This window comes from Porticoccus litoralis (assembly GCF_030676955.1).
Classification (GTDB): Bacteria; Pseudomonadota; Gammaproteobacteria; order Pseudomonadales; family Porticoccaceae; genus Porticoccus; species Porticoccus litoralis.
This window is the reverse complement of record NZ_JAUUUU010000002.1, coordinates 168,475-283,817: the sequence shown is the minus strand read 5'-3', so window position 1 is coordinate 283,817 and position 115,343 is coordinate 168,475. Positions and strand designations below refer to the sequence as shown.

General features: G+C 54.1%; 102 protein-coding genes, 1 pseudogene and 1 riboswitch (2 of these 104 only partly in view). Of the genes and pseudogenes, 35 read left to right on the top strand and 68 right to left on the bottom strand.

Translation table 11 applies throughout. The annotated features are described in order from the left end of the window. From prfB to cueR, 3 genes are all read right to left on the bottom strand, one after another. Nucleotides 1-121 (bottom strand): peptide chain release factor 2 gene (gene prfB, locus Q8A57_RS05620; RefSeq protein WP_305170011.1). Its coding sequence is split into 2 segments (ribosomal slippage): nt 1-48 and nt 50-121, totalling 1,095 coding nucleotides; it reaches 975 nt to the left of the window's first position; the frame shifts between segments, so codons are not numbered across the junction. Between the two features lie 124 nt (nt 122-245). Then, a complete protein-coding gene (locus Q8A57_RS05615) occupies nt 246-1,385 on the bottom strand; it encodes a permease (RefSeq protein ID WP_305170010.1) in 1,140 nt (379 codons plus the stop codon). A 4-nt stretch (nt 1,386-1,389) separates the two neighbouring features. Next, the gene (gene cueR / locus Q8A57_RS05610) at nt 1,390-1,785 is read right to left on the bottom strand and encodes a Cu(I)-responsive transcriptional regulator (protein WP_305170009.1); all 396 of its coding nucleotides are present in this window, start codon (nt 1,783-1,785) and stop codon (nt 1,390-1,392) included. Between the two features lie 142 nt (nt 1,786-1,927). Between cueR and Q8A57_RS05605 the strand changes: the two genes are divergently transcribed. Next, nucleotides 1,928-3,535, top strand: coding sequence for a multicopper oxidase domain-containing protein (locus tag Q8A57_RS05605; protein ID WP_305170008.1), 1,608 nt, complete (start codon nt 1,928-1,930; stop codon nt 3,533-3,535). After that, nucleotides 3,532-4,218, top strand: a complete 687-nt coding sequence (locus tag Q8A57_RS05600) for a copper resistance protein B (RefSeq protein WP_305170007.1) — start codon at nt 3,532-3,534, stop codon at nt 4,216-4,218. Before Q8A57_RS05605 ends, Q8A57_RS05600 begins: the two co-directional genes overlap by 4 nt. Before the next feature lie 13 nt (nt 4,219-4,231). Here Q8A57_RS05600 and Q8A57_RS05595 read toward each other — a convergent pair whose 3' ends face one another. Together Q8A57_RS05595 and Q8A57_RS05590 are read right to left on the bottom strand one after the other, a co-directional pair. After that, a complete protein-coding gene (locus Q8A57_RS05595) occupies nt 4,232-6,733 on the bottom strand; it encodes an ABC transporter permease (protein WP_305170006.1) in 2,502 nt (833 codons plus the stop codon). Further along, nucleotides 6,730-7,419 carry an ABC transporter ATP-binding protein gene (locus Q8A57_RS05590; protein WP_305170005.1) on the bottom strand — a complete coding sequence of 230 codons (690 nt, stop codon included), beginning with the start codon at nt 7,417-7,419 and terminating at the stop codon, nt 6,730-6,732. Before Q8A57_RS05590 ends, Q8A57_RS05595 begins: the two co-directional genes overlap by 4 nt. A gap of 182 nt (nt 7,420-7,601) precedes the next feature. Here Q8A57_RS05590 and Q8A57_RS05585 point away from each other — a divergent pair, with 182 nt between their 5' ends. The 4 genes from Q8A57_RS05585 (at nt 7,602) to Q8A57_RS05570 (ending at nt 11,483) form a co-directional block, all read left to right on the top strand. After that, nucleotides 7,602-8,207: an arylesterase gene (locus Q8A57_RS05585; RefSeq protein WP_305170004.1), complete on the top strand. Its 606-nt coding sequence runs from the start codon at nt 7,602-7,604 to the stop codon at nt 8,205-8,207. 69 nt (nt 8,208-8,276) lie between these two features. Then, nucleotides 8,277-10,172, top strand: a complete 1,896-nt coding sequence (locus Q8A57_RS05580) for an ATP-binding cassette domain-containing protein (protein ID WP_305170003.1) — start codon at nt 8,277-8,279, stop codon at nt 10,170-10,172. A gap of 375 nt (nt 10,173-10,547) precedes the next feature. Further along, nucleotides 10,548-10,919 (top strand): hypothetical protein, encoded by a 372-nt coding sequence (locus Q8A57_RS05575; protein WP_305170001.1) that lies wholly within the window; start codon nt 10,548-10,550, stop codon nt 10,917-10,919. 192 nt (nt 10,920-11,111) lie between these two features. Continuing rightward, complete coding sequence (locus tag Q8A57_RS05570; protein WP_305170000.1) at nt 11,112-11,483, top strand: hypothetical protein; 372 nt, start codon at nt 11,112-11,114, stop codon at nt 11,481-11,483. Between the two features lie 24 nt (nt 11,484-11,507). On the opposite strand, the gene Q8A57_RS05565 is transcribed toward Q8A57_RS05570, so the two are convergent. The 4 genes from Q8A57_RS05565 to recJ all read right to left on the bottom strand — a co-directional run bounded on the left by Q8A57_RS05565 (nt 11,508) and on the right by recJ (nt 17,760). After that, nucleotides 11,508-12,275 carry a glutamine amidotransferase gene (locus Q8A57_RS05565; RefSeq protein ID WP_305169999.1) on the bottom strand — a complete coding sequence of 256 codons (768 nt, stop codon included), beginning with the start codon at nt 12,273-12,275 and terminating at the stop codon, nt 11,508-11,510. A 144-nt stretch (nt 12,276-12,419) separates the two neighbouring features. Continuing rightward, on the bottom strand, nt 12,420-14,024 hold the full coding sequence (locus tag Q8A57_RS05560) for an oleate hydratase (protein ID WP_305169998.1): 1,605 nt from the start codon (nt 14,022-14,024) through the stop codon (nt 12,420-12,422). Nucleotides 14,025-14,116: 92 nt separating this feature from the next. Then, on the bottom strand, nt 14,117-15,841 hold the full coding sequence (locus Q8A57_RS05555; protein WP_305169997.1) for an ATP-dependent nuclease: 1,725 nt from the start codon (nt 15,839-15,841) through the stop codon (nt 14,117-14,119). Between the two features lie 134 nt (nt 15,842-15,975). Further along, on the bottom strand, nt 15,976-17,760 hold the full coding sequence (gene recJ, locus Q8A57_RS05550; protein WP_439651643.1) for a single-stranded-DNA-specific exonuclease RecJ: 1,785 nt from the start codon (nt 17,758-17,760) through the stop codon (nt 15,976-15,978). Nucleotides 17,761-17,882: 122 nt separating this feature from the next. On the opposite strand from recJ, the gene Q8A57_RS05545 reads away from it, so the two are divergent. Both Q8A57_RS05545 and Q8A57_RS05540 read left to right on the top strand, forming a co-directional pair. Continuing rightward, nucleotides 17,883-19,862, top strand: coding sequence for a 3-hydroxyacyl-CoA dehydrogenase NAD-binding domain-containing protein (locus tag Q8A57_RS05545; RefSeq protein ID WP_305169996.1), 1,980 nt, complete (start codon nt 17,883-17,885; stop codon nt 19,860-19,862). Further along, entirely contained in the window at nt 19,859-21,142 is a 1,284-nt protein-coding gene (locus tag Q8A57_RS05540) for an acetyl-CoA C-acetyltransferase (RefSeq protein WP_305169995.1), read from the top strand. The genes Q8A57_RS05545 and Q8A57_RS05540 overlap by 4 nt, the downstream gene beginning before the upstream one ends. 42 nt (nt 21,143-21,184) lie before the next feature. On the opposite strand, the gene Q8A57_RS05535 is transcribed toward Q8A57_RS05540, so the two are convergent. Beyond that, nucleotides 21,185-21,718 carry a class IV adenylate cyclase gene (locus tag Q8A57_RS05535; protein WP_305169994.1) on the bottom strand — a complete coding sequence of 178 codons (534 nt, stop codon included), beginning with the start codon at nt 21,716-21,718 and terminating at the stop codon, nt 21,185-21,187. 102 nt (nt 21,719-21,820) lie between these two features. On the opposite strand from Q8A57_RS05535, the gene ppk1 reads away from it, so the two are divergent. Next, nucleotides 21,821-23,866 carry a polyphosphate kinase 1 gene (ppk1, locus tag Q8A57_RS05530; protein ID WP_305169992.1) on the top strand — a complete coding sequence of 682 codons (2,046 nt, stop codon included), beginning with the start codon at nt 21,821-21,823 and terminating at the stop codon, nt 23,864-23,866. A 65-nt stretch (nt 23,867-23,931) separates the two neighbouring features. Here ppk1 and Q8A57_RS05525 read toward each other — a convergent pair whose 3' ends face one another. The 10 genes from Q8A57_RS05525 to ffh form a co-directional block, all read right to left on the bottom strand. Then, a complete protein-coding gene (locus Q8A57_RS05525) occupies nt 23,932-24,276 on the bottom strand; it encodes a HopJ type III effector protein (protein WP_305169991.1) in 345 nt (114 codons plus the stop codon). A gap of 9 nt (nt 24,277-24,285) precedes the next feature. Then, entirely contained in the window at nt 24,286-25,686 is a 1,401-nt protein-coding gene (gene thrC / locus Q8A57_RS05520; protein WP_305169990.1) for a threonine synthase, read from the bottom strand. A gap of 19 nt (nt 25,687-25,705) precedes the next feature. Next, the gene (locus Q8A57_RS05515; RefSeq protein WP_305169989.1) at nt 25,706-27,010 is read right to left on the bottom strand and encodes a homoserine dehydrogenase; all 1,305 of its coding nucleotides are present in this window, start codon (nt 27,008-27,010) and stop codon (nt 25,706-25,708) included. 347 nt (nt 27,011-27,357) lie between these two features. After that, the gene (locus Q8A57_RS05510) at nt 27,358-28,101 is read right to left on the bottom strand and encodes a DsbC family protein (protein ID WP_305169988.1); all 744 of its coding nucleotides are present in this window, start codon (nt 28,099-28,101) and stop codon (nt 27,358-27,360) included. Between the two features lie 97 nt (nt 28,102-28,198). Continuing rightward, the gene (gene xerD / locus Q8A57_RS05505; RefSeq protein ID WP_305169987.1) at nt 28,199-29,101 is read right to left on the bottom strand and encodes a site-specific tyrosine recombinase XerD; all 903 of its coding nucleotides are present in this window, start codon (nt 29,099-29,101) and stop codon (nt 28,199-28,201) included. Nucleotides 29,102-29,206: 105 nt separating this feature from the next. Further along, complete coding sequence (gene rplS / locus Q8A57_RS05500) at nt 29,207-29,563, bottom strand: 50S ribosomal protein L19 (protein ID WP_305169986.1); 357 nt, start codon at nt 29,561-29,563, stop codon at nt 29,207-29,209. Nucleotides 29,564-29,637: 74 nt separating this feature from the next. Next, complete coding sequence (trmD, locus tag Q8A57_RS05495; RefSeq protein ID WP_305169985.1) at nt 29,638-30,396, bottom strand: tRNA (guanosine(37)-N1)-methyltransferase TrmD; 759 nt, start codon at nt 30,394-30,396, stop codon at nt 29,638-29,640. A gap of 24 nt (nt 30,397-30,420) precedes the next feature. After that, a complete protein-coding gene (gene rimM / locus Q8A57_RS05490) occupies nt 30,421-30,942 on the bottom strand; it encodes a ribosome maturation factor RimM (protein WP_305169984.1) in 522 nt (173 codons plus the stop codon). Nucleotides 30,943-30,973: 31 nt separating this feature from the next. Then, the gene (gene rpsP / locus Q8A57_RS05485) at nt 30,974-31,219 is read right to left on the bottom strand and encodes a 30S ribosomal protein S16 (protein WP_305169982.1); all 246 of its coding nucleotides are present in this window, start codon (nt 31,217-31,219) and stop codon (nt 30,974-30,976) included. A gap of 204 nt (nt 31,220-31,423) precedes the next feature. Then, entirely contained in the window at nt 31,424-32,839 is a 1,416-nt protein-coding gene (gene ffh, locus Q8A57_RS05480) for a signal recognition particle protein (RefSeq protein ID WP_305170161.1), read from the bottom strand. Between the two features lie 138 nt (nt 32,840-32,977). Between ffh and Q8A57_RS05475 the strand changes: the two genes are divergently transcribed. Both Q8A57_RS05475 and Q8A57_RS05470 read left to right on the top strand, forming a co-directional pair. Further along, nucleotides 32,978-33,766, top strand: a complete 789-nt coding sequence (locus tag Q8A57_RS05475; RefSeq protein ID WP_305169981.1) for a cytochrome C assembly family protein — start codon at nt 32,978-32,980, stop codon at nt 33,764-33,766. A 104-nt stretch (nt 33,767-33,870) separates the two neighbouring features. Next, entirely contained in the window at nt 33,871-35,208 is a 1,338-nt protein-coding gene (locus tag Q8A57_RS05470) for an HlyC/CorC family transporter (protein ID WP_369427780.1), read from the top strand. 50 nt (nt 35,209-35,258) lie between these two features. Here Q8A57_RS05470 and Q8A57_RS05465 read toward each other — a convergent pair whose 3' ends face one another. Together Q8A57_RS05465 and Q8A57_RS05460 are read right to left on the bottom strand one after the other, a co-directional pair. Then, nucleotides 35,259-35,450: a DUF1289 domain-containing protein gene (locus Q8A57_RS05465; protein WP_305169979.1), complete on the bottom strand. Its 192-nt coding sequence runs from the start codon at nt 35,448-35,450 to the stop codon at nt 35,259-35,261. A 57-nt stretch (nt 35,451-35,507) separates the two neighbouring features. After that, nucleotides 35,508-36,122 carry an NUDIX hydrolase gene (locus Q8A57_RS05460; protein ID WP_305169978.1) on the bottom strand — a complete coding sequence of 205 codons (615 nt, stop codon included), beginning with the start codon at nt 36,120-36,122 and terminating at the stop codon, nt 35,508-35,510. A 6-nt stretch (nt 36,123-36,128) separates the two neighbouring features. Between Q8A57_RS05460 and Q8A57_RS05455 the strand changes: the two are divergent. Next, nucleotides 36,129-36,596: pseudogene (locus Q8A57_RS05455) on the top strand (NUDIX hydrolase); the annotation flags it as partial. Nucleotides 36,597-36,752: 156 nt separating this feature from the next. On the opposite strand, the gene Q8A57_RS05450 reads toward Q8A57_RS05455, so the two are convergent. Continuing rightward, complete coding sequence (locus tag Q8A57_RS05450; protein ID WP_305169976.1) at nt 36,753-37,070, bottom strand: YqfO family protein; 318 nt, start codon at nt 37,068-37,070, stop codon at nt 36,753-36,755. 227 nt (nt 37,071-37,297) lie between these two features. Between Q8A57_RS05450 and Q8A57_RS11115 the strand changes: the two genes are divergently transcribed. Then, on the top strand, nt 37,298-37,525 hold the full coding sequence (locus Q8A57_RS11115) for a FeoA family protein (RefSeq protein ID WP_369427778.1): 228 nt from the start codon (nt 37,298-37,300) through the stop codon (nt 37,523-37,525). After that, a complete protein-coding gene (gene feoB / locus Q8A57_RS05440; RefSeq protein WP_305169974.1) occupies nt 37,522-39,855 on the top strand; it encodes a Fe(2+) transporter permease subunit FeoB in 2,334 nt (777 codons plus the stop codon). The genes Q8A57_RS11115 and feoB overlap by 4 nt, the downstream gene beginning before the upstream one ends. Here the strand turns inward: feoB and Q8A57_RS05435 are convergent. The 11 genes from Q8A57_RS05435 to efp all read right to left on the bottom strand — a co-directional run bounded on the left by Q8A57_RS05435 (nt 39,852) and on the right by efp (nt 49,799). Further along, the gene (locus Q8A57_RS05435; RefSeq protein ID WP_305169973.1) at nt 39,852-40,262 is read right to left on the bottom strand and encodes a CBS domain-containing protein; all 411 of its coding nucleotides are present in this window, start codon (nt 40,260-40,262) and stop codon (nt 39,852-39,854) included. The genes feoB and Q8A57_RS05435 overlap by 4 nt on opposite strands. A gap of 165 nt (nt 40,263-40,427) precedes the next feature. Next, nucleotides 40,428-41,720, bottom strand: a complete 1,293-nt coding sequence (locus Q8A57_RS05430; RefSeq protein WP_305169972.1) for an adenylosuccinate synthase — start codon at nt 41,718-41,720, stop codon at nt 40,428-40,430. Nucleotides 41,721-41,744: 24 nt separating this feature from the next. Then, on the bottom strand, nt 41,745-42,923 hold the full coding sequence (locus Q8A57_RS05425) for an ATP phosphoribosyltransferase regulatory subunit (RefSeq protein ID WP_305170160.1): 1,179 nt from the start codon (nt 42,921-42,923) through the stop codon (nt 41,745-41,747). A 5-nt stretch (nt 42,924-42,928) separates the two neighbouring features. Beyond that, the gene (locus Q8A57_RS05420) at nt 42,929-43,117 is read right to left on the bottom strand and encodes a DUF2065 domain-containing protein (protein WP_305169971.1); all 189 of its coding nucleotides are present in this window, start codon (nt 43,115-43,117) and stop codon (nt 42,929-42,931) included. A gap of 145 nt (nt 43,118-43,262) precedes the next feature. After that, on the bottom strand, nt 43,263-44,135 hold the full coding sequence (gene hflC / locus Q8A57_RS05415) for a protease modulator HflC (RefSeq protein WP_305169970.1): 873 nt from the start codon (nt 44,133-44,135) through the stop codon (nt 43,263-43,265). Beyond that, nucleotides 44,135-45,271, bottom strand: a complete 1,137-nt coding sequence (hflK, locus tag Q8A57_RS05410) for an FtsH protease activity modulator HflK (protein ID WP_305169969.1) — start codon at nt 45,269-45,271, stop codon at nt 44,135-44,137. The genes hflC and hflK overlap by 1 nt, the downstream gene beginning before the upstream one ends. Nucleotides 45,272-45,422: 151 nt before the next feature. Next, nucleotides 45,423-46,736: a ribosome rescue GTPase HflX gene (gene hflX / locus Q8A57_RS05405; RefSeq protein ID WP_305169968.1), complete on the bottom strand. Its 1,314-nt coding sequence runs from the start codon at nt 46,734-46,736 to the stop codon at nt 45,423-45,425. Nucleotides 46,737-46,751: 15 nt separating this feature from the next. Continuing rightward, entirely contained in the window at nt 46,752-47,012 is a 261-nt protein-coding gene (gene hfq / locus Q8A57_RS05400; protein ID WP_305169967.1) for an RNA chaperone Hfq, read from the bottom strand. A gap of 110 nt (nt 47,013-47,122) precedes the next feature. Further along, a complete protein-coding gene (gene miaA / locus Q8A57_RS05395; protein WP_305169966.1) occupies nt 47,123-48,112 on the bottom strand; it encodes a tRNA (adenosine(37)-N6)-dimethylallyltransferase MiaA in 990 nt (329 codons plus the stop codon). Next, nucleotides 48,102-49,076, bottom strand: a complete 975-nt coding sequence (gene epmA / locus Q8A57_RS05390) for an EF-P lysine aminoacylase EpmA (RefSeq protein WP_305169965.1) — start codon at nt 49,074-49,076, stop codon at nt 48,102-48,104. Before epmA ends, miaA begins: the two co-directional genes overlap by 11 nt. Nucleotides 49,077-49,235: 159 nt before the next feature. Beyond that, nucleotides 49,236-49,799 (bottom strand): elongation factor P, encoded by a 564-nt coding sequence (efp, locus tag Q8A57_RS05385; RefSeq protein WP_305169964.1) that lies wholly within the window; start codon nt 49,797-49,799, stop codon nt 49,236-49,238. A 47-nt stretch (nt 49,800-49,846) separates the two neighbouring features. Between efp and epmB the strand changes: the two genes are divergently transcribed. Beyond that, nucleotides 49,847-50,869, top strand: coding sequence for an EF-P beta-lysylation protein EpmB (gene epmB, locus Q8A57_RS05380; RefSeq protein WP_305169963.1), 1,023 nt, complete (start codon nt 49,847-49,849; stop codon nt 50,867-50,869). A 161-nt stretch (nt 50,870-51,030) separates the two neighbouring features. Further along, nucleotides 51,031-53,133: an EAL domain-containing response regulator gene (locus Q8A57_RS05375; RefSeq protein ID WP_305169962.1), complete on the top strand. Its 2,103-nt coding sequence runs from the start codon at nt 51,031-51,033 to the stop codon at nt 53,131-53,133. A 25-nt stretch (nt 53,134-53,158) separates the two neighbouring features. On the opposite strand, the gene serB is transcribed toward Q8A57_RS05375, so the two are convergent. Next, the gene (serB, locus tag Q8A57_RS05370) at nt 53,159-54,385 is read right to left on the bottom strand and encodes a phosphoserine phosphatase SerB (RefSeq protein WP_305169960.1); all 1,227 of its coding nucleotides are present in this window, start codon (nt 54,383-54,385) and stop codon (nt 53,159-53,161) included. Between the two features lie 115 nt (nt 54,386-54,500). Between serB and Q8A57_RS05365 the strand changes: the two genes are divergently transcribed. The 7 genes from Q8A57_RS05365 (at nt 54,501) to Q8A57_RS05335 (ending at nt 61,381) form a co-directional block, all read left to right on the top strand. Next, a complete protein-coding gene (locus Q8A57_RS05365; RefSeq protein WP_305169959.1) occupies nt 54,501-55,706 on the top strand; it encodes a hypothetical protein in 1,206 nt (401 codons plus the stop codon). Between the two features lie 130 nt (nt 55,707-55,836). Next, nucleotides 55,837-56,271, top strand: coding sequence for a MerR family transcriptional regulator (locus Q8A57_RS05360; protein ID WP_305169958.1), 435 nt, complete (start codon nt 55,837-55,839; stop codon nt 56,269-56,271). A 15-nt stretch (nt 56,272-56,286) separates the two neighbouring features. Then, on the top strand, nt 56,287-57,456 hold the full coding sequence (locus Q8A57_RS05355; RefSeq protein ID WP_305169957.1) for an isovaleryl-CoA dehydrogenase: 1,170 nt from the start codon (nt 56,287-56,289) through the stop codon (nt 57,454-57,456). A 24-nt stretch (nt 57,457-57,480) separates the two neighbouring features. After that, on the top strand, nt 57,481-59,088 hold the full coding sequence (locus Q8A57_RS05350; protein WP_305169956.1) for a carboxyl transferase domain-containing protein: 1,608 nt from the start codon (nt 57,481-57,483) through the stop codon (nt 59,086-59,088). Nucleotides 59,089-59,115: 27 nt separating this feature from the next. Further along, a complete protein-coding gene (locus Q8A57_RS05345; RefSeq protein ID WP_305169955.1) occupies nt 59,116-59,898 on the top strand; it encodes an enoyl-CoA hydratase/isomerase family protein in 783 nt (260 codons plus the stop codon). 323 nt (nt 59,899-60,221) lie between these two features. Next, nucleotides 60,222-60,761 (top strand): PEP-CTERM sorting domain-containing protein, encoded by a 540-nt coding sequence (locus tag Q8A57_RS05340; RefSeq protein WP_305169954.1) that lies wholly within the window; start codon nt 60,222-60,224, stop codon nt 60,759-60,761. A gap of 50 nt (nt 60,762-60,811) precedes the next feature. Next, nucleotides 60,812-61,381: a VPLPA-CTERM sorting domain-containing protein gene (locus Q8A57_RS05335; RefSeq protein ID WP_305169953.1), complete on the top strand. Its 570-nt coding sequence runs from the start codon at nt 60,812-60,814 to the stop codon at nt 61,379-61,381. Nucleotides 61,382-61,687: 306 nt separating this feature from the next. Here Q8A57_RS05335 and Q8A57_RS05330 read toward each other — a convergent pair whose 3' ends face one another. The 9 genes from Q8A57_RS05330 to Q8A57_RS05290 all read right to left on the bottom strand — a co-directional run bounded on the left by Q8A57_RS05330 (nt 61,688) and on the right by Q8A57_RS05290 (nt 72,759). Further along, a complete protein-coding gene (locus Q8A57_RS05330; protein ID WP_305169952.1) occupies nt 61,688-62,233 on the bottom strand; it encodes a hypothetical protein in 546 nt (181 codons plus the stop codon). 111 nt (nt 62,234-62,344) lie between these two features. Continuing rightward, nucleotides 62,345-63,199 carry a DMT family transporter gene (locus Q8A57_RS05325; protein WP_305169951.1) on the bottom strand — a complete coding sequence of 285 codons (855 nt, stop codon included), beginning with the start codon at nt 63,197-63,199 and terminating at the stop codon, nt 62,345-62,347. A 78-nt stretch (nt 63,200-63,277) separates the two neighbouring features. After that, complete coding sequence (atzF, locus tag Q8A57_RS05320; protein ID WP_305169949.1) at nt 63,278-65,101, bottom strand: allophanate hydrolase; 1,824 nt, start codon at nt 65,099-65,101, stop codon at nt 63,278-63,280. Between the two features lie 11 nt (nt 65,102-65,112). After that, entirely contained in the window at nt 65,113-68,631 is a 3,519-nt protein-coding gene (gene uca / locus Q8A57_RS05315) for an urea carboxylase (RefSeq protein WP_305169948.1), read from the bottom strand. A 75-nt stretch (nt 68,632-68,706) separates the two neighbouring features. Then, the gene (locus Q8A57_RS05310) at nt 68,707-69,348 is read right to left on the bottom strand and encodes an urea amidolyase associated protein UAAP2 (protein ID WP_305169947.1); all 642 of its coding nucleotides are present in this window, start codon (nt 69,346-69,348) and stop codon (nt 68,707-68,709) included. A gap of 1 nt (nt 69,349) precedes the next feature. Beyond that, nucleotides 69,350-70,102 carry an urea amidolyase associated protein UAAP1 gene (locus Q8A57_RS05305; RefSeq protein WP_305169946.1) on the bottom strand — a complete coding sequence of 251 codons (753 nt, stop codon included), beginning with the start codon at nt 70,100-70,102 and terminating at the stop codon, nt 69,350-69,352. Further along, nucleotides 70,099-70,899, bottom strand: coding sequence for an ABC transporter ATP-binding protein (locus Q8A57_RS05300; protein WP_305169945.1), 801 nt, complete (start codon nt 70,897-70,899; stop codon nt 70,099-70,101). The genes Q8A57_RS05305 and Q8A57_RS05300 overlap by 4 nt, the downstream gene beginning before the upstream one ends. Beyond that, entirely contained in the window at nt 70,899-71,720 is an 822-nt protein-coding gene (locus Q8A57_RS05295; protein WP_305169944.1) for an ABC transporter permease, read from the bottom strand. Before Q8A57_RS05295 ends, Q8A57_RS05300 begins: the two co-directional genes overlap by 1 nt. A gap of 49 nt (nt 71,721-71,769) precedes the next feature. Then, nucleotides 71,770-72,759 carry a putative urea ABC transporter substrate-binding protein gene (locus Q8A57_RS05290; protein ID WP_305170159.1) on the bottom strand — a complete coding sequence of 330 codons (990 nt, stop codon included), beginning with the start codon at nt 72,757-72,759 and terminating at the stop codon, nt 71,770-71,772. A gap of 133 nt (nt 72,760-72,892) precedes the next feature. Next, nucleotides 72,893-73,015, bottom strand: a riboswitch (guanidine-I (ykkC/yxkD leader). 327 nt (nt 73,016-73,342) lie between these two features. On the opposite strand from Q8A57_RS05290, the gene Q8A57_RS05285 reads away from it, so the two are divergent. Together Q8A57_RS05285 and Q8A57_RS05280 are read left to right on the top strand one after the other, a co-directional pair. Beyond that, the gene (locus Q8A57_RS05285; RefSeq protein ID WP_305169943.1) at nt 73,343-74,437 is read left to right on the top strand and encodes an efflux RND transporter periplasmic adaptor subunit; all 1,095 of its coding nucleotides are present in this window, start codon (nt 73,343-73,345) and stop codon (nt 74,435-74,437) included. Between the two features lie 4 nt (nt 74,438-74,441). Then, nucleotides 74,442-77,537, top strand: coding sequence for an efflux RND transporter permease subunit (locus tag Q8A57_RS05280; protein ID WP_305169942.1), 3,096 nt, complete (start codon nt 74,442-74,444; stop codon nt 77,535-77,537). 7 nt (nt 77,538-77,544) lie between these two features. On the opposite strand, the gene Q8A57_RS05275 is transcribed toward Q8A57_RS05280, so the two are convergent. The 5 genes from Q8A57_RS05275 to Q8A57_RS05255 are packed head-to-tail and all read right to left on the bottom strand — an operon-like array spanning nt 77,545 to nt 83,052. Then, on the bottom strand, nt 77,545-77,943 hold the full coding sequence (locus tag Q8A57_RS05275) for a YccF domain-containing protein (RefSeq protein ID WP_305169941.1): 399 nt from the start codon (nt 77,941-77,943) through the stop codon (nt 77,545-77,547). Nucleotides 77,944-77,948: 5 nt separating this feature from the next. Beyond that, a complete protein-coding gene (gene mutL / locus Q8A57_RS05270) occupies nt 77,949-79,745 on the bottom strand; it encodes a DNA mismatch repair endonuclease MutL (protein WP_305169940.1) in 1,797 nt (598 codons plus the stop codon). Nucleotides 79,746-79,758: 13 nt separating this feature from the next. Continuing rightward, nucleotides 79,759-81,036 carry an N-acetylmuramoyl-L-alanine amidase gene (locus Q8A57_RS05265; RefSeq protein WP_305170158.1) on the bottom strand — a complete coding sequence of 426 codons (1,278 nt, stop codon included), beginning with the start codon at nt 81,034-81,036 and terminating at the stop codon, nt 79,759-79,761. A gap of 58 nt (nt 81,037-81,094) precedes the next feature. Beyond that, nucleotides 81,095-81,565 carry a tRNA (adenosine(37)-N6)-threonylcarbamoyltransferase complex ATPase subunit type 1 TsaE gene (gene tsaE / locus Q8A57_RS05260; RefSeq protein WP_305169939.1) on the bottom strand — a complete coding sequence of 157 codons (471 nt, stop codon included), beginning with the start codon at nt 81,563-81,565 and terminating at the stop codon, nt 81,095-81,097. Beyond that, on the bottom strand, nt 81,562-83,052 hold the full coding sequence (locus Q8A57_RS05255; protein WP_305169938.1) for an NAD(P)H-hydrate dehydratase: 1,491 nt from the start codon (nt 83,050-83,052) through the stop codon (nt 81,562-81,564). Before Q8A57_RS05255 ends, tsaE begins: the two co-directional genes overlap by 4 nt. Nucleotides 83,053-83,117: 65 nt before the next feature. Here Q8A57_RS05255 and queG point away from each other — a divergent pair, with 65 nt between their 5' ends. Beyond that, the gene (queG, locus tag Q8A57_RS05250; protein ID WP_305169937.1) at nt 83,118-84,236 is read left to right on the top strand and encodes a tRNA epoxyqueuosine(34) reductase QueG; all 1,119 of its coding nucleotides are present in this window, start codon (nt 83,118-83,120) and stop codon (nt 84,234-84,236) included. Nucleotides 84,237-84,245: 9 nt separating this feature from the next. Here queG and Q8A57_RS05245 read toward each other — a convergent pair whose 3' ends face one another. From Q8A57_RS05245 to Q8A57_RS05235, 3 genes are read right to left on the bottom strand one after another with little or no spacing between them, the layout of a single operon-like run. Next, on the bottom strand, nt 84,246-84,686 hold the full coding sequence (locus Q8A57_RS05245) for a YtoQ family protein (RefSeq protein ID WP_305169936.1): 441 nt from the start codon (nt 84,684-84,686) through the stop codon (nt 84,246-84,248). Next, on the bottom strand, nt 84,686-85,258 hold the full coding sequence (orn, locus tag Q8A57_RS05240) for an oligoribonuclease (RefSeq protein ID WP_305169935.1): 573 nt from the start codon (nt 85,256-85,258) through the stop codon (nt 84,686-84,688). The genes Q8A57_RS05245 and orn overlap by 1 nt, the downstream gene beginning before the upstream one ends. After that, nucleotides 85,251-86,315 carry a mechanosensitive ion channel family protein gene (locus tag Q8A57_RS05235; protein ID WP_305169934.1) on the bottom strand — a complete coding sequence of 355 codons (1,065 nt, stop codon included), beginning with the start codon at nt 86,313-86,315 and terminating at the stop codon, nt 85,251-85,253. Before Q8A57_RS05235 ends, orn begins: the two co-directional genes overlap by 8 nt. Before the next feature lie 96 nt (nt 86,316-86,411). On the opposite strand from Q8A57_RS05235, the gene rsgA reads away from it, so the two are divergent. The 3 genes from rsgA (at nt 86,412) to asd (ending at nt 89,160) form a co-directional block, all read left to right on the top strand. Continuing rightward, entirely contained in the window at nt 86,412-87,431 is a 1,020-nt protein-coding gene (gene rsgA, locus Q8A57_RS05230) for a small ribosomal subunit biogenesis GTPase RsgA (protein ID WP_305169933.1), read from the top strand. Nucleotides 87,432-87,494: 63 nt separating this feature from the next. After that, on the top strand, nt 87,495-88,301 hold the full coding sequence (locus Q8A57_RS05225; protein ID WP_305169932.1) for a sulfurtransferase: 807 nt from the start codon (nt 87,495-87,497) through the stop codon (nt 88,299-88,301). Between the two features lies 1 nt (nt 88,302). Continuing rightward, on the top strand, nt 88,303-89,160 hold the full coding sequence (asd, locus tag Q8A57_RS05220; protein ID WP_305169931.1) for an archaetidylserine decarboxylase: 858 nt from the start codon (nt 88,303-88,305) through the stop codon (nt 89,158-89,160). A 10-nt stretch (nt 89,161-89,170) separates the two neighbouring features. Here the strand turns inward: asd and Q8A57_RS05215 are convergent, their stop codons facing one another. The 11 genes from Q8A57_RS05215 to Q8A57_RS05165 form a co-directional block, all read right to left on the bottom strand. Beyond that, the gene (locus tag Q8A57_RS05215; protein ID WP_305169930.1) at nt 89,171-90,610 is read right to left on the bottom strand and encodes an HD-GYP domain-containing protein; all 1,440 of its coding nucleotides are present in this window, start codon (nt 90,608-90,610) and stop codon (nt 89,171-89,173) included. Between the two features lie 140 nt (nt 90,611-90,750). Further along, a complete protein-coding gene (gene hemE, locus Q8A57_RS05210) occupies nt 90,751-91,824 on the bottom strand; it encodes a uroporphyrinogen decarboxylase (protein ID WP_305169929.1) in 1,074 nt (357 codons plus the stop codon). 9 nt (nt 91,825-91,833) lie between these two features. Further along, nucleotides 91,834-93,252 carry an FAD-dependent oxidoreductase gene (locus Q8A57_RS05205; protein ID WP_305169928.1) on the bottom strand — a complete coding sequence of 473 codons (1,419 nt, stop codon included), beginning with the start codon at nt 93,250-93,252 and terminating at the stop codon, nt 91,834-91,836. 35 nt (nt 93,253-93,287) lie between these two features. Further along, on the bottom strand, nt 93,288-97,742 hold the full coding sequence (gene gltB / locus Q8A57_RS05200) for a glutamate synthase large subunit (protein ID WP_305169927.1): 4,455 nt from the start codon (nt 97,740-97,742) through the stop codon (nt 93,288-93,290). A gap of 178 nt (nt 97,743-97,920) precedes the next feature. After that, a complete protein-coding gene (aroB, locus tag Q8A57_RS05195) occupies nt 97,921-98,985 on the bottom strand; it encodes a 3-dehydroquinate synthase (RefSeq protein ID WP_305170157.1) in 1,065 nt (354 codons plus the stop codon). 71 nt (nt 98,986-99,056) lie between these two features. Continuing rightward, the gene (gene aroK / locus Q8A57_RS05190; RefSeq protein ID WP_305169926.1) at nt 99,057-99,581 is read right to left on the bottom strand and encodes a shikimate kinase AroK; all 525 of its coding nucleotides are present in this window, start codon (nt 99,579-99,581) and stop codon (nt 99,057-99,059) included. Further along, nucleotides 99,581-101,716, bottom strand: coding sequence for a type IV pilus secretin PilQ (locus Q8A57_RS05185; RefSeq protein ID WP_305169925.1), 2,136 nt, complete (start codon nt 101,714-101,716; stop codon nt 99,581-99,583). Before Q8A57_RS05185 ends, aroK begins: the two co-directional genes overlap by 1 nt. Nucleotides 101,717-101,737: 21 nt before the next feature. After that, complete coding sequence (locus Q8A57_RS05180; RefSeq protein ID WP_305169924.1) at nt 101,738-102,274, bottom strand: pilus assembly protein PilP; 537 nt, start codon at nt 102,272-102,274, stop codon at nt 101,738-101,740. A gap of 2 nt (nt 102,275-102,276) precedes the next feature. Beyond that, nucleotides 102,277-102,888, bottom strand: coding sequence for a type IV pilus inner membrane component PilO (locus Q8A57_RS05175; protein ID WP_305170156.1), 612 nt, complete (start codon nt 102,886-102,888; stop codon nt 102,277-102,279). Continuing rightward, nucleotides 102,888-103,469 carry a PilN domain-containing protein gene (locus Q8A57_RS05170; protein WP_305169923.1) on the bottom strand — a complete coding sequence of 194 codons (582 nt, stop codon included), beginning with the start codon at nt 103,467-103,469 and terminating at the stop codon, nt 102,888-102,890. The genes Q8A57_RS05175 and Q8A57_RS05170 overlap by 1 nt, the downstream gene beginning before the upstream one ends. Before the next feature lies 1 nt (nt 103,470). Next, nucleotides 103,471-104,538 (bottom strand): pilus assembly protein PilM, encoded by a 1,068-nt coding sequence (locus Q8A57_RS05165; RefSeq protein WP_305169922.1) that lies wholly within the window; start codon nt 104,536-104,538, stop codon nt 103,471-103,473. A 132-nt stretch (nt 104,539-104,670) separates the two neighbouring features. Here Q8A57_RS05165 and Q8A57_RS05160 point away from each other — a divergent pair, with 132 nt between their 5' ends. Then, on the top strand, nt 104,671-107,130 hold the full coding sequence (locus Q8A57_RS05160) for a penicillin-binding protein 1A (RefSeq protein WP_305169921.1): 2,460 nt from the start codon (nt 104,671-104,673) through the stop codon (nt 107,128-107,130). Here the strand turns inward: Q8A57_RS05160 and cysQ are convergent. Both cysQ and nudE read right to left on the bottom strand, forming a co-directional pair. Beyond that, the gene (gene cysQ / locus Q8A57_RS05155; protein ID WP_305169920.1) at nt 107,122-107,979 is read right to left on the bottom strand and encodes a 3'(2'),5'-bisphosphate nucleotidase CysQ; all 858 of its coding nucleotides are present in this window, start codon (nt 107,977-107,979) and stop codon (nt 107,122-107,124) included. The genes Q8A57_RS05160 and cysQ overlap by 9 nt on opposite strands. Before the next feature lie 4 nt (nt 107,980-107,983). Then, nucleotides 107,984-108,553 (bottom strand): ADP compounds hydrolase NudE, encoded by a 570-nt coding sequence (gene nudE, locus Q8A57_RS05150; protein WP_305169919.1) that lies wholly within the window; start codon nt 108,551-108,553, stop codon nt 107,984-107,986. 81 nt (nt 108,554-108,634) lie between these two features. On the opposite strand from nudE, the gene yrfG reads away from it, so the two are divergent. From yrfG to Q8A57_RS05125, 5 genes are all read left to right on the top strand, one after another. Beyond that, nucleotides 108,635-109,252 (top strand): GMP/IMP nucleotidase, encoded by a 618-nt coding sequence (yrfG, locus tag Q8A57_RS05145; RefSeq protein ID WP_305170154.1) that lies wholly within the window; start codon nt 108,635-108,637, stop codon nt 109,250-109,252. Beyond that, entirely contained in the window at nt 109,245-109,643 is a 399-nt protein-coding gene (gene hslR / locus Q8A57_RS05140) for a ribosome-associated heat shock protein Hsp15 (RefSeq protein WP_305169918.1), read from the top strand. Before yrfG ends, hslR begins: the two co-directional genes overlap by 8 nt. Further along, nucleotides 109,640-110,080, top strand: a complete 441-nt coding sequence (locus tag Q8A57_RS05135; RefSeq protein ID WP_305169917.1) for a DUF4124 domain-containing protein — start codon at nt 109,640-109,642, stop codon at nt 110,078-110,080. Before hslR ends, Q8A57_RS05135 begins: the two co-directional genes overlap by 4 nt. 89 nt (nt 110,081-110,169) lie before the next feature. Then, on the top strand, nt 110,170-111,060 hold the full coding sequence (gene hslO, locus Q8A57_RS05130) for an Hsp33 family molecular chaperone HslO (RefSeq protein WP_305169916.1): 891 nt from the start codon (nt 110,170-110,172) through the stop codon (nt 111,058-111,060). Between the two features lie 86 nt (nt 111,061-111,146). Continuing rightward, nucleotides 111,147-112,706: a phosphoenolpyruvate carboxykinase gene (locus Q8A57_RS05125; RefSeq protein ID WP_305169915.1), complete on the top strand. Its 1,560-nt coding sequence runs from the start codon at nt 111,147-111,149 to the stop codon at nt 112,704-112,706. Nucleotides 112,707-112,783: 77 nt separating this feature from the next. Here the strand turns inward: Q8A57_RS05125 and Q8A57_RS05120 are convergent, their stop codons facing one another. The 3 genes from Q8A57_RS05120 to Q8A57_RS05110 form a co-directional block, all read right to left on the bottom strand. Next, nucleotides 112,784-114,004, bottom strand: coding sequence for a heme biosynthesis HemY N-terminal domain-containing protein (locus Q8A57_RS05120; RefSeq protein WP_305169914.1), 1,221 nt, complete (start codon nt 114,002-114,004; stop codon nt 112,784-112,786). Further along, entirely contained in the window at nt 114,001-115,221 is a 1,221-nt protein-coding gene (locus tag Q8A57_RS05115; protein WP_305169913.1) for a uroporphyrinogen-III C-methyltransferase, read from the bottom strand. Before Q8A57_RS05115 ends, Q8A57_RS05120 begins: the two co-directional genes overlap by 4 nt. Nucleotides 115,222-115,307: 86 nt before the next feature. Then, nucleotides 115,308-115,343, bottom strand: the 3' portion of a protein-coding gene (locus Q8A57_RS05110; RefSeq protein WP_305169912.1) for a uroporphyrinogen-III synthase. The gene runs 753 nt beyond the window's last position; 36 of the gene's 789 nt are visible here — the last part of the coding sequence; the start codon falls outside the window, past its right edge; the stop codon is at nt 115,308-115,310.

Here is a 115,343-nt window from a genome sequence, read left to right as displayed (position 1 = left end):
GAGTTCCAGCTCGACTTCGGTCAGACGGTCTTTTTTGTTGGCGTAGTCAAAGGTACCCCCTAAGCACGTCGGTGCGCGCCTGAAGGTCTTCGAGGGTATTCCGGATCGGGTTAATTTCCATGGAAAAAGGCCAAATAGGTGTGGCAAAACAGGGACGCGATTCTACCGGATTCCAGAGCGGTTCTCTAGGGATCGCCCACGGCGAAGCAAACCACACCGCACAAAGACATCACTCGACCTACAGGCTAGGCAAACTGGTTCAATATCCACCCCATTACCAGCACCTGCGGCAAGCACACCAGAGGTAAAAACAGGGCAATCTTCCAGGATTTTGTCAGGTCGCGGATCACCATCACCTCGGTGTAATCTGTCGCTACCCCTGCCATCAGAAAGGCGAACCCGTTACCGGGAGCTGCGGCGCGGGTGACGATATCCGCAGCTATAGGCGTCGACCCCTCTGAGCAAACCTCGATAATGGTGGCTGCCAACATGGTCAACAGCAACCCCACCACGGTCGGGCCAAACAGGGCCTGATAGGTATCCATTGGCACAAAAGCACGAATCGCGGTAGCCAGCACAACACCAAAAAATAGCCAGCGAAACACCATTTTTGAGCCTTTCAGGCCGTCCCACAGCAGCGAGCCCAGACCTTTGGGTGACACCCGAACAGATTTCAGCACAACACTCATTTGGTGACCAAAGCCTTCTGCTGGGCGATCATCACTGGGCGTATGGGGATTACCTGGCAGAACCCCTTGACTCACCAGGCGATCAAATATCAGGCCGGACACAATGCCGATCAGCATGGAGAGTGCGATAAAGGCCAGCGTCCAACCCAGACCGATCAAGGCCACCAGAATGATGGTCAGAGACAAGGAGTTCCAGGGGCTGGCAATGAGAAACGCCATCAGCTGACCTAAACTGGCGCCGCGTTCGTAAAGCTTGGCCCCCACCATCAGAATGCCGTGACTACACAGGTCGAGCATCAGCCCGGCAAGGGTTGCCCTGGCAATACCGCCCACCGTGCCGCCTTTGCCGAGAGCCGACATCACCAACTCTCTCGGCACCCTATCCAGCAGGCCGACAAAGAAAACTGCAGCTAACAGCCCCCACCACATCTGGTTAATCAGCTCGTAAACGCCCGACGTCATCACCACCAGCCAGTCGGGCAACTCCGGGTGGCCATCCACCAGCCAGTAGAGCACATAGCAGAACAGGACAATGCCGCCCGACACCCACAACAGGTAGTCCGGCCGCTGCTTTTCACTATGGCACGGGCCACTTTCTCCCTGCGGCTTTGGCTTGGGGCCACAACACCCGCCAGACATTTCAGGCTTTGGTGGCTGTTCTGACTCGTTTTTTTTGGAATGGCAATGTTCGCTCACCGGTTTACTCCGTGTCGCTGGCCAGTTTATTGATAATGGAACATTCGGGGCTGTCGTCGCCGGGACATTTTTCCAGCAGCTCACTGAGCAAGGTTTTCATTTCCTGAAGTTCGCGGATATGGCGGTCGATATTCTGCACCTTCTCCGTGACCAGCTTATGCACCTCGGCACTGCGCCGTTGCGGGTTGGCCCACAGCGCAAGTAGTTCCCGGCATTCTTCAACAGAAAAGCCAAACTGCCGGGCATGGCGCAGGAACCAGAGCTGGCGGACATTGCCTTCACCGTAATCCCGATAGCCGTTGGCTTGCCGCCGGGGAGAATCCACCAGACCGATACTTTCGTAATAACGAATGGTCTTCGCATCCAGACCCGTGCGAAAAGCGACTTCACTGATTTTCATAAGTCACCTAATACATGTCTTGCCTTCACTTTAAACATTACAGCAACTAGAAGGTCAAGCCATTAAATCCGTCTATTGACCTTCCAGCCGGTGGAAAGTCTAGTATTTGACTGTATCCGATGAGGTCTTGAATTCACTCACAATGAAATATTGTCTTAAATACCTGCCACTGCTATTCATCGCCTGCGCGTTGAGTCCTTCGCTGCTGGCCGCCACCCACACCGTCGATCTGACCATGCGTTACGAAACAGTCACCCTCGGGGAAAAACCTGTCCGGGCGATTACCGTGAACGGCCAGATACCGGCTCCAGAACTACGCTTCACCGAAGGTGATGACCTCATCATCAATCTCCACAACGAACTCGATGAACCTGGCTCCATTCACTGGCACGGTCTGCTGGTGCCCTACAAGATGGACGGTGTTCCCTGGGTTTCCATGCCCCCCGTGATGCCCGGTGAAACATTCCAGTACCGTTTTAACCTGCAACAATCCGGCACTTACTGGTACCACTCCCACAGCAAATTCCACGAGCAGCGCGGGCTCTATGGCGCATTTATCGTGGAACCAAAAAAAGAGCCGCTGGCATACGATCGTGAAATGACACTGATGTTGTCTGACTGGGCCGACCGCAATCCCGATGAAACCTATCGCAACCTGAAAAAGGACGGCGATTACTACAAACAATTTCACCCCAGCTGGAAATTCTTCTGGGACGAATACCGCAAAGCTGATGAAGCGGGAAAAAAACAGGTTCGCGAGACTATTGCCCACATGCAGCAGATGCGCATGGGCGTCTGGGATTGGGGCGATGTTGCCTACGACGCCTTTCTGCTTAACGGAAAAACCCCAAACCAGCCCTGGACAGAACAAGTTGTGCAAGGGGAAACCGTGCGGCTAAGAATTATTAACGGTGGTGCCAGCAGCTACTTCAATCTGCGAATTGACGGTGCCGAATACTTTACCGTCGTCGCTGCAGACGGCCAGCCCGTTGAACCTGTTAAGGCCCAGCGATTGTTGATGGGCATGGCAGAAACCTATGACATCCTGCTCAAAATTGATGAAGACAAGCCCTACTATGTCTACGCAGAATCCCAGGACCGCACCGGACACGGTATCGCCACCCTGAAAACCCGCCCCGATCAGGCCGACTCCGCTGAACTGCCAGCCTTCAATGACCCCTGGTTTACTGAAGAGCACAACCACCACGATATGGCAGGAATGGACCAGGATCACGACATGGCGAAGATGGATCATAGCCAACACTCAGGGCATGACATGTCATCAATGGCAATGACAACACACGTGCCGGAGGCAGTGATCAAGCTGGATTACAACCATCTACGGGCCACCTACGAATCTCATCGCCAGCAAGAACCGGCCATCGACATCACCCTGCGCCTCACTGGCAACATGGAGCGCTATATCTGGTCCTTTGATAACGTGCGCTTTGAAGATGCCGAACCGATCCTGTTTGAAGAGGGAAAAACCTACAAGCTGACCCTGATCAACGACACCATGATGCATCACCCCATTCATATCCATGGGCACTGGTTTGTAATGGATACCGGCAACGGCAATCACAACCCCCGCAAACACACTATTGACGTACCTCCCATGGGGAAACGGGTGGCATGGATCAAAGCTGAGGCAAATGGAAAATGGTTGTTCCACTGCCATAATCTCTACCACATGAAAGCTGGCATGACGCGGCTGATCAACTACCACAACATGGTGGAGGACGAAGAATGAGCCTCCAAAGATTATTACTTCTAGCCACAGCGCTGATTCCCCGACTGTGCACAGCGGATATGACCAGCGGCAGCTGGTTCCACCGTACCGACGTGGAGATTATTCGCCAGCACGATGAGAATAGCTGGGAACTCGATACCCGCTATCTGGGAGGCCCGGATTTCCACAAACTACTGATAGACATGGAGTCGGAAATCACCGATGACCGGCTCGAAGATCTGGACATGGATATTTTTTATGCGCGCCCTTTTGGCCGATACGGCCTGTGGAAAGGTGGCATCAACTATCGCTACCGCCCCGCTGCGGATATCCGGCTGGGTGCAGGGTTGGAATACCTTTTGCCGTATTTCATCCACACGGATCTGGTGTTCTATCAATCGGACGATCATGCCGAAACAACCCTGGAAGTCGAGCGCAAGTTCATGCTCACCAACCGCTGGGGGCTATTACTCAAGTTTGAAACACTCTGGTCCAGCAACGAAGTCGAGGCACAGGAACTCAGTGAAGGCTGGAATAGCTTAGAACAGCGCACCAGCTTCTTTTATCAACCTAACGCACAGCTTAGAGTGTTTATCGAATACCGGGTGGAGCGCCTCTGGGATGACCGCAAGGAGATGGCGCGTGACGAAGGTGAACACACCAGCGAGGAAGGATTTTTCCTCGGCGCAAAAATAATGTTCTAAACCTCGATACACCTCAGAGATTTGACAATACCTGCAACGGTGGCTGAGTTATCGAGCGGCGGGTATATGCCACACCCAGACTGGCCACCAGCAATGCCCCCACCAACGGCCCGACCACCCACAATTCCCAGTGCAGACCGAAAGGCGCTTCAAACATGCGCTGCTGTAACAGGAATAGCGCCAGCTCTGCGCCACTGGCGGCCAATAATCCGGCCAGCCCACCCAGAACACCAAACTCCAGCGACTGAATCGCAAGAATCCGTTTGCCGGTGCTGCCCAGGGTGCGTAACACCGCACTTTCCTGCAGACGCTCTGACATGGACAGTTTTACCGCCGCAAGCATCACCAGCACACCACAACCCAGAATCAGCAAGGTCATCAGTTCCAACCCATGAGTGACCTGGGACACCATGGTGCGGATTCGGTCAATCACCATGTCCAGCTCAATCACCAGCACTGTCGGGAACTGGCTGAGCAGGTCGTTTACAAAAGCTTTCTGTTCTGGTGGCAGGTAAAGGCTGGTCATAAAAATGCGGGGGAATTTTTCCAGGTAGCCCTCGGGAAACAGAATATAAAAATTGGGAGTCATGGTGTCCCAGTTGAGACTGCGGATACTGGTCACCACACCGTCAAACGTCAGGCCACCCACACTGAAAGTCAGCCGACTCCCCAGAGTGACACCAATTTCCTCTGCCAAGTCCTCCTCAATGGAAAGCGGCGCTACGCCCTCGCCATAACGCTCTGCAAAGCCTTCTATCTGCGGCCACCAGAGCCCTTCCTCCACAGCATTTCCCTGCGGCAGTTCTTCGGTCCAGCTGAGATTGAGTTCGCGGCGCAGTGCTTCATTCTGGTCAATCAGCTCTTCCGAGGGGGTCTCGCCATCGATCAGCGTGATACGCCCACGCACCATGGCATACCAGCCCACCGTGGTGAGGTCGTTGTCTGCCAGCAGCTTTTCAACGCCCTGCAACTCGTAGGGGGCGACATTCACCAGAAAGTGGTTTGGAGCATCCTCGGCCAATTGCCAGCGCCATTCTTCCAGCAGCGTGGTGCGGATCATCACCAGTGTCATCAGAATTGCCATGGCACCCGCAAACCCGGCCAACAACACCAGGCTCTGTATTCTCCGCCGCCACAGGTTGCTCAACGCCAATCGCCAGACACTTCCCACACGGGCGCCCAGCCGGTTGAGTTGCCGCAGCAACAACCAACCCGGCCCCATCACAGTAGCGGCAGTCAGCGCCAGTCCGCAGAGTACCGCCAACCCCATGGCGAGATTCTGGCTATACCAGAGCAGCAGCAAGGCCACCATGGCAACGCCAATCAGCAATCGTTTTACAACACCCACAGGATGCAGCGACACATCCCGGCGCAAAACCGCCAGCGGCGACAGTGAAGGCAGATGCCACAATGCCGGCAGGGCAAATCCCAGCAAACTCAACAAGCCGGTGGCGATACCGGTAAACCAGGGCCGCCATCCCGGCGTCGGCAGCATGACCGGTAACAACTCCCTCACCAGCACGATCAGCACTTCATGGATTAACCAGCCCAGCAACAGGCCCAGCAACGAACCGATCACACCCAGCAACAACACCTGCTGGCCATACAACTGCCGCACCCGGCTGGCGGAGACACCCCAGCTTTTCAGTAACGCCACGGTGGATGTCTGCCCCTCCGCAAAGTGGCGGCTGGCCAACGCCAGGGCAATGCCCGCCAGAACCACACCAAGGCTGCCAGCCAGCAACAGGAAACGCCGTCCCTGGGTCAGGGTATCGGCGAGTCCCGCCTGTGCTTCATCGGGCGATAGCAGTCGGTCGTGCACCGCCAGCTGGGGTTCCAGCCAGCCCAGATAATCTTTCAACAGCGCATCTTCTCCGGCCAGCAGCAACCGGTAATTGACCCGACTGCCGGGCTGTATCACTCCGGAGGCCGCGAGGTCATTCCAGTTCATCAACACCCGGGCGCCAAACAACGAAAAGGAGCCGCCCCGGTCCGGCTCTTCAACAATTACCCGGCTGGCCCGCAGTCGAACTTCGCCCACTTCCAGTGAATCGCCAAGGGACATATTCAGCAGTGGCAGCAGGCGGCTATCCACCCAGACTTCGCCGGGCGCCGGTCCGTGATCCAGTTGCTGCATCTCCGCAACGTCGGTGGAAAATGGGGTGTCAGACAGGGTCAGCAATCCGCGCAGCGGGTAATTCGGTTCAACCACCTTGACCGACGCCAGGTGGTTGTAATCACCGCTGTAAACCATGGAGGCGAACAACGCCACGTTGGCTGTTTCCAAACCGCGCTGCTGCGCCTCCGCCTGCCATTCAGTCGGCATTTCCCGGCTGCTGCGCACCTGTGCATCCGCCGCCAGAAAATGGCTGGATTCTTTCACCAGGGCGCGTTCCACGCGATCGGCCAGCAGGGCAACAGAGGTCACCACTACCACTGCCATCACAAGTGCGCTGAATACCAGCCCCAGCTGGCCACCGCGCCAGCTACGCCATAACAGCTTAAGAGCCATCATCCGGCAGCGACCCGCCCGGCGGTTTCAGTGTCCACGATACAGCCTGCCTGCAGTGTGATACGACGATGGCAGCGGTTGGCCAGTACCTGTTCGTGGGTCACCAGCACCAGCGTGGTGCCCGCCTCGGCATTGAGCTGAAACAACAGATCATTGATGGCTTCACCGGTTGCGGTGTCCAGATTGCCGGTGGGTTCATCGGCAAACAGTATTTTCGGTTGGCTGGCAAAGGCACGGGCCAGGGCTACGCGCTGTTGCTCACCACCGGAAAGCTGTCGCGGGTAATGGCTCAACCGTTCCCCGAGCCCAACACGCTGCAAATATTCGGTGGCCATCACCAGTGCATCCCTGTCTCCCCGCAATTCCAGTGGCAACGCCACATTTTCAAGCGCCGTCAGGCTGGGCAACAGGTGGAACGACTGAAACACAAAGCCCACATAGCGGGCGCGAATGGCCGCACGGCCTTCCTCGTCCATTGTCGTCAGGTCTTCGCCGTTAATCTTTACCTGACCACTGCTGGGCAGGTCCAGCCCCGCCAAAATGCCCAACAGGGTGGACTTGCCCGAGCCAGATGGGCCGACAATAGCCAGCGCCTCGCCTTCGGCAACAGCGAGGTTGATGTCATCGAGAATGCAAAGACTTCCGGCAGATGTGTTCACCGTTTTGTTGATACTGCTGGCTTCAATCATGAAATACCTCGGTTAGCGTCCTTCCATTTACCCGAAAAAGCCCCGGCGTTTTACCCAAAAAAGCCCCGGCACTGTATACGAGAATGTTGAGCCTGTGTTTAACGCCGCATTGACCACACAGATAGAAAAGCAACAACCTGCTAGACTGTATGACTTCTCATCCACCATCAAGCTCTTCTCCCATGTTGCGTTCACTACTGCTCATTCTGTCCCTGCTGTTCAGCCTGCCCGGCTTCAGTGCCACCCTGTTGGTGCTGGGCGACAGTATCAGTGCTGGTTACGGTGTCGACCGCGGCAAGGGCTGGGTGGAACTGATGCAACAACAACTGCGCAACGAGCACCATGTTGTCAATGCCAGTATCAGTGGCGACACCACCGGTGGCGGCCTGTCCCGACTCGATACCCTGATAGAGGAACACGCGCCGGATTTTGTGCTGATCGAACTGGGGGGCAATGACGGCCTGCGCGGTTACCCCATCCATCGCATCAAGGAAAACCTGCGCGCCATGATCAACCTCATCCGCCTGGCCGACAGCCAGCCGATTCTGTTCAGCATGCGCATTCCACCCAACTACGGCAAGCGCTACAGCGAGCAGTTCTCCAACGCTTATTCCGACATTGCCGAAGAAGAAAATGTCCCACTGCTGCCGTTTCTTTTCGAAGATATCGCAGCCAACCCCGACCTCATGCTGGATGACGGCATTCATCCCAGCGAACAGGCACAACCATTGATTGCCGAACGCACCCTGAAATTACTCACCCCGCTCCTTAACGGGGATGAATACTGATCACTGCTGGCTGACACCATTCTCTGATAGAATCCGCGGCCTTCTCCACTTGCACAAAAACCGAGTGCCATGAGCCTGATCCGCATTGACGATATTTCCATCGAGTTTGGCGATGTGCCATTGCTGACCCATGCCAGTCTTACGGTGGAAACGGGTGAACGGATCTGCCTGATTGGCCGCAATGGCGCCGGTAAGTCCACCCTGCTGAAAATCATCAACCGGCAGATCAAGCCGGACCACGGCGAACTTCACTATCGCCAGCACCTGCGCATCAGCCAGTTGGAGCAGAACCTGCCCGGTGGTCTGGAGCGCAACGTGGCGGACGTGGTGAAAGAGGGCCTCGCCGACCAACAGGCGCTGATCGACCAGTTCCACCAGCAGTCGAGCCAGACACTGGACAAGGCTGGTATGAAAGCCCTCGAAGACCTGCAGGCGGCCATCGACGCCGGTGGTGGCTGGCAAATCGACAAGCAGGTGGAAACCATCATCAGCCAACTGGAATTGCCCGCCCACAAAACCCTGGCGGAGCTGTCAGGCGGCTGGCGCAGAAGAGTCGCGCTGGGCAAGGCACTGGTTTCCAACCCGGATGTGCTGCTGCTGGACGAGCCCACCAACCATCTGGATATCAGCACCATCGAGTGGCTGGAACACCGGGTGCGCGGTTACCAGGGCGCGGTGATCTTTATTACCCACGACCGCAACTTCCTGCAGCGCCTCGCCACCCGCATCGTCGAGATCGACCGCGGCCACCTGGTGAGCTGGCCCGGCAATTACCAGAACTACCTGCGCCTCAAGGAACAGGCCATTGAGGAAGAAGAAACCCGCAACGCCCTGTTCGACAAGAAGCTGGCAGAAGAGGAAACCTGGATACGCCAGGGCATCAAGGCCCGCCGCACCCGCAATGAAGGCCGTGTTCGCGCCCTGGAAGCCATGCGCGACCAGCGTGAGCAACGCATCAAGCGACAGGGCAAAGCCAAAATCAGCGTCGAAACCGCCGAAAACTCTGGCCGCAAGGTTATCGAGGCGCGCAGCCTGTGCCACAGCTACGGCGGCCAGCAACTGATCAACAACTTCAAAATCAAGATCATGCGTGGCGATCGCATCGGCCTGATCGGCAATAACGGGGTGGGCAAATCCACCTTGCTGAAAATTCTGTTGGGACAGATCGAACCGGACCAGGGCTCGGTCAAACTCGGCACCAACCTGGAAATCGGCTATTTCGACCAGATTCGCCGGGAGCTGGATACCACCAAGACCATTGCCGAGAACGTTGGCGACGGCAAGGAATACATCAAGCTCAACGGCAAGGACCGCCACATCATCGGCTACCTGCGCAACTTCCTGTTCTCACCAAAGCGTGCCATGACTCCGGTCAGCGCCCTGTCCGGCGGGGAATGCAACCGGGTTCTCCTAGCCAAACTGTTCACCCGCCCCACCAACCTGCTGGTGCTTGACGAACCCACCAACGACCTCGATGTGGAAATGCTCGAAGTTCTCGAAGAACGACTGGTGGAATACCAGGGCACCCTGATTATCGTCAGCCACGACCGGGAATTTCTCGACAACGTGGTCACCAGCGTGCTGGTGTTCGAGGAAGACGGCAGGATCGAAGAATACGTCGGCGGCTACAGTGACTGGGTGAAACGTGGCAAGCACCTGAAAATTGCCGACACTATCGACCACCCTTCCGGCCACATGGTGGATCACGACACCACCAGCGAAGCCAAAAAGAAACCCTCGGGCAAACTCAGCTACAAACTGCAACGGGAACTGGACATGTTGCCCGAGCTGATCGACCACCTGGAAACCGAAATTGCCGCTCTGGAAGAACAGACCGCCGACCCGGATTTCTTCAACCGCCCCTACACAGAAACCCAACCGATTCTCGACGAGCTGGGCAAAAAACAGATGGAACTGGATCAGGCCGCCGAGCGCTGGGTAGAACTGGAAGAAATGAAAAGCTGACAGTGGCTGCAGTTAAAAAATTATTAATTTTTTAACTGCCTCACAAAGCCATATTCATAAATGTAATTATCTGAAATTCTTATAATTAGCATTCCCAAAAGTCATGTTTTTTAGCAGTAAAACCGGCTTTTTTAGATAGTCCTTTCTAAAAAAATTCCTCATTCTTAAATACACGCTAAAGCAAACGTCTTTAGCAATATCGTTCTTTAACGATGGTTTTATTAACAACTGCTGTATTGACAACTGCTGTATTGAAAACCGACAGCCCGGCGCGCCACTGAGGGATTGTGCACCCCGAGTACCACGACCACCCCCTCTCCACAGTTTCAGCGTGCGCAGGCCCAGGCAGTGACGGATTATCTGCGAGGTATTGCCATGTCAAAGCTAATGAACAACTTGTTAACCACGGGCATGACGGTAGAAGTCATGGACCCCAAACACCCCGACTCCGAGCACAAAGCCTCGTTTATGGGCAAGGTCTACCAATGTGACCAACAGCATGTGCTCGTCAGGGATGCCGAAAACCACACCTATGACGTGTTTCTCGATGAAATCCTGTGCGTGATGAATTACGAGAGCAACGTTTCCAGCTACTGCCTGCGGGTTGGCGAAAACGGTTATGACGTGGTGTGTATTCTGCCCACAGGCATGGTCGAAACGCTGGCCACGGGGTTGGATAACGTCACCGCAACCCATGTGACTGAATTGTTATCCCAACCTGCAGTGAAGCAGCGAATTGCCGCCTGACGATGATGCGACGCAATGGCACCGTTTTTATCTTTCGGACAGCCATTGCAAGCACTCAGGTCCAACGTAGCCGCTTTCGGGGCTAAAAACCCCGAACGACCCTTTTTCTCCACACGGTTATCCGCACATTACGCCTTTCAACTTCTGCCGATATGACAAGTGAAGGCATGACACACACTGTGAGGTATCGCCATGACGAAGCAACTGCACCACATGATCACCAAGGGGACACGCGTAGAGATCGGCGCACCAAAACATCACCAGTCGACGCACTCGGATTCATTCCTGGCTGAAGTCTGCTACTGCCATCAGGACCACGTGCTCGTCAAAGATAGTGAAGACCACACCATCGACGTCTTTCTCGATGAAATCGTCTGCCTGAGAAGCTACGAAGGCAATAATCCCTGCTACTGCCTGAGAATGGCCGAACACGGCTACGACGTGGTGATCGTACAGTCCACCGGCATGGTGGAAACATTGAGCTCGTCCATGGATAAAGCCATGGCCACCCAAATCCTCGACATGCTGAAACAGCCTGCAGAAATTCTCTGGGTTACTGCCTGATTCAAGACACCACTAGATTATTTTTTATCCGACTTCCCGGGTTGCACCGGGGAGGACATAGGCCGCCACAAAACGCCTTAGAATTTCCTGTGCGAACGGCGTGGGTTTCCTGCTCACTGCTTCTACCAACTGTTCCGCTTCTTCTGGCAGAAAATAGCCATGGTGCTTATAGGCATCAATCCGTAGCGTGAACTCGGCGGCATCCCCCTCCGGATGAAATTGCGTGGCGTAGACATTGTTGCCAACGCGGAACATCTGCACCGGGCAAGCCTGCCCAGTCATCAGCAATGCCGCCCCTGCCGGGGTTTCGTCACAGGCCTCCTTGTGGCCGAGCAGCACGTCAATCTTGTCAGGAAAGTCCACCAGCAACTTATCCCGCTTGCCCTCTTCCGTGATATCCAACTCCACACAACCCACCGCTTCACCATAACGGCTGGAAATACCGGCACCGAGATAATTGCCCAATAAGCCGTTGCCCGAGCAGGCGCCGAGAAAGGGAAAATCCTGGGCAATCACCTGTTGCAGCAAGCGCTGAAAATCCGCCTCCACCTGCAACTGCTCTGCGGACTTTTTCTTCAGCGGTGTGCTGATATCGAAGGGGCTGCCACCGACCAGAATTGCCGAGTAATTATCCAATTGCAGGTCAGCGGGAATGCCGTAGCGCTCTATGCGAATCCTTTCCGTCATGGATGCGGGTAACTGACCGTATTTCAGGAAACAGGCGTATTCGCTGTCAGCAATCCGGTCCTCGGGGCGCAGTTGCAGCACCAGCAGGGGCTTATTCTCGGTCATGGTTAGAGAGTGCCTATAAGAAAATCGAGCTGTAACGCGAGTATAAGGCACCCGGTACCAACAACGACTTGGGGCAGATCAATTCAGGGCGTGCTGGAAGTGATAGCTCCACCTAAGGCGGAGGCTCTAACGGCTTAAGGTTCACTATCGGCTGAGGGCTTTCATCGCGTTGATTAAAACACTGGGCTTATGAATGGAGTCATAGACCGGCAGCACCTCTTTACCGGTTTCAAACAGGCCATAAACAGCGGTCTGCGCGCAGCGCACCGAGTATTCCACGGTAAAGACACAGTCCTTTGGTACTTCGGCAAACTGCCCGAGAAAGGCGAAATTGGTGGCGCCTTCAGGTAACACCTCCGGGCGGTCGCCCTGCGCCCGCGGCATAAACAGACTGTCGATAAAGGGCATGGCCACCGGGATGCAATTCACTTTGCCGGCAGCCACAATCGGCTTCATCAGGTCCTGAACCTTGAGTTGATGCCACAGCTCTTCCAGTATTTCCTCGCCATTGCATTCCGACATTTTTTTCTTCACGTAATCGCCTTCGTTGTCGGGATATAGGGCATAGCCCCAGAACACTTTGACGTCTTTGGGCTGGTTGGGGAAATGCGGCTGTCGGGCAATCACAATGGACATCAACCAGCTGGAGTCCGTCATGGTCACCAGGCCGCCGGTGCCACTTAAATTGCCGGAGAAATCTTCCATGTAATCGTGGAAGGTGTCGTCCCGGATGGTAGCGGTGAAGGAATACCACTTCTGCAAATCGATATGGTCACTGAACACCCCGGGGTTGCCGAACGCCTTGTCCTTACGGGCGATTTTTTCCCACAGTGTCCATGCCCCCGAGGAAGCCTTGTCTTTCAGTACTGGCGCCTTTGACCACGAACCATAGTCCGCGCTCTCGGTGATGGAACCGTTGGTAACAAACACATAATCGTGCTCACCGAGTTCAATCTTTTCCTCACTGCCAGCTTGATTGATGGTGTGAATCGCCGTGGCGGTTTTCGCCTCGGCAGACAGGTTGAAATCGATATCGGTAACCAGCGTCCGGGTTTCAAAATAAACGCCTAAACCCTCCAGGTAGCGCATCAACGGCAGCACCACCGAGTGGTACTGGTTGTACTTGGTGCGCATCACGCCACCCAGCCGGGGCATGCCGTCCAGCAGGTGGATAAAGCGTTTCATATAGCGGCGCATCTCCGCCACGCTGCTCCACTTCTGGAAAGCGAACATCGAGGTCCAGAGATACCAGTAATTGGTGGTGAAGAACTCCTCCCCGAACCAGTCCTGTATGCGAATGTTGTCCAATGATTTCTCGGAGGAAAACAACAGCTTCAACAGATCTGTCTGATCCGCTAACGACAGACCGAAGGACGAGACATCCATCCTTTCGCCGGCTTTCAGCAAACGCGCCTGGGCGTGGGAGACATAACGGGCGTTGAATTCAAAGGACTCGTCTTTGACGGAGATACCGGGGTCATCATAGGAGGGGACATTGGAGAGCAGATCCCAGTAGCAGACATAGTGCTCTTCATGCATTCTGCCGCCGCGGATGATAAAGCCGTTTTCCGCATCACCGGCACCATCCAGCGCACCGCCCGGAATCTCGTCCTGCTCCAGGATATGGATATTGCCACCGGGCACCCCCGCATCCTTAATCAGATACACCGCACTGGCTAAGGATGCGATGCCGCTGCCAACGAGATAGACCCTGGTGTCTTTCGGGTTGTTGTTCTTTTCTGGATGCATCGCTTTATACTGCAAAGTCTCGCTACCTATAGCTCACGCTCTGAAGATAATTTTTTGTCGCAATGAATAGCTTGCCAGCTAGAAAAGTCACATTAGGAAGCACAAGCCGCATTGCTCTCTGCAGACTCTATATCCTCAACTGCCATTAATTTGCAAGTGGCACCCCTCTGCAAATTTTCGACAAAATCACGTAGTTCTGCCAACCGTTGATCTCCTAAAGAAACTGTAGATAAAAGCTTTGCAACAAACTTGGGGCCGTGCAATCCCATTTCTGGGCAAAAGTTTTCTATTTCCCCAACGGGAACTAAATAAATCCCAATCTCCTCCAGCTTATTTTTAAGATCTTTATAGTCAACTTGTGCCTGGCCACGTGGAATCCCCCTCTCTCCATATTTCTTAACCACACTCCAAGGCTTACCCTGTTTCATAGCTTCTAATATGTCGCTTTTTGGCATTGAGTCTTCGCCAGAATTATTAATTATTTCTATAATATTTTTCTTTATACCCGAAACACTTTGGACCTTAGCCCCACCTCTAACAGCAGAGTCAACGCGGCTCCAAAGCACACTTATCTCAGACCAACTTCCACCAAAAGCTACAACAGTAACTTCAACCAAATCCCGCTCTGACAAAAAGTCTATATCGAAAACAGCCTTAACCGGAACTCCAACTTTTCGCAACACATCTGCCACCTGAGCTACTCCGTGTTTCCCGCCCGTTGGCACATACGCAGTGTCCAGCCATTGACTCTGGGTATCAGATTCCAAATAGTCTGCAATAGAGTTTAGAAGCCTGCAGTCACTATCGTCTTCACAGATAATAGTCTGCTCATGAAAGATACCCTCAAGCGCATTGGAGTACCTGAGTACTGGGTTTAGCCATAAACTCTTAATTGTTTCCTTAGAAGCCTCCATAACTATATTTATATTTTCTTCCCTACTTATGCGAAGAATCCTGACATCTCCTTGAGTGCCCTCTAAAAACCCTCTCAAAATGTCGCTGCTATGGGTTGCGACAAATAGCTGACCACCCACTTCAGAAGATAGTGTTTCTCCTAGCCGCCTCATTTGTGGTGGATGCAAAAAAGCTTCAGGCTCATCAACAAGCGTAATATCCCAGTCGTCAACTATAGTTTCAAACAAAATACCAGCGTAACTTTTCATGCCATCGCCTTGTTGATCTAGCAATGGCAGCTTTCTTACTGCAGACACATACTCATCGCCAACCCTATCCACTACACCACTCATATTTGGCAATTTTCCAACATGAATTGGCAAAGTTCTTCCACCTCGAAAATCGAACATTAGGTCTTTTCCAAACGCCCTATAAAACAAGCTACTGATTTTTTCCATCAAGGCGGAATCATCATAAAGAACATGCTGCGGTTTAGTTTTTTGTTCTCCGCGGGATACGCTCTGTTGTTTCTCGCAGATAGACAATCGATCATTAGCAGAAATATTTCTTACAAACCCACTGAGAATCTGCCCTTCCAAGAAGGCACCAGCCCAAAAAGAAATCTGTCTTTCATGAAGCTGCCAACTTTTATAGCTATATGTAGTTCCATTAAATTCTGCTTCCGCACTTAGAAACTCCCTCAGCTGTTCAGCTGTTCCATCCTTGACAATATCTACGCCTTTAACAACAAAGGTATTATCTGTTTTTCCATTACCACAAACACTCAATATCTCTCTCAAAGTTTGCGACTTTCCACTGTTATTTGGCCCAACTAAGATAACCTTATCGCCCTTATTTAAATCAAATGAACTACCACCCGAAAAAGTCAATTTAGAAATCGAAACAGACGGCTTTTTAATCAATTTTATTCTCCATATAAAATGATATTTACATACATATATTTTTCACTTAAAAATTAGAAATGATTTCCGTTGAAAACAAAAAGTATGATCTAGAAAATATCTACCAATAAATCTTATTTTTTATTTACTTCATATCATCTAGGCAACTTCAACAATTCAATATTTTCTACCATCAACTGCACCGACTCCCTGCCTTGCCACAGGTTGATATCCAGCTTGTAGACCAGGCTTACCTTCTCCGCTGCCGGGTTGGGCCACTGCTCCGTATCCACATTAAAGGCGATGGCGTCGATTAACTGCTGTTTGCCTGCATCCAGCGCCAGCAGCAGTTTCACGTGTTTTTCACCGACGATGCGCTGCTGGACAATATAGAACTCGCCCTCGAACAGCGGTTCGGGGAAGTGCTGCCCCCAGGGGCCTGATTCCCGCAGTAGTTGGGCAGTGTCGATATTGAGTTCGTCGCTATTTAGGCTGCCATCGGTGAGGATTTCCGCCTCCATGTCCGCCGGGCTGAGCTGGCGGCGCACTTCGTCATCGAAGGCGGTGACAAAATCTTCGTAGCGTTCCCCAGGCAAACTGAGGCCCGCTGCCATGGCATGCCCACCAAATTTGCTGATAAGTTCCGGATGTCGACTGGCCACGGCGTCCAGCGCATCGCGGATATGCAGGCCCTTGATGGAGCGGGCAGAGCCCTTGTACTCGCCGTTGCCAGCATCGGCAAAGGCGATCACCGGACGGTGGATACGATCCTTGATGCGCGACGCTAAGAGACCCACCACCCCCTGGTGCCAATTGGCGTCGAACAGGCACAGCCCCCAAGGCAGTTGTTGTTCATCCAGATTCAATTGCTCCAGGGCTACCAGTGCTTCCCGCTGCATATCCGCTTCAATCACCCGGCGGTCGCGGTTTAGTTCGTCCAGTTGCAGGGCGTATTCCCGCGCCATATAAGCATCTTCTTCCAGCAGACACTGAATGCCGATGGAAATATCATCCAGTCGCCCGGCGGCATTCAAACGCGGCCCCAGGGCAAAACCCAGGTCGGCAGCCACCAGCCTTTGAGGTTCGCGGCCGGAAAGGTCGAGCAATGCCTGCAACCCCGGGCGGGTTTTACCGGCGCGGATGCGTTGCAGCCCCTGGTGCACCAGAATGCGGTTAACCTCGTCCAACGGCACCACGTCCGCCACGGTGCCCAGCGCCACCAGGTCGAGCCAGTCCGCCATATTGGGTTCGGGTATGTTGTTTTCGGCAAACCAGCCACTTTCCCGCAGATGACTGCGCAGGGCGCTCATCAGGTAGAACGCCACCCCCACGCCCGCCAGGTTTTTGCTGGGGAATTCACACTGGTTCTGGTTGGGATTCACGATGGCCGCTGCCTGTGGCAGTTCTTTACCGGGCAGGTGGTGGTCGGTAATTAACACCTTGATGCCCGCGGCATTGGCCGCGGCGACACCCTGAATGCTGGAGATGCCGTTATCCACGGTAATGATCAGGTCAGGATTGCGCTCTTTCGCCAGTTCAACAATTTCCGGGGTGAGCCCGTAACCGTATTCAAAGCGGTTGGGCACAATAAAATCCACCTGCTGAAAACCCATGCCCCGCAGTGCCAGCAGGGAGACCGCTGTGCTGGTGGCGCCATCGGCATCGAAATCGCCGACGATCAATATGTGCTGTTGTTCGCGCAGCGCCTCAGCCAGCAGTGCGATGGCGGCATTGAGGCCGCGCAGGGTTTGCGGCTTGGGCAATCTTGCCAGGGTTCTTTCCAGCTGCTGGTCGCTGGTGACGCCCCGCGCAGCATAAATGCGCTGCAACAGCGGCGGAATTTCCGGGCTGAACTGGCATTGGTCGAGGTCGTAGGGGCGTTGCAGAATGACGGGGTTATTCATGGAGTTCAGGGGCATCCCATTTTTGTGAGCGAGCATTTAATTCCCTTTGCAATCGGCTATGATGAGTTGCTAAACGCGAACCAAAATCTACAGCCATGTCTCTGGCCTCTATTGTAAGGCACATAAACCGGCTGGAGTACGGGAGTCTTATTTTGCCCATGACCGAGAACACTGAATTTCGACACTGGCAGCTGAAGCGGGACGCCGAGGACATAGCCTGGCTGGTTCTCGACCGGGAGGGGGAAAAGGTGAATTCCCTCAGCCGCGAGGTGTTGCTGGAACTGGATGCCGTACTGGCAAAACTGGAAGAAGACCTGCCACGTGGGCTGGTGATTTATTCCGCCAAGAAAAGCGGTTTTATTGCAGGGGCGGATATTCGCGAGTTTGATCACCAGACCGATGCTACAGAGGCCAAGGCCGGTATCGAGATGGCCCACAAGCTCTTTGACCGACTGGAAGCCCTGCCCTGCTATACCGTCGCCTCCATTCACGGCTTCTGCCTGGGGGGCGGATTGGAACTGGCGCTGGCCTGCGATTACCGGGTGGCGCTGGATTCAGAGAGCACCCGCATTGGCTTTCCGGAAATTCAGCTCGGCATCTTTCCCGCCTTTGGCGGCACTGCTCGCAGCATTCGCCTCCTGGGTGGCCGCAAGGCGCTGGAGCTTATTCTTACTGCCCGCAGCCTGAGAGCCCGGGCCGCCCGTGGCCTGGGTTTGGTGGACAAGGTGGTATCCGAACACGGCAGCCTGCACTGGGCAGCCCGCAAGGCCATTGTGAAACAGCGTAAGGGGCACCGCGCCAGCCGCCTGAATCGCATGTCCAGCAGCCCCGGTACCCGACAGATTATCGCCAAGGCCATGGAAGCCCAGGTGAGCAAACGGGCGCGCCGTGACCATTACCCTGCACCCTATGTATTGATCGATCTTTGGCGCAAGGTCGGCGACGACTTCAACGCCATGCTGAAAGGCGAAGCCGAGAAAGCCAGCGAACTGCTGATGGGGGATGTGTCCCGCAATCTGCGCCGGGTGTTTCGCCTGCAGGAACAGTTGAAGGAATTGGCCAAGCCGGATGACAGCACCGCCAACTGGCAAGCCCGCCGGGTGCATGTGGTGGGCGCCGGTGTCATGGGTGGCGATATCGCCGCCTGGTGTGCTCTGCGCGGTCTGGAAGTCACTTTGCAGGACCGGGAAATGAAATACGTGGCACCCGCGCTGAAACGGGCGGAGGTGCTGTTTAAAAAGAAACTGCGCTCCAGCGCCAAGGTCGCCGCGGCCAAAAGCCGCCTGATGGCAGATGTGGCGGGGGACGGAATTCAACGGGCCGATGTGATTATCGAAGCCATTTTTGAAAACCTCGAAGCCAAGCAACAACTGTTTACCGAACTGGAACAGCACGCCAAACCCGACGCTCTGTTGGCCAGCAATACTTCTGCTATTCCACTGGAAGACATCGCCGCTGGCCTGCAGCAGCCGCAGCGGTTGATTGGTCTGCACTTTTTTAACCCGGTGGCGAAAATGCCGCTGGTGGAAGTGGTGCGAGGCAGCCAATCCGACAGCAGCGATATTAAAAAGGGCTGCATGTTCAGCCAGCGCATTGGCAAATTCCCGCTGCCGGTGAAAAGCGCACCCGGCTTTCTGGTAAACCGGGTGCTGGCGCCCTATATGCTGGAAGCGGTCAACCTGCTGGATGAAGGCCACAGCATGGCCACCATTGACGCCGCCGCAGAAACCTTCGGTATGCCCATGGGGCCCATTGAACTGGTGGATACGGTGGGGCTGGATGTGGCCGTGAGCGTGTCAAAAAAACTGGCACCCGACAACATAAAAGCCATCGAGCCGCTGCAGGCCATGGTGGATGCAGGCAAGCTGGGGAAAAAGTCCGGCGAAGGGTTTTATCTCTGGAAAAAAGACCGGCCGGAAAAGGGAAAACCCAGCGATATGGTGGCGCTGGATATTCTCGGTGAACGCCTGATCAAACCCCTGCTGGAGGAATGTCGGCGCTGCCTTGCGGAAGACATTGTCGACAGTGCCGACCTGCTGGATGCCGGGGTGATATTCGGCACCGGCTTTGCGCCGTTCCGCGGCGGACCGATGCACTATCTTGAAGAATCCAAACTGCTGCCGGAGGTGACGCCATGAACAAGACAGGGACACTCCGCAACGTGGCCATTGTCGGTGCCAGCCGTATTCCGTTTTGCCGGGCGGGAACCGCCTACGCCGACCTGACCAATCTGGATATGCTGGTGAGCGCCCTGCAGGGACTGGTTGACCGATACAACCTGCACGGTGTGCAACTGGATGAAGTGGTGGCCGGTGCAGTGAGCAACCACCCGAAAGATTTCAACCTGGCCCGGGAAGCCGTGCTCGGCACCAGCCTGTCGCCGCTGACCCCCGGCATCAGTCTGCAACAGGCCTGCGGCACCAGTCTGCAAGCGGCCTTTGGCATTGCCGCAAAAATTGCCTGCGGACAGATTGAATGCGGTATTGCCGCGGGTGCGGACAGTGCCAGTGATCCGCCCATTCTGTTCTCACGCAAGTTTTCACAACGGCTGGTGAAATTATCGAAGGCCAAAACCCTCGGCGAGAAATTTTCGGTGTTCAAGGGCTTCAGCATGTCAGAGCTCTCACCGGTGGCACCAGCCATTGCCGAACCCCGCACCGAGCTGAGCATGGGCGAACATGCCGAACTGATGGCCCGGGAGTGGAAGATCGAGCGGGCCGAGCAGGATGAGCTGGCTCTGGCCAGTCACAACCGCGCCCAGGCCGCCTACGCCGACTGTTTTTTTGACGACCTGTTAAGTCCCTGTGCGGGCATGTTGCGGGACAATAACCTGCGCTACGACCTGACCCTGGAACAGTTGTCGGGTTTGAAGCCGGTATTTGATCGTTCCGCCACCGGGACACTGACCGCAGGCAACAGCAGCGCGCTTACCGATGGCGCAGCCTCCCTGTTGCTGGCCAGTGAAGATTGGGCTGCCGAAAACGGGCTGCCGGTACTGGCTCGTCTCACTCATATGGAAACCGCCGCCGTGGATCACGTGTCTGGTGAGGGTTTGCTGATGGCACCCACCGTGGCCGTGGCCAATATGTTGCGCAAAGCCGGGTTGTCGCTACAGGATTTTGATTACTACGAAGTTCACGAGGCCTTTGCCGCCCAGGTGCTCTGCACCCTAAAAGCATGGGAATCAGAAGAGTACTGCCGCGAGCGGCTGGGACTGGATGCAGCACTGGGCAGCATCGACCGCAGCAAACTGAACATCGTGGGCAGCAGTCTCGCCCTCGGACACCCGTTTGCCGCCACCGGCGCACGCATTGCCGGGACCCTGGCCAAACTGCTCAACGAAGCCGGACAGGGGCGCGGACTGATCTCGATATGCACGGCGGGTGGTATGGGTGTGGCGGCAATACTGGAGAAATAATGACCGAAATAAATACTTAGGGGCGGTTTAAAAAAACCGCCCTTATTTTTTCTGGTAATACTGCATCAGATCGCGGGTATTCCAGGGGCGGGTCTGTTCCCGCTCGATACCCAGGCGTTTGATCAGCGCCAGCAACGCTTCTTCACTCTGGGCCTCGATTTCCAGAAACTCCGGAATGTGTTCCAGCTCGTCAAAATATTTGTCGAACACCAGATGCTGGCCATCGAGAGAAAACTGGGCGCGGTTTTTTCGTAAGGACAGGCCTTCACGATAACCGAGTGACGCCAGTATCTGGCGCATCACCTCGAAATCATCAACGGCGGTTTCGTGCTCATCCATGATCTTGGCGAGGCCGGTACTCACCGTCTGCTTGTAGGTCAGCTTGACGCCGTCCTGCTCCTTGCGCAGGCGCAAAAGATTGCCCGCGGCCTGAATGGATCCGTCGGCATCATCGAAAAGAATGGCGAAAAACTCGCTCTCGAATTCCTTGTGGCCACCGAGGTCGAGAATTTTTTGTTCCAGGGAAGCCCGGTCGACTTCGAGCACCTTAACCTCAATTTCCTTAATACTTGCCATAGCGATCCCGCTGTCATCTAACTGTCAATTTAGTGTCACACAACCACACCTAAAACCCGGTATGGTTGTTCGAATCCGTGTTTGGCAACGCCATCATACTCTATGAAAAAATACCCCTTTTATCCAAAGGAATTGAGCTGGCTGGCATTTAACGAGCGCGTGCTGCAGGAAGCAAACGACGCCGACAACCCGATTATTGAGCGCGTCCATTTCCTGGGGATTTTCTCCAGCAACCAGGATGAGTTCTTCAAGGTGCGGGTGGCCGATGTACGCCGAAAAATTCTTATTGAGCAGACTTCCGGCTCCGCCAAAAAAAGTAAACAACTGCTGCGAGATATTAACAAGGGCATTGCCCGTCACTCTGAGCTTTTCGACCTGGCCTTTGAATCCATTCTAAAGGAGCTGCGCAAACGCCGTATCCATTTTCTGATGCCGGATGATCTCTCCACCAAGCAGAAAACCTGGGTCAGGCATCACTTTAGGGAACATGTGTTGCCGCGCATTGTACCGATCCTGATCACGCCGGACATTGACCTCTCCAGGGTACTCCAGGATGGAGCCAATTACCTCGCGGTAGAAATTCGTAATGGCGATGACGTGAGTTATGCGCTGTTGGAAGTTCCGGATACCAGCAGTCGTTTTCTACGTTTGCCCAATGATGAAAAAAATCGTCGACGCTATTTCATGATTATCGACGAGGCTATCCGACTTTGCCTGGACATGGTGCTTGCTGACTTTTTCTCTTATGACCAGCTCAACGCCTGGTCGATGAAATTTTCCAGAGATGCTGAGTATGTACTCGACGACGATATTGATCGCAGTCTGGTGGAGAAAATGTCCATGGGCATCAAGCAACGCCTGCAGGCCAACCCGGTCCGCTTATCGTTCGATAGAGAGATGCCAGAAGGTATGATTGATCTGCTGAAAACCAAATTCGGTTTTGCCCGTGGCTACAGCATCATTCCCGGTGGCCGCTACCGCAACTTTCGTGACTTTATCGGCTTTACCAATCCCGGGGAAAAATACCTGGGTTTCCCTTCCATGCCACCGCTGTCGGTAAATAAATTCGATAAGTACAGCAATGCGTTTCAGGCCATCGATAAAAATGACATTTTGCTCTATTACCCATACCACAAATTCAACTACCTGGTTGAACTCCTTCGCCAGGCTGCCTTCGACCCTAAAGTGACATCCATAAAAATTAATATCTACCGGGTAGCCAAGAATTCACGCGTGCTTGAATCCCTCATCGATGCCGCCCGTAATGGCAAACAGGTGACTGTGAATGTTGAACTGAAAGCCCGCTTTGACGAACAACAGAATCTGGATTTATCAGAGAAGCTTTCTGATGAGGGGATTAAGGTGATGTTGGGTATTCCCGGCCTGAAAGTACACTCAAAACTGTGCCTGATCAGCCGCCAGTCACCGCAGGGAGAAAAACGTTATGCCCATATCGGCACGGGTAATTTCAATGAGAAAACTGCAGAGATTTATACAGATTTTGCGCTGTTCACTTCACACCCGGAAATCTGCGAGGAAGTAAGCCATGTGTTCGACTTTATTGAACAAAGCTTCAAACACTACGATTTCAAATACTTACAAGTCTCCCCTTTAAATTGCCGCCGGAAAATTCGCGCCCTGATCAACCATGAAATCGCTGCGGCAAAAGCAGGAAAACCCGCAGCAATTACCCTCAAGTTGAATAACCTGGTGGATGAGAACATCGTGCGCCTCCTCTACCAGGCCAGCCAGGCGGGAGTAAAAATACGCATTATTGTGCGCGGCATGTGCGCATTAAAACCCGGCATTGAGGGCATTTCAGAGAACATAACTGTTATCAGTATTGTCGACCGTTTTCTGGAACACCCGCGCTGCATGGTGTTTCACAATGGCGGCGACCCAAAAGTCTACATCTCGTCTGCAGACTGGATGACCCGAAACCTGGACTATCGTCTGGAAGTGGGCGTGCCCGTGTTGGACCCGAAGCTGAAGAAACAGGTGATGGATATTCTGGAAATTCAGTTTACTGACCGCTGCAAGGCCCGCGTGATTGATGCAGAACAGAACAACGCCTATGTGAAGCGTGGGAACCGGAAAAAGGTGCGTTCACAGATGGCCATCTACGACTACCTGAAAAAACTCGAGTGAAGTAAGCAGAAAATTTTGCACGCATCAGGCCGCCACTGGGGATGGCCTGATGTGAGGTATCAGGTTTACTTCAGCGCAAGAGCCGTTCCGGAAAAACCAATTCCGCCCCAGCCGTGTTCAATGAAATTGCGGATATTCTGGTGATCGTCACCCTCGGGGTTTTGCAGCACATCCACACGGTAGTAATCGCCAAAGCAGTGCAGAGTCTGCTGTTCACTTAAACCGTTGAGCTGGCCAAAGGCGAAGATCTTGCAGGAGCCGTTGTTTTGACCGGCGCCATTTTCCGTGCCGCCATTGGTGAAGGCGGTTTCCTGAAAATTGTAGTTTTCATCGATCACGGCAATGGTGTCGCTGAAAGCAATAGATTCAGGTGAGGCTTTCAGTTTTTCCAGAAAGATTTCCACGGACATCACTGATCCCTACTGGCGAATATTGTCTTTCATAAATTGCTGAACGGCAGACAGTTCGTTGTCCTGAACAGCGTAACGCTCTTCGCGCTCGAACAGGTCCGCCATGTGATGAGGCAGTGGCGGGTCCTGCGGGTAACCGGCCTTGCGCACTGCTTCCGGGAATTTCGCCGGGTGTGCGGTGGCCAGGCAGACCATGGGGATATCCTGACGGCGGCGGGTTTTGCGGGCCGCTTCCACGCCGATAGCCGTGTGGGGGTCGAGCAGGTATTCGGTATGTTCCCAGACGTCGGCAATCACACGTACCATTTCATCGTCATCCAGGCGGTAACTGGTGAACAGTTCACGGGCCTTGGTAAGAGCACTGTCGCTCAGTTTGAGGTTGCCGGTAGCCTTGAAGTCGGTCATCAACTTGTTAATGGCTGCACCGTCGCGGTCATACAGGTCGAACAGCATGCGCTCGAAGTTGCTGGACACCATGATATCCATAGACGGCGACAGGCTGTGCACCAGCTGGTGCAGGCTGTGGTCGTTGGCGCTGATGCAGCGGTGCAGAATGTCGTTGGCGTTGGTGCCGATTACCAGCTGGTCTACCGGCAGTCCCATGCGGCTGGCCAGGTAGCCGGCGAAGATGTCACCAAAGTTGCCGGTGGGCACGGAGAACGCCACCGGGCGATGGGGAGCCCCCAGTGCCAGGCCAGCGTAAAAGTAGTAAACGATCTGGGCCATGATGCGCGCCCAGTTGATGGAGTTCACCGCCACCAGCTGACGCCCTTCCGGCAGGAAAGACTGGTCGCCGAAGCTGGCCTTGACCATGTTCTGGCAATCGTCGAAATTGCCTTTCAGGGCAATATTGAAAACGTTGTTCTCCAGCACCGTGGTCATCTGGCGGCGCTGCACCTCGGACACCCGGTTATGCGGGTGTAGGATAAAGATGTCCACGTTGTCGCTGTGGCGACAGCCCTCGATGGCGGCGGAACCGGTGTCACCGGAGGTAGCGCCCATGATCACTACCCGCTGGTCGCGCTTCTTCAGCACGTAGTCCAGCAGGTTGCCGAGAAATTGCAGGGCAAAGTCCTTGAACGCCAGGGTCGGCCCCTGAAACAGCTCGAGAATAAATTCGTTGTGGGCGGTCTGCACCAGCGGCGCGATGGCGTCGTGGCGGAAGGTGCTGTAGGTGTTGGCGATCAACTCGCGCAGGTCGTCGTCGGGAATCTCACCATCAACAAATGGCGCCATCACCTTGAAGGCCAGCTCCTGATAGGACAGCCCGGCCCAGGAAGCAATTTCCTCTTGGGAAAACTGCGGCAGGGTCTCCGGCACATAGAGGCCGCCATCGGTGGCGAGGCCCGCCAGGATGGCATCTTCAAAGCTCAGTACGGGCGCCTGCCCGCGGGTGCTGATGTATTTCACGTTCGTTACCTGTTGTTTATCAGCCCAAAGATTCTACGCGGATGCACACCACGTCACCTTTGGTAGTGGACAGGGACTGGATCTTGTCCACCGCCTCATCAAGTTTCTGTTCAATGGCTCGGTCGGTCATGATGATCAGGGGCACATATTCCTCGCCCTCTTCACCTTCGTGCTGGATCACCGCCTCAATGCCGATATTCGCTTCACTGAGGATCAGGGTGATTTTCGACAGTACGCCGGGCACATCACGGGCGGTGATGCGCAGGTAGTAAGCGGTTTCCACCTGACCGATGGGCAGCACTTCAAAGTCGTTGAGGGACTCCGGCTGGAATCCGAGGTGCGGCACACGGTGTTCCGGATCGGCGGTCAGGGTGCGAGCCAGGTCGACAATATCGGCGATCACTGCCGATGCGGTGGGTTCAGCACCGGCACCGGGACCGTAATACAGGGTAGGACCGACGGCGTCGCCTTTCACCAGCACGGCATTCATCACTCCGTCCACATTGGCGATCAACCGCTTGCGGGGGATCAATGTGGGGTGAACCCGCAATTCGATACCGCCGTTGTTGCGACGGGCAATGCCCAGGTGCTTGATCTGATAACCGAGCTGCTGGGCGTAGGCCACGTCCTGGGTTTCCAGTTGGCTGATGCCTTCAGTAAAGACTTTGTCAAACTGCAGAGGGATGCCAAACGCCAGGGAGGCCAGGATCACCAGCTTATGGGCGGCATCGATACCTTCCACGTCGAAGGTGGGATCAGCCTCTGCGTAGCCCTTCTGCTGGGCTTCTGTCAGTACATCCTCAAAGGCTCTTCCCTTGTCACGCATCTCGGTAAGAATGAAGTTGCCAGTGCCATTAATGATCCCGGCCAGCCACTGAATGCGGTTGGCAGAAAGACCCTCGCGGATCGCTTTAATAATCGGGATACCGCCAGCGACGGAGGCTTCAAAGGCGACTGTCACACCCTTTTCTTTTGCAGCGGCAAAAATTTCGTTGCCGTGCTCAGCAATGAGCGCCTTGTTGGCGGTGACCACATGCTTGCCATTTTCGATCGCGCACAGCATCAAATCGCGGGCCACGGTGGTGCCACCGATCAATTCCACCAGGATGTCGATCTCGGGGTTTTTGGCCACGTCGAAGATATCGCGGGTGACGGGAATATCACCGAGGTCGCAGGCGGGGTTATCCCGGCGTGCGCCCACCTGAGCAATTTCAATGGAACAACCCGCGCGCGCGTTGATGACTTGCAGGTTGCGTTGCAGCACATTCACGGTGCCACTGCCCACCGTTCCCAGACCACAAAGGCCGATCTTTACAGCGTTCAACGTATTTGCCTTGATTAAACCGGTTGAGTTAATGATATACAGCCGCCATCACAGCAACACATCCCTGCCGCAAACCTGATAAACGGGTACCCGTTATGAGGCGGCAGAACACTGTATGACTACTGACTTTACAAAGGGATGGCAACCTTAAAGGGCCGGTCCTTCGGTGTCAATCTGGTGACACCGGGTAACCGGTTGATACCACAGAGCTATGGGCTTTTTAACATACCCTGAGTGACAGTTTTAACCCTGATGACTGGTAGGGCCAACCACTCATACGATGGTAGAAAAAAGCCTGGAAAAATGGATTCAGTACAGCAAACAGGCACTACAGAAGTGGAAAGCCATCAGTTCAGACCCATGATGGCGAGCAGTTCGGGTGCCGGACGGTAACCAGGTATTAGGGTACCGTCTTCCAGAACCAGTGCGGGTGTGCCGTTGACGCCAATCTTCTGGCCCATTTCAAACTGGGCGGCGACCGGGTTGTCTTCACAGATATTTTCCGGCACCGGCTGGTTATTCTTCAATGCGGTCAAGGCCGACTGCTTGTCATCCGCACACCAGGCTGAGGCAATCTTTTTAAAGGATTTGGAACCGATTCCAGCACGTGGGTAAGCCAGGTAGCGGACTTCTACACCCGCCATGTTCAGCTCCGGCACAGATTCCAGGTGCAGCTTCCGGCAATAGCCACAATCCACATCGGTAAAGACATAGAGATAGGAGCGCGGCTGGTCAACGGCAGGGAAGATGATCATGTCTTCCTCGGCCACGGTAGACATCATTTGCTGACGCATCTTCGCAGCAGCCAGATCCTTGACCGGCACAAACATTCCGGGACGCGACTGGTACATGTCCCCGCTTATCACATATTCACCATCTGCACTGGCATAGAGAAACTGGGTACCGTTAATACGCACCATGTACAGCCCTTCTATAGGAGACGGCTCAACACCGCCAAACTGCATATCGGGCCGGGCTTCCTTGAGCTTGGCAATAATGGCGGCACTGACATCGGCAGGCACGTCTTCTGCTGCAAATACTGACGGGATAATAAGTGCTGCCAACAGCAGTCCGGCGATTTTCTTGAACATAACAACTTATCTCTTGGGGGAAGCGTTCCATTGCGGAAGGGTCTCTTCCGATGACCAAAGTGCAGGGCTTGGAGTCTATGGGAGAACAGGGGTTCCCTCAACCTCTCGGGTGGTGTTGCGCGTGCAGGGATTTGATCCGGGCGCTGGCGATATGGGTGTAGATCTGGGTAGTCGACAGATCGCTATGACCGAGCAGCAATTGCAGCACCCGCAGGTCGGCGCCGTGATTCAGCAAATGGGTAGCGAAGGCGTGACGCAGGGTATGGGGAGACAGAGGTTTTTCTATGCCTGCCGCCTTGGCATAGCGTTTGATGCTGTACCAGAATGTTTGTCGTGCCATCTGCCTGGCGCGGTTGCTGGGGAATAGCACGTCACTTTGTACGGTACCGAGCAGCAGTGGCCGGGCTTCCCGCAGGTAGCGAGCCAGCCAGCTCAGGGACTCTTCACCCATGGGTACCAGACGCTCCTTGCCACCCTTGCCGAACACCCGCACAACACCCTGCCGAGGATTTATCTGGTGAATGGTCAGGCCCACCAGTTCGGTGACACGCAAGCCGGTGGCGTAAAGCACTTCCAGCATGGTGCGATCACGCAACCCCAAAGCTTCTTCCGTGTTGGGCTGCTCCAGTAAGGCTTCCACATCGGACTCAGTCAGGCTTTTGGGGAGTGGCCTCCCGAGCTTGGGGTTTTCCACCAGGGCTGTCGGGTCCACCTGAATGCGATTTTCCCGCACCAGGTAGCGGTAAAAGCTTCGCAGACAGGACAGTTGGCGGGCAACGGAACGTGCGGACACCCCCTGTTGAAAACGGTGAGCCAGGTAACGCTGAATATCGTTGCCGGTCAGGGCAATCAAGTGGAGACCACCGGACTCCGCCCATTCGGCGATGGCGCACAGGTCCCGACGATAGGCATCGAGGGTGTTCTGGCCCAACCCCTTTTCAACCCAAAGGGCATCCAGGAAGGTGTCGATAAGCTGCTGCGCCGGTTGATTACAAGCCATGGCCTACTCTAACCGCCACTTCCGGGACGGGCAATTCTCATTGGAAATCCGCAGGCATAAAAAAGGCACCAACCAGTGGTGCCTTTTTCATACAAGGTCAGAAACTCAGTTGAGTTTTTCCTTGATGCGGGCTGCCTTACCAGACAGTTCACGCAAGTAGTACAGTTTCGCCTGACGCACGTCACCACGACGTTTCACCTGCACGCTGTCTACCAGCGGGCTGTAGGTCTGGAAGGTACGCTCAACACCAACACCATTGGAGATTTTGCGCACAGTGAAGGCAGAGTTAACGCCACGGCTGCGTTTGCCAATCACCACACCTTCAAACGCCTGCAGACGCTCACGGTTACCTTCCTTTACTTTTACCTGAACGACTACGGTGTCGCCCGGGGCAAAGGCCGGCAGCTCTTTATTCATTTGTTCCGCTTCGATGGCGGCAATGATCGGGTTTTTGTTACTCATGGTTTGCTCCTCAGCTATTCTCTGTTGGTGGCATGCCACCTTTTTGAGTAGCGTCGCACAGAGAGGAAAACAACTTAGTCGCTTTCATCTGCCGACTCTTTGACAATCCTGTCCAGTAATTGCCGTTGCTCGTCACTGAGCGCCAGCTCATTCAACAGATCCGGGCGTCTCTGCCAGGTTCTTCGCAGTGACTGCTCTAACCGCCACTGCCTGATCTTTTCGTGGTTGCCCGACAGTAAGACTTCGGGCACCTGTAATGTTTCGTACTGCTCCGGCCGCGTGTAGTGCGGGCAATCCAGCAGACCAGCGGCAAAAGAATCCTGGTCTGCAGAATCCTCGTGCCCCAGCGCACCGGGCAGTTGTCTGATCAGTGCATCCATCAGCACCATGGCGGGCAACTCCCCGCCACTGAGGACGTAATCACCGATGGACCATTCTTCGTCAACTTCCAGCTCAATGAGCCGCTCATCGACACCTTCGTAGCGGCCCGCCAGCAGGATCAGGTCCCCATCACTGGCCAGCTGATTAACTGCCGACTGGTCCAGCACCTTTCCCTGGGGAGAAAGGTAGACGACCCTGGCCGGGCCGCCGATCCACTGCCGCGCCTCATGTATGGCCTGCCGCAGCGGTTCTATCATCATCACCATACCGGGTCCGCCGCCGTAGGGTCGGCTGTCCACCGTCTGGTGGCGGTCGCTGGTGTATGTTCTGGGATTAAAAAACCCCAGCTCCAGCAACCCCTGCCTGATCGCCCTGCTGCTGATGCCATAGTCGCTCAGCGCGGCGAACATTTCGGGGAACAGGGTGACCAGGGCTATTTTCTTCGCCGCCATTCACGCTGCTCCACGCTTAACCATTCAGAAATCGGGGTCCCAGTCGACCTCGATCTTTGCGGCATCGAGATCGACACCTAATACAAATTGTTCCACGTAGGGGATTAGACGCTCTTGCCGATCAAGGCTTTGCGCATCCCCATTGACCACCAGCACATCATTGGCGCCGGTTTCCATCAGGCTCGATACCGTGCCAAGCCTGACACCCTGCTTTGTCACCACGGCCAACCCTTCGAGCTGGTGCCAGTAGTATTCGCCTTCGGTCAAGGCGGGCAAGCAGGCTTTCTCGACAGCGATATCCCGCTGACAGTACTGTCGGGCAACATCGCGATCATCAACACCTTTGAGGTGGACCATCAGTCCCTTGGAGGACATGCGGTGCTGATCAACCTCCAGCTGCAGCCACCCCTCAGCGGACTTTAACCACCAGGGGGAGTAACCGGTAATATTCTCAACCGGGTCGGTAAACGCATGCACCTTTACCCAACCCTTAACGCCGTGAACGGTGGTAATACGCCCGACAATAACCGGATCAATTGGATCCATGGTGCTCAGGCACTCCGCTTCACGCAGGTAATCAGGCGTTGGCTGCTTCTTTTACCAGCTGGTTAACACGTTCTGACAGCGTGGCACCCTGGGCAACCCAGTGTTGTACACGGTCAGTATCAACGCGCAGACGCTCTTCCTGGCCACGGGCGACCGGGTTGAAAAAGCCGATGCGCTCGATGTAACGGCCATCACGCGCCTTGCGGCTATCAGTGACGTGAATGTGATAAAACGGGCGCTTTTTAGAGCCACCACGAGCCAAACGAATGGTTACCATGAAAATTCTCTTCTGTTTCTGTGTTTCAAATTACCGGTAGCCAGGGCCGGTGAGGACCATGGCACGATGCCCAGCACGGGCCGGGCATCGTTGAAAGGCGCGGGATTATAGCGAAAACATCCCCCTGTGTATACCAGAAATAACCCTCTGGAAGTATTAGCAAACTCTAGCGGTATTAAGGGGTTAGAGGGCTGGCGGCAAAAATCAGAACGGGAATTTTTTGCCCCCGGGCATCATCCCACCCGGGGGAAGACCACCGCCTGGCATACCACCACCCTGAGGTAGGTTGCCCGCCATGCCACGCATCATCTGCTGCATGCCTTTGCCCTTCATTTTCTTCATCATTTTGCCCATCTGCTTGTGCTGTTTAAGCAGGCGGTTGAGGTCCTGAAGGGTAGTGCCGGAGCCCATGGTAATGCGACGCTTGCGCGAACCGTTGAGGATATCCGGGTTGCGGCGCTCGGCGGGGGTCATGGAGTTGATGATGGCTTCCATTTTGCCAAACTGGCCACCCATATTGGCCTGTTCCACCATCTGAGACATATTGCCCATGCCCGGCAGCTTATCCAGCAAGCTGGAAAAGCCGCCCATGTTTTTCATCTGCTGCAACTGGTCTCGCAGATCTTCGAGATCAAACTTTTTACCCTTGACGACTTTGTTAGCCAGTTTTTCCGCTTTTTTGCGATCAACGGTACGCTCCACTTCCTCGATCAGCGACATCACATCGCCCATACCAAGGATACGGGAGGCTATACGCTCTGGGTGGAAGGGTTCCAGAGCGTCGGTCTTCTCGCCAACACCAAGGAACTTGATGGGCTTACCGGTAATCTGGCGTACCGACAGTGCGGCACCGCCTCGGGCATCTCCGTCCACCTTGGTGAGAATCACACCGGTCAGTGGCAGCGCTTCATTGAATGCCTGTGCTGTGGTCACGGCATCCTGACCAATCATGGCATCGATCACGAACAGCGTTTCTACCGGGTCTACGGCCTTGTGGATCTGCTGAATTTCCGCCATCAAGGCATCGTCGATGTGTAACCGGCCAGCGGTATCCACCAGCAACACATCCACAAATTTTGTTTTCGCTGCCTGAACGGCATTGCGAACAATATCAACCGGCTTCTGCTCGGCGGTACTGGGGAAATACTCGGCCTCCACTTCGCCGGCCAGGGTTTCCAGTTGCTTGATGGCCGCCGGACGATACACGTCGGCACTGACCACCATGACTTTCTTTTTCTGGCGCTCTTTGAGGTATTTAGCCAACTTGGCCACAGAGGTGGTTTTACCCGCACCCTGCAGACCCGCCATGAGAACCACCGCGGGAGGCTTGGCAGCGAGATTGAGCTCCTCGTTGCTGTCGCCCATGACGTGCTCGAGTTCTGCCTGCACAATTTTCAGGAATTGCTGACCGGGGTTCAGACTGGAACTGACTTCCTGACCAAGGGCCCGCTGCTTGACGCCATCGACAAAGGTTTTCACCACCGGCAGGGCAACATCGGCCTCCAGAAGCGCCATGCGCACCTCACGCAGAGTCTCCTGAATATTGTCTTCGGTAAGGCTGGCCTTGCCCGAAATTTTCTTCAGGCTGGCGGATAAACGATCACTAAGATTTTCAAACATCGCCATAGCAATTCTTTAATACAACGTTGCAAAAGGGGCACAAAGTATAACTGAAAGGTGATGTGGATTGGGATGGAGTCTTTTCGCTATCGCACATCTGTGACACACTTTCGGACCTCCAAGGAAAGCTGTCACCTTATGTTCGTTGCTACTGCCGCCATCGCTGTCTACCTCTGTGCCACGCTGTATCAGGTGTTACAGCTGCGCCAGCATCCGAACTTACGGGTCACCCCGTTGTTCCTGGTGGCTGCTGTAGCTATTGCTTTACACGGTTATGTCAGCCTGCGCTGGGTGTTTACCGCTAAGGGGTTGGACTTCAGCCTTTTCCCGATGAGTACGGCCATCAGCTTTACGATTAACCTGATTGTTCTGATCAGCAGTTTCCGCAAGCCGGTTCACAACCTGTTTTTACTGCTTTTTCCACTGGCGGCAATCATTCTGGCCACCACGATTCTGGTGGGCAGTACACATGTTCCCTGGCAAGCCGTTTCGGCTCCCATTGGCACCCATATTTTTATTTCCATCCTGGCCTACAGCCTGATGTCGATAGCAGCGCTGCAGGCGGCATTACTGGCGCTGCAAAACTGGCGGCTTCGCCACAAACGGTTGGGCAGCTGGTTGCAGGTGGTGCCGCCCCTGCAGACCATGGAAGCACTGTTGTTTGAAGTGCTCTGGGCCGGGTTTATCCTGCTGACACTGTCCCTCATTACAGGCTTTCTTTTTTTCGAAGACTTTTTTGCCCAGCACCTGGCCCACAAATCGGTATTTGCCCTCTGTTCCTGGCTGTTTTACGCCATTCTGCTGTGGGGCAGGCACATGAAAGGCTGGCGGGGAAATACAGCAATACGCTGGACCCTGATCGGTTTCTTCGCCATGGTTCTGGCCTACTGGGGTAGCAAATTTGTGATTGAGGTCCTTCTGGGCTAACCCATAACGGTGCGAAAGCCTCTCAACACCACTGTTTCCAGCCCTATTTCAGCTCTGAAGTTATCCCACGCAACAGTTGCCAATTCCGGCAAACTTCTTCAACATTGGATGCCCTGTGGAATGACGAGGTTTTTCCTCCTTTGGATGACGCCCCACTCTGGCTGCTTTTTAGTATATTAGGTGGCCTTTTACTACTTTCCGGTTTCTTCTCTGGCTCCGAAACCGCCATGATGTCCCTCAACCGCTACAGGTTGAAACACCTGCGCAAACGGTCCAGCGGTGCCCGCAAGGCTCACAAGCTCCTGAAACGTCCCGACCGCCTGATCGGTATCATTCTGATCGGCAACAATATGGTGAACATTCTGGCATCGGCCATTGCGACGGTGATTGCGCTACGCTTGTACGGTGATGCCGGCATAGCCATCGCCACCTTGCTGCTGACCATGGCAGTGCTGATTTTTTCTGAAGTGACACCCAAGACGTTGGCGGCACTGCACCCGGAAGGCATTGCCTTTACAGCCAGCCATATCCTGAGACCTTTGTTGACGCTGTTCTACCCCCTGGTCTGGTTAGTCAACCACCTCTCGAACGGGCTGTTGAGAATCTTCGGCGTCAACCCATCAAAGGTCGTGGATGTCAGCCTCAGCAAAGAGGAAATCCGCACCGTGGTGGACATCTCCAGTCGCAACATTCCTGAACATCAGGATATGCTGATCAATATTCTCGATCTCGAGACGGTCACCGTGAATGACATTATGGTGCCACGCAACGATATTGTCGGACTCAACCTTGAAGACGACATCGACACCCTGTTAACCACGGTGATCAATTGCGGCTACACCCGCTTGCCGGTCTTTACCGGCGATATCAGCCGCGTGGAAGGTTTTCTGCATATGAAAACCATTGCACGCCTGCTACGTTCTGGTGGTGAAGGATTGACCAAGGAGGCGATCAAGCGATTCTCCCGGGAACCTTATTTCGTGCCTGAGAATACCCCGCTGAACAAACAACTCCTGAACTTCCAACAGGCGCGGCGACGTATCGGTCTGGTGGTTGACGAATATGGTGAAATTGAAGGGCTGGTCACCATGGAGGATATTCTCGAGGAGATCGTCGGCGATTTCACCACTAACCGCGCAGAGGATGGCCAGGACGAAATTGTTGCCCTGGATAAAACCATGTACGACATTGAGGGTTCTGCCACCATCCGCGATATCAACAAGAGTAATCTCTGGGATTTACCCGTCGATGGGCCAAAAACACTGAATGGCCTGATTCTGGAACATCTTGAGAGTATTCCCGACGGCAATGTCAGCTTCAGCATTGGCCGCTATCGATTTGAAACTCTTGAGCTGAGCGAAAAGATGGTAGCCAAGGTGCGGGTCAAACGCATGCTGGGAGGAGTCGTATCTTCAGAAGATCACGAAGACGAAGAAGATTAAGTTGGCAGTACGCTAAACAGCAAACAGCCTTTCTTGCAAAGCAAACACCATCAGGCAAAGGGGTTATTTTTTTTGCCCCGCTCAGCCGCTTTACAGATCACATCCAGGCGCTCGTCATCATCCATCAGCAGCCAGTCACGTATTTCCTTGGCGGTTCGATAGCAGCCGATGCACTCGTCATTTTCGTCCAGTGCGCAGATGGATACGCAGGGTGATGTGATGGTGCCGGGTGTAAAAGCCATGTTGAGATTGTCTGGTGGTTATCGGGGAGCGGATTATCGGCGCAATCGGCGCGACCTTCAAGCTGGGGGCCTGAGACTGACGCGATCCGGGTAGTGCAATCGCAGACCGGCATCGAGTGTCAGGTTAAGAAAATCCACCAACACCGCCAACGTAAAGCCCCAGATACGGTACCCCTCGTAGATGTAGCATGGCATATCCAGGCTGTAGTCCTCCCCTGAAAAATGATCCACGGTAAGGTTGGACACATCAAGGAAATAACTGACGGGCACTTCAAATACCGCGTCCAGTTCTTCCGGATTGGCCACCAGCGGCAACGCTGGCTCAATCAGTCCCACATAAGGTTTTACCCTTAACAGATGGCGAGTGCGGTTGACGGGCAGTCCCGCCAGGACTTCCGCTTGGTCAATATCCAGATCAATTTCTTCCCAGGTTTCCCGCAGAGCTGTTGCCAGCAGGTCATCGTCACCCGGCTCCCACTTACCCCCGGGGAAGGCCACCTCGCCACTGTGGGAATTGAGGTGCTCAGCGCGTTTGGTGAGGATGATCTTCGGGTCATGCACTTCGCGGGTGAGGAGAATCAGTATGGCAGCATCCACACCTTCATCGCCACACGGAGCGAGCCGCTCCAGCGGTACGGGTTTTAGGCTGTCAGTTATTTTCTTCAACATCATTCGGTTATGATACTTTCCATAGACTCTCTGTGTACCAGAACTTTTTCACTGAATTGGCCTTCCATGAATTTTTGCAGTCACTGCGGCAACACCATCACGATACGGATTCCCGAAGGGGATAACCGGGAACGCCACGTCTGTGATCAATGCGATAGTGTGCATTACCAGAATCCGCGAATTATCGCGGGATGTATACCGATTTCCGGCAAACGTATCCTGCTTTGCAAACGGGCCATTGCCCCCCGTCTTGGCTACTGGACGCTTCCTGCAGGGTTTCTCGAAAACGGCGAAACTGTCATCCAGGGCGCCCTGCGGGAATGTCATGAAGAAGCCCGCGCTCAACTTGAAACCCCCACGCTTTTTGGCATGTACGATATTCCCCATATCAACCAGGTCTATATCTTTTATCAGGGCCAACTGGTGGATGACAGTTATGCCCCCGGTGAAGAGTCTCTAAAGGTAGAGCTCTTTCATGAGCATGAAGTTCCCTGGAATGAATTGGCATTTCCAGTCATTACCCAGGCACTGGAACACTTTTTCAGCGTTCAGGCCACAGATGACCCTGCCATCTGCACGGGTACAATAAACCGGCGACTACGCTGAAGCCCCAGCCTGGGGACTCTATTTTTCCTAAGACTTGACGTCTGCGAGCTGCCAAACATCATAGGCGGGTTCTTCGTAGGGGTGAGCTGACAGCATTGCCTGCAGAGCATTTCGGATCAGCGCATCTTCACACACCATTTCCACGCGAAACTCCTCTACCACCTCAAGCTCATTAACTTTTCCCACAAACGGCTTACTCCCGGCCATTGGACGAAATTGCCCACTGCCCCTCACCTGCCAGCAGCAATGCTCATAATCACCAATGCGCCCGGCCCCGCTATCGAATACGGCTTTTTTCACTGTTTCCAGATAGTCGATAGGCACATAGAAAACCAGTTTGTACACGACTGTCGCCTCCTCATAAGATGCACTGAGGTTAACGTGAATACCCTGTATCGGCCAGACTCACCAAGTTCCGGACATCACTAACCGGGCATGACTGCCGCTGCACAGAATAAGCACACGAACTAAAGGGTTTTTATCTATTGCCTCTTTTCTTTCTATAACCGATAATCATTATCATTTAGCGGGTAGCCTTATTAAACCTGAGCACCAGAAAACATGTGAGCTATATGCAATTTAACCAGCTTCAAACAGGTGACTCTGCTGTCGTGCAGGGTTTTAACGATCTCCCGGAGTCCTACCGCAACCGGCTGATGAGCCTTGGCCTCACACCAGGGACAACCTTTACTGTCCAGCATCGGGCTCCCCTTGGCGATCCTATCGCCATACTGGTCAGGGGATTTCGGCTCAGCTTGAGGCAACACGAAGCAGGCAACATCCAGGTTGAGAAACTATGAGCCGGGAATTCACCATTGCGCTGGTGGGTAACCCGAACTGCGGTAAAACCACGCTCTTTAACGACCTGACCGGCACCCACCAGAAAGTGGGCAACTGGCCCGGTGTCACCGTCGAACAGAAGACCGGCCATTTCCAGCATGCTCAAACCCGCTTCAATGTCATTGATTTACCGGGCACCTATTCACTGCACGCATCCTGTGAAGACGACTCCATTGACCAACAGATCGCCCAGCAATTTGTCCTGGAAAAAACTGCCGACCTGATTATCAATATTGTAGATGCCTCCAGCCTGGAGCGCGGCTTGTACCTCACCACCCAATTAATGGAGGCGGAAGTGCCTCTGGTGGTGGCCCTCAATATGATGGATGTGGCTGACCAGAATGGCGTGCACATCGATCCCTATGAGCTATCCGATAAACTCGGCCTGCCTGTCGTAGCTCTGGTGGCCAGTCGAGGCGAAGGCGTCGGTACACTCATTGACGTAGTCGACAACCATCTGCACCGGAACCCTGAAGCCAATTACCCTGTCACTGTGGCCGCGCCCGTAGAGACTGCAGCGCAACGTGTACTGGCCCTGATGAAGCAGGAGAAACCGAACACCACTCGCCTGGAAGCCACGGCGGTGCTGGAGCGCGACAGTCGGATTCTGCAAGGATTCAGCGAAGAGCTGCAAAACAACCTGTTGCTGGAAGTAAACGCACTGCAGTCACAGTTAAATAGCTCTATTTCAGACACGCTGATCACCAATCGCTATCAGTGGATCAACCAGGCCATCGCTACGGCCGTTCACCATGAAGCCATGCACAGACGGTCTATTTCCGATTATCTGGATGCCGTCTTGCTAAATCGTTTTCTGGCATTTCCAGCTTTTCTGGGCGTGATGTACCTGATGTTCATGGTAACGATTAACTTTGGTGGTGCCTTCATCGACTTTTTTGACATTGCAGCAGGCGCCATTTTTGTAGAATTGCCCCGAATTCTTCTTACCGCCATTCACTGCCCCGAATGGCTGACTGCTCTCATCGCTGACGGAGCTGGTGGCGGCATCCAACTGGTGGCGAGTTTTGTTCCCGTCATTGGCACCCTGTTTCTGTTCCAGACATTTCTTGAAGATTCCGGGTATATGGCCCGCGCCGCTTTCATTCTTGACCGGCTGATGCGCAGTATTGGACTGCCGGGAAAATCCTTTGTGCCGTTGGTCGTCGGATTCGGCTGCAATGTTCCCTCGGTCATGGCCAGCCGGACTCTGGACACACAGCAGGATCGACTGCTCACCACATTGATGGCCCCCTTCATGTCCTGTGGAGCCCGCCTCACAGTGTATACCCTGTTCGCCGCGGCCTTTTTTACCCATAACGGTCAAAATGTGGTCTTCGGCCTGTACATCATCGGTATCGTGCTGGCTGTCCTGACCGGCCTACTGGTGCGTCGCAAAATGCTCAGCCGGGACATCGCTCCGTTCATCATGGAACTGCCCAATTATCACGTCCCCACCTTGAGGGGATTATTGATCCACAGCTGGCATCGCCTGCGTGGTTTCATGCTACGGGCCGGTAAAGCTATTGTCGCGGTCGTAATCATTCTTAACTTTGTGAATTCCATCGGCACCGATGGCAGCTTCAACAACCAGAACACAGAACGCTCACTACTTTCCAGCATTGGTAAAACCATTACCCCCATTTTTGAGCCCCTGGGTGTAAAAGAGGAAAACTGGCCGGCAACCGTAGGGATTTTCAGCGGCATTTTTGCCAAAGAAGTAGTGGTTGGCACCCTTGATGCCCTCTACACCGACATGGCCCTTGCCGGCAGCAGTACTACCGATGAAACATCGCCCAGTATTGGCGGGATGTTAGGCGAGGCGTTTGCCTCAATACCCGCCAACCTGGCGGAGGTTAACCATATGTGGGGAGATCCACTGGGGCTTAGTGTCGGCGACCTGGCAGATCAACAGGCCGCCGCCCAGGCTCAGGAAGTCGAACTCACGACCATCGGCTTGATGCAACAGTTGTTTGCAACACCTATCGCCGCTTTCAGTTACATACTGTTTGTTCTGCTTTACATGCCCTGCGTAGCGACCCTCGGAGCAATCTACAAAGAAGCCGGCGGTACCTGGGCCTTCTTTTCGGCGACCTGGAATACACTGCTGGCCTATGCCGTTGCAGTCATGACCTACCAGCTGGGTACTTTTTCTGAACACCCTGAGCAGTCATTGATGTGGACTGGTGCGATGGCAGCAATCCTGTTGGCGGGTTATTTTCTACTGATGGAATACGGCAAACGGCAGGCACGACGCCAGAACCTGATTCCGGCCGTCAATTTGCACGGTTAAGCGGTTTTCTGTGAAAACGTCTGGACGCCATTCAACAACTGGCGACAGGTAATCTGGCCCACCAGCTTGCCCTTCTCAACAACCGGGCAGCGGCGAAAACCACGTTGCAACATTTCCTGAGCCACATCGACAATATCTGCGTTTGGCGAGACGCAATAAACATCACGGGTCATTACACCGCTGACGGGGCCGACACTGGTTTCCTGATTGTAGCGGGCGGTAAGAATAGCTCCCAGGCAGTCCACTTCGGACAACATACCCACCAGGTTATTCTCGTCGTCCACCACACAAACCCCGGAAACCTTATTGGCCACAATGCGATCAATCGCCACAAACAGGTCATCATTCAGATTGACCTTAATGGGATTGCGGAGCATGTAATCTTTCAGTTCGACTGAATTAAGCATATGTACAAACCTTTAACGACTCTCTGTTTAAGCTTAATCAAGAATTTCAGAAGAGAAACCCCCGTCCTGAGAAATTTCTCCCACAGAAAGGTGCTAGAAATACCCCTGAACCAAATTGTTGTGGTTCAGTGGCAGAGTGTTTTATAAGAAAAGAACGATCACTTGTCAGGCAAATGGATGTCTTAAAATGATGGTCTCCACCCGATCCGGTCCAGTGGAAATAATATCCACCGGCGTCTTGAGTATTTCCTCAATACGCGAAATATAGGCACGCGCGTTAGCCGGTAGGTCATCCAGTGATTTGGCACCGATTGTAGAATCCTGCCACCCCGGGATTTCCTCATAAATAGGCACCAGCTTTTCGTAGTCATCAGCGTGGCAAGGTGCGGCTGCTTCATTACCTTCGGCATCTTGGTAACCCACACAGAGCTTGATGGTATCCAGACCATCCAGCACATCCAGTTTGGTCAGACACAGGCCAGATACCGAGTTTATACGGATCGCCTGCTTCAGGGCCACAGCATCAAACCAACCACAGCGCCTTTCACGCCCGGTTGTAGCGCCAAATTCATGCCCTTTTTCACCCAAGTGCTTGCCGATAGCATCAAAAAGCTCCGTAGGGAACGGTCCGGAACCAACCCGGGTGGTGTAGGCTTTGGTAATACCCAGTACGTAATCCAGATAAAGCGGACCAAAGCCGCTACCAGTAGCTGTGCCACCGGCAGTGGTATTAGAAGACGTTACGAAGGGATAGGTGCCGTGATCAATGTCCAACAGGGAACCCTGGGCCCCTTCAAACATGATGTTTTTGCCCGCTTCACGGGCCTCATGCAACTCACCGGTTACGTCGGCAACCATGGGCTCTAGCTCCTCGGCCCATTTCACGGTTAGAGCCAGTGTCTCTTCATAACTGACCGCATCTTCCTGATAATAGTTTGTCAGCATGAAATTGTGATAAGCCATCAACTCTTTCAGCTTGTTGGCAAACAGCTCACGATTAAACATATCACCCAGGCGTAGCCCCCGACGGGCTACTTTATCTTCATAGGCCGGACCAATGCCGCGGCCAGTGGTGCCAATCTTGGCATTGCCCCGGGCGCGCTCGCGGGCCTGATCGAGTGCAATGTGCACAGGCAGGATCAGCGGACAGGCCGGAGACAGTCGCAAACGCTCCCGCACAGGTACACCCTTGCCTTCCAACTCGGCCATTTCCTCCAGCAGCGCCTCTGGCGACAACACCACGCCATTGCCGATCATGCAGGTAACGTTGTCGCGGAGAATGCCGGAAGGAATCAGGTGCAGCACCGTTTTCTGGCCTTCGATAACCAGCGTATGACCCGCGTTATGGCCACCCTGGAATCGCGCTACCACGGAAGCCTGATCAGTCAGCAAGTCAACGATCTTGCCCTTGCCTTCATCACCCCATTGGGTGCCCAGCACCACTACATTCTTACCCATGTGTTCTCTCTAGCCCTGAAATGGTTAAACAGGTTTTACTTGGTAGGTACCGTCCACCAACAACAACTGGCGGTCACAGTGTAATTCCTCGTAGTCAGGCTGCTGGCCGGGAAACCCACAGACCACCCTCTCCCCCTGCTGCCTAAGCCCAGCGATGGTATCGCGAAGCTCATCACCCTCTGTAACAGGCACATAAATACCTGCAGGAATAGGAGTATTTGTAGCGATCTCAGCCAATGCCTGCAAACTCATATTGAAACCGGTGGCTGGCCTGGAGCGACCGAACCCTTCGCCTACGTGGTCATAGCGACCACCATTGCCAATGGCCTGACCCACGCCTTGCGCATAAGCGGCAAACACAATGCCGGTATGGTAGTGGTAACCGCGAAGTTCACTCAGGTCCATATAAATATTCAATTCCGGATAACAGGCCTGAAGGCTATCAACAGTCTGCTGCAATTCATCTAAGGCCAACTCAACCTCGGCGGGAGCCTCTGCAAATAATGTGCGGGCGCGGTCCAGAACATCAACACCACCGGCCAAGTCCACCAGTGCACGAAGCAGGGTTGCCATTTCAGGGTCAGACACATTAGCCGTCAGCCAACTGTCCAGCTCCGGCACAGCCTTGCGCTGCAGCAATTCAAACAGCTCAGCTTCCTGATCGAACGACAACTCAGCACATTCCAGCAGACTGCCATAAACGCCCACATGCCCCAGGTCCAGCTGAGGCCTGTCAACACCGATCAACTGCAGCGTTTCCAGCATCAGGCTTATCACTTCGATATCCGCCGCCAGCCCTGCTTCACCGTAGAGCTCGACGCCAATTTGTATCGGTGAGCGGCTTTCCAATGCATGGCGGGGACGGGTATAGAGCACGGTGCTGGCATAGCACAGACGGCTGGGGCCCTGCCGTTGCAAGCTATGGGCATCCATGCGACTGGTTTGCGGAGTTATATCTGCGCGAATACCCATGGTGCGGCCACTGAGCTGGTCCGTCACTTTGAAGGTCATCAGGTCTAGGTCTGAACCCGTTCCGCTTAGCAGGGAGTCAGTAAATTCCACCAGCGGAGGTATGACCAGGTCATATCCCCAGCTGTGATAAAGGTCAAGCACCTGCCGTCTGAGTCGTTCTATCTGCAGTGCCCGGTTGGGAAGAATTTCCTCCACCCCGTCTGGCAACAGCCATCGATCCGCCACAGTCATTGTCATTACCCGTTGATCAAGAAGAGTGCACCGGCTCCGAGCAACATGCTACACAGACCCATGATCCGCATACTGCGATCATCGACCTGAGCCAACAGGGATGCCATATTGCGCCAACGCCCGGGAGCCAGAAAAGGCATAATGCCCTCCAGCACCAACATCAGACAAAACGCCTTGGCCAAATCCACCCACATACAAACACTCAGACAGCCATAAAAAAACCGGGGAACCCCGGTTGCAGAATTCTACCACTGTCTTGCAGCAGTTGCTGCATTTTTGTTGGGACTTCAGGTGACCCCGATCGCCTGTAGAAACGGGCCCCTCGGGGCCCGCTCTATTTTACTTACCCTGCTGCCTGTCAAGATAGCGAAAGAAATCGCTGTCCGGATCAACCAGCAGCACGTCGCCCTTATTGGAAAAGGCCTCACGGTAAGCTTTCAGGCTGCGCTGAAAGGCGTAAAACTCAGGGTCTTTGCTGTAGGCTTCGGCATAAGTTGCCGTCGCCACCGCATCACCTTCACCACGGGACTCTTCCGCTTCTCGGTAGGCGTTCGCCAACAGAATCGTGCGCTGACGATCTGCATCTGCGCGGATTTTTTCCGCTTCTTCCGCGCCTTTTGAGCGCAATTCGCGGGCTTCTTTTTCCCGCTCTGCCGTCATACGACGATACACCTGCTCACTGACCTCAGAGGGCAGATCAATGCGCTTGACCCGCACATCGACAACCTCCACACCCAGAGATTGCCTGACAGTGGTGTTCAGGTAATCTTTGATGTTCTCCATCAGCATGTCACGTTCACCGGACACCACTTCGTGTAACGTGCGCTCACCGAACTGGTTTCGCAGTCCATCGTTGACCCGGCTGGCCAGGCGATCATGTGCTACGGCCTCATTACCGCCGGTGGATTTGTAGTAGGTATCCACGTCGGCAATACGCCACTTGGAATAGGCATCCACGATCAGACGTTTTTTCTCTACCGTAAAGAAGCTGGCGGGCTCTGCATCCAGAGTCAGCACCCGGGCATCAAACTTGCGAATCTTGTCTGCCAGTGGGATTTTGACATGCAACCCCGGCGTGATTTCACCCTCAATGAGTCGACCAAAGCGCAGCTTAACGGCGCGCTCAGTTTCCTGAACCACGTAGAGTGAAGAACTCGCCAATATCAGTGCAAGGGCGATAACCACCAGCAAACCTGTTGAACGGGTAGTCATTAGCGTACCTCCCTACGACTGCTGCTTGTGATAGTTTCGCGCTTCAGGCGGTTAACCACTTCATCGGCGATACTTTTGACATCACTGCCTTTGAGTCCAGAGGCAGCACTGCTGCCAGAAGCGCTAGATTCAATGATTTTATCGAGCGGCAGGTAGAGCATGTTATTACCGCCCTCAACATCGATCAGCACCTTCGAGCTGTTGCTCATCACATCCTGAACCGCATCCAGGTAGAGTCGCTGGCGCGTCACTTCCGGCGCTTTCTGATATTCGGTCAGCAGGGCCAAAAAGCGGTTCGTCTCACCCTGGGCCTCAGCAACTACCTGTTCTTTGTAGGCCAGTGCCTCCTCAAGCATACGCTGAGCTTTACCACGAGCCTCAGGAATGATGCCGTTTGAATAGGACTGGGCCTCATTGATGAGCCGTTCCTGGTCTTCCCGCGCCTTGATCACATCATCGTAGGCCGCTTTCACCTCTGAGGGTGGCTTGGCCTCCTGAATGTTGATTTTGCGTACCAGAATACCGGCACCGTAACTGTCCAGATACTGTTGCAGACGCAATTTGACTTCTTCAGCAATTTTGCCACGCCCCGTAGAGACCACCTCGTCCAGCGAACTACTGCCCACCACATGACGCAGTGCACTGTCGGTGGCATGACGAAGGCTAAGCTCCGGATTTTTCACGTTCAGTACGAAGTCTTTTACATTGTTGATGTTGTACTGCACCGTCAAGGGAAGTTCGACGATGTTTTCATCCTGAGTCAGCATCTGGCCACGGGAGGAGTACTGACGCTCTTCCGTCACGCGCTCCTTGAAAACACGGTCCAGCAACAATGGGCGCCAGTTCAGACCCGGGCCTACGGTGTCGAGGTATTTACCCAGACGCAGTACCACGGCCTGTTCTTTTTCATCCACCTGATAAAAACCAAACAGACCCCAACCGGCAACCAACACCACCAGAACGATGGCAAGCAGGTTATTGTTACCTGAACCACCTTTTCCGCCGCCGGAACCGCCAAAAATTTTATCCATACGGGCACGGAGCTTCTGCAGCGCCTCATCCAGGTCTGGCGGACCATCTCCACCGCTGTTGCCACCCCAGGGGTCTTTGCCACCACCGGGCTCATTCCAGGCCATAGTCTTCTCCGTTAATTCGCTCGTTATGAAACGGCTGCTGATTGTACCAAGCCGCCCTGCAAATACTACGTTTTCAGTATCAATTCATCTAAAAGCTTGCCCCCGATAGGGCCCGGCAAAGCCTGATCCGCATTCATTGAGGCATGACGTGTCATGCAATGTGTTGATGATTGCCAGATAGTTTACGTAATTCTTCCAGCGTCAGATTTTCTGCTTTCAACAAGCGTAAAAAATCTGTCTTGGGCAAGGTAATGTCCAATTGGACTTCACCTGTGCCACCCTGCCTTTCCGACACCACGGCATTGCTACTGTACAACATGGCCCGCAACCGACCCATCGTAGGGGGCAGAACAATCGTTTCCCGCACCATCTCTGAACCGAGTAATTCGATCAGCGCCTCGAACAATAGTTCACAGCCCTCTCCTGTCTGGGCGGAGAGCCACACAGCACAGGGGCGCCCACTGTCATCACGCTCCAGTCGAGGGGTGCTGTTTTCAATAAGATCGATTTTGTTAAATACCATCAATGTCGGTAATTCGAGGGCGCCGATTTCTAACAAGACTTCATCAACCCGGGCAATGTTGGTCGGCCGCTCCTCACTATGGGCGTCAATGACATGCAACAACAGTGAAGCACTTGCTGCTTCCTCCAGAGTTGCACGAAAAGCTTCCACCAGTTTGTGGGGCAAATGACTGATAAAGCCAACAGTATCGGCCAGAATAACCGGCCCCAGGCCTTCCAGTTCAACCCTGCGCATGGTGGGATCCAGCGTGGCAAAAAGCTGGTCTGCCGCGTAGACCTCGGAATTCGTAAGGCGGTTGAACAGTGTCGATTTTCCGGCATTGGTGTAACCCACCAAGGAAACTGTGGGCAACTCGGCACGCTGACGGGAACGCCGCCCCTGGTCGCGCTGACTACGAACTTTTTCCAGGCGTTTCTGAATGGATTTAATTCTCGCGCGTAACAGCCGCCTGTCTGTTTCCAGCTGGGTTTCACCCGGGCCGCGCAGACCGATGCCACCTTTCTGTCTTTCCAGGTGAGTCCAGCCACGGACCAGTCGGGTCGACATATGCTGCAATTGCGCCAGCTCAACCTGCAATTTACCCTCGTGGGTGCGGGCTCGCTGGGCGAAAATATCGAGAATCAGCCCGGTACGATCCAGAACACGGCACTTGAGTGCTGCCTCCAGGTTTCGTTCCTGGCTTGGGGAAAGATTGTGGTTAAAGATCACCAGTTCGGCACAGGTCTCATGAACCAGCTCAACCAGTTCTTCAAGCTTACCGGTGCCGACAAAATATTTTGGATGTGGTGAACTGCGCTGCCCTGATACCAGAGCAACCGGATCGCCACCAGCAGATAGTACGAGTTCCTCAAATTCCCGGGGGTCTTCAGGTTCATCCTCACTGCTCAGGTTTAAATGCACCAGAATAGCGAGCTCACCTGACTCCGGTCGTTCAAAAAACAATCAGTACCTCTTCAGTTATTCGCCAGCATCCATCATGTCATCCGGACCGCCGGGGGTCGACATGGGCAAACGCACAGGACGTGAAGGGACCACAGTAGAAATGGCATGCTTGTAGACCATTTGGCTGACGGTGTTTTTCAACAGGACGACGAACTGGTCGAAGGACTCAATCTGGCCCTGTAATTTGATACCGTTGACCAGAAAGATCGAGACAGGGATACGTTCTTTTCGTAAGACGTTTAGAAAAGGGTCTTGTAGATTATGCCCTTTTGACATTGTGATTCTCCTAAATAAAGGAACAAAATAAACCGCCGTAAAAACATTCAATCACTTTTTGCTACGGCGAAACCGGAAATCCATGTAGGGAAGCCATCATACTCGTGGGCCTACACCTTGTATATGGGTTCATTTTGCAGAATTTTCAAGCACTCTGCCTCAATCTCGGAAAAATTTATTGACTGGCCAGTCACAGTGTCAATAAAAATTTCATGCAACCCGGTCCATCCCCGTAACCACGTGAGCTGGCGTTTTGCCAGCTGTCGGGTCGCCGCCATGCCAGCCTGCACCATTTCATCATAGGTCAGTTCCCCCGCCAGATATTGCCACATCTGGCGGTAACCCACGGCTCTCATGGAAGGCATGTCTTCCTGAAGATCCCCCCGCTGGAATAAGTGCCGCACCTCAGCTTCCAGACCTGCCTCCAACATGGTCATAAACCGCTGCTCAATACGATGGTGTAACAGGGCCCGCTGATGGACCAACAAGGCAATTTGGGTCACCTGATAACGCTCGCCCACAGGGCCAAGACGACTCCCCTGCTGCTGCTCCTGCTTGAACACGGACATTGGCTTTCCGGTAGCACGATACACTTCCAGAGCACGCTGTATGCGCTGAGAATGATTAGGATGGATATTGTCAGCCGACTGGGGGTCAACCTGTGCCAGTTGCTGATGCATCCAGGGCCAGCCCTTTTCCTGTGCCTGTCGCTCGATGTCCTCGCGGATTTCCGGCGAGGCAGGAGGCATGTCCCCCAGCCCATCCAGCAAGGCCTTGAAATACAACATGGTGCCGCCCACCAGCAGAGGAATTTTTCCAGCAGCTCGTATATCGTCCATGGCCTGTCTGGCATCCCGCGCAAACGCAGCAGCAGAATATGGCTCAGCCGGGTCTTTAATATCGATTAAACGGTGGGGGGCGTGCTGAAGCACCTCGATAGAAGGCTTGGCGGTGCCAATATCCATACCCCGGTAGACCAGTGCCGAATCCACGCTGATCAACTCCACCGGCAGGTGTTGCTGCAGAGCAATAGCCAAGTCGGTTTTACCCGTCGCCGTCGGCCCCATCAGGAAAATGGCCGGATGCAGTTTATCTACCATCGGACATTACCCCTTGTGCAAACGGCATGCTCTCGGCAATGGTATCGAGTTTGAGAAGCTGCATGAGGAGGCGATCGACACCTAGTGCTACCCCAGCACAACCTGGTAACCCGTAGGACAGGGCGGCGAGAAGATTTTCGTCCACGGGAGGCTCGGATTTACCGGCAGACTTGCGCAACCTCATATCTTCCAGAAAACGGTTCTTCTGCTCCACCGGGTCGGTCAACTCATAGTAACCATTTGCCAATTCCATACGATTGAGAAATGCCTCAAATCGCCGGGCGACCTGCCGACCACAACTATTGGTATCGACTCGAGCCAACGCTGACTGGCAGGCCGGGTAATCGTGGACAAACACCAAGCCATCCTGCAGTGTCGGCTCGACGGCGAGACTGAATATCAAATCCAGGCAAGTGGACCGGCTTTCCTGCGCAAAGCTACTACCCGAAAGGTCTGACGCATATTCTTGCACAGCTACTAAATCTGCCACATGGGGATCGAGACCGGTTGCCTCTTCAAACACCTGACCATAGCTATAGGTCACCGTATTCAGATCGGCGATCAGGGGCGACAATAGCGCCGCCACCTCAGACATCAACTGATGCTCATCCCAGCCCGGGCGATACCATTCAAGCATGGTAAATTCAGGATTATGTCGCGGCCCCACTTCGCCGTCACGGAAGGCTTTTCCAAGGTAATAAATACTGCCACAACCGTACGCCAGCAAGCGTTTCATGTAGTACTCGGGGGAGCTTTGCAGATACTGCACACTGTCGTTGACACTGGTTTGCAGACAATCAATATGCAAATCAGATACACAAGACTCCGCTAGCACCGGAACATCCACTTCCATAGCTCCGGTTGCAACGAAATGGGCACGGAGATGTGACAACAGCTTCGCCCTTTGCACCAGGGTTTCCAGCGTTGCCGTCGGCCGCCAATCTGCCTTCCTGTCTAGACTCAACAGAAACTCCCAAAAAACCCTTTCACACGACAACCAGGCCATCTTGCCCCGGTTATCACCCAAATAAAAAAGGGTGGCCAGTGCCACCCTTATTCAGCCTGCATAGTTCAAGCATATACCCGATAGAAATCTGGCTTACTTCATATGCTCAGCTACATGCTACGCACGGCTGAGATATTCGCCGGTACGGGTATCAACACGAACCACATCACCAATGTTAAGGAACAGAGGAACCTTCACTACGGCTCCAGTGGCCAATGTAGCCGGCTTGGTGCCACCCTGGGCAGTGTCGCCCTTCAGGCCCGGGTCGGTCTCAACAATTTCCAGCTCCACATGGTTCGGCGGCATCACGGAGAGGGGTGCACCGTTGTAGAGAGTGACAATAACGGTGTCTTGTTCGCGCAACCACTGGGCAGCATCGCCAACTATCTTGGCATCAGCCTGATGCTGTTCAAAGGTGTCCGGCTCCATAAAGTGCCAGTATTCACCGTCATTGTAGAGATACTGCATATCCCGGTCTGTGACATCAGCTCCTTCCAGACTATCGCCCGACTTGAAAGTACGCTCCCAAACCCGACCGGTTTTCAGGTTGCGCAAACGAACACGGTTGAAAGCCTGTCCCTTGCCAGGTTTTACAAATTCATTCTCCACAATGGAGCAGGGATCGCCATCCAGCATGACTTTCAGACCGGAGCGAAATTCGTTGGTAGAATAGTTTGCCATTATTGCCTCAACACTCGGTAAATACTTCCTCAAAATAAGAGCGCGCTATGATAACCGGTTCTGCCACAACTGTGGATAGCCTGAGCTGGCAAGAACAACTTGCCACCAGTATCCGCGATCCCAAAGAGCTCCTGCAGAAGCTGGAGCTCGACCCCGCACTATTGGATGGTGCACTGGCGGCCCACAGCGACTTCCCACTGAGGGTACCCCAGGCTTACCTGCAGCGTATTGAGCGTGGCAACCCCAACGATCCCTTATTGCGCCAAGTGCTACCCCTGGGTACTGAACTACTGGCCACACCTGGATACAGCAACGACCCTCTGGAAGAGTTGAATGCCAACCCTGTACCGGGCCTGGTACACAAATATCACGGCAGGGTATTACTGATTGTCAGCCCCAACTGCGCCATCAACTGTCGCTACTGCTTCCGTCGCCACTTTCCCTACGGGGACAACAAACCCGGCCGCAGCGAATGGCAGCAGGCACTGGACTATATTGCCGCGGACCCATCCATCAGCGAAGTAATTTTCAGCGGGGGCGATCCCCTGGCGGCCAGCGACCGCCAGCTTGAATGGCTGACATCACAATTGGAGGCTATCCACCACGTGAAACGTCTGCGTATTCACACCCGTCTGCCCGTGGTCATCCCCGACAGGATCACCGACCACCTGCTGCAATGGCTAGGCGATTCCCGGCTGTTCACATCAGTGGTGATTCACAGCAACCACCCCAACGAGCTCGACGAAAATACTCGCAAAGCACTGGTTCGTTTACGCAATACCGGTATCACTCTGCTGAACCAAACTGTACTTCTGGCAGACATCAACGACGCACCCCGAGTTCTTGGTCAGCTTTCCGAGCGCCTGTTCGAGTGCAGCGTACTCCCCTATTATCTCCATCAGCTCGACCATATTGCCGGTGCCGCCCATTTCGCTGTATCCGATGAGCTCGCCCGCTCATTGCATCGGGAGTTGCTTGCCACCCTGCCTGGCTACCTGGTGCCAAAACTGGTCAGAGAGCTGCCGGGGATCCCTTACAAAATGCCCATAAACCTCCAACACGCACCATAATAAATGTGATATGCATCTCATAAGGAGTACTATCCGGGCAACATTTCAACTTCAGCCCCCAAGACCAGACTACGACAACTGTAATCTGCGAGTTGCATTACTCTATAATATCCAGCCATAACGCCTGCATAATCAGACCTTTATTGAGGGATCGACTTAAGATGTCATCAGACAACGCACTGACACTACTGCTGGTTCACGACAGCTTTGAAGAAGCCAACCGCATTGTCAGCCTGTTACGGAATGCCAACTATCGCGTTGAATCCAAACACGTCGAGAATGAAGCGGTCCTTTCCAAGTTACTGCAGGACAGAAGCTGGGACCTGATCATCGGCCAGTTCAATGGCACTCAAACCCCGGTCAAAAGCATTTTTGCGCTGTTGCGTCGCCTGAATACAGACACGCCCACCATTCTCATTTCTGACGAGTACAACCCCCAATCCATTGTCGAAGGTCTTCGCCTGGGCGCCGAAGATGTAATCCCCATGGATGAAGACCAGCACCTGCTGCATGTACTGAGCCGCACCCTGTTCAACCTGGAGCAACGCCGTCAATTGCGCCATTGCCGACGCAAATATGCCGACTCGGAGGGCCGTTGTGACCGTCTGCTCGGCTCATCTGTAGACGCCATTGCCATTGTTCAGGAAGGCACCTACCTATTCACCAACGACAGTTTTTCACAACTGTTTGGATATCTGGACAGTGAGAGCATGGTTTGCCTGCCGGTCATCGACAGCATTGCCCCGGAAGATCAGGACAGGCTGAAGGAATACCTCCGCCCCATCGACGGGGAAGAAGATATCTTTGTCGAAAAACTGACGTTTACCGGCATGACCAACGACCGTATTCCAGTGCCCATTGAAGCGCGCATTGCCAAGGTCGATTACCAGGGTGAACCCGCGCTGGAGTTCCTGATCGCCAGCGATTTTCTCGAGGGTGGACATGAAGGAGGGCTCAACGCCACTGTCAGCGGCTTCCAGGAAGATAGTGATGCCGTGAGCATTCAGCGCGACAAAGTAATCGACATGGTGAACATTGCGATACGCCAGGCAGCGACCAAGCACAACAGTGCCATCATGCTGTACATCACCCTGGACAACTACCCCAGTATTCTGGAAGAGGTCGGCGTTCAACAGACCGAACAATTGGTCACACAGCTGGTGGACAAGATCAACGAGGAAAACCCGGAAGGCTACCCTCTCAAGCGGTTCAAAGAAGACACCTTTGTCATGATCATGACCAACACCGGGACCGATGCGGGGATGCACTATGCCACCAAGCTCTGTGAAGCCGTTGCATCACATATTTTCGAGCTGAGCAACCTCACACGAACTGTGACACTGGGCATTGGTGCTTCAGTCATTAGCGAGACAGTAACCACAGCTGAAGGCTGTATTGATCGGGCCCTGTCAGCACTCAATGAACTTTACAGAGCAAATAATGGCAGTTTTGCCAACGGTGCCAAGCTCTATGAATCCGAAGTCGGCCACGAGTTTTGTGAGGAAGATCTGGACGACGTTGCCAGGAACATGCTGGAAAGCAAGCAATTCGAATTGTTCTACCAGCCAATCATTCCTCTGCAAAGCCAGGACGATGAGTTCTACGAAGTGCTACTGCACACCAAGGACAATGAGAAAACTGCAGCTTTGCCGGACAACTTCGTTGCCAAAGTGTTTAAAACCAACGTAGCCTCGGAAATTGATCGCTGGGTGATTCTGGAGTCTTTCAAAACACTGTCAGAAAAGCTCAAGTCCTCACCCAAAACCCGACTGTTCATTAATATCAGCATTCAAACCATTTGTGACGACACCTTCATCACCTGGCTCAAAGTCGCTCTAAAGGCTTCAAGCCTGTCACCTCGGCAGGTGATTTTTCAGCTGCGGGAAATTGATGTGGCCCAGCAATTTAATCGTTCGGTCGACCTAATTAACGAGCTTAGAAAGATTAACGGCGATGTAGCCCTATCCCATTTTGGCCTTGCCATCGAGCCCATGACCCTGCTGCAAAAACTTTCGGTCAACTATGTCAAATTCGACAGCGTCATTGTCGAGAGAGCCTCCCAACAGGACGGGGGCATGTCAGAACTGGAAGAGCTTATCGGTCGACTCAAGGAAGATGAAAACGAGCAGATTATCGTGCCGTTTGTGGAGAGAGCCGAGATGATACCAGCCCTGTGGACCTCTGGAGTGCACTATATTCAGGGCCACTTCCTGCAGTCCCCATCAAGAAGAATGGACTATGACTTTAACGACGAAGAGTCGTAACGCTTAAAACCCGGCCAAACGCTGATTAGGACTGGGTCCAGAACAACGTATCCCGGTCACTCAGTCCCATCAGGTAAAGGATCCCGTCCAACCCCAGCTTGGAAATTGACTGCTTGGCATTTGCCTTCACCAGCGGTTTCGCTCGGAAGGCAATGCCCAAACCGGCAATGCTCAGCATCGGCAGATCATTAGCGCCATCTCCCACGGCAATCACCTGCTCCAGTGAAATATTTTCACGGGCAGCAATATCCCGCAGCAATTGAGCCTTTCGCTGACCGTCCACCACCTCACCGGTAACCCGACCGGTCACCTTGCCGCCTTCAATCTCCAGCTGGTTCGCATAGACATAATCGATACCCAGTTGCTCTTGGATACGCCGCGCAAAAAAATCGAAACCGCCAGACAGAATTGCCGTTTTGTAGCCCAGACGCCGCAAATTGGAAATCAGCAGTTCGGCACCCTCGGTGAGCTTCAACCGGGCCGAAATAGCATCCAGCACAGAGGCATCAAGCCCCTGCAGCAACCCTAGGCGCTTGGAAAAACTGGCAATAAAGTCCAGCTCACCACGCATCGCCGCTTCGGTAATAGCCGCAACTTCATCACCGACACCCGCCTCCCGTGCCAGCTCATCGATGACCTCCGCTTCGATCAACGTGGAATCCATATCAAACACCACCAGGCGCCGGTTACGACGATAAATATTGTCTTCCTGATAGGCGATATCGATATCCAGTTCCGTGGACAACTCCAGCAGTGAGGCGCGAAGAGCTCCCAGGTCATCGGGTTCTCCGCGAAGGGAAAATTCAACGCACGCCTTGGTATTGGCCTCCATGTGCTCAAGCGGCACACGACCCGAAAGGCGGGTAATTTTGTCGATATTCAATCCCTGGGTGACGGTGACTGCCGTCACTCGGGCAATATGGTGAGCTGCCACCCTGCGCGCCAGAAGCGTCACGATATGCCGTGGCTTGCCCTGTTGGGCGACCCAGTGCTCGTAACTTTCCTCGGAAATTGGCTGAAAGCGGACTTTCATATCCATGGCGTGAAGGCTGTAGAGAATTTCTTTCTGTACTTTTTCCGGGGACTGCCCCTCCGGAATCTTAGCCAGGATGCCCAGATTGAGATTGTCGTGAATCACCGCCTGTCCGATATCCAGAATGTCAGCGCCGTGCTCATCCAGCACCCGGGAAACCGCGCTGGTAATACCGGGCTTGTCTTCCCCGGCCACGTTGATCAGTAGAATCTCTCTCACATTGACATCCATTATGGGTAAATCAGTCCACCATCTCTTTGGGGCGGGTATTATAGGAGAGCAACGGATAAGATAGAATGCGCCATTCTTAAACATCGCAGGGAATTATCGCCCCATGGGCAAGCTAGCAAAGTCATACGCCATTCAACTGCCCGCTATTGCCCTCATTTCCTCCATCCTGTTCGGTGCTGCGCTGCTCTTCGCACTTTCCTTACAGCTCAATGAGCTGGCCGAGAAACAGGGAACACAGCTCAGCCAAACTCTGGCCCACCAGTTGGCCAAGGCCGTGCGGGATCCACTAATTCACCGCGACAATCTCAGTCTCCAGGTTGAACTGGATGAATTAATCACGCTGGAAGGCGTGCAGCGTGCAGCAATTTATGATGTTAACCAGCACCTCATTGCCGAGGCGCAACGTCGCATGACCAGGGATGTCGCCCAACATGAGCAGCGCAGCCCGGTGAGTATAGAAACCGCCACCGTCGGTTATGCCGTGGTGTCACTGACAGAATCCTACATGACTCAGGGTACTACCCGCGTACTGGTAACTGCCGGGGCAATCTGGGCCATGTTCACATTGGCACTGGTGTTACTGGCCTATCGCACCGGGAAAAATCTCTCCGAAAGAATTGCCAGGCTAAACGATCAACTCCCCGGAAACGATGAAGATAAACCACTGGAGGAGCTCGCAACCCTTGAACACAGACTGGTGCCTTTATTGGCCATACCCAGCAGAAAGCCAGTTCCGCAGGACAACAAGCCCGTGGCGCTCCTGGGCATTGCCTGCCGAAATCTGGCGCGCCTGGAAGCGCTAGTAAACCGGGAACACTTTGAGTCGCTTATGAAGCAGCTGGACCAGCTCATAGAACGCACATTGCACCTCTATGGCGGGCGCCGACTGCACGGCGAGCACTACAACGTTTATATCGAATTTTTGGGCAGCGATAACGAAGATGACCAGACCATGAACGCAGCCTACTGTGCTGCCGCACTGCTGCGACTGTCTGGCGCCCCGCTGCAGGGTGAAGGCGTCACCGTTGACCTTGCCGCCGCTGTATTCCCAGGAATTTCCCATATCACCGGCTCGACACTGCTCGACGAGCAGACACAGGCGCAGCAACTTCAAGAGCTTCGCGACCTGCTGGAAAAATCGGAAAAGGGCGAAATTCTCCTCAACCAGGCAACCAGCGACCACCCCTCAGTCGCCGAACTAGACCTCACACCGCTGGCGGAAGGCAGCCCGTTTTGCCGCATTAATGGCTTTGGCGAAGACGGCGAGAACCTGTTAGCACGGCAACTGGCGGTACTCTCCCACCACTAGGGCCTATCCCGCTCATATCCCAGCAACCCTTTCACACGTTTTACGCTTAAAAGTTTACGTTTACGTTTACGTAAACGTAATCTATAGTTTTCCTAGAGAAACAGTTTTAAAGGGGTCCCAAAAGCAGGCTATGGCAGATCATTCCGAGTTCAATATTGGTGAGTTGGCGCGTGAATTCGGCGTCACCACCCGCACCATCCGTCACTACGAGGAGATTGGCCTGTTACAGCCCATGCGTCGAGGCCAGGCCCGTATCTACAGCCCAGCCGATCGCACCCGGCTGAAGCTGATCCTGAGAGGCAAGCGCCTGGGTTTCAGCCTGGATGAGAGCCGTGCCATTGTTGATCTCTACGATCCTGCCCGTGGCAACAAAGAGCAACTTCAGGCCCTGCTGGCACGCATTCAGCAGCAACGTGACAAGCTCAATGCTCAGCTAACCGACATCAAGCAGATGCTGTCATCCCTTGATGACGCCGAAGAAAGCTGCCGCAAGGCCCTTAAAAAGGCCCGGAAACAAGAAAAGAAACAAACAAAGACTCAAGTAAATAAAAAGGGCAAAACATGATGGGAGGGACTGTATATGACCACCCCGCATCAAAGCCTCGATTTTCAACTTGGCGAAGACATTGACCTGCTGCGCCGCAGCTTCCAGCAGTTTGCCAGCAAGGAAGTAGCACCCAGAGCGGCACAAATCGACCGGGACAATGATTTTCCCCGGGACCTGTGGCCAAAGCTGGGGCAACTCGGCCTGCTCGGCATCACCGTGCCGGAGCAATATGGCGGCAGCGGTATGGGTTTTCTGGCACAGGTGGTGGCCGTGGAGGAATTGTCCCGGGCCTCGGCGGCGGTAGCGCTGTCCTACGGCGCCCATGCCAACCTCTGCGTCAACCAGATCTATCGCCACGGCAGCGAACAACAGCGACAGAAATACCTGCCCAAGCTTTGCAGCGGCGAGCACGTGGGGGCCCTGGCCATGTCCGAACCCAACGCCGGTTCCGATGTGCTGTCCATGACCCTGAAGGCAGAAAAGCGCGGCGACCAGTTCCTGCTCAGCGGTAACAAGATGTGGATCACCAATGGCCCCGACGCCGACACCTGCGTGGTCTACGCCAGAACTGGTGGCAAGTCCGAAAAGGACAGCATCACCGCCTTTATCGTTGAGCGGGAATTCCCCGGATTCTCCCACCACCAGAAGCTGGACAAGCTGGGCATGCGCGGCTCCAACACCTGCGAGCTGGTGTTTCAGGATTGCCCGGTGCCAGTGGGCAACGTACTCGGCGGCGAGGGCAATGGCGTGGCGGTGCTGATGTCCGGCCTGGATACCGAGCGCGCAGTGCTGGCCGGTGGACCGGTGGGCATCATGCAGGCCTGCCTGGATGTGGTACTGCCCTACATGCACCAGCGCCGCCAGTTCGGCCAGGCCATCGGCGAATTCCAGCTGGTGCAGGGCAAACTGGCGGATATGTACGCCGGGCTGAATGCCTGCCGCGCTTACCTTTACGCGGTGGCCACCGCCTGCGACCGAGGCCATGAGTCGAGAAAAGACGCCGCCGCAGTAATCCTGTTTACCGCGGAAATGGCCACCCGCATGGCCCTGGATGCCATCCAGCTTCTTGGCGGCAACGGCTACATCAACGATTTCCCCACCGGTCGCCTGCTGCGGGACGCCAAACTCTACGAGATCGGTGCCGGCACCAGCGAAATACGCCGCATGCTGATCGGCCGGGAACTGTTTCGGGAGACCGCCTAGCGGTTCCGTCTGGAGGCGTTTGTCATGGCTATTCTCAGCAGCAAGCTCGATACCAACAGCCCCGTATTCCAGCAGAACAGCCAGCATATGCAGGGGCTGGTAGACCGTCTTGAGCGCACCCTCAATCAGGTGCGCCAGGGCGGCGGCGAAACTGCCCGGCAGCGCCATCGGGAGCGCGGCAAACTGCTACCCCGGGAGCGCATTGCCCATCTGCTCGACCCGGGCAGTCCCTTCCTGGAATTGTCCCCCCTGGCCGCCTGGCAAGTGTACGAGGACGCAGTGCCTGCAGCTGGCCTGATCAGTGGCATCGGCAAAGTGTGTGGGCAGGATTGCCTGATCATCGCCAACGATGCCACCGTCAAGGGCGGCACCTACTACCCGCTGACGGTAAAGAAACACCTGCGCGCCCAGCAGATCGCCGCCGACAATCAGCTGCCCTGCATCTACCTGGTGGATTCCGGCGGCGCCTACCTGCCCAGCCAGGACGAGGTATTCCCGGACCGCGAGCACTTCGGCCGTATCTTCTACAACCAGGCCAACCTGTCGGCCCGCAACATTCCCCAAATCGCCGTGGTGATGGGTTCCTGCACCGCCGGTGGCGCTTATGTGCCGGCCATGTCCGACGAGACCATCATCGTCCGTGAACAGGGCACCATCTTTATCGGCGGCCCGCCACTGGTGAAAGCCGCCACCGGGGAAACCATCAGTGCCGAGGAACTGGGCGGTGCGGAGCTGCACTGCCGCACCTCCGGAGTGGCGGATCATCTGGCGAAGGACGATCACCATGCCCTGGAACTGGCGCGGCACTGTGTCGCGCGCCTGAACCGCAAACACCCGGTACCATTCGACTTGGCAACACCGGCGGAACCACTATTCGACCCGCTTGAGCTGTACGGGGTGATCCCCGCCGAGCGCCGTCTCGGCTACGACGTCCGCGAGGTCATTGCCCGGCTGGTGGACAGCTCCGAGTTCGACGAATTCAAGGCATTGTATGGCCCCACCCTGGTGTGTGGCTTCGCCCTATGGCAGGGCTACCCCATTGGCATTGTCGCCAACAACGGCATCCTGTTCAGCGAGTCCGCCCAGAAGGGCGCCCACTTTATCGAACTTTGTGCCCAGCGCGGCATTCCGCTGCTGTTCCTGCAGAACATCACCGGCTTCATGGTGGGACAGCGCTACGAGGCCGGCGGCATCGCCAAGCACGGCGCCAAGCTGGTGATGGCGGTGGCCTGCGCCCGGGTGCCGAAATTCACGGTGCTGATCGGCGGCTCCTACGGCGCCGGCAACTACGGCATGTGCGGTCGCGCCTACGACCCGCGCTTCCTGTTCATGTGGCCCAATGCGCGGATTTCCGTGATGGGTGGCGAACAGGCCGCCGGGGTACTGGCCCAGGTCAAACGGGAGCAGCTGGAGCGTGAAGGCAAGCCCTGGAGTGAAGATGAGGAAAAAGCTTTCAAGAAGCCTATCGTCGAGCGCTACGAGGCACAGGGCAACCCCTACTACGCCTCGGCCAGACTCTGGGACGACGGTGTCATCGATCCACTGCAGACCCGCCAAGTGATTGGCCACTGCCTGGCCATCGCCGCCAACAGCCCGATTGAGGAAACCCGCTTCGGGGTATTCCGCATGTAGCGGACCAATCCAACCCAGGTGATCGTTATGAGCAAGCCCTCCGTAACCACCCACATTGACCGGCGCGGCGTCGCCACCGTCACCCTCAATCGCCCGGAGCGGCACAACGCCTTTGATGACACCGTCATCGCCGAGCTAAGCGCGGCTTTCTGCAACGTGGCAAGCAATAACAGCATACGAGTGATGGTACTGGCCGCCACCGGCAAACACTTTTCCGCCGGGGCGGACCTGACATGGATGCGGCGCATGGGCAACGCCAGCTACGACACCAATCTCGCTGACGCCGAGGCCCTGGCCAACATGCTGCGCACCCTCAACGAATTACCAAAACCCACCATCGCCCGGGTACAGGGAAGCGCCTGGGGTGGCGCCCTGGGATTGATCTGCTGCTGTGATCTGGCGGTGGCTACCAGCAGCGCCACATTCCGCTTCAGCGAAGTGCGGCTGGGACTGGTGCCCGCCACCATCAGCCCCTATGTCATCGCCGCCATCGGCCCGCGTGCGGCGCGACGTTACTTTCTCAGCGCCGAATCGATCAATTCTGACACCGCCAAAGATCTAGGTCTGGTGAGCAAAATAGCGGAGGAATCAGATTTAGACCCGGTAGTGGAAAACTGGATCGACCACCTGCTACAGAATGGCCCCGAGGCCATGGCGGAAGCAAAACATCTAATCGCGGAAGTAAGCGGAAAGCCGCTCAGCGATGAACTACTGTGGCACACCAGTGAAACCATTGCCCGGTTGTGGGTTTCGGAAGAAGGACGGGAAGGCTTATCTGCTTTTTTAGAAAAACGTGCGGCCAAATGGTGACCGGGTAAAAAAGCAAATCATCACTGAAGCAACGACCAATTGCTTGCAGTAGCAACACGAATGCCTCAGAAATCTTGCCCGCTGTAATTAACCAGCTGTTATTACATCACTGTAGGACGGCTCAACAACTGACCCTAGATCACACGTCACCGAGAACGGCAGCAAAGAAGTAATAGCTGTAGAGAAAAGTGTTTATTTTATCGATTTTTTGTCAGATAAATTTATAACAGCCCCTTCCAACGAACCGTAACCTATTGTTTTTTGTACAGTGGCATATAGATTGCTAGGGATTTAAAAAAACAACATCAAGGTAAAGGTTTAACATGAAAGGGTTTACAAAAAGTTCTTTATTGCTTTGTTTGCTGCTCTCATCATTTCAACTGCACGCTGGAACCAGCTACACCTTTGAAATTGATTACCTGAATTCCGATATTTACGACATCAGCCTCTCGGGCACGCTAGACCAGACCCTGGATACAAATGATGTATACACATGGACTGCGGCTACGGCCGACACTATCAATCTAAACCTGTATTTTTTGGATAGTGAAATGGATATCGACATGCAGGTTGCTGATGAAAACGGCTACTTTTCTAGCTCGTCCTCAACCACAGACAATGAGTTCATCAGCTTCGGAGCCATCCTCGGCAAAGATTATTTCGTTAACATTTATCGTTATGCGGAAGTAAGCATCGCAGCCTACATCGCAGATGCCTACGAGGAAAACAACAGCCTAGAAACGGCCTACGATCTGGACAGCCTCAATGACAACAATAATGTGCCGCTGCCGGCAACAGTGTGGCTGTTTGTTCTGGGGCTGGCGGGCCTTATCGGTTTAAGAAAAACACAGAAACCGGTGTAATTACTCATTTGTTTTTTCATTATTAATTGAAGTCGCTAGGATGTGCCCTTATGACAACTCTTCGACCATTATTTTTATCCGCTTTGTTATTCGTATGTAGCCAATCTGCAAGTGCTGCCCTTATCGACGGTTTTGAGAGTGGCGACTTCTCCGCCAACTCATGGTCAACCTATGGCGCAGCAGACTGGAGCATTGATTCCTCTACAGCGGCCTCAGGTATTTACAGCGCAAGATCAGGGCGGATCACACACAATCAATCCAGTTATCTGGAGTTGGAACTTGCAACATCAGCCGGCACAGTGTCCTTTGACTATCGCGTCAGCTCAGAGGACAATTTTGACTACCTAATGTTTTATATTAACGACATTAGGGTTTTTTTAATCACCGGCGACACAGGGTGGCTGAACTACTCTAGAGAGGTCATTGCGGGAACTCACGTTTTTACCTGGCGATACAGAAAAGATAGCAGTGTGAATTCATATCTAGATACTGTATGGATTGACAACTTCAGTGCCCCCTTACAAGACGTATCGAATGTCCCTGTTCCTGCAACAGCTTGGCTTTTCGCCATAGGCCTTGCCGGAGTTGCAGGCTTGAGCGGACTCAGGAAAAAAGCCTAGGTCTACCCGTTTTTCTTCCAGAACCCCTCTCCAGAAAACCCCACTTCGGTGGGGTTTCTTATGTTCGCAGCTAGACGTTTGGGACCAGCCCTGGAGCTATTCAGATTACCCGCTGCAGGGCAAGGGAATCTCGCCACCGTCAGCGACTTTTTTCCAAATCAAGCAAGGCAACATCAACCCAACTCTTGGGTTGCTGGTTAACGCACACAAAAATGTGCTTGGGATAAACGTAGCATCACTACCAACGACCCCCCGGCTAGAAGAAAAACAGGCGTGGATAATTACCATCACCCTTGTCGGCAGGCGTCAATAATGACCGAGAAACACTTCCCCGCTAGCCAGCAACTGTGTAGGTTCATCCCCCGTACCCTTGTAGACAGCCGCCACTTCGGCAAAATAACGATTGCCGCGGCCACCGGAACAGGGTGGCAGGTAGGCGCCAGGCTCACCACGCCCCCCTTGGTGTGCCTGCTCCAGAAACATCCCCTTGGGCAGATCGAAGGACTCACCGGCCACAACAGGTATCTCGATGCTGTTATGCAACCTTCCTGTCCAGAGACCGATCATGCCATGGCCGCCATGGTCCATCAGAAACCAGCTGCGATCACTAAAGGCAACAATTACGGCATTGGCTTCATCGGGAATACCGCTCACTTTCAATAACGGCGTCGCACCATGGCCACCAAATTTCTTGCACTGTTGCCCTTCGGGAATGGCATAGCCGTCCCATGCCGGGTCCGCCAGGCTAACCTGTAGCTCGGCCACCCTCTCGGCTAGCTGATATTCAAAGGTGTCGCAACCGGAGAGCACCGACGCAAGAACGAGCAAAGCAGCCATAGGGATTATTTTCATGGGCATATTCCTTCGAATCAAAATGCGCCCATGCTAAAGACGGATACTTAACAGACTATTAAGACAAAGCGCGCTCTTTAGGAACAGTAAATGGAGCAGGGTGAGTGCAACTTAACGGCGCTCAAGAATAACCAGGGCGATTCCTCCCAACACCGCCAGGGAAGCCAGTACCAACCGTATACCCAGAGGCTCACCAAGCAACAACACGCCACCAACAGCGGCAATAACCGGCACACTGAGCTGAACGGTGGCGGCACTGGCCGCCTTTAAAAATGGCAACGCGGTATACCATATGGCGTAGCCCATGCCGGAGGCAAAAGCACCGGAGGCCAGCGCATAACCAGCCCCAGCAGGATCAATACTGAATGTTGGAATGGTGAAGACACTCAACAACAATGCGAACGGCACCGCGTAGCGGAAATTGCCGGCGGTCACCCGGGTGGCATCGCCACCACGGCGACCCCGCAGGGAATACAGCCCCCAGGCCACACCCGCCAACACCATCAGCCCGGCACCCAGCGCAGGCGGTGCCGAGACGCCCGGCAGCAGCAATCCCACCAATCCCGCAATGGCCAGACAAACACCCAGCCACTGAAGCGGCCGCAACCGCTCCCCAGCCCAAAGGCCGTGACCTATCATGGTCACCTGCACTGCGGCGAACAGCAGCAGTGCCCCGGTGGCCGCCGTCAGGCTCAGATAGGCAAAGGAAAAGGCTGCCGCGTAGGCAAATAGCCATAGGCCGGATAGCCAACTGCCCTGCCCCTCCCGGTGATCACGGCTCAGGGAAACGATCAGCCATAACACCAGGGCGCCGGACAGCAAACGCAAGGAGGTAAAACTGGCGGCGTCGATGCCGGTATCCCGCAAAGCGGCCCGACACAACAGGGAGTTGCCCGCAAACGCCACCATAGCAAGCGCCGTCAGCGACAGCGCTCGCAGGGAAAGACCTTGAGTGACATTAGACATGCTTGGGCTCCGGAAGGAGGAATGCCATCAACCATAGCACCCCACCGCCCGATAGCCCAAGAGCGGTAAATCCGCTTCTCAGCGACTGGCCAGGTAGGCTTTCCACCCCCCCAGATTCGTAATATCGGTGGCGCCTTCAACACCTCTGGGCTCGCAGATAAAACCGGTCACCACGGAGCCATCCTCTACCAGCACTTTGCCGATACCCAGCGGTGCGGGAATCCCCGCCACGAAGCTGCCAAACTCAGCAGAAGGAACAGACCATATTTCCACGTCAATGGCCGCTCCGTTCTGTTCATCCATAATCAGCCCGGGCCGGAACGGCGGCCCACCGGCCAAGGCATACATGCGGTAGCAGGGCTTGGTGCGGGTGCGGCTTTTCAATACTGCGCCCCGCTCGGTGAGCTGCCAGTTAAGCGGCAGCCCCTCCAGATGAGCCCCACACACCAGCACATCGATACGGCGATTGTCCGCCACCGGCTGCTGTACCTGAGGCAACCCCGCGGGCTCCGCACCGGCGGCATCGGTGCACTCAATACCTACAGGCAGAGCCAACCCCTGCTGGATGCGATTGGCGATGGACAACAATACCCGGTCGCTGAAACAGTTTCCCACCAGGGTAATACCGAACGGCAAACCAGCGGCGGTAAAGGCCGTGGGCACCGCCACCGACGTCATGTCCAGCAGGTTCATAAAATTGGTGTAGTAGCCAAGCTGGCTGTTGTAGAGAATCGGCTCCGCCAGCATTTCTTCCACAGTGAACAGACGCCCGGCGGTGGGCGTCAACAGGCAGTCCAGCTGGTCCAGCGTCGCCACGCAGACCTGTTTCAGGGCCTCAAGCCGGTACTGGGCACGGAACAGCTCGGTGGCTTTCGGGTTGCCGCCCGGCTCCACGATGGCGCGGACTACCGGGTGCAGCGCCGCGGGGTTTTCCTCGATCAGCGGCTGGCAGGCGATATAGCGTTCCGCCACCCAGGGGCCCTCGTAGAGCAGCCGCGCTGCCTCGTCGAAGGGACGGTAGTCCACTTCCACCAGCTCGAAACCCAGTTCGGTCAGTTTTTCCAGCGTGGCGGCATAGGCGGCCTGATATCCGCTGTCGCCAAAGAACTGAAGCTGGTCTTCAGGCAGCACCCCCACTTTCAACGACCCCTGCCGGTAGCCGTAGTGGCGGCTAAGATTGTCGTAGCAGTTGTGGCGACTGTAGCCGTCCCCGGCATCGAAGCCCTCTGCGCAAGCCAGCACCGTGTTAGCGTCATCTGTGTTGAGGGCCATGATGCTGATGCAATCGAGGCTGCGGCAGGCGGGCACCATACCCCGGGCGGACAGCAGCCCTCGGGTGGGTTTCACGCCTACCAGGTTGTTAAAGGCGGCGGGCACCCGGCCGGAACCGGCAGTGTCGGTGCCCAGGCTGAAACTCGCCAGCCCCAGCGCCACGGATACGGCAGAACCGGAGCTGGAACCGCCGCTGATGTAGTCGGGATCGAAGGCATTGCGGCACGGGCCCCAGGGGGAGCGGGTGCCGTTGAGGCCGGTGGCAAACTGGTCGAGATTGGTCTTGCCCACCGGGATGGCCCCGGCGTCCAGCAACTGTTGCACCACCGGGGCGGACGCCGACGGTGTGAAGGTGAAAGCCTCGCATCCAGCGGTGGTGGGTATCCCCGCCAGATCGATATTGTCCTTGATGGCGAAAGGTATACCCCACAACGGGCACTGTTGCGGGTCCTTCTCTGCGAGCGCCGCCAGGTAGGGTTGTTGCTCCTCGGCGCTGAGCAGGTGAATCCAGATGTTGCGGTCAGAAAACTCCTGCGCCCGGTGGCGGATGTCCTCCATCACTCCGGCAGGAGTGAGAGAACCTTCCCGGTAGGCGTTGCTCAGGTTGGCTATTGTCATGTTGCTGCTCATTTCACTGCTCCTCAAACCATCTCTTCCAGTACCACCAGCGCCTGTCCCGGCCGCACCCGCTGGCCAGCACTCAGCAGCAGGTGGCTGACCACCCCGTCACGGGGCGCCTGAATGGGAATTTCCATCTTCATGGACTCCAGAATCACCAGCGCCTGACCGGCGCGCACGTGATCACCCACCGCCACTTCGGTTTGCCAGACACTGCCGGACACGGGGCTATCCACCACGATGCTATCCTCGGGCCAGCTCACCTCATCCTCTTGCTGTTGCTGCTCCTCGGCCTCGAAATTGAACTGGCCGGTGGCATGCCACTGGGCTAATTCCTCGATCTTCAGGGGATAGTTGCCGCGGGGAAATTCCCGGCGGATCTCCTGCAACTCTTCCTGGCTGACCTCGTAGAAGCGAATCTGGTCAAAGAAGCGCAGCAGCCAGGGTTTGGAAAATTCCGCCGTCTGCCGGTAGCGGTTCCACATCTGCAGGGTGCGACCGACAAACTGGTAACCGCCCGGCCCCTCCATGCCGTAAACGCACAGGTAGGAGCCGCCGATGCCCACGGAGTTTTCCGCGGTCCAGGTGCGCGCCGGGTTGTACTTGGTGGTCACCAGCCGGTGGCGCGGGTCCACCGGGGTGGCAACCGGCGCCCCCAGGTACACATCCCCCAAACCCATTACCAGGTAGCTGGCCTCAAACAGGATACGTTTTACTTCATCGATGCTGTCCAGGCCGTTGATACGGCGGATGAATTCCAGGTTGCTGGGACACCAGGGGGCATTTTTGCGCACCGACTGGCTGTATTTCTCGATCGCCAAACGACAGGCCTCGTCGTCCCAGGACAGCGGGATATGGACGATGCGCGACGGCACCGCCAACTGTTCCAGCCGATTCGCCAATGACTCTTCAGCGGTGCGCAGGTGGGTCAGTAGGCGGCGGTGATCCAGTTTCTGGCTATCGAAATGAATCTGCAGGGAACGGATGCCCGGGGTCAGTTCACGGATGCCCGGCAGTGAATTCTGTTGCAGCCACTGCATCAGGGCGTGGGCGCGAAAGCGCAGGCGAATATCCAGCACCTGCTCACCGTATTCCACCAACAGAAAGTGATCCCCGGCGGCGCGATAAACAATTTCGTCACCAAACTCATGGGCTTTCAGTCGCGCCAGTACCGGAGTTTCCGGCGTAACCGGCTGCCAGGTCAGTTCATGGGGGACAAGGCTATCCACCTGCCGCTGCTGCGCCGCCTCCAGCGCCACTGCCTGTTCGATGCTTACCGGCACAAAACGCACCTTGTCCCCCGCGTGGAGCTGGCCCAGTTTCCACAGGTCGGCACTGATTACCGTAGCCGGGCAAACAAAGCCCCCCAGGGAGGGGCCGTCCGGACCGAGGATCACCGGCATATCACCGGTGAAGTCCACGGTGCCAAAGGCGTAGGCGTTGTCGTGGATATTGGACGGATGCAGACCCGCCTCCCCGCCATCCTGCCGTGCCCAGGCCGGTTTCGGGCCAATCAGGCGCACCCCGGTGCGGCTGGAGTTGTAGTGCACTTCCCAGTCGTGAGCGAAGAACGTTTCGATATCCATGTCAGTGAAAAAGTCCGGGGCACCATGGGGACCGTATATCACCCGCAGCTGCCAGCTGTTGCCAATCTGCGGCAGCAGTGCCGGATCGAGCTGAGCTGGCGCGACCGCAGCGGCAGTCTGGTCCAGATGGAGCACATCGCCACTGCACAGAGCGCGACCGTTGTGCCCCCCGAACTGGCCCAGGGTAAAGGTGGCGCGGGAACCCAGGTAAGCGGGACACTGGATACCGCCGCGTACCGCCAGGTAAGCGCGGGCACCGCCGTCGCGGATGCGTCCCAGGCTGAGCTGCTGGCCGGCCTTGACGTCTACTACCTGCCACAGAGGCACGGGGCGCTGCTCGCCGGATTCAGTATTCACCAGCTTGGCGTCAATGGCAGCGCCGCCGATCACCAACTGGGTATCGCAGGAGAACGCCAGGGTCGGCCCCTGCAATGTAATCTCCAGAGCTGCCGCATCCGCCGGGTTGCCAAGCAGGCGGTTGGCAACCCGGAAGGAATAGCTGTCGAAGGGGCCCGAGGGTGGCACACCCACATCCCAGTGGCCGCTGCGACCGGGATAGTCCTGTACCGTGGTCTGGGTGCCACCCTGCAACACATCGATGCGGGTGGGCTGAAAATTAACGCTATTCAAGTAGCGGGTGGTGACCTCGCCGCGCACCAGCACAGGATCGCGACTCAGGGTGCGCAGGTAGTCCAGGTTGGTTTCGCTGCCGTACAGAGCGGTGTTGTCCAGGGTCCATTGCAGTTTGATCAGTGCTGCCTCACGGTCCGTATCGTGCACGATGATCTTAGCCAACATGGGATCAAAGAAAGGTGGCACCTCGGTGCCCGCCTCAATCCAATGGTCAATACGGACCCCCTCCCCCTTGGGAAACATCACCTGGGTCAGAAGACCGGGCGAAGGCTGAAAGTTCCGATAGGGATCCTCTGCATAGACCCGTACCTGTATGGCATGGCCGCTAGGGCGAAGCTGCCCGCGTCGGGTTTGCAGCGATAAATCTTCCCCCGCGGCCAACCGCAGCATCCACTCAACCAAGTCAACGCCGTACACTTCCTCGGTGACACCGTGCTCCACCTGCAGGCGGGTATTGACCTCGAGGAAGTAGAAATGGTCCGTGTCGGCGTCGTAAATAAATTCCACGGTGCCGGCATTGCGATAGCTGACGCTGGCCAGCAGCAACTCGGCGGTGGTGTGCAGTTGCTGGCGCACCTCGTCTGTGAGGTTGGGCGCCGGGCACTCTTCCACCACCTTCTGGTTGCGACGCTGGCTGGAACAGTCTCGCTCCCCTAGGGCCAGGGCCTGGCCACAGCCATCACCAAAAACCTGCACCTCGATATGGCGGGCTCGGGCGATGAATTTCTCCAGGAACACGCCGTCGTCGGCAAAGTTATTGGCCCCCAAGCGCTTCACCGAATCGAAGGCGCTGCTCAGTTCCTCCTCGCTGTGGCAGAGCTGCATGCCGATGCCGCCGCCACCGGCGGTACTCTTCAGCATCACCGGGTAGCCGATCTGCGCGGCCACAGTTTTGGCCTCATCCAGATCCCGCAACAGGTCGGAACCGGGCAACAGTGGCACTTCAGCAGCGGTGGCCAGCTCCCGGGCCCGGTGTTTCAGCCCAAACGCTTCCATCTGCTCTGCAGTGGGACCGATAAAAACGACACCCGCTGCCTCACAGCGGCCCACAAAGCCAGTGTTTTCACTGAGAAAACCGTAGCCCGGGTGAATGGCCTCGGCACCGGATTCGGCGGCGATTTCCAGCAGTCGGTCCATATTCAAATAGGTATCGGCAGCTCCGCCCTCGCCGAGGCGATAAGCTTCATCGGCAAGGCGCACGTGCAGGCTGTCGGCATCGCAGTCGGCGTATACCGCCACCGAGCCGATGCCGAGCCGCTTCATGGTGCGAACGATGCGGGTGGCTATGGCGCCGCGGTTGGCAATCAGGACTTTGTTGAACATCTTCTAACCTCGACCGGGTCGTCCCGGTTCTCATGGCTGCGACAGTGGTCGTCCACTGAAGGGGAATCTGGCGAATCAGTTATCCCAAACCAGAATTTCCACCGGCGTGGGGTTATAGCCATTGCAGGGGTTGTTGAGCTGCGGGCAGTTGGAAATCAGCACCAGCACATCCATTTTTGCGGTCAACTCCACATACTTACCCGGCGCGGAAATGCCATCCTCGAAGGTCAGCCCACCGGAGACGGTCACCGGCACATTCATGAAGAAATTGATGTTGTGGCTGATGTCCCGTTTGCCGATGCCGAATTCCGGATGCTCGGCAATGGCCAGCATCCAACTGTCCCGACAGGCATGCATACAGCGCTTTTCGAGGTCGTAGCGCACGGTATTGCTCTCAGTGGCGCAGGCGCCGCCAATGGTGTCGTGGCGGCCACAGGTATCGGCGACGATCTCCAGCATCGGGTTGTTCTCATTGGAGCGCAGCACCGAGCCAGTGGTCAGGTAGAGGTTGCCCTGCTCACGGATGGTATCCGTGGCACTGTAATGCTCCGCCGGATCGGCGGCGCTGTAAAACAGGGTATCCGCCGCCTGGTTGCCCTCGAGGTCGAGGATGCGCAGGGTCTGGCCAGCCTTAACAGCGCCCAGGTAGTAATCACCGGCATCAATCACCTGACGCAGGCAGGCATTTTCGGGTTGGCGTGAACTGCTTGTCAGCATGTCAGATTCCCCCCTCTAGAAAAGGCAACAACTCGGGAGCCGCCCCCAGGTAATAGAGTGCGTTGTTGGCAAAGCCGCGGCGGTTTTCCGGACAGTGGTTGCGGCAGACGTCATCCAACGTCACTGGCTCCGCTACTCCCAGCTCGATACCCACCGGACGCGCAGGGTACTCGGAGGAAAGGTTGAGGGGATGGGGGCAGCTGTGCAGCAGCACCAGGGTGTCCATCTCGAATCGCAGGCTCAGCTGGCTGCCGGCGGGACTGGCCCCTTCCACCAGCCGCAGATTGCCGTCGTCGTCGGCAGCCACCTGGCTGAACCAATTGATGTTGGCGGCCAGGTCGGCACTACCGAGACCGTATTTAGCCAGTTCCACCAGAAAGGCATCGTGGCCGTTCTGGTGCCACTGGTTGCGGTCTCCCTGGTAGTCCCGCTTACCCCATCGCGCTGCCACCTGATCGGCGCGGCTGTTGCCGCAGATGGTTTCATGCCAGCCGACGCTGTCCTCGACCACCGAGGCGAAAATCCGCCCCATATCAGAATACAGGCAATTGCCGCGGGTCAGTTTGAATGTGTGCTGGCACTTCAGGGTATCAGGCGCGTTGTAACGCTCCAGCAGGTTTTCCGGGTTGTAAAACAGCATGCCAACGTTGGAGCCGCCCTCGAGGTCGGTAAGCCGCATTAGCGTGCCGCGTCGCAGCCGCAGCGACCAATGGCCGCCGGGTGCAATATCGGTGGTGTAGTACATATTCGTCATGGTTGTCCTTCCAACCCATCTTCACTCTGGCCGGTGTACACCGGCCTCAGGCTGTCGTCGATCTCTTGATAGAGCCGCTGATCCAGTTGGCCAACAGGCAAGTCATAAGTAATGGAAGCCCCGTAGGCGTTGGGGGCCTGGGGATCGTGACGCAGTTTGTCGAACACCCACAGCCTGGTGCCCAGGTAAAAGCCTTCCTTGAGGTCATGGGTGACCATGAATACCGTCAGCTTGTACTCGCGCCACAGGTTCAGGATCAGCTCATGCATGTCGGCGCGAATACCCGGGTCCAATGCGCCAAACGGTTCATCCAGTAACAGGATGCGCGGCTTGGCTAACAGGGCTTGGGCGATGGCGAGCCGCTGTTTCATGCCCCCGGACAGTTCGTGAGGGTAGCGGTTGAGAGCATGGCTCAATCCTACCTGCTCGAGAATCTCAGCAGCTTCATGGCGCGCCGCCTTTTTGGCACCGCCAAACAGGTAGCCGGTAATACCTGGGCGTTGAAAGGCTTTGGCCGCCACCACGTTTTCCAGCACGGTCATGTGGGGAAACACCGAGTACTGCTGGAACACGATGCCGCGATCGGGTCCGGGCTCGGAGGAGATGGGCTTGCCGTCCAGCAGCAATGAGCCACTGCTGGGGCTCTCGGTGCCGAGCAGCATTTTCAGGAAGGTGCTCTTGCCGCAACCGGAGGTGCCCACCATGGTGACGAACTCCCGTTCCGCCACGTGCATGTTGATCTGTTCCAACACCACGTTGTCGCCGTAGCGCTTCCAGAGGTTATTTGCTTCGATCATTACTGAGCCCCCCCATTTGCATGCCAGGGGAACAGCCTGCGGCTGAGCCAGGCAAGCGCCACATCAAACAGGAATGCCAACAGGGTAATCCACGCCACATAGGGCAGGATCACATCCATGGACATGTAGCGGCGCACCAGAAAAATCCGGTAGCCTAAGCCGTCAGTAGAGGCGATGGCTTCAGCGGCGATCAGGAACAGCCAACCGGCCCCCAGGGTCAATCGCACTGCGTCAATCAGCTTCGGTAGCAACTGTGGCAACAGTACCCGAATCATGATCTGTGCTGTGTTGGCCCCCAGGGTCTGGGCTTTCACCAGCTGTTCAGCCGGAATTTCCCGGGTACGTCGCTGAATATCCCTGGCAATCACCGGAGTGATACCGATAGCCACCAGCATCACCTTGGACAATTCTCCAAGGCCGAACACGATAAATAGAATCGGCAGCAGCGCCAGCGGCGGAACCAGCGATACCACCGTCAATAGCGGTGAAACGCCAGCATTCACCAGCGGCAGTGCGCCGGTAAAAATCCCCAGTGCCAGCCCCAGCGAAGCTGCAATCAGTACCCCCAGGCCGAGGCGCTGGAGGCTGCTGGCGGTGTCCTGCCAGAACAGGTATTCCCCGGTGCGCTTGCTGGGTTCGAATGCCATGCGGTGGATTGCATCGCCGATCTGACTGAAGCTTGGCAGCAACTTGTCGTTGGGATTAGCCTCCAGCCTCAGATCAGAAGAAGCCACGTACATCAGCAGGATCAGTGCGAAGGGCAACAGCGCCAACATCATGCTCACCACTGGCGAAGGGGCCAGATTGATCAGTCGTTTCATGACTCGTCCTCAGGGAGCGGCAAACCGCTCCCGCTTGGTTACGCCAGACTTAGAGTTTTCCGTCAGCTGCCATTTGCATGTAGCTGGGATCAAAGCGCAGCTTGACGTTGCTGCTGCTGCCGTAAAGACCGGCTGGTGTTTCGACACCGATAAACCCGGCATCGGGGGCACCATCACCGAGTAGACCGTGATCGAAGGAGAACTCAGCCACTGCCTTCATGGTGGCAGTGAGCTTGTCGCTGTTGGTCAGCTCCAGGGCGGAGCTCGGGGTATAGAACATTTTGGTAGCAGCCAGCTGGGCATCGTAACCGGCCAGGTCGGTGCCGGAAGCCTGTGCCATAAAGGTACGAGCGGCTTCACCCTCCTCGCCCGAGCCACTCATTAGGCCCATGATTTCATACCAGGCGCCGGTCAGAGCCTTACCCAATTTTGGGTTCTCTTTGAGGGTTTCGGTATTGATCACCAGCAGGTCGATGATCTCGCCGGGAATCTGGGAGGAATCGAACACCTTGTAGCTGTTTGGCATACCGAGAATCTCGCTCACCAACGGGTTCCATGTAGTCACCGCGGTTACCCCGTCGGTGCCGTACACGGCCACCATATCGGCATCGGAAGTATTCACCACCTGCACATCGGCTTCACTCATACCCACCGTTTCCAGGCCCCGTGCCAACAGGTAGTGGGACACACTCAGCTCCACCAGGTTGACCTGCTGGCCCTTGATGTCTGCCAGAGACTCCTTGCCCTTAAGAATGACGGCATCGTTGCCATTGGAGAAATCACCAACAATTAATGCGGTGCTGTCCACGCCACCGGCGGCGGGAATGGTCAGGGCATCCATATTGGTCATGGTGCAGGCATCAAACTGGCCGGCGGTGTACTGGTTGATGGATTCTACGTAGTCGTTGATCTGTACTACATCGATAGTGATGTCATATTTATCAGCCCATTTCTTGACGATGCCGGATTCAGCACCATAGGCCCAGGGCATCCAGCCGACATAAATTGACCAGCAAATCTTAAAGTCATCGCGCGCCATGGCGCCGGAGGAGAACAGCAGTGAAGCAAGAAGGATTGCAGCAAGTTTTTTCATGATAAACCTCTCAGTCGGTTCTTTCGTGTATCGGGTTACACCGGTGCAAGTGGAGTACTTTTGGCTCAACGCCAAACAAGTCTCCCGGGCTTTTGTCCCGCCGTGTAACCCCTCATATCACTGAGAGGTCGAGTGCTCTCGGACCAGACACCCATCGACCTGAAAAGACTTTCGATGAATCGGAACCCTAGCGCTCTATTTGCCAGATTGTCTCAATTCGTGTTGCCAAAAGTACGAACACTGATGAAACTGCATTCAGGATATATGCCAACTTTTCCGTGTCAATCGCAAATGCCCCTCTTACAGGGGCTTGAGCGCACACTGACCACGGCACATGCCATTAGCACACGAAAAATTCTGTTCCCTGATTGTGCACCTAAATCCTGATGCACCAACACAGTGCATAAAGGTGATAGCTTAAGTGCCGACCCAAGGTGGCATTTTTCATTGCATTAGCCGTGGGAACTGTCATATTTCACTAACGCCGAATTTTTATGCTCGATGCACTCGGATAAAAGGACTCTCTGACATGCGAATGAAGGCTTTCGCCCTAACCCCGCTGCTGGGGTCCCTGCTGCTGGGAACTGCCCCGGCCCTCTCAGTCGCGGCCACCCCGGTACCGGTGTTTGTGAAAGCCGCGGTGGTCGAACCCCTTGAAGAAACCATCGAAGCACTGGGCACCCTGAGAGCCAACGAGGCAGTAACCCTCTCTGCCACCGTCACCGAAACCATTACCGCCATTCACTTTGATGATGGTGAACGGGTCGAGTCCGGCAAAGTACTGGTGGAAATGACCAGCGAAGAAGAGCATGCCCTGCTTGAAGAAGCACGTTCAACCCTGCGTGAAGCACAGCGCCAATACCAGCGTATCAAGGGGCTGGTAAAAACCAATCTGGCCAGTGAGTCCCTGCTGGATGAACGCCGCGCAGCCTATGAAACAGCCCAGGCCAAACTCCAGGCCACCCAATCCCGACTGCAGGACCGCCTCATCATTGCCCCTTTTGATGGTGTGGTCGGGCTGCGCCAGATCAGCGTTGGGGCACTGGTAACACCTGGGGACAGGATTACCACACTCGACGACGACAATGTCATGAAGCTGGATATGTCGGTGCCGGCGGTATTCATCAACAGCCTGCGACCAGGAATGACGGTGGTCGCCAACGCCAGGGAATTGGGGGACAAGGATTTTGAGGGTGAAATCGCCAGTCTTGATTCCAGGGTCGACCCTGTCACCCGTGCACTCTCCGTGCGGGCCCTGCTGCCCAACCCGGAACGGCAGCTCAAACCCGGCATGCTAATGACGGTGACCCTAAAAAAACCACCGGTTAACTACATCATGATTCCCGAGGAGGCTCTGATTCAGGAGGGGTTTAACCAGTTTGCCTTCGTAGTGGATACCAGCAAAGAACCAGCCACTGTGTCCAAACGCCAGCTGTCCACCGGCCCTCGCCGCCCTGGGGTTGTCTCCGTGATAACCGGCATTGAAGCCGGGGAACTGGTGGTCACCCACGGGATTATGCGCCTCAATCAGGGCTCCGCTGTCTCCATCACTGCCACCCAGCAAGGTGAGGAAAGTCTCAGCGAACTACTCAAGCAGTCAAGCACTGACCGCGGAGCTCACTGATTCCATGCTGCTGTCCGATATCAGTATTCGGCGACCAGTTTTTGCCTCGGTCATTTCCCTACTGCTTGTGGCTTTCGGGATGATTGCTTTTGATCGACTACCCCTGCGTGAATACCCTGATATCGACCCACCCATCGTCTCCATCGAAACGAAATATCCGGGCGCTGCTGCCAACGTGGTGGAAACCCGCATCACCCAGGTCCTGGAAGATCGCATCTCGGGCCTGGAGGGCATCAAGTACATCGAGTCGAACAGCTCCGATGGCGAATCTAAAATTAATATTGAGTTTAACCTGTCCCGCAATATTGAGGCGGCCGCCAACGATGTCCGCGACCGGGTTGCCCGCGTACTGGAAGATTTGCCGGAGGAGGCCGACCTGCCCACCGTAGAAAAGCTGGATACGAATGACGAAGTCATTATGTGGCTCAATCTCACCAGCGAAGCGCTCTCGGTGCCCGAACTTACCGATTATGCGGAACGCTATTTGATGGATCGCTTTTCGATTCTCGACGGTGTGGCGCGGGTACGTATAGGGGGAGGCCAGAGTCTGGCCATGCGTATCTGGCTGGATCGCATCAAGCTTGCCGCCCACAACCTCACGGTGAGTGATGTGGAAGCTGCCCTGAGGTCTGAGAACGTGGAACTGCCCGCCGGTAAGATCGAATCGATCCAGCAGGAATTTACCGTGCGGGTGAAACGGGTGTTCCGCACTGCGGAAGACTTCAGCCAGCTGGTACTGAGCCGGGGCGAGGATGGCTACCTGGTGCGACTGGCCGATGTGGCGACGGTACACAGGGGCACCGAGGAATACCGCACCCTGTTCCGCGGCAATGGGGAGACCATGGTGGGTCTGGGCATCACCAAACAGTCCACCGCCAACACCATTGAGGTATCGCGGGCGGTCAAGACGGAAGCGGCTAGGCTCAACAAGTTATTACCCGACGGCATGCAGATCCACGAAAGTTACGATTCCTCCGTGTTTATTGAGCAGGCCATCGGCGAGGTCTACAAAACCCTGGCCATCAGCATTGGTCTGGTGATCTTTGTGATCTATCTGTTTCTGGGTAGTGCTCGGGCAATGCTGGTGCCCGCGGTCACGGTTCCCATCTCCCTAATCGCAACCTTTACCGTCCTGATGGCCATGGGCTTTACGGTCAACCTGCTGACACTGCTGGCACTGGTACTGGCCATTGGCCTGGTAGTGGACGACGCCATCGTGGTGCTGGAAAACATCCATCGCCGTATGGCGGAGCACCGTGAGCCCGCTCTGGTCGCGGCTTTCCGGGGCACTCGGCAAGTGGGGTTTGCCGTCATCGCCACCACGCTGGTGCTGGTAGCGGTATTTTCGCCAATCTCCATGCTGGAGGGCGATATGGGCCGGTTATTCTCTGAGTTTGCCCTCACCATGAGCGCTGCGGTGTTATTTTCCAGCCTGGTGGCACTGACCCTGTGCCCGGTGCTGGCATCATTACTGCTCTCCCGGGCAGGCGGGGACCTCGCACCGGAAACCCGAGTCGACCGATTCTTCCAGAGTTGCCGTGGCCATTACCGCCACCTGGTAGAGGCTAGCCTGAATCACCCGCTGCTGGTCGGGCTACTCTTTGCAAGCTGCATCGGCCTCTGTGTCTGGCTGGTGGCCCTTATTCCCAACGAATACGTTCCCAAGGAAGACCGTGGCGCCTTTTTTATCATGGTCAAGGGTCCCGAAGGAGCCAGTTACGCCTACACCAAGGCCTACATCGAAGAAATTGAACAGCGCCTGTTACCCCTGGCCAGCGAAGGAGAAGCAGGCCGGATTCTGGTGCGCGCGCCACGTGATGCCTTTAACACCGGCATTGCCATTGTGGTTCTCAATGAGTGGGGCAGTCGCCGCTCCGCCTGGGACATCATGGCTGAAATCCGCGCCAAAACCTCGGACTTGGTCGGCGTACAGATTCACCCCGTTATGCGCCAGGGCATTGGTAACCGCACAGCCAAACCGGTGCAGTTTGTGCTCGCCGGTGGCACCTACGAGGAGTTGGCCCGCTGGCGGGATACCCTGTACGCAGAGCTGAGTAAAAATAACCCGGGCTTTACCGACATTGACAGCGATTACCGGGAAACCAGCCCCCAGGTACAGGTCAATATTGACTACAACCGCGCGGCAGAACTTGGGGTGTCAGTACAGAATATCGGGCGAACACTGGAAAGCATGCTGGCTTCGCGCAAAGTCACCACATACCTCGATGCCGGGGAAGAGTACGACGTGATGATTGAGGGCAAACGCGATCAGCAAAACAGCCCCGATGACCTGACCAATATTTATGTGCGATCAGAGCGCTCCAACCAGCTCATTCCCCTGTCCAACCTGGTGACATTGGAGGAATACGCGGATTCAAAAACACTGAATCGCTACAATCGCAACCGCGCCATCACCATTGATGCCAATCTGGAAGATGACCTGCCCTTGGGCGAAGGCTTGACCTATCTCGAGCAACTGGTGCGCGAGCACTTGCCTGAACACGCGGTGATTGACTTCAAGGGGCGCTCACTGGATTTCAAAAAGTCCGGTTCCGCCAGTTACTTCATATTTATTCTGGGTGTGCTGGTGATGTTCCTGGTACTGGCCGCCCAATTTGAAAGCTATATCAGTCCACTGATTATTATTCTGACTGTGCCACTGGCCATAGCCGGGGGATTGCTGGGTCTGTGGGCCAGCGACAACACCCTCAACCTCTACAGCCAGATTGGTCTGATCATGCTGATCGGACTGGCGGCCAAGAACGGCATTCTTATCGTCGAGTTTGCCAATCAGATGCGCGATCAGGGTAGTTCTGTGCAAGAAGCCATTATTACCGCTGCACAGGTGCGGCTGCGCCCTATTGTCATGACCAGCATTACCACCATTGCCGGGTCCATACCGCTGATACTGTCCTTCGGTGCCGGAGCAGAAACCCGCCAGGTGCTGGGTATAACCCTGTTCTGTGGCGTGGCTTTCGCCACGGTGTTTACACTGTTTATCCTACCGGTCGCCTACCACTTGCTGGGGCGTTTCACTCGAGGCCCCAAATATGTTTCCAATAAACTGGATCAACAGTTGAACGACACCCCCGTGCCATAACAAAAAACTAACTTTTCACCACGACCTTGCCCACTGGCGCCAGAGTCAACAGTGCCAGCTTCAGGTGCTGAAGGGCAAAGGGAATACCAATAATGGTAATGAACAGCGCCAATGCCAGGGTGATGTGACCCACCGCCAGCCAGAACCCGGCCAGAATAAACCAGATAATATTGCCCAGCAGCCCCAGCGCGCCGGTACCCAGATCTTCCTTGCCTGTGATGACGCTACGACTCACGGCTTCACGCCCAAAGGGCAGAAATGTGAACTGGCCGATGACAAAACAGGAGCGACCCCAGGGAATACCGACAATGGTAATAAACGCCACCAGGCCGATCAGCCACCAGGCCAGGCCCATCAGCAGACCGCCAAAAATCAACCACAAAAGATTTCCCAAAAAGCGCAACATGATGATTACCGTCCCCTTAAAAACAGTTTGTCCAATTCTCCCAGTGACATCTGGGTCCAGGTAGGCCGGCCGTGGTTACACTGGCCACTGCGTTCTGTCGCTTCCATATCCCGCAACAGGGCATTCATTTCGACAATGGATAATTTGCGGTTGGCCCGGACCGAACAATGACAGGCCATGTTGGCCATAATTTCATTGAGGTGTTCCCTGATGCGGTCACTGTTGCTATGGCTAACCAGGTCCGATAGCACGTCCCGAACCAGCGGTTCCACATCCGCATCACGCAGCAGTGCAGGTACCTGCCGCACCAGCAAACTTTCCGGGCCCGCCCGTTGTAATTGGAAGCCCAGGGATTCAAACACGGCAGACTGTTCCTCTGCGGTATCCGCCTCGGCCTGGCTGACCGCCAGTGTTTTGGGAACCAGCAGCGGTTGGGACATCAGCCCCTCAGCATCAAATGCCTGCTTCATGCGCTCGTAGGTAATGCGTTCATGGGCGGCATGCATATCCACCAGCACCAGGCCCGCAGCATTTTCCGCCAGAATGTAAATACCTTTTAACTGGGCAATGGCATAGCCCAGTGGCGGCAGGGTTTCATCGGTTTGCGCCAAAGGCGATGGCGAGATGGATGTCTCCGGCACATGCAGGTCGCCATACACGGCCATTTGTTCTGCGACGCGATTAGGCCCCGGTGACTTTTCGCTGAAACTGATCGACGCCTGCGTCACAGGGGAACGGTCCACCGCTGGTAAAGGTGTTTCCGTAGGCTCGCTGTCACCAGCTTGGTTGCTATCCCCAGGGCGGATATCGGCCACGCAGCGGTGCAGGCTACGGAACAGGAAATCGTGGACAGTACGACTGTCGCGGAAACGCACTTCGTGCTTGGTGGGGTGTACGTTGACGTCCACATCTGCCGGGTTTAATTCCAGATAGAGGACAAAAGCCGGGTGACGGCCGTGATACATCACATCCTGGTATGCCTGGCGCACCGCGTGGGTCACCAGTTTGTCGCGAATGCTGCGGCCATTGACAAAGAAATGCTGCAGATCTGCCTGGCTGCGGGAAAAAGTCGGCAGCCCCACCCAACCCCAGAGACGCAAGCCAGCGGCTTCCATATCTACGTAGATTGCATTTTCCATAAACGCCGGGCCACAGATGGCCGCCACACGGCGCTCCTGTTCAAGCTGGGTGCCAGCGGCGCGAAACTGGTGGGCCACCTTGCCGTTATTGCGCAGGGTGAAATCAATGTCGAAATGACTGAGGGAGAGTTTTCGCAGTATTTCGTCAATCCGCTTGTATTCAGTGGTCTCTGTGCGCAGAAATTTGCGCCGGGCGGGGGTATTAAAAAACAGGTCACGCACTTCAACTGTGGTTCCACGCGGGTGGGCCACCGGTGCCAGGTTCACCGCCATATCACGCCCTTCAGCTTCGGCTTTCCAACCGGGGCCACTGTCCCGATCATTGGTGGCAATAGCAAGTCTGGCGACGGACGAAATACTGGCCAGTGCTTCGCCACGAAAACCGAGGGTAGCCACAGCTTCGAGGTCGTCCAGCTGCTCAATCTTGCTGGTGGCATGACGGCTGAGCGCCAGAGGCAAGTCTTCTTCTCCAATGCCACAGCCGTTATCGCGGACGCGCATGAGCTTAACGCCGCCGCTTTCCACATCAATCTCAATGCGGCTGGCACCACTATCAATACTGTTTTCCAGTAACTCTTTGATCACGGAGGCGGGGCGCTCTACCACCTCACCGGCGGCAATCTGGTTAGCCAACCGGGGACTGAGCAAATGAATTTTGGGCATGAATCAATAATCTTCAGGAAGCGGGAATTTTCAGGCGCTGTCCAACTCTGATGCGCGTGCTATTGAGACCATTATGTCGCAACAGGTCTTCTACGGACACATTGTAACGAACGGCTATATCCGACAGCGTATCACCCCGGGCAATGACGTGTACGCCCCCACCACCCATGGTTTTACGGGCCGCCAGCAATGTCCCAGCCGGAGGTGCTTTCTCGAAGTATCGATTGACACCGTTAAAAATGGCCCTCGCCATCTTTTGCTGATAACTCCGGTCGCTTAACTGCCGGGCTTCCTTGGGGTTGGAGATAAAGCCAGTCTCAACCAGAATGGAAGGGATATCCGGGGACTTAAGCACCACAAAGCCCGCCTGCTCCACATGTTTCTTGTGCAACCTGGCAACGCCACCGATGGAGCGCAATACCTCTGCCCCCACTTCCAGGCTGCTGCTGAGCGTGGCGGTCATGGATAGATCCAGCAGCACGCTGGCCAGCATGTGGTCCTTATCATCCAGGCTGACGCTGCCGGCACCACCAATCAGGTCCGCCTGGTTTTCCCGGCTGGCCAGGTAGCGGGCCGTTTCACTGGTCGCACCGCGCCGGGAGAGCGCAAACACCGAGGCACCATTCGCCGATGACTTGGTGAACGCATCAGCGTGTATGGAAATAAACATGTCAGCACGGTGGTTACGCGCGATTTCAGTACGCTTGCGCAGGGGAATGTAGTAGTCGCCCGTTCGGACCAGCCTGGCGCGAAAACCCGGGGTGCTATCAAGCAGCTTCTGTAATTCCTTGCTGATCGCCAGCACCACCTGCTTTTCACGTATACCTTTCGGCCCCAATGCACCCGGATCTTCTCCGCCATGGCCGGCATCGATGGCAATAATGATATCGCGGTTGCCACTTTCTCCTGCGACGTCCTTGACTGTTTTCACTGTCTCCTGACCGATGTCATAGAGATCAACCACCAGGCGATCACCATATTGCTGGTTTTTGGAGAGTGCAAAACTACGGGGTCTGACGGCAGTTTTGAGATCCAACACAATGCGCAGGTCAGTCTTATCCTTGACGCCGGTGCGCAGTGCAGTAACCGGAGTTGTCGACAGGTCCAGACCATTGGTGCTGGTATTGATGGATGAATGGGCAATATCCATCACCAGGCGAGGAGGATTATCCAGGGGGAAAATTTTGTGGCTTACCGGACCACTCAGGTCAAAAACCAGTCGAGTATGGTCCGGAGCCCGCCACAAGCGAACACCGTCAACCGTCGCCGCTAAAGATGCCTCGCAGAACATCCCCAGCAGCAATAGCAACAAGGTTTTGATACATGCTGAATTCAGCAACAAACTGTCCTCATGACATGGCTGCCAATTGTTTGATCGCGCCCTCACCCCTCTCGGTGTTGGCCTCGACAAGTACACGCCGCGCGCCGTTTTCAATCCTGATCTGTATCCTCAAATCCGGCTCGGGCAACATGCCAGCACCCCGTTCAGGCCACTCCACCAGGCAACAGTTCGCTTGCTGGAGATAATCTCGAATACCAATATATTCGAGTTCTTCGGGATCGCCCAAACGGTACAAGTCAAAATGATAAATCAGTTTTTTCCCCAAGTGATAGGGCTCCACCAGTGTGTAGGTGGGGCTTTTCACAACACCGTGATGACCAAAGGCTGACAGCATACCGCGACTCAGGGTGGTTTTTCCTGCACCCAGATCACCTTCCAGAAATACCAGGCAGCCATCGGGCAACATACTGCCCAACTGCCGACCAAAAGCCACCATGGCGTCTTCACCAGCCAGGTGAATGTCAAACGACTCTCTCATGGATTCACTAACCGACGCAGTGGACCCAGCAGATCGGTCGCAGTCATTCCCCTCTCACCATCCACCGCAGCTCGGTCAGCGGCTTCCGCATGCAAGCCCACGGCTAGAGACAGTGCCTGTCCGGGATCAATACCCTGGGCCAGCAACGCCCCCGCTATACCGCTCAACACATCACCCATGCCGCCAGATGCCATGCCAGGGTTCCCGCCTGTGCAAACGGCCACCGGGAGTTTATCGGAACAGCAAATCAGGGAGCCAACACCTTTTAACAACACCGGACATTGATACTTTCGCCACAACTCACGCACGGCAGCAAATCGATCTGCCTGCACTTCAGAGACGGTTTTACCGAGCAGTCTGGCGGTCTCACCGGGATGGGGCGTGAGAATCCAGTGTCGGGAATCATGGGCCTGAGACGTCTGAGCGGCCAGCAGGTTCAGGCCATCTGCATCAACAACCGTTGGTTTGCAAGCCATACATACTTGGCGAAGCAACTGCTCTGACCAGGGTGTTTTCCCCAATCCCGGGCCGACTACCACAACGGACGCTCGCTCGAGCAGAGGCTGAAGTTCCTGCCCGGAAGAGACAGCATTGACCATGAGTTCCGGACAACGGGATAGCATGGCCGACACATGTTCTGAACGGGTTGCCACAGAAACCAGACCCGCCCCGGTGCGTAACGCCGCTTCTGCGGCCATGGCAACAGCGCCGCCAAAACCTCGCTCACCACCCACTACCAGGACATGTCCGAAGTCTCCCTTGTGTGCATCTCTGCGCCGCTTCGGCAACAAGGGCATCAGTTCTTCGAGATCCAACCGTTCACATTCCGGCGTCACCTGGTGGTACACCAACTCGGGAACACGCAAATTGTTAAATACCAGCTCCCCGGTATGCTGCGGGCCTTCACCAGTAAACAATCCCTGTTTCATACCGATAAACGTCACCGTTACATCTGCACCGATCACCGGACCAACTGCTGTGCCGGTATCACTGCAGAGTCCGGATGGGATATCCACAGCGACAATGGGCAGACCACTGTCGTTAATCAGGCGAATCGCCTGTGCAAAGGGCTCGCGAACTTCACCATTCAAGCCGGTACCCAACAGGGCATCAACTACCACACCTGTTTCCAAACCCATGCCATCACTAAAAGGCTTGATACTGACTCCTGCCTGCACTGCGTAGTTGTAGGCTGACAATGCATCGCCCTGGAGCTTGTGGGCAGCAGCGAGCTGAATGATTTCCACGGGCAAACAGCTTTCGGCGGCCAGTGCCGCGACGATGTATCCATCACCCGCATTGTTGCCAGCTCCACAAAAGACTGTCAGGGGAGCTCCAGGCCAGCGACTGATTATCTGTTGAAATACAGCATAGCCTGCACGTTTCATCAACTTGATGCCGGGAATGCCACAATCCTGAATGGCAATGCGATCCAATTCCCGGACCTGTCGGGCGGAGTAAAGAGGGACTGGCAGATGGTGCGACATAAACTACCGATAATCCGCTGAAAATCTGTCAAAATTATACGTTAACTATAGACTTAAGTTCGACCATGACACTTCAGCACAAAGACCCTGATTACACTCAGCTGGCCCTTCAGATCAAGGAGTGGGGAAAGGCGCTGGGCTTTCAACAGATAGCCATAGCCGACATTGACTTGTCCGACAGTGGTCAACAGCTCAACCGCTGGCTTGAAAAAGGCTACCAGGGAGATATGCGCTGGATGGGTGAGCACGGCAGCAAACGCTACCACCCCGAGCAACTGCTGCCCAATACCCGCCGGGTGATTGTGGTGCGTATGGATTACCTACCCCCAGACGACAACCTGGTTGCCGTACTGAAATCCGATGATCGTGCTTTCATTTCCCGGTATGCCCTGGGGCGCGACTATCACAAGCTGATTAGAAAACGCCTCACCACACTGGCGAAAGAAATCGAAAAGGCAGTGCCGGGAGGGGTGACCCAGCGCCCATTTGTGGACAGCGCCCCGGTGATGGAAAAACCCCTGGCAGTCAAAGCGGGCATTGGTTGGCAGGGCAAGCATACTCTGGTGATCAACAGCCAGGCCGGCTCCTGGTTTTTTCTGGGCGAAATATACACCAGCCTGCCGCTGCCCGTGGACACCCAGCTTGAGGAAGACCAGTGCGGGGAATGTCAGGCCTGTCTGAAAGTCTGCCCGACGGACGCATTCCCCGAACCCTACGTATTGGACGCAAGACGTTGTATCTCGTATCTGACTATTGAGAACAAAGGAGCAATACCCGAAGAATTTCGGGAGCCCATGGGTAACCGGGTATTCGGTTGTGATGACTGCCAGGCTGTCTGCCCGTGGAATAAAGCCGCCCCCACGTCCAATGAGAAAGATTTTTCACCCCGTCATCAGCTGGACAACAGTGAACTGGCCACCCTTTTTTTATGGAGCGAGGCTGAGTTTATGAAATACACAGAGGGGTCACCCATCCGGCGCATTGGCTACCAGGGATGGTTGCGAAATCTGGCTGTGGGACTGGGGAATGCGCCGACTACTGAAAAGGTATTACAGGCACTTGAAAGCCGGACCAACTTTCCCTCGCCATTGGTTCAGGAGCATGTCGCCTGGGCATTGCAGCAACATCGTGAACCAAGACGCCGAAAACGCAAGGTTGCCAACCCGGACTCCCGCCGCAACTGAATCAATAGGCTACTGTTGCGTGGTGAGGTAATCAAGAATTGCCACTACCTGCTGTGGCGTCTTTGCCCAGGCCATGGCAGACCCATCCACTTCCTTCAGCGGATGGATAATATCGGCGTCGTGCAATGTGATATAGGGCGTGCCCAATGCCGCGCAGTAGCCCGCATCGAACGCGGCATTCCACTGCTTGTACTTATCACCGAAGCGGATGATGGCCAGATCACACTGCTCGATCAGTGTTTTGGTACGAATCGCATTGATTTTCGAGGACTTATGATCCCGCCAGAACGGCTCTGGCTCAGTGCCGAGCACATCACCTGCTGCGTCGCTGGCTTCGTGATCGGTGACGGCAGAGCTAAATGTCACCGGCAACTGTTTTTCGCTGGCACCCTGAATAATCCGGTCTCGCCAGTCCGTATGAATTTCCCCCGATAAATACACCTGCCACATCAGGGCTGCTCCTCCATCACAAAAAACACATCCCGGTAATATTTCAACTCGTTGATGGAATCCTTGATGTCATCCATCGCCAAATGCGCCCCCTGCTTGGAAACGCCCTTCAACAGCTCTGGCCTCCAGCGGCGAATGATTTCTTTGACGCTGCTAACATCGAGATTTCGGTAGTGAAAAAAGGCTTCCAGTTCCGGCATCTGGCGGGCCAGAAAACGGCGATCCTGGCAGATAGAGTTGCCGCACATGGGGGACTGACGGGCATCAACAAACTGGGACAGGAAATCCAGCGTTGCCTTTTCAGCTGCCGCCATGGAAATGGTGCTGGTACGCACCCGTTCCGTCAGCCCGGATTGGCCATGTTGTCGGGTGTTCCATTCATCCATACCCTCCAGCAGTTCATCGGGCTGATGGATCGCCAACATCGGCCCTTCACCCAAAATATTGAGATGCTTATCAGTCACAATGGTGGCAATTTCAATAATGACATCGTTGTCGGTGTCCAGCCCGGTCATCTCCAGGTCAATCCAGATGAGATTGAGGGGGTCCTTGCTCAGTAATACGTCATTCATGGGGAGTTTCTTTGGCCTTGCTAATGATACTGTCCAGTGCCGCCAGCCTCGTTTCTCGCTGCTCGACTTCTGCTTTTAAAACCTTGGCTTCTTCCTTACCAGCACTCTGCAACTGCTCTTTGAGGGATTTGAGTTCCTGGGTAATGGTCTGCTTTTCATCCTCAAGAGAATGAATTTTTTCAGCCCGGTCAGCCTTGTCAAAAATCATCGCTTCCGGTGCTTCTTGCTCGCTCTGCTTGACCTCCGGCTTGCCCGGAATGCCGATAAATTTCTCACCACTCTGGTACTGACGCTGATTCATGAATGTTGGAGACACAATCTCGATACCCGCCCCATGCAACTTATCCAGAACCTCTTTTCGGAGTTTGCTGCGTGTCGTCAACAGATGTTTCACCTCTGGGTAATAGCCGGAAATCTTGTAGCTGACCGAGAAATCTCCCAGGTTGCGTATCTGCATAAAGGGTTCGGTAAGGCCCGCTGCCAGCGCCGCTTCCTTGAACAGTGGCTCCAGTTGGTGGTGGGCCACGTCATAGCCAAGGGATAGTTCACAGGAAACAATGGTGCCGGATGAGCGCACAACGGTGACCGGATTTGAAGCCAGAAAGAGATTTGGCAATGTAATCAAGTCGCGGTCTTCAGACTGAATTTCCGTATGAAACAAACCGCGCTCTGTCACTCGACCAAAGTGCTCGCCAGCACGAATAAAATCACCGTGATGAAAGCTTCTCACGGCGCGCAGCATCAAACCGGCCATCGCATTGGAGACAAAGGTGGTAGACGACAGGGCAATAACACCTGTCAGCACCAAACCCAACAGGCTCAGCAAATCACCCCGCGTGGACTCGCTAACCGGCAAGGCCAAAATGACGATCACCAGAGCGATCGCCGTCAGCACCAGCATGGTAACCTGACCCGGCAGCCTCGATTCCGTGGTTAGACTGGCACGTCGCAACAACAACCAGTTGGCAATCCACAGGCACAAAACAATGAAAGCAATTGTCACCAGCAGCGGAATAAATGTTGCCAGCGACTGGTAGATTCCTTCCAGATCAAGCATTTCTGATTCCTGTCCCCCGATGCGCTTATGCTATATCCTTGCGCCCAACGAAGCCAGCTAATAACCCTGGGCACCTATTCCTGTCAGGATTGGATTTTGAGCAAACGCCATTTAACCAAACAACAGCAACGGCGCATACAGCGCAATCAGAACAAGGCTCAGGCTGCTGTTGATAGAGTGCAGGCAGAAGCGTTGCTGACCACGGATAATCTTGGCCCGGAGCAGAATGGGCGGGTTACGGCCTGTTATGGTTCTCAGGTAGATGTTGAGCCTGAAAATGACGGCTCTCATGAATCAAAGCGCTGTCACCTACGGGCAAACCTGCCTTCCATTGTCACCGGAGATAATGTTATCTGGCAGGACGGTGACCCCAAGGGTGTGGTGGTTGCCATCAAGCCACGCAACAGTGAACTCTGCCGCCCGGACAACCGCGGCAAGCTCAAACCTGTAGCTGCCAATATTGACCGCATTGTGATTGTTATCGCACCCCTGCCCGAACCCCACCGGAACCTGATTGATCGCTACCTGGTTGCCTGCGAGCATCAACAGATCGCACCGGTGTTAGTGATGAACAAAAGCGACTTGCTCGATGACAATAGCCGTGACCGTCTCATGGATATGCTGTCTGACTATCAGGCGTTGGGCTACGTCTGTTCGCAGGTTTCTGCCCACAGTGGCGATGGGATGGGGTTGCTATCCGATCTTCTCGACCGAACAACCAGCGTGTTTGTCGGCCAGTCGGGTGTTGGCAAGTCTTCCTTATTAAATGCACTGTCTCCCGGGACAAATACCGCGGTTGGCGCGCTGTCAGAAGCAGTGACCAAGGGTACTCACACCACCACCAAGGCACAGTTATTTCACTTACCCGGGGGTGGTGAAGTGATCGATTCGCCGGGAATACGTGAATTCGGGTTATGGCACCTGAACCCCGAGGAAGTCGCTAGCGGCTTTATTGAATTCCGACCTTTTCTCGGTCACTGCAAATTCAGGGATTGCCAACACCGAGGCACCGAGCCCGGCTGTGCCATTAACGAAGCCATAGCTGAAGGTCACATCAGTACCCAGCGAGCAGACAGCTACCGGCATATTCTACAAAGCCTCGAAAGCGACCATTAAGCCCGACAAAACACTGCAAAATCAGTGTTACAATCGCCGCCTGCTATCAGTACGGGAGGCACCATGTCCACAATTCCAAAGTTACTCGAGCCACAAGACCTGCTTAACCTGCTCGACCAACCCAATATTCTGATCATCGATCTGTGTAACGATGGTCTTTATACGCAAAAACATATACCCGGCGCAGTTCACGTCTCACCAAAAGAGCTGATGAATGGTGGCCAACCCTGGCCTAACAAGTTGGCATTACCCCCACAGTTAAATGCACTGTTTGGACGTCTGGGATTAACCGATGACACCCATGTCGTTGTTTACGATGATGAAGGCGGTGGTTGGGCTGGCCGCTTTGCCTGGACACTTGACGTGATTGGGCACCACAACTGGTCATACCTGAATGGTGGCCTGGTGGCCTGGCACAATGAAGGCTTTGCCGTGACTCAGGAAGTACCCCCTCCGACAGCAGTTGAGTTTGATGTAAAGGTCGACCTAGAAGCACTGGTGAGAACCGAAGAAATCATAGCTCACCTGGATTCCGGCGACTGGCAAATCTGGGATGCTCGCACCCCGGCAGAGTTCTGCGGCGAAAAAGTCATGGCCGATAAGGGCGGACACATTCCCGGCGCCATCAACTGCGAGTGGACCAGCCTGATTGATAATCATAGGAATATGCGAATTCGAGAAGATGCCCTGGAGCGACTGGCTTCAATCGGAATCGATCCCAGCAAACCTACTGTGACACATTGTCAATCTCACCACCGTTCTGGTTTTACCTACATGCTAGGCAGAATATTGGGCTTTGACGATATACGAGCCTATGACGGCTCTTGGTGGGAATGGGGTAATCGCCCGGATACTCCTGTGGAGCAATAGTTTGAACACATACCTGGCGGAATGGTTTGTCGCACTGCAGCGACTATTGCCCCAACACGGACTGTCCCGGTTGGGGAAAAAACTCGCGGAGTCTCAATCTCCGCGAGTGAAAAATGCGCTGATTCGACAGTTTATTAAAACCTACCAGGTCAACATGGAAGAGGCTTTATCTGCATCGCCCGATGACTACGCCTGTTTCAATGACTTTTTCACCCGCGCACTTAAGCCGGAAGCCAGGCCTATCGCCAAGGGCGATAGCGTAATCACCTCGCCGGCAGATGGGGCCGTCAGCCAACTAGGCACCATTACCGCAGGCGAAATTTTTCAGGCTAAAGGTAAATCCTTTTCTGTAGAGACACTGCTAGGTGAAGCTAACGAGGATAGCCGGCTCTTTCAGCAGGGTCAGTTCATGACCATTTACTTGTCGCCAAGCGACTATCACCGTGTCCATATGCCGGTGTCCGGCACACTCGACTACTGTCGCTATATTCCTGGAAAACTGTTTTCGGTCAATGCGGCTACCACTGCCATGGTCGATGGGCTATTTGCCAAAAATGAACGCTTGGTCTGCGTTTTTGACACTGATTTTGGCCGCTGCGCTGTGGTGATGGTTGGCGCGATGATGGTAGCGGGTATTGAAACCGTATGGCAAAAAGGCTATCAGGCAAATCAGCTGCGTGTGGATCAGTTTAAACCTGAAGAGATTACACTGGACAAGGGTGAAGAGATGGGCCATTTTAAATTTGGCTCAACAGCAATTCTGCTGTTTGAACCAAAGACCATTCACTGGTCACCTGAGATTGCCAGTGGTCACAATGTGCAAATGGGCCAGGAGATAGGCCAGCGAGTGCCTGGCTGACAGCCAAAGATCAAATTCGAAAACGATCCTTCAGGTTGGTAAACATACCGAATTTCTTAGGTGAAGTTTCCACAACTTCCTGATCGCCAGCCAAAGCACTATCAAGAACTTTGCTGGTATTTTTCATGAAAATGGTGGTAACTGCAGGTATATCAACGTCATAGCCTGACAACTCCAGATCCCTTGCAATCGCCAGCTTGGAGACCGAACGCGCCTTGGCCACGCCACTACTCATCAAAGCTTCTCGCGACTGCTTCTCGTCCTTCAAGTCCAACAGTATATATTCGCCAGAAGCCTTGGCTTTTTTCTGATTGAAGACCGCCACCTTAGGTGTCAAGCGAGAATCCGCATGTTGCTCTACCACTACACCGACATCACCAGTGGTCAACTCCACCAGAGTACCGGTGGGATACAAGCCGATCGACTGGATAAACTGAACAACCAGGTCATCCTGAAATTTTTTGTCTCGCATGTTGTAGAGCAGACTGACGGCACGAGATGGCGCCACAGGATCCTCAGACTCTTGCGGATTTGAAATAGCATCATATGTCGTGGCAATACCAGCAATACGGGCCAACAGGGGAATTTTCCCGCCCATAATACCCTCGGGAAAACCACTGCCATCAAAGCGTTCACAGTGGTAACGAACCACTGAAATCACCCGAGGCTCAACATTTTTCGAGGCTCGGAGCATTTCCACCCCGTACTCAACAAATTGCTGGTATTCCTTGTTTTCTTCAGGGGTGCGACGCTTTTTGCGCAACAGTCCATTGGGCAATTTGACCTTGCCGATGTCCTTTAACAGAGTACCCAGACAAAGTACGGACATGTCGCCCTTGGGCATTCCAATGTAGCGGGCAAATTGAACGGCCCAAAGCGCCGCTCTCATACTGTGGTCGTGTGTATGCTGATCTTTAAGACGCAGTCTCAACAACCAGGTGAATGCATCAGGACAGCGCACAACGCTATTGACCATATCAGCAACCGCATCTTTCAGCAGCTGATAATCAAAATCTCGACCTTTGGCTATCTGTTTGGCGGCAAGAGTAAACTGGCCGCGCAATTGCAATAATGCCTTTTCAGCATGTGCCACTTCACTGCTAAGCGGCACAACCTCAGTGTAAACATTGCGCTTGACCTCAATCGGAGTCACGTCACTTTTCTCCGTTATACCGGCCTGAGCTTTTGTCAGTGAAGAAATTATTTTTTTTCCTTGACCTGATTTGGCGGAGTAAGCATCGGTTACAACTGTGCCGATCGGGCTAGCGCCCTTGGTCACATCAATGAAAACAAAGTCACAGTAGTTACGCAGTGCGCTTATCTCCTTCGGGCTTTTGACCAGCAAGCCCTGGATGGGGAAAGGTGTTTGACTCCACGGGCGATCAAGACAGGAGACGTACATACCAATGGTGACGTCTTCCGCTCTGATTTTAACCTGTTTGATGCTCATAGCTTTCACCCCCCCTATCAGGGGTAGAGATAATTTTTAGCCTGCGTTAAACCACAGACTGACAATGTAAGAATAAACCCGACAAAAAGAAAGGCAAGAGAGAGGGTGTCGCCGGTCAGAAATAACGATAACTGGTTACTTTAATTAGAGTTTTTGTGGTACTTCTCTGACAGTTCGTGAACTGCGTCAACAAATGCACCGGCGTATTCAGGGTTGATATCCGGAGTTATCCCATGACCCAGATTAAAGATATGGCCTGAACCAGCACCATAACTTTCAAGAATCGAAGCAACTTCCTGACGGATCCGGGCGGGGGAAGCCCTAAGCACAGCGGGGTCCATATTGCCTTGCAGGGCAACTTGCCCCCCAACGCGTTGACGCGCGGTGCCGATGTCAGTTGTCCAGTCCAGACCTATTGCATCACAACCAGCGCCAGCGATGGCTTCGAGCCACTGGCCACCACCTTTAGTAAAGAGGATAACGGGCACAGGGCGCCCCTCATTTTCTTTCAATAATCCCGAGACAATTTTGCGCATGTAGGCAAGTGAAAATTCCTGGTAAGCACTATGAGAGAGACTCCCACCCCAGGTATCAAAGATTTGTACTGCCTGTGCTCCCGCTGCAATCTGTGCGTTCAGGTACACAATCACCGACTCAGCCAGAACATCCAGCAGTTGGTGCATCAGCTCAGGCTGTTCATACATGAGTGTTTTACAACGGGCAAAATCACGACTTGAGCCTCCCTCAACCATGTAAGTTGCCAATGTCCAGGGACTCCCTGAAAAACCGATCAGCGGCACCCGCCCATTCAATTCACGGCGGATGGTACTCACTGCATCAACAACATAAGCCAGGTCTTCATGGGGCTTAACTACCTCCAGAGCAGTGATCTCCTTTTCGGTACGCACTGGCTTTCGAAATTTTGGACCCTCGCCCGCTTCAAAATAGAGGCCAAGGCCCATCGCATCAGGGATAGTCAGGATGTCAGAAAATAGAATGGCGGCATCGAGCGGATAGCGCTCAAGAGGCTGCAGTGTGACTTCACAGGCAAGATCCGGGTTGGTACACAACCCCATAAAGTCCCCAGCTTGGCTGCGGGTCTCCCGGTACTCAGGCAAGTATCTCCCCGCCTGTCGCATCATCCAGACAGGTGTGACATCTACCGGCTGACGCAGCAATGCCCGCAGGAAGCGGTCGTTTTTCAATGCCGTCATTAGTGCACCTTAAATTTCCAGGTAATCCAGGATGCCTTCACCGGCCTGACGGCCTTCCCAGATAGCAGTCACCACCAAGTCTGACCCACGTACCATATCACCACCGGCAAATACCTTGGGATTGCTGGTTTGAAACTTGTAGGGCTGTTCTTCAGGAGCAATGACCCCCTGCCAGCTGTTCAGCTCTACGTCGATATCACTTAACCAGGGAGCCGGGCTGGGCTGAAAACCAAAAGCAATCAAAACAACATCTGCCGGCAGAATTTCTTCACTGCCCGCAACAGGGACCGGGCGACGACGACCTTTTTCATCGGGCTCACCCAGTTCGGTGGTAACGACCTTAATACCTTCCACACGATCATTACCGACAATTTCTATGGGTTGCCGGTTGAACAGGAACTCGACCCCTTCTTCCTTGGCATTCTGCACTTCACGGCGAGAACCAGGCATATTGGCTTCATCTCGCCGGTATGCACAGACCACAGCCTCTGCACCCTGACGGATTGATGTGCGGTTACAGTCCATGGCGGTATCACCTCCGCCCAACACCACAACTCGCTTGCCTGCCACACTGATAAAGTCAGAGGAATCTTTTTCCCAACCCATATTGCGGTTCACGTTAGCAATCAGGAAGGGCAACGCATCATACACACCTGGCAGGTTTTCACCGGGAAACCCTCCTTTCATATAGGTGTATGTTCCCATACCGAGAAATACCGCATCAAATTCCTGCAGCAGAGCAGTCATCTCCACGTCCTTGCCCACCTCGGTATTGAGTCGGAATTCGACGCCCATATCCTCGAAAACCCGACGGCGATTCTGCATCACAGACTTTTCCAGCTTGAATTCGGGTATACCGAAGGTAAGCAACCCACCAATTTCAGGGTAACGATCAAAAACGACCGGCTTCACCCCGTTTCGAACCAGGATGTCTGCACATCCCAACCCCGCAGGGCCCGCACCAATAATGGCAACTCGCTTGTCCGTCCACTTCACGTTTGACATATCAGGGCGCCAGCCCATGGCAAATGCCGTGTCAGTGATAAACTTTTCCGCACTGCCGATGGTCACTGCGCCAAAGTCCTGATTGAGGGTGCAGGCACCTTCACAGAGTCGATCCTGCGGACAAACACGACCACAAACTTCGGGCAACGTATTGGTCATATGGCTGAGTTCAGCTGCCTCAAGGATGTTGCCGTCAGAAAGGAGCTTTAGCCAGTTGGGAATGTAGTTGTGTACGGGGCACTTCCACTCACAATAGGGATTCCCGCAGTCCAGACATCGGTGCGCCTGACTGGAAGCATCTTTCTGTTCAAACGGTTCGTAGATCTCAACAAATTCACGTGTGCGACTCAGGAGCCCTTTTTTACTGGGTTCTCCCCGCTCAACCTGAACGAATTGAAAATTGTTGTTTAGCCTCTGGGTCATAAATCCAAACCTATTCTCAGTTGCACCGTTGCCTGTTACTGGGGTTCTGCCCGAGTATGCTGCAGCAGACCCTGCAGACTCGCCGCCTTGGGTTTTACCAGCCAGAAGCTACTCACATAATGTTCAAAGTTATCGAGAATCGTCTGGCCCCAAGAACTACCCGTTTCCTCGACAAACTCTTTAACAATGCCTTCCAGATTGTGTCGGTACGCCTCAGTGGCTTCGCTGGTAATACGCTGAATATCAACCAGCTCCATATTGTAGCGGTCGACAAAATTGCGCTCTTGGTCCAGCACATAAGCAAAACCGCCGGTCATACCTGCGCCGAAGTTGTACCCTGTTTCTCCCAGCACCACGACAATACCGCCGGTCATATATTCACAGCAGTGGTGGCCAGCACCTTCAATCACTGCAAGAGAACCGGAGTTTCTCACAGCAAAACGTTCACCTGCCCGGCCTGCCGCGAACAACTTGCCCCCCGTGGCACCATAAAGACAGGTATTACCAACAATCGGCGCATCATTTGAGGCGTAGCGGCTGTTTTCAGGCGGTGCAATGACAACCTTACCACCGGCCATACCCTTGCCTACGTAGTCATTGGCGTCACCAATCAGGTGTATATCCAGGCCACCGGCATTCCAGACGCCCAGTGACTGCCCGGCCACACCCCTCAAGTTCAACTTGATCGGCGCATCAACCATGCCCTGGTTGCCGTAACGCTTGGCTATTTCACCCGACAATCTGGCGCCAATTGAGCGATCACAGTTACTGACCGAATAGCTGAATTCACCGCCGGCCTTACTTTCAATGGCCGGCAGAATTTCTGTAACCATCTGCTCGGCCAAAACACCCTTATCAAATGGGTAGTTTCTGGCAACCTGACAGGTTTGTGGCTTGCTCTGAAGCAGTTCATCGGTGTAGATAATAGGCGAAAGATCCAGCTTTTTATGCTTTTCCGTTGTACCGGAAAGCGTCTCCAAAAGGTCTACCCGACCCACTAGCTCTCCCAACGTCCTGACACCTAAACGGGACATCCACTCACGTGTTTCTTCTGCCATAAAGCGGAAAAAGTTGCGCGCCATTTCTACCGTACCGTGGTAGTACTCTTCCCGCAGCTGTTTGTCTTGGGTGGCAACACCTGTTGCGCAGTTGTTGAGGTGACAGATGCGTAGATATTTACAACCCAGCGCAATCATAGGCGCAGTTCCGAAACCGAAACTTTCTGCACCTAAAATGGCCGCTTTGACCACATCAAGGCCGGTTTTCAAACCGCCATCGGTCTGAACCCTCACTTTGTCGCGCAGATCATTGGCCCTTAATGTCTGGTGGGTTTCCGCCAAACCAAGCTCCCACGGGGAACCGGCATAGCGAATAGACGTCAGTGGGCTGGCCGCTGTGCCACCGTCATAACCGGAGATCGTAATCAAATCTGCATAGGCCTTGGCCACGCCGGCTGCAATGGTTCCCACGCCAGGTCTGGATACAAGCTTAACGGACACCAATGCCTGCGGATTGACCTGCTTCAGGTCAAAGATAAGCTGAGCCAAGTCCTCAATGGAATAGATATCGTGGTGAGGAGGTGGCGAAATCAGGGTGACACCGGGAACCGAATAACGCAGTCTGGCAATCAAGTCATTGACTTTACCACCCGGCAACTGCCCTCCCTCACCCGGCTTTGCACCTTGCGCAACCTTGATCTGGATGACTTCAGCACTGGAAAGGTAATGTGGCGTGACGCCAAAACGACCAGAGGCAACCTGCTTGATTTTGGAAACCTTGATCGTGCCATATCGGGCAGGATCTTCGCCACCTTCACCAGAGTTAGACCTGCCGCCGAGGCTATTCATGGCTTCTGCCAACGCCTCATGTGCTTCGGGTGACAATGCACCCAATGACATGCCGGCAGAATCGAACCGTTTGATAATATCTTCAATCGGCTCGACTTCACTCAGTAGCACAGGAGCAATATCGCCTCTCACCTTCAACAGATCACGAAGTGTTGCTATCGGCCTGTCATTTACCAATCCGGCATAATCATGCCAGGCAGCATAATCATTGTTCTGTACCGATTTGTGTAATGCTGTAACGACATCCGGATTGAAAGCATGATATTCCTGACCATGCACATATTTCAGCAAACCACCCGGGTTAATGGGCTTGCGATCACTCCAGGCTTCTGCCGCCAGCAATTTCAAGTCGTTTTGCAGCTCGCCGAAACCGGCACCCTCGATTCGACTTGGCGTTTCAGCAAAGCAGATTTCAACAACATCAGATGACAAACCGATAATTTCGTACAACTGGGCACCCCGGTATGAACCGATTGTAGAGATACCCATCTTGGATAAAATCTTAAGCAGCCCCTTGTTAATACCCTTACGGTAGTTTTTGAAGGCTGTTCCCAGATCACACAGTACTTCCCCGGAATTCACAAGATCTGACAGAATATGGAAACTCAAATAGGGATAAACGGCAGAAGCACCATAGCCAATCAATGTGGCGATCTGATGCGAATCGCGAGCCGAGGCCGTGCTGGCGATGATGTTCGCATTACACCGCTCACCTACGGCAATCAGATGATGGTGCACAGCCCCCACAGCCATAAGCATTGGAATGGGCAACTTATCTGCAGCAATCTCTGAGTCAGACAGGATACAAAGTACGACACCCTCTTTGACCGCTTTTTCCACTTCCAGACACAGGTTCTGAATAGCGTCTTTGAGGCTAAATGTTTGGGGGTTGTAATTGACACCAAACTTTTTAACCGGGTACTCGCTCTGGTCAATATTTTTCAGCGCATAATACTTTCGAGGTGACAGTACGGGGCTGTTCAAATTGACACGCCTACCGTGTTCAGGCGTTTCCGAAAAAAGGCACTCTTCCCGACCCAGCTGGGTAGCCAATGACATCACCAGTGATTCGCGCAGAGGATCAATAGGTGGGTTTGTCACCTGAGCAAATTGCTGGCGGAAGTAATCGTAAAGGGAGCGCTGCTTTGCAGAAAGCACAGCCATGGGTGTGTCGTCACCCATGGAGCCAACAGCTTCCTGACCGCCTTCGGCCAGTGGTCTCAACACCTGGTCTCTTTCTTCCTGGCTGGCAAGAAACAGCTTCATGTAACGGCGCACCTGCTCGCGACTGAGCGCCCCCTCCACCTCGATGCTGTCTTGGTCCATGGTGGACATGACCTTGACCGTGCCTTCTCGCAACCATTGCTGGTAAGGATTTCCTGATGCCAGCTCGCGATCTATGTCTTCAGCAGTCAACATATTGCCAGTCAGGGTATCAATGGAGAGGATGTCACCGGGCCCAAGTCGGCCTTTTGCAACCACGTTTTCCGGTTGATATTTGTAGACACCGATTTCAGAAGCTACAGTGATGATGTCATCATCTGTCAGCACCCAACGAGATGGACGCAGACCGTTTCGGTCCAAGGTACAGACGGCATAGCGACCGTCAGTAATCACCATTCCTGCGGGCCCATCCCAAGGCTCCATATGCATGGATATGTATTCAAAATATGCCCGTTCGTTGGGCCCGTAATCCTGTGTGTTGTTCCAGGCAGGCGGCACCAGCAAGCGAACGGCCTTGTGCAGATCCATACCACCAGCCACGAGAACTTCCAACATGTTATCCAGGCTGGAAGAGTCTGAGCCCGTTCTGTTCACCAAGGGTGCAACATCCAGCAAATCGGGCAACAGCGGGGTCTCAAATTTCGGTGTTCTCGCTACCGACCAGTTACGGTTCCCGGTAATGGTGTTGATTTCACCATTGTGAGCAAGCATCCGGAATGGCTGAGCCAAAGGCCAGCGAGGCATTGTATTTGTCGAGAAACGCTGGTGAAAAACACAAATTGCGGTTTCCAGCGCAGGATCATCCAGATCAAGGTAAAACTTGGGCAGGTCTACCGGCATCATCAGCCCTTTGTAGCTGATAACATTGGCCGACAAACTTGCAATGTAGAACGACTCATCTGCCGCTAGGACTTTTTCTGCCTTGCGTTTGGCAATAAAGAGACGAGCGTTAAACGGCTGTTCCTCTAGATCGCCTGCAGCCACAAACACCTGCGCAAAGACAGGCAGGGATCGCAAGGCAATTTCGCCAAGACAATCTGTATTGGTAGGCACTTCCCGCCAGCCAATAACCTGAAGCCCTTCTTTTTGAAGCGTTTCATTAACGACTTGCTGAGACTGTTCACGGAGTGCAGCATCCTGGCTCAACATGACGGCGCCAACCGCATAGAGCTCTGGCAGGTCTACAGCAAACAGCTCTTGCGCAACCTGACGCATAAAGCTATCTGGTTTTTGCAACAACAAGCCGCAGCCATCACCTGTCTTCCCATCGGCGGCAATACCACCGCGGTGGGTCATACAAGTTAATGACTCAATGGCCGTTTCCAGGATACGGTGACTTGCTTGCCCCTTAGTATGGGCAATCAAACCAAAACCGCAGTTATCTTTGAATTCATCTAACCGATAAAGGCCTGTCGACATAATAAAACTCTAGACAGAAAGCAAGTAAAAACAGCTGGTTATATGGCCCAAAAATAGGTGACTCATATGGGCACAAAAGGAGGGACATTTTACATGGCAGAAGCCTGCGCCACAAATATCTAAAAGATAAAAGCCTATGGCGAAGGGATAACTATGAAGCCAAGAGCTTCATTCTGGTTCATTCTTCTGCTGACAGCAAGGTTCTCAGGTAGTCCGCGTCGAAATCTGAAGTAACCGTGGCTTCCCCCAAAGACTTCAACAATACCAGTCGCAAAGTGCCATCAAGAACCTTTTTATCGACGCTCATTAGGGACATGAACGTTTGGCGATCAATACTCTTAGGAGCCCATACTGGCAACTGACATTGCTCCAATAGGTTCACCACACGCAGCTTGTCTTCTTCACTTACCCAGCCCATCCTCCTGGAGAGCTCGGTCGCCATCACCATTCCCGCTGCAATAGCTTCTCCATGCAGCCATTCTCCATATCCCTGAGCGGTTTCAATGGCATGACCGAAGGTGTGACCAAAATTCAGAATAGCCCGAACACCACCTTCTTTTTCATCTTCATGAACTACTTTTGCCTTGTTTTCACAGGAACGGTGAACTGCGAATGCAATTGCTTCAGGATCACGAGCCAGCAATCGTTCCATATTACTTTCCAGCCAGACAAAAAAATCCGCATCCCGAATCAAGCCGTATTTAACAACTTCAGCTAACCCTGCGCGGTATTCTCTATCGGGCAGCGTGTTAAGGGTATCTGTATCAGCAATCACACATTGCGGCTGGTAGAAAGCTCCAATCATATTTTTCCCTTTCGGGTGATTGACAGCTGTCTTACCTCCTACAGAAGAGTCGACCTGGGCCAGTAAAGTTGTAGGGATCTGGATAAAATTGACACCCCGCTGATAGCAGGCTGCCGCAAACCCCGTCATATCACCAACGACTCCGCCACCCAGCGCAATTAGCGTTGTGGTCCGGTTATGTTGCTTGCTAAGCAACTCATCAAAAATCCGGTTCAATGTATCCAGGTTTTTAAATTTTTCACCGTCAGGGAGAATAGTTGTATCAACTTGGTAGCCCGCCAGAATTTGACAGACTTTGCTCAGGTATAAAGGTGCTATCGTCTCATTTGACACGATCATGACTTGAGAGCCAGAAATAAATGGGCACAAGTGCTCTGGTTTGGACAGAAGGCTCTCACCGATAAAAATTGGATAACTGCGATCGCCCAGGTCGACCATTAAAGAGGTAGCGGCGGCAAAACTGGTCACTATCATCGACTCCCCGTCAGAAGGGGTGCGAATTTACCACATCAACATCGATGCTGGCGAACCTCTCTTGTTACCCACTCAGCAACAAATTGAGGTTTTTTTCTTTCTGTTTCGACGATGAGGTCAGCCACCTCCCGATACAACGGGTCTCGTTCTTTCATTAGCCGTGTCAATACAGATAGCGGATCATCGACCTGCAGGAGTGGCCGCGAACGGTCATGCGCCGTCCGTTCAAGCAATTGCTTCGCAGATGCACATAGGTAGACGACACATCCCCGGGACTTGAGCACTTCCCTATTTTGGGGGTCGATGACGGCACCGCCACCGGTGGCCAACAGAATGCCCTCATCGGCCGCCAACTCTGCCAGCAACAAGCTTTCCCGCTTGCGAAAGCCTGCCTCTCCCTCAACATCGAATATCCAGGGAATATCTGCCCCACAACGCTTTTCTATTTCAGCGTCCAGATCAACAAATTTGAGAGAAAGATTTTTTGCGGCGATACGGCCAATTGTGGTCTTGCCGGCCCCCATGGGGCCGACAAGAAAGACATTGTTAGGTTTTGACATTAATCAAGAAGGGCTTCGCTGAGAATTTTAGGCGTAATAAAGACAAGGATTTCACGCTTTTCCATATCATCCAGGTCCTTACGGAAAAGCCTACCCAGATAGGGAATATCACCAAAGAAAGGCACTTTCTCAACCGTATCGACAGTTGACATCTGGAACAGCCCACCGAGCACAAGTGTCTGCCCATCACCAACAATGGCCTTGGTTTCAACCTGCGTCACATCAATCACGGGCTCTCCTGTAGGCAAGATATCTCCAATGGAGTCCTGATTGACATTGATATCCATCACTATGCGACCGTCTGGGGTTATTTGTGGCGTTACTTCAAGCTTGAGCACAGCTTCTTTAAACTGAACAGATGTTGCACCACTTGACGTCGCATTCTGGTAGGGGATCTCTGTACCCGTTTTGATAGATGCCTTTTGCTTATCACCCGTCAGCACCTTCGGTTGAGAAACAATTTCGCCTGTTCCTTCATTTTCTAAGGCGCTTAATTCCAGGTCGAGGAAAGTATTCTGCGTAAGCAGCTCGATAGCAAAGCTACCTGTTGGGTTGTTGACACCCAAATCCACACCTAGGCCTGCATCATTAACAAGAATTGTGCCGCCACCCTGATTGAATACCTGAATGGGGTTGTAGGGGCTTTCAAAGTTTTCAATTGAGCCGCCAAAACCAAAGTCTGAGCTATCCGGTGTTCTGGCACCCTGAATGCCAAGACGTGCGCCAATTTCTTTTCTGAAATCCGTGTTGGCAATCACAATACGCGCTTCGATCAGCACCTGCCTGATGGGAATATCGATCTCTTCGATCAACGCCATGAAATCCCTGATCTTGTCTTCCGTATCCGTCAGGATAATGGTGTTGGTCCTGTCATCAACAATAGCTGAGCCACGATTAGACAACATACTATCTGTGGCATTGCGACCGCCACCGCCGCCGCCACCACCATTGCGGCGAACATCAAACAATTCATACAGCTCACGCGCATCGGCGTACTTGATCTTAATAAACTCCGTACGCAACGGCGCCAGCTCTTCCAGCTGTTTATTTGCCTCAACCTGCAAGCGTTCCCTCTCTGCAATCTCTGCAGCAGGAGCCACCATCAACACATTTCCGTCCTGACGTTTATCCAGCCCTTTGGCTTTCAAAACAATATCTAACGCCTGATCCCAAGGCACATTTTCAAGACGTAGCGTAATGCTACCCCTGACTGTATCACTGGCCACCAGGTTCAAATCGGTAAAGTCCGCAATCAACTGCAGGACTGAGCGAACTTCAATATCTTGAAAATTAAGCGAAAGCTTGTCACCGACATAAGCAAAACGGGATTTTTTCTGCTCAACCTCTTCAGCCGTGAGCGGTTTGACACTGACAATATATTGGTCATCTGCCTGATAGGCCATATAGTCATATTCACCCAAGGCATCGACCACCACTGTTGTCGTCGAGCCGTCAGAGGTAGTATCGATTTCTTTGACTGGGGTTGCAAAATCCATGACATCCAGACGGCGATCCAGCTCTTCCGGAAGCGATGTGCGGAAGAAGCTCAATTTTATATCACCAGCCGTTTGTGTGATATCAACACTAACTGATGGGTCAGAGAGGCCAACAATCACCAGACCTTCACCCTTTTCACCGCGACGGAAGTCTACAGATTTGAGACTAAAGTCCTGAGCAGCTGGCTTACTACGAGAAGTTGTTACAGCCTGCGCAACTGTTTTCTTTTCAGTACGTGCAACACCTTCACTCGCACCCACAACCATCGTCATAACATTGCCTGTGACACTGGTTTCGTAAGGTGCCATTTGTTGCATATTGAGAATAAGGCGTGTTCTGTCTGATGTTCCCAGCAAGACAGCACTGCGAGCATTTTCAAATGAGAGAGAATGCTTTCTCTCCAGATCACTAGTTACACCCGGCAGATCAAGGACAATTCTAGCCGGACTATCTATCGTGTATCCCTCTGGAGCTGGAGGAGAATCAGAGAATGACATCTTGACTTCAAACCTGTCTCCAGGCAGAGCCACAAAACTGATATCTTCCAATGACACCTGAGCCAATACCTGTGATGAAACCCCAAGACTGAGCGAAAGCCCAACCAGCATCAACACACTCTTTTTCAGATAGCCTTTCATCTCGCGATCCCCAAACATCGATTATTCCTTCTCTCTCAGAGCCAGGGTCCGCGGACGCTCGACCCAGTTTCCCTTGCCATCGGGAACGATTTCTACCACCTCAACCTTGGATTCAGTAATCGTTTTAATTCGCCCATGGTTTTTCCCAAGGTAATTGCCAACGGTTACCCGGTGTATTCCCCCACTGCCATCGTTAATCAATGACCAGATCATTCCATCTTGCGACAGAATGCCGACCATCGACAAAGCTGCAAAGTTGTATGATTCCAAATACTCTTTCTTACGGGACTCATTGGGAGCATCAACCGTATTTTTGCCGGCCAGTTTTTCACCATCAGCCACCAAAAGTGGTGGATCAAATGGACTACGCATGGCAATTGCGCCATACCTGAACGTCTTGTAGGAACGGAAGGTCGGTATAGGCTCAATATCACCGGATGGGCGAGCCTTCACTTCCTTCATAAACTGTTGTAAATCTTTATGTTCACCGTCGCCAGCACAGCCTGATGCGAGAACACAGCTGACGAAAACAAAAAACAAACCCATCAACCTGGCCATTTTCAGTCTTCCTGCGTCTTGTAGCGGTAGGTTTTTGCTTCAATCTCAAGAGCTAGAAGGCCGCCATTCCCTCTTGCTGACAAGCTGAAATCATGCAAAGTCACAATACGAGGCAGGCCCGCAACACCACTTACAAAGGCACCGACATCGTGATAGCCACCTTGAGCGACGATCTTGATAGGTAATTCCACGTAGAATTCAGCAGAACGTTCCGGCTGCAGTGTAATACTGGCAATATTAAGGCTCGCCCCCTGCCCCAATTCGGTAATATCTTCCAGTAAACCAGGTACTTCAGTATCACTGGGGAGTTGAGCCAACAGAGCACCAAAGATTTTTTCCATTTCAGCCATCTGCTCTCGATACTCTTCAAGATTGGCTGCTTCAAACGCTCTTTTTTCAAAGGTTTTTTTCAGCTTCACTTCCTGAGCCTGAACCTTCTGCAATTGCACTCCCATATCTTTAATATGGAAGTAGTACGTTCCCACCAAGACAAGAGAAAGGATCAAAACAAGAATGATTCCCCTGACAGGCAGAGGCCAAACCCCGACCGTCTCAAAATCCGGGTCCGCATAATTGAAGTCTTTTAACTGCTGAAATGTTTCATTCAGTGCCATCATGCATCTCCCTTACCCATGGCAGCATCATCCTCTGCCGGAGAAGCGATGACTTTTGCACGCATCTCAAAGCGACTGCCGTCTTCACCGAGGGTTTGATCTGCCTGAACCTTGGTCAAATTCGGCTCTGAAAACTTATAGGATGCATCCAACTGTCTCATCAAAGCGGATACGCGATTGTTGGATTCGGCATAGCCGACCAGGGAAATGCGACTACCCTTTAACGTCATCTTGGTAAAGTAGACACCGTCGGGAATTGCCCGCACAAACTCGTCATACAGCTTAACAATTTCTGGCCTGTTGCCCTGCAGCTCCTGTATCACCTGCATACGATCCAGGAGGTCTTGGCGACGCTTTTTAAGCTCCTTAATCTCAGCAACCTGTTTATCGAGTTTGGCAATCTCACTCTTGAGCAACTGATTTCTGCTTTCTTGATTGGATATTTGAGCGTTAACCACGCGATCCCAACCAAAAGCCACCAATGCTCCCACAATCAACATCACACACATGAGGGTGATGAATTCCTTTTTCTTCTCGGCGCGGTAAGCCTCACGCCAGGGAAGGAGGTTAATCTTGGCCATACTATTCCAATCCCCTCAGCGCCAGACCCGCTGCAATCAACATAGCAGGAGCATCATTACTTAGTGCAACAGCATCTACCTTGCCCGACACTTCCATATCAGCAAACGGGTTAGCCAGCATCGTTGGCAGTCCCAGCTTTTCTTCCACCTCATCCCTCAAACCCTCCATAGCAGAGACACCTCCAGCCATAATCAACTGGTCAACATAGTTGTATTGGCTGGATGAAAAGAAGAATTGCAATGAGCGAGAAATCTGCTGCACCAAGGCATCCTTAAAAGGCTCAAGCACCTCAGACACATAATCTTCAGGTAGGCCACCCTGCTTCTTGGCTTGGCCCGCCTCTTCCAGAGAAAGCCCGTAACGCCGCTGGATTTCTTCCGTTACTTGCTTGCCCCCAAAAAGCTGCTCCCGGGTATAGACGGTCTTGCCATTCACCAGAACGCTTAAGGTCAACATGGTGGCACCCACATCAGCGATAGCCACCACTTGCTCTCCCAGCTCTTCCAGCTGTGTCGCCAACAACTCAAACGCCCGCTCCACAGCAAAAACTTCAACGTCTACAACCTTGGGATTCAACCCGGCCATTTCCAACGACTCTGCTCGTGAATCCACATTCTCACGCCGGCAGGCCGCCAACAGGACATCTACCTGGTCCGCGTTGTTCTGGGAAGGGCCAATTACTTCGAAATCAAGGGCAACTTCATCAAGGGGATAAGGAATATACTGATCAGCCTCAAGAGCAATTTGTGTCTCCATCGCCTGCTCATTGAGGTCAGCCGGCATTTCAATCACTTTTGTGATCACCGAAGAGCCTGAAACTGCCACGGCAGCATCCTTGGCCTTTGCCTTAGCTTGGGAAACAACCTTGCGTATAGTCTCTGCCAAGGCCTCGACATTGTTGATATTTTTTTCAACAACGGTATTGGGTGGCAACGGCCTTACCAGGTAGCTTTCCACCTTGTAACGACTACCGCTTCTACTTATCTCCAGCAACTTCACAGCAGAAGAGCTTATATCCAGCCCCAATAAACTTTTGGGTTGCTGGTCTAGAAAACTGAAAATTCCCATTTTTGTTTTCTTTTCCCTAGGTTACGCAAAGCAACTAACAGAGAACTTTAACTATTTCCCGCAAGTTTGCAAGTAGTGTATCGCTGTTCCTTTGACTCTATAATATCACGCTGATTTTAAAACGGCTTCAACATGACTCATCCTATTCTCAAAATAACAAGCCTTTTGATTTGGCTGCTTGCCTGTGCGGCCGGCGGCGGCCTTGTCGTCACAGGCAGTTTGTATCTATACCTTAGCCCCAAACTGCCGTCCGTTGAAAGCCTCAGAGAGATAAAACTGCAGACTCCTTTGAGAATCTATTCACAAGATTCACAACTTATTGGTGAATTTGGGGAGATGCGAAGAAACCCTGTGACCTTTGATGAAATTCCAGTGTCTTACATTTACGCCCTTCTATCAGCCGAAGACGACAGCTTTTATACGCACTCCGGCGTAGACATAAAGGGCCTGTTGCGTGCCGCTTCACAATTAATGACATCCGGTGAAATCAAAACAGGTGGCAGCACCATCACCATGCAGGTTGCGAGGAACTTCTTTCTCACCCACAAACAGACGTTCACACGCAAGTTCAATGAAATCCTTCTTGCGCTCAGAATCGAAGACGAGCTTACAAAAAATGAGATCTTGACGTTGTATGCCAACAAAATTTACCAGGGCAACCGGGCCTACGGTATCGAAGCGGCGGCACAAGTCTATTACGGCAAACACATCAATGAACTCAATCTCGCCCAATTAGCCATGATTGCGGGCTTGCCCAAAGCACCATCAGCCTACAACCCTCTGGCCAATCCGAATCGAGCCCTGATTCGCCGGAACTGGATTTTAAAAAGGATGTTTACACTGGATTACATCGATGAGGACACCTACACATCAGCCGTTAATGAGCCGGTAACCGCCACCTACCACGGCTATACCAGTCAGCTGGACGCACCCTATGTTGCCGAGATGGCCAGACTGGAAATTATCGACATGGTTGGCACTGCAGCCTACACCGATGGTTATCGCGTATATACCACCGTCGAAAGCAAGCTACAGCAAAGCGCCCAAAAGGCGGTACAGGATGGGTTGATCGCCTACGATAGTCGCCACGGTTACCGCGGGCCTGAAAAAAGGCAACTCAAGGAAGAGCAATGGATGGGGGCACTTAGAGAAACCCCGACGTTAGGCGGCCTGTCACCGGCTATTGTCATGCAAGTAAAAGAACAGTCGTTGCTTGTACAGCTTCCCAATGAAGAACAAACAGAAATTCTCTGGAATCAGGGACTTGAAGGCCTTCGCAAGTTCAACAGCCCAAATAGCCGCTCTGCGCCCATCAAGAGTGCCCAGGAAATCTTTACCGTAGGCGATCTCATCCGAGTGCAACAACACGAAGATGGCTGGCACCTTGGCCAGCTTCCCAAGGCCCAGGCAGCTCTGGCTGCACTCGACCCTGAAAATGGCGCCATAAAGGCCATGGTGGGCGGCTTCGATTTCCAGCAAAGCCACTTTAATCGTGTCACCCAGGCCGAAAGGCAGCCTGGCTCAAACTTCAAGCCTTTCATTTATACCACCGCATTAGAGAATGGTTTCACACCCGCCAGCATCATCAATGACGCCCCCGTTGTATTCGAGGACGATCTATTGGAAAGCAGCTGGCGACCTGAAAACGACAGTGGAAAATTTTATGGCCCTACCCGCCTCCGGCAGGCACTTTATCTGTCCCGCAACCTGATCTCCATTCGCATCTTGCGGGCGCTGGGCATCAACCAGGCATTATCAGGACTGGAGCGCTTTGGATTTGATCCGTCGCAATTGCCTCACGACCTGTCCCTGGCATTGGGCAGCCATGCAGTCACCCCCCTGAAAATCGCCACCGGCTATGCCAGCTTCGCCAATGGCGGCTATCGGGTAGAACCTTTCCTCGTGGAACGCGTAGAAGACAGTGAAGGCAATATTCTTTTCCATGCAGCCCCGCTAACGGTGTGCCGTGGCTGTGGAAAGGAAGGCAACAGCGTTATTCCTGCGGATGAAAAGATTCAGAGCGAAAGCCCCACCGATTTGGACACCAACGTTGGGGTTGATCAGATCGTGGCACCTGCCAAGCTTCCCCCCCCAGAAGCGCCAAGAATTATCGATGAGAGAACGGCTTTTATCATCGACTCTATTCTCAAGGATGTGGTTCGCAAAGGCACCGGGCGGAAGGCACTTGTTCTGAAGCGGGACGATATCGCAGGCAAAACAGGCACCACCAATGGCCCGAGGGACGCGTGGTTTTCCGGCTACAGCACACACATTGTGACAACGACCTGGGTAGGGTTTGATGAAAACCAGCTGCTGGGCCGAAATGAATATGGTGGCTCTGCAGCACTGCCCATCTGGATCGACTTTATGAAAACAGCTCTGGCCGGCAAACCCCAGATCATTCGCCCTCAACCGGAAGGAATTGTTATGGGCAGAATAGATCCGGAAAACGGCTTGAGTGTTGGGCCCGAACACCGCAATGCCATATTTGAAATTTTCCGCAAAGAAGATGTGCCACCCATGGCCGAACGTCACGGGCCAGGGAATACACAGGGGGCCGCTGGCGACCCGCGACCAGAGGATTTATTCTAGAAACTCTCCAGTTAAAGGCAGCCAGCGCCTCCAGTCGAAATCACGATCGGCAATGACATAAAAACTGGGATTGAGAAGGGAAGGCTTACTGTTATAACGCAGGGGTTGAAAGGTGGTATCAACCAGCAGCCCCCCTGCCGCTTCAACTATTGCCTGCCCTGCAGCTGTGTCCCACTCAGAGGTTGGCCAGAAATGGGCGCAAAGGTCAGCCTTTCCTTCTGCAACCAGACAATGTTTGAGCGAACTACCTACCGGCTTCACCTCCGCTCGGCCAAAATACACCGACAACGCTTCACCCAATAGGGAAGCCCGCTCCCCGCCGTGGCGACGACTAGCCACCAAGGTCAGTGGTTCGCCGTTGTCTTTGCGCTCAACCATGGTTCGCACGTTGATTGAGCACAAGCTACCCGACTCATACCGGAAAGCACCCCCGCCGACCAAACCGCCATACCCAACGCCCGAGACTGGCACATAGACAACACCGAGGACGGGGCACCCATGGGAAATCAGCGCAATATTGACGGTAAATTCGCCACTACCGGAAAGAAACTCCCGGGTACCGTCCAAAGGATCAACCAGCCAGTAATCCGTCCAAGAAGCACGCTGCTTATAAGAAGGAACCTCTGTTTCTTCGGAAAGCACTGGCAGGTCAAGTAGCAAGGGCAATTGCCGTTGCAGAAGGCGATCTGCTGCCCTATCGGCCTCAGTAACTGGAGAACAATCCGCTTTTGTATCAACGCTCAACTCGCCCACTTTCCTATAGAACGGCATGATGGCCTCACCGGCCAACACAGCCAGCGATATAACCTGCTCCAACAGGGAAACATCCAAAGGGAGACTCGTTTTCATCACATTACACCGAGCTGCCTATACCGCCGCTGCGAGCTGCGAGTAAATCTCTGACAATATAAAGCGCTGCAAGAGCCCGGCCTTCATTGACATCATCGCGCTCGGCCAGTGCTTGCAGATCTTTGATCGGCCAGGGAACAACCTCGATAGGTTCGGGTTCATCTCCGGGCAGACTTTTTTTATACAGCTCTTCTGCCAACACCACCTGAATATCGTGCTCCATATAAGCTGGCGATAGGGTCAGGCATTTGATCAACTCTAGACGACGGGCACCGTAGCCCACCTCTTCCATCAACTCCCGGTTAGCTGCCTCAAGAGGGGTTTCCCCTTCGTCAATGGCACCTTTCGGAAGCGACAGATGGTAATCTTCTATACCGGCACCATACTCCCGCACAAGCAGGACAGTTTCAGCATCCAGCATGGGCACCATCAGCACAGCACCCCGACCGGGGCGCATCAAACGCTCATAAGTTCGTCGCTCTTTATTAGTAAACTCCAGTTGCATCTGTTCCACACTAAAAAGGGCAGTTTTAGCCAAGGCCTGGCGCTTCAATATCCGGGGTTTTGTGGGCATACTGGAATCATCACTCGTCTGCGGCGTTTCATTATAACTGTGAAGATTGACTGGACTAACATTGATACGGTGCTGCTGGATATGGACGGCACCCTGCTGGATCTGCATTTTGACAACTATTTCTGGTTGACCCATTTGCCCCAGCGCTATGCCGAGCATCATGGTGTTTGTCCCGACCAAGCCACCAAAGACCTGCACAATCGTTTCAATGAAAAACGAGGAACCCTGGACTGGTACTGCCTGGAATTCTGGTCAAAAGAGCTCTCCGTCAACATCCGCGAGTTAAAAAAAGAGGTTGAGCACCTCATCGTTGAGCGGCCTTTCGTTCAGGAATTCCTGACTCAGCTGGGCGAAACTGGCATACAACGGGTGCTTATTACCAATGCGCATCCCCAGAGTCTGGAACTGAAGCTATCGCTTACCGGCATTGGCCCGTTACTCGACCACATCTACACCTCACATCAGTTTGGCCATCCGAAAGAATCCCCTAACTTCTGGCATGCACTTAAACAACAGCAACATTTTGAGCCTAAGAGAACACTCTTTATAGATGACTCACTAGAGGTACTCAAGGCGGCAAAAAAGTACGGTATCGGCCATTTGCTGGGCATCAGCCAACCAGACAGCAAACAGCAGGCTCGCCAGGTCAACGGCTTTCCCAGCATCCAACATTTTAATGAGATTTTCCCCCATGGATGACCAGAGTCAGGACAAGGTTCGACTGGACAAATGGCTCTGGGCAGGACGCTTTTTCAAAACCCGTGCCCTGGCAAAGGCTGCCATTGAGGGCGGCAAGGTACACATTGACGGACAACGCGCCAAGCCCAGCAAAGAAGTGACAGTTGGGATTCAGCTGGTCATCCGCCAGGGCCGGGATGAAAAAACGGTAGTGATCAAGAAGCTGTCAGAACAACGGCGTGGCGCCAGCGAGGCGGTGCACCTTTACCAGGAAACTGAAGACAGTATTGCTCAGCGCGAAAAAAAGGCTGAGGAGCGCAAAGCAGCCAACCTTACACGCCCCTCTCTGGATCATCGCCCCAGCAAAAAACAACGCCGACAGATTCATCGATTCAAGGAGCAGAACCTATGATTCGCACAACTCTTTGCACGCTAGTGCTGATCTTGCCATTGATGGTATTTAGCGAGATATATCAGTGGAAAGATGCCGACGGAAAAATCCATTACTCCGACAAACCGCCGGAGAACGAAACCGCCAGCAAAGACATTTCCGGTCAGCTCCGTCCACTCAACAGCGACTCAAGCACTTCGGAAACGGATAAATTAAAACAGGTGTTCGCCGGTGAAACGCCAGAAGAAAAAAACTACCGGCTACGGCAGCAGGCTGAAAAACAGCAGCAGGAAGCAAACCAACAACAAGCCTGCCAACGGGCAAAAAACCAACTGTCGGTCTTGCGCGGTCGGGTTGCCTTTATCGACAAGAATGGCAAGGAGGTCATTGTCACCGAGGAAGAACGGCAGCAGCGAGCAGACAAACTGGCTCGAGAAATTGACAAGTACTGTTCTTGACCCAACTTGCTAAAAGCAGAACTCGTTGGGCCTCTGGACAAAACCTCCAAACATCTCTACATTCGCCGCCCTTTTATGGAGGCCACAGCATGAGTCATGCCGATCAGCTACAACGCTTCATCTTCGAGCATTCCGATATTCGCGGCGAAATACTGACTCTACAAGACAGTTATCAGCGCGTACTGTCTAATGCTGACTATCCAGCACCGGTCAGGGAGCTGCTGGGAGAATTTATGGCGGCCGTCGGCCTGCTGAGCGCCACCCTGAAATTTGATGGCGTCCTGACGCTCCAGGCCCAAGGCAGTGGACCACTGTCGACCATCATGGCTGACTGCACCCGCCACCACCACCTGAGAGCCATCGCCCGTTTTGATCACGAATTCGAGTATGAAGAAACACTGGCCCTGCAAGACCTGATCGGAACCGGCACCCTCAGCCTGACGATCACCCCCAATCAGGGAGAGCGTTATCAGGGCATCGTTCCACTGGAAGCCGACAGCCTGTCCGGCTGTCTCGAAGACTATTTTTATCAATCTGAGCAACTCACCACGCGCATCTGGCTCAGTGCCGAGGCAAGCACTGAAACACCCCGTGCGGCAGGACTGCTAATTCAGGCTCTTCCCCATCAAAAAGAAGCCGACCCTGAAGCCAACAAACAACTCTGGGAACATGTGAGCCAGCTGGCCGCGACTGTGACTCCTGAGGAACAACTGAATCTGGAGCACAGCGAACTTCTCTACCGCCTCTTTCACCAGGACGAACTGCGCCTTTTTGACCCCAGTCCAGTGCAATTCGCCTGCAGCTGTTCTGAGGAAAGAATAGCGCAGGCATTGACTTCACTGGGTCAAGAAGAGCTACAAGGCATTCTGGAAGAACGGGGTGTTATCGACATCCATTGTGAGTTCTGTCATCAGCACTATGGCTTCCATCAAGCGGATATCGACCGCTTGTTCGACGAAAGTCCACCAACACTCCACTAGTCCATTTTTTTCTGGCATAATTGCCGACCTTTTTAGCCCGGCAGGGCTTTTTAACCGACCTGAACTTACCCAACAGGACCAAACTGATGACGCAAATCGAAGATTCTGCAGTGAATGTTTACACAGATCTGTGCGAGGCTGAACTGATTGAGCTGGCGCTTCAACGCGGTGAGGGGCACCTCACAGATACGGGCGCACTGCTTTCAGTCACCGGCAACCGAACTGGGCGTTCACCCGCTGACCGGTTCATTGCAGAAGAACCCAGCAGCCAGGATGATATCAACTGGGGCTCAGTCAACCGCCCTATCTCCCTCGATAAATTCAACGCCCTTTGGGAGCGCGTTGAAGCCCATCTGGCTGATCGCGATCGCTTTGTTTCACACCTCCATGTTGGTCAGGATTCCGAACATTACCTGCCGGTAAAAGTGACCACCGAGACGGCCTGGCACAACCTTTTTGGCCGCAATATGTTTATCCGCCCGGAACGCTACAACCCCTCGAACAAGGAGCAGTGGAAAATTCTCCACGCTGCCAATTTCGTCTGTGATCCTGAGCGCGATGGTACCAACAGTGAAGCGGTGGGCATCATTAACTTCGGTCAGCGCAAGGTGCTTATCGCCGGATTGAAGTACGCCGGCGAAATGAAAAAGGCAATGTTCTCGGTGCAAAACTTCCTGTTGCCGGAAAAAGATGTCATGCCCATGCACTGTGCTGCCAATGTCGGCAAAGATGGCGATGTATGCCTGTTCTTTGGCCTCTCCGGCACCGGCAAAACCACCCTTTCTGCCGACCCGAATCGTTTCCTGATCGGCGATGACGAACATGGCTGGTCGAAAGGCTCTGTGTTCAATATGGAAGGCGGCTGCTACGCAAAGACTATCAACCTGAGCAAGAAAAACGAGCCGGTCATCTGGGATGCCATTCGTTTTGGCGCAATTGTGGAAAATGTTGTCACCGACGAAAAACGCACTGCCGACTACGACGACACCAGCCTGACTGAAAACGGTCGCTGCAGCTACCCACTGGAACATGTGGAAATGCGCTGCGAAGAAAACCGTGCAGGCGAGCCTAAAAATGTCATCTTCCTCACCTGCGACGTCTCCGGCGTGCTGCCTCCGGTATCCATTCTCTCCAAAGAAGCAGCCGCCTATCACTTCCTGAGTGGTTATACCGCCCGTGTCGGCTCCACCGAGATGGGTGGTGCTGCCGGTATCCAGCCAACCTTCTCCACCTGTTTTGGTGCACCGTTCATGCCTAGGCCTGCGAATGTCTACGCTGAACTGCTGATGAAACGCATTGAAGATTTTGGCAGCCGCGTATACCTGGTCAATACCGGTTGGACTGGTGGTTCAGGTGCAGCTGGCGGTACCGGTTCACGATTCCCCATTCCTGTTACCCGCGGCATTATTGCTGCTATTCAAAATGGTGACCTGGAAAATGTGGAAACCGTGAAACTGCCCATCATCAATCTGGAAATCCCCACTACGATTCCCGGTGTGGACAGTAGCTATCTGAACCCTCGCGAAACCTGGGAAGATAAAGCTGCCTATGATGAGCAGGCCACCAAGCTGGCCAGCCTGTTTGTAGAGAACATCAAACGCTTCGATGTGACAGACAGCGTATTAAGTGCAGGCCCCCAAATCTGACACTGTCTCACATAAAAAAGGGCGCCAAGTGGCGCCCTTTTTTATTAGCCGAGAAATCCTCGGCGCTTACGTTACTGCTACTTTACAGCTGACAACCCCGTGCTAAGCGTTAACCCCTGCTGGTAATAATGGGCACTTTTCTCATGCTCCCCCAACTGAACCATCAGCTTGGCCAACTCTGCGTACGCTTCAGGCTGCGCCCTGAATGCCAGTGAACTCTCCAGGTAGTCGCGAGCTTTACCCCACAACTGATTTTTCATACTCAGCCTACCCAAAGTGAGCATCAAAGTCGGGTCATTGGGTCGCTCCCTGAGCCAGGCTTCCGCCACCAGTAGCTGCCTTTTCGCATCACCACCATCCACCAGACCATATAGTCTGACCAAGCGTTCATCCCAGGAGTTTTTCAGCGCCTTGCGCAACAGGGTTTCAACCTGTGTCTGCTCACCCAACTGCACCAGACTTTCAATATAGGCCTGCTGCACATGGACATCTGCACGCATATCACGGGACAGGTCCTGCCAGAACCTAGTCAGGTTCTGTATATCTTCGGGGGTTCCGCTTTCCTTTGCCTGCGCCGCAAGCTGCAATATCAAAGTGCGGGAAACATCAATGGAGAGTTTTTCCAAGTGTTCTTTGTCATACACCTTATAGCGACGTAAGTCCGGCAGCATTTTTTCAAGGTTTTTCCAATCACCCAACCCCTGGTAAGCACTGACCAGCATCCGCAGCACCATAGGGTGATCAGGTGTCTTGGCGTACAACCTGCGCAGGATCGCCAGCGCTTCTTCAAAGTGCTGATCTCGCAAATGCATTCGCGCCTGAGCCAGGCCGATCGCCAGCTCACCACCAGCGTCACTTTCTTCCGCCATAACCAGCAGCCTGTTGGCCTCATCCTGATCACCCAGTTCATAGGCACAATTCGCTGCTGCCAAATAGTTCAGCAAGGGCATATCTGCATGTTTGGCGGAACGCATAAGGTTTCGCCGAGCCTGGTCCCAGCGGCCCTCAATAAATTGCAACAACCCTCGAGCGGTGCGATTGCGATGACGGGCCTTGCGCCCTGTGGTACTCACTCGTACCAGCCTCTTACCGGGCTCAACTATCAGTCTTATCAGGTAGGCCAACGCCCGAAGAGCCGCCCATAGCAATAGCAAGAGAAGCAATAAGGTCCACACGCTCATCTCAACACTGTAAAGACCCAGCGTGATAAGAACATAACCGCTGGTTTCACTCAGTTGCCATGCCAGCAGGCCGCCGACAGAAGCCACCACAGCAATCAGCAACAGTAATTTTTTCACTGTTGTGCGCCTCCAGCAGATTCGACCTCGTGGCGATTATGCCAACTGTCGATATAGTCACGTAGCGCATCCAGCCCCTCCGAGATATCCGGTCGAACCTGAACCACAGGCTGCTGCTGCAGCCACGTCAACTGTTCGATCAAAGACTGCGCCGCCAGGTCATTCACTTCAAAGTAATTTTTCGTCAGGGCGATAGCTTCTGCCAGACTCGCCTCATAAACCTGTTGCTGCTCACCCAGCAATGCCAACTGTGACTGCTTGAAAATGACGCCCAACTGCAGGCGCAACAATTTTTCCTGCTCGGGGCTGAGCAACGGGTCAACGGGATTATCGCGACGGCGAACAACGACCAGTTTTTGCGCTTCTGCCAAAACCACGCGGCCCGCGTTTAGCAACGGGGTATACCAGGGAGATTCTGCCTCGGTTGGTTGCAGCGGCTCCGGTTCTACTGCCCTTGATGCGGGTATTTTAGGCGGGACCACCGACAGATTTTCAGATGCTTCGGCCAGCACTTTCAGCTTGATGAACAGCCCTTCGCGGTCCACCACCGGCTGACTTTTTAACGCCACGATATTACGCGCCAGAGCCTCTCTCACTGGCAGCAATTTGACGTCATCCAGCTCTCGTAAAATATCATCGGCCGAAAGCAACAGTGCCAAGGCATTCTCGCTGTTTCTTTCTGTCAGCAATCGCTGATTACCAAGCCGCAGCAAGTATTCCGCTTCTGCCAATAACCAGTCTGTTCTTGTCGTCGTCGACAGTTCGCGTAGGCGCCGAGCTTGACTATTCAGAGTTTCCTGCTGCTCAAGAATCTGTGTTTCCAGTCGATTCGCCAACGCTTCTCGTGCACGCTCAACACCCGACAGCTGGCTTCGCAATTGAGACAGCTCATCCCTGAGGCCACTATTTACCATTTCTTCCGGCGGATTCTGCAGCAGAGTATGCTGCCCATAAAACCACCACCATGCGCCAGCAGCGGAAATCAACGCGATTAACAACAGCCAGAGAATGACCGAAGCCCCACTTTTTTTAGTGGGCTGAGGTTTGCTCGTCGGCTGTTGGGGTTTGGCGGCTGGTTCTGCGGTCGATGGTGTAGACACGTCTGGAGTCGACTGCTTTTTTACCTCCCCTTCCTTGGCGTTGCCCTGACTGCCACCACCTGCCGGTGCAGCCGTCGATTCGTTTTTATCCGAAGTTTCGGGTTTGTCGTTATTCACTGGCTTTATTCCTGCAAATGCATTCCATGGTGGCCATCCTCCACCTCCCCCACACCACGCGTGCCGCGCAAAGCAGCCACCCGGGATTATCCGTGATTACTGTACCATTCAAGAATTGTCGA

Bases quoted from the DNA above. Each gene is read 5' to 3' on its own strand.
- mutL (WP_305169940.1), bottom strand. From the start codon at position 79,745: ATGCCCAAAATTCATTTGCTCAGTCCCCGGTTGGCTAACCAGATTGCC.
- Q8A57_RS05310 (WP_305169947.1), bottom strand. From the start codon at position 69,348: ATGCTGACAAGCAGTTCACGCCAACCCGAAAATGCCTGCCTGCGTCAG.
- Q8A57_RS05350 (WP_305169956.1), top strand. From the start codon at position 57,481: ATGGCTATTCTCAGCAGCAAGCTCGATACCAACAGCCCCGTATTCCAG.
- uca (WP_305169948.1), bottom strand. From the start codon at position 68,631: ATGTTCAACAAAGTCCTGATTGCCAACCGCGGCGCCATAGCCACCCGC.
- gltB (WP_305169927.1), bottom strand. From the start codon at position 97,742: ATGTCGACAGGCCTTTATCGGTTAGATGAATTCAAAGATAACTGCGGT.
- Q8A57_RS05535 (WP_305169994.1), bottom strand. From the start codon at position 21,718: ATGGCAAGTATTAAGGAAATTGAGGTTAAGGTGCTCGAAGTCGACCGG.
- Q8A57_RS05285 (WP_305169943.1), top strand. From the start codon at position 73,343: ATGCGAATGAAGGCTTTCGCCCTAACCCCGCTGCTGGGGTCCCTGCTG.
- Q8A57_RS05275 (WP_305169941.1), bottom strand. From the start codon at position 77,943: ATGTTGCGCTTTTTGGGAAATCTTTTGTGGTTGATTTTTGGCGGTCTG.
- hflC (WP_305169970.1), bottom strand. From the start codon at position 44,135: ATGACTACCCGTTCAACAGGTTTGCTGGTGGTTATCGCCCTTGCACTG.
- Q8A57_RS05205 (WP_305169928.1), bottom strand. From the start codon at position 93,252: ATGACCCAGAGGCTAAACAACAATTTTCAATTCGTTCAGGTTGAGCGG.
- Q8A57_RS05475 (WP_305169981.1), top strand. From the start codon at position 32,978: ATGTTCGTTGCTACTGCCGCCATCGCTGTCTACCTCTGTGCCACGCTG.
- hfq (WP_305169967.1), bottom strand. From the start codon at position 47,012: ATGTCAAAAGGGCATAATCTACAAGACCCTTTTCTAAACGTCTTACGA.
- hslO (WP_305169916.1), top strand. From the start codon at position 110,170: ATGAGTCATGCCGATCAGCTACAACGCTTCATCTTCGAGCATTCCGAT.
- xerD (WP_305169987.1), bottom strand. From the start codon at position 29,101: ATGGCTTGTAATCAACCGGCGCAGCAGCTTATCGACACCTTCCTGGAT.
- efp (WP_305169964.1), bottom strand. From the start codon at position 49,799: ATGGCAAACTATTCTACCAACGAATTTCGCTCCGGTCTGAAAGTCATG.
- Q8A57_RS05330 (WP_305169952.1), bottom strand. From the start codon at position 62,233: ATGAAAATAATCCCTATGGCTGCTTTGCTCGTTCTTGCGTCGGTGCTC.
- ppk1 (WP_305169992.1), top strand. From the start codon at position 21,821: ATGAAAAAATACCCCTTTTATCCAAAGGAATTGAGCTGGCTGGCATTT.
- Q8A57_RS05175 (WP_305170156.1), bottom strand. From the start codon at position 102,888: ATGGCACTGAATGAAACATTTCAGCAGTTAAAAGACTTCAATTATGCG.
- Q8A57_RS05300 (WP_305169945.1), bottom strand. From the start codon at position 70,899: ATGATCGAAGCAAATAACCTCTGGAAGCGCTACGGCGACAACGTGGTG.
- Q8A57_RS05180 (WP_305169924.1), bottom strand. From the start codon at position 102,274: ATGGCCAGGTTGATGGGTTTGTTTTTTGTTTTCGTCAGCTGTGTTCTC.
- ffh (WP_305170161.1), bottom strand. From the start codon at position 32,839: ATGTTTGAAAATCTTAGTGATCGTTTATCCGCCAGCCTGAAGAAAATT.
- Q8A57_RS05575 (WP_305170001.1), top strand. From the start codon at position 10,548: ATGTCAAAGCTAATGAACAACTTGTTAACCACGGGCATGACGGTAGAA.
- rplS (WP_305169986.1), bottom strand. From the start codon at position 29,563: ATGAGTAACAAAAACCCGATCATTGCCGCCATCGAAGCGGAACAAATG.
- Q8A57_RS05295 (WP_305169944.1), bottom strand. From the start codon at position 71,720: ATGAAACGACTGATCAATCTGGCCCCTTCGCCAGTGGTGAGCATGATG.
- Q8A57_RS05605 (WP_305170008.1), top strand. From the start codon at position 1,928: ATGAAATATTGTCTTAAATACCTGCCACTGCTATTCATCGCCTGCGCG.
- Q8A57_RS05325 (WP_305169951.1), bottom strand. From the start codon at position 63,199: ATGTCTAATGTCACTCAAGGTCTTTCCCTGCGAGCGCTGTCGCTGACG.
- orn (WP_305169935.1), bottom strand. From the start codon at position 85,258: ATGAATGACGTATTACTGAGCAAGGACCCCCTCAATCTCATCTGGATT.
- Q8A57_RS05345 (WP_305169955.1), top strand. From the start codon at position 59,116: ATGAGCAAGCCCTCCGTAACCACCCACATTGACCGGCGCGGCGTCGCC.
- Q8A57_RS05465 (WP_305169979.1), bottom strand. From the start codon at position 35,450: ATGGCTTTTACACCCGGCACCATCACATCACCCTGCGTATCCATCTGC.
- queG (WP_305169937.1), top strand. From the start codon at position 83,118: ATGACACTTCAGCACAAAGACCCTGATTACACTCAGCTGGCCCTTCAG.
- Q8A57_RS05590 (WP_305170005.1), bottom strand. From the start codon at position 7,419: ATGATTGAAGCCAGCAGTATCAACAAAACGGTGAACACATCTGCCGGA.
- aroB (WP_305170157.1), bottom strand. From the start codon at position 98,985: ATGGTCGACCTGGGCGATCGCAGTTATCCAATTTTTATCGGTGAGAGC.
- hslR (WP_305169918.1), top strand. From the start codon at position 109,245: ATGGATGACCAGAGTCAGGACAAGGTTCGACTGGACAAATGGCTCTGG.
- aroK (WP_305169926.1), bottom strand. From the start codon at position 99,581: ATGTCAAAACCTAACAATGTCTTTCTTGTCGGCCCCATGGGGGCCGGC.
- Q8A57_RS05560 (WP_305169998.1), bottom strand. From the start codon at position 14,024: ATGCATCCAGAAAAGAACAACAACCCGAAAGACACCAGGGTCTATCTC.
- Q8A57_RS05245 (WP_305169936.1), bottom strand. From the start codon at position 84,686: ATGTGGCAGGTGTATTTATCGGGGGAAATTCATACGGACTGGCGAGAC.
- Q8A57_RS05125 (WP_305169915.1), top strand. From the start codon at position 111,147: ATGACGCAAATCGAAGATTCTGCAGTGAATGTTTACACAGATCTGTGC.
- Q8A57_RS05595 (WP_305170006.1), bottom strand. From the start codon at position 6,733: ATGATGGCTCTTAAGCTGTTATGGCGTAGCTGGCGCGGTGGCCAGCTG.
- Q8A57_RS05135 (WP_305169917.1), top strand. From the start codon at position 109,640: ATGATTCGCACAACTCTTTGCACGCTAGTGCTGATCTTGCCATTGATG.
- Q8A57_RS05290 (WP_305170159.1), bottom strand. From the start codon at position 72,759: ATGGCGCGCGATGACTTTAAGATTTGCTGGTCAATTTATGTCGGCTGG.
- rpsP (WP_305169982.1), bottom strand. From the start codon at position 31,219: ATGGTAACCATTCGTTTGGCTCGTGGTGGCTCTAAAAAGCGCCCGTTT.
- Q8A57_RS05170 (WP_305169923.1), bottom strand. From the start codon at position 103,469: ATGGCCAAGATTAACCTCCTTCCCTGGCGTGAGGCTTACCGCGCCGAG.
- Q8A57_RS05585 (WP_305170004.1), top strand. From the start codon at position 7,602: ATGTTGCGTTCACTACTGCTCATTCTGTCCCTGCTGTTCAGCCTGCCC.
- epmB (WP_305169963.1), top strand. From the start codon at position 49,847: ATGATAACCGGTTCTGCCACAACTGTGGATAGCCTGAGCTGGCAAGAA.
- Q8A57_RS05545 (WP_305169996.1), top strand. From the start codon at position 17,883: ATGACCGAGAACACTGAATTTCGACACTGGCAGCTGAAGCGGGACGCC.
- Q8A57_RS05420 (WP_305169971.1), bottom strand. From the start codon at position 43,117: ATGTGGGTGGATTTGGCCAAGGCGTTTTGTCTGATGTTGGTGCTGGAG.
- Q8A57_RS05365 (WP_305169959.1), top strand. From the start codon at position 54,501: ATGGGCAAGCTAGCAAAGTCATACGCCATTCAACTGCCCGCTATTGCC.
- Q8A57_RS05360 (WP_305169958.1), top strand. From the start codon at position 55,837: ATGGCAGATCATTCCGAGTTCAATATTGGTGAGTTGGCGCGTGAATTC.
- cysQ (WP_305169920.1), bottom strand. From the start codon at position 107,979: ATGAAAACGAGTCTCCCTTTGGATGTTTCCCTGTTGGAGCAGGTTATA.
- feoB (WP_305169974.1), top strand. From the start codon at position 37,522: ATGAGCCGGGAATTCACCATTGCGCTGGTGGGTAACCCGAACTGCGGT.
- Q8A57_RS05600 (WP_305170007.1), top strand. From the start codon at position 3,532: ATGAGCCTCCAAAGATTATTACTTCTAGCCACAGCGCTGATTCCCCGA.
- Q8A57_RS05375 (WP_305169962.1), top strand. From the start codon at position 51,031: ATGTCATCAGACAACGCACTGACACTACTGCTGGTTCACGACAGCTTT.
- Q8A57_RS05335 (WP_305169953.1), top strand. From the start codon at position 60,812: ATGACAACTCTTCGACCATTATTTTTATCCGCTTTGTTATTCGTATGT.
- Q8A57_RS05340 (WP_305169954.1), top strand. From the start codon at position 60,222: ATGAAAGGGTTTACAAAAAGTTCTTTATTGCTTTGTTTGCTGCTCTCA.
- Q8A57_RS05235 (WP_305169934.1), bottom strand. From the start codon at position 86,315: ATGCTTGATCTGGAAGGAATCTACCAGTCGCTGGCAACATTTATTCCG.
- Q8A57_RS05225 (WP_305169932.1), top strand. From the start codon at position 87,495: ATGTCCACAATTCCAAAGTTACTCGAGCCACAAGACCTGCTTAACCTG.
- Q8A57_RS11115 (WP_369427778.1), top strand. From the start codon at position 37,298: ATGCAATTTAACCAGCTTCAAACAGGTGACTCTGCTGTCGTGCAGGGT.
- Q8A57_RS05265 (WP_305170158.1), bottom strand. From the start codon at position 81,036: ATGTTCTGCGAGGCATCTTTAGCGGCGACGGTTGACGGTGTTCGCTTG.
- Q8A57_RS05160 (WP_305169921.1), top strand. From the start codon at position 104,671: ATGACTCATCCTATTCTCAAAATAACAAGCCTTTTGATTTGGCTGCTT.
- miaA (WP_305169966.1), bottom strand. From the start codon at position 48,112: ATGGTAGATAAACTGCATCCGGCCATTTTCCTGATGGGGCCGACGGCG.
- atzF (WP_305169949.1), bottom strand. From the start codon at position 65,101: ATGAGCAGCAACATGACAATAGCCAACCTGAGCAACGCCTACCGGGAA.
- hflK (WP_305169969.1), bottom strand. From the start codon at position 45,271: ATGGCCTGGAATGAGCCCGGTGGTGGCAAAGACCCCTGGGGTGGCAAC.
- Q8A57_RS05430 (WP_305169972.1), bottom strand. From the start codon at position 41,720: ATGGGTAAGAATGTAGTGGTGCTGGGCACCCAATGGGGTGATGAAGGC.
- rimM (WP_305169984.1), bottom strand. From the start codon at position 30,942: ATGGATCCAATTGATCCGGTTATTGTCGGGCGTATTACCACCGTTCAC.
- hemE (WP_305169929.1), bottom strand. From the start codon at position 91,824: ATGACGGCATTGAAAAACGACCGCTTCCTGCGGGCATTGCTGCGTCAG.
- Q8A57_RS05165 (WP_305169922.1), bottom strand. From the start codon at position 104,538: ATGGGAATTTTCAGTTTTCTAGACCAGCAACCCAAAAGTTTATTGGGG.
- Q8A57_RS05215 (WP_305169930.1), bottom strand. From the start codon at position 90,610: ATGAGCATCAAACAGGTTAAAATCAGAGCGGAAGACGTCACCATTGGT.
- yrfG (WP_305170154.1), top strand. From the start codon at position 108,635: ATGGACGGCACCCTGCTGGATCTGCATTTTGACAACTATTTCTGGTTG.
- Q8A57_RS05540 (WP_305169995.1), top strand. From the start codon at position 19,859: ATGAACAAGACAGGGACACTCCGCAACGTGGCCATTGTCGGTGCCAGC.
- Q8A57_RS05280 (WP_305169942.1), top strand. From the start codon at position 74,442: ATGCTGCTGTCCGATATCAGTATTCGGCGACCAGTTTTTGCCTCGGTC.
- Q8A57_RS05355 (WP_305169957.1), top strand. From the start codon at position 56,287: ATGACCACCCCGCATCAAAGCCTCGATTTTCAACTTGGCGAAGACATT.
- Q8A57_RS05460 (WP_305169978.1), bottom strand. From the start codon at position 36,122: ATGATGTTGAAGAAAATAACTGACAGCCTAAAACCCGTACCGCTGGAG.
- trmD (WP_305169985.1), bottom strand. From the start codon at position 30,396: ATGGCGGCGAAGAAAATAGCCCTGGTCACCCTGTTCCCCGAAATGTTC.
- recJ (WP_439651643.1), bottom strand. From the start codon at position 17,760: ATGCTCGCTCACAAAAATGGGATGCCCCTGAACTCCATGAATAACCCC.
- Q8A57_RS05570 (WP_305170000.1), top strand. From the start codon at position 11,112: ATGACGAAGCAACTGCACCACATGATCACCAAGGGGACACGCGTAGAG.
- nudE (WP_305169919.1), bottom strand. From the start codon at position 108,553: ATGCCCACAAAACCCCGGATATTGAAGCGCCAGGCCTTGGCTAAAACT.
- Q8A57_RS05435 (WP_305169973.1), bottom strand. From the start codon at position 40,262: ATGCTTAATTCAGTCGAACTGAAAGATTACATGCTCCGCAATCCCATT.
- Q8A57_RS05510 (WP_305169988.1), bottom strand. From the start codon at position 28,101: ATGTTCAAGAAAATCGCCGGACTGCTGTTGGCAGCACTTATTATCCCG.
- Q8A57_RS05525 (WP_305169991.1), bottom strand. From the start codon at position 24,276: ATGTCCGTGGAAATCTTTCTGGAAAAACTGAAAGCCTCACCTGAATCT.
- Q8A57_RS05565 (WP_305169999.1), bottom strand. From the start codon at position 12,275: ATGACCGAGAATAAGCCCCTGCTGGTGCTGCAACTGCGCCCCGAGGAC.
- cueR (WP_305170009.1), bottom strand. From the start codon at position 1,785: ATGAAAATCAGTGAAGTCGCTTTTCGCACGGGTCTGGATGCGAAGACC.
- Q8A57_RS05305 (WP_305169946.1), bottom strand. From the start codon at position 70,102: ATGACGAATATGTACTACACCACCGATATTGCACCCGGCGGCCATTGG.
- Q8A57_RS05425 (WP_305170160.1), bottom strand. From the start codon at position 42,923: ATGACTGTGGCGGATCGATGGCTGTTGCCAGACGGGGTGGAGGAAATT.
- Q8A57_RS05185 (WP_305169925.1), bottom strand. From the start codon at position 101,716: ATGAAAGGCTATCTGAAAAAGAGTGTGTTGATGCTGGTTGGGCTTTCG.
- Q8A57_RS05580 (WP_305170003.1), top strand. From the start codon at position 8,277: ATGAGCCTGATCCGCATTGACGATATTTCCATCGAGTTTGGCGATGTG.
- Q8A57_RS05255 (WP_305169938.1), bottom strand. From the start codon at position 83,052: ATGTCGCACCATCTGCCAGTCCCTCTTTACTCCGCCCGACAGGTCCGG.
- tsaE (WP_305169939.1), bottom strand. From the start codon at position 81,565: ATGAGAGAGTCGTTTGACATTCACCTGGCTGGTGAAGACGCCATGGTG.